At 35.1% G+C, this 115,343-nt stretch carries 90 protein-coding genes, 16 tRNA genes, 2 rRNA genes and 3 pseudogenes (2 of these 111 running past the window's edge); 23 read left to right on the top strand and 88 right to left on the bottom strand.

The features are described 5' to 3' along the window. Positions 1–718: the 3' portion of a Ger(x)C family spore germination protein gene (locus tag KPL75_RS17285; protein ID WP_002204469.1), read on the top strand. The gene continues 407 nt to the left of window position 1, outside the view; only the last 718 of its 1,125 coding nucleotides appear in the window; its start codon lies off the left edge, out of view; its stop codon occupies positions 716–718. 31 nt (positions 719–749) lie between these two features. On the opposite strand, the gene treC is transcribed toward KPL75_RS17285, so the two are convergent. The 3 genes from treC to treR all read right to left on the bottom strand — a co-directional run bounded on the left by treC (position 750) and on the right by treR (position 4,703). Next, positions 750–2,411, bottom strand: coding sequence for an alpha,alpha-phosphotrehalase (treC, locus tag KPL75_RS17280; protein ID WP_219917118.1), 1,662 nt, complete (start codon positions 2,409–2,411; stop codon positions 750–752). 13 nt (positions 2,412–2,424) lie between these two features. Further along, the gene (gene treP / locus KPL75_RS17275) at positions 2,425–3,852 is read right to left on the bottom strand and encodes a PTS system trehalose-specific EIIBC component (RefSeq protein ID WP_219917117.1); all 1,428 of its coding nucleotides are present in this window, start codon (positions 3,850–3,852) and stop codon (positions 2,425–2,427) included. A gap of 140 nt (positions 3,853–3,992) precedes the next feature. Next, a complete protein-coding gene (gene treR / locus KPL75_RS17270; protein WP_002063767.1) occupies positions 3,993–4,703 on the bottom strand; it encodes a trehalose operon repressor in 711 nt (236 codons plus the stop codon). A gap of 451 nt (positions 4,704–5,154) precedes the next feature. Here treR and KPL75_RS17265 point away from each other — a divergent pair, with 451 nt between their 5' ends. Then, complete coding sequence (locus KPL75_RS17265) at positions 5,155–6,549, top strand: amino acid permease (protein WP_219917116.1); 1,395 nt, start codon at positions 5,155–5,157, stop codon at positions 6,547–6,549. 35 nt (positions 6,550–6,584) lie between these two features. Here the strand turns inward: KPL75_RS17265 and KPL75_RS17260 are convergent, their stop codons facing one another. From KPL75_RS17260 to KPL75_RS17250, 3 genes are all read right to left on the bottom strand, one after another. Further along, a complete protein-coding gene (locus KPL75_RS17260; RefSeq protein WP_219917115.1) occupies positions 6,585–8,288 on the bottom strand; it encodes a putative bifunctional diguanylate cyclase/phosphodiesterase in 1,704 nt (567 codons plus the stop codon). Positions 8,289–8,938: 650 nt separating this feature from the next. Continuing rightward, positions 8,939–9,310: a hypothetical protein gene (locus KPL75_RS17255; RefSeq protein ID WP_219917114.1), complete on the bottom strand. Its 372-nt coding sequence runs from the start codon at positions 9,308–9,310 to the stop codon at positions 8,939–8,941. A 39-nt stretch (positions 9,311–9,349) separates the two neighbouring features. Beyond that, on the bottom strand, positions 9,350–9,538 hold the full coding sequence (locus KPL75_RS17250; RefSeq protein WP_219917113.1) for a hypothetical protein: 189 nt from the start codon (positions 9,536–9,538) through the stop codon (positions 9,350–9,352). A 184-nt stretch (positions 9,539–9,722) separates the two neighbouring features. On the opposite strand from KPL75_RS17250, the gene KPL75_RS17245 reads away from it, so the two are divergent. From KPL75_RS17245 to KPL75_RS17235, 3 genes are all read left to right on the top strand, one after another. Beyond that, entirely contained in the window at positions 9,723–11,252 is a 1,530-nt protein-coding gene (locus KPL75_RS17245; RefSeq protein WP_219917112.1) for a cardiolipin synthase, read from the top strand. A gap of 126 nt (positions 11,253–11,378) precedes the next feature. Continuing rightward, positions 11,379–12,272: an ATP-binding protein gene (locus KPL75_RS17240; RefSeq protein WP_070140852.1), complete on the top strand. Its 894-nt coding sequence runs from the start codon at positions 11,379–11,381 to the stop codon at positions 12,270–12,272. Between the two features lie 3 nt (positions 12,273–12,275). After that, entirely contained in the window at positions 12,276–14,159 is a 1,884-nt protein-coding gene (locus KPL75_RS17235; protein WP_219917111.1) for a vWA domain-containing protein, read from the top strand. Between the two features lie 37 nt (positions 14,160–14,196). Here KPL75_RS17235 and KPL75_RS17230 read toward each other — a convergent pair whose 3' ends face one another. The 4 genes from KPL75_RS17230 to KPL75_RS17215 form a co-directional block, all read right to left on the bottom strand. After that, on the bottom strand, positions 14,197–14,619 hold the full coding sequence (locus KPL75_RS17230; protein WP_002204479.1) for an NUDIX hydrolase: 423 nt from the start codon (positions 14,617–14,619) through the stop codon (positions 14,197–14,199). Then, positions 14,606–15,148 carry an orotate phosphoribosyltransferase gene (gene pyrE, locus KPL75_RS17225; RefSeq protein ID WP_219917110.1) on the bottom strand — a complete coding sequence of 181 codons (543 nt, stop codon included), beginning with the start codon at positions 15,146–15,148 and terminating at the stop codon, positions 14,606–14,608. Before pyrE ends, KPL75_RS17230 begins: the two co-directional genes overlap by 14 nt. Before the next feature lie 112 nt (positions 15,149–15,260). After that, a complete protein-coding gene (locus tag KPL75_RS17220) occupies positions 15,261–16,226 on the bottom strand; it encodes an L-threonine 3-dehydrogenase (RefSeq protein WP_219917109.1) in 966 nt (321 codons plus the stop codon). Between the two features lie 44 nt (positions 16,227–16,270). Continuing rightward, positions 16,271–17,461 carry a glycine C-acetyltransferase gene (locus KPL75_RS17215; protein WP_219917108.1) on the bottom strand — a complete coding sequence of 397 codons (1,191 nt, stop codon included), beginning with the start codon at positions 17,459–17,461 and terminating at the stop codon, positions 16,271–16,273. Positions 17,462–17,674: 213 nt separating this feature from the next. Here KPL75_RS17215 and KPL75_RS27845 point away from each other — a divergent pair. Beyond that, positions 17,675–18,516 (top strand): annotated as a pseudogene (locus tag KPL75_RS27845) (class I SAM-dependent methyltransferase). 32 nt (positions 18,517–18,548) lie between these two features. On the opposite strand, the gene KPL75_RS17200 reads toward KPL75_RS27845, so the two are convergent. The 3 genes from KPL75_RS17200 to KPL75_RS17190 are packed head-to-tail and all read right to left on the bottom strand — an operon-like array spanning position 18,549 to position 21,442. Beyond that, complete coding sequence (locus KPL75_RS17200; RefSeq protein ID WP_219917107.1) at positions 18,549–19,370, bottom strand: ABC transporter ATP-binding protein; 822 nt, start codon at positions 19,368–19,370, stop codon at positions 18,549–18,551. Positions 19,371–19,382: 12 nt separating this feature from the next. Beyond that, positions 19,383–20,441 carry a FecCD family ABC transporter permease gene (locus KPL75_RS17195; RefSeq protein WP_219917106.1) on the bottom strand — a complete coding sequence of 353 codons (1,059 nt, stop codon included), beginning with the start codon at positions 20,439–20,441 and terminating at the stop codon, positions 19,383–19,385. Then, positions 20,438–21,442 (bottom strand): FecCD family ABC transporter permease, encoded by a 1,005-nt coding sequence (locus KPL75_RS17190; RefSeq protein WP_219917105.1) that lies wholly within the window; start codon positions 21,440–21,442, stop codon positions 20,438–20,440. Before KPL75_RS17190 ends, KPL75_RS17195 begins: the two co-directional genes overlap by 4 nt. 172 nt (positions 21,443–21,614) lie before the next feature. On the opposite strand from KPL75_RS17190, the gene KPL75_RS17185 reads away from it, so the two are divergent. Both KPL75_RS17185 and KPL75_RS17180 read left to right on the top strand, forming a co-directional pair. Continuing rightward, on the top strand, positions 21,615–22,583 hold the full coding sequence (locus KPL75_RS17185; RefSeq protein WP_219917104.1) for an ABC transporter substrate-binding protein: 969 nt from the start codon (positions 21,615–21,617) through the stop codon (positions 22,581–22,583). Positions 22,584–22,962: 379 nt separating this feature from the next. Beyond that, positions 22,963–24,348 (top strand): peptide MFS transporter, encoded by a 1,386-nt coding sequence (locus KPL75_RS17180; RefSeq protein WP_003187347.1) that lies wholly within the window; start codon positions 22,963–22,965, stop codon positions 24,346–24,348. A 41-nt stretch (positions 24,349–24,389) separates the two neighbouring features. Here KPL75_RS17180 and KPL75_RS17175 read toward each other — a convergent pair whose 3' ends face one another. After that, positions 24,390–24,569, bottom strand: coding sequence for an acid-soluble spore protein H (locus tag KPL75_RS17175; protein WP_219917103.1), 180 nt, complete (start codon positions 24,567–24,569; stop codon positions 24,390–24,392). Positions 24,570–24,776: 207 nt separating this feature from the next. Next, positions 24,777–25,064 (bottom strand): ArsR/SmtB family transcription factor, encoded by a 288-nt coding sequence (locus KPL75_RS17170; protein WP_001075217.1) that lies wholly within the window; start codon positions 25,062–25,064, stop codon positions 24,777–24,779. A gap of 811 nt (positions 25,065–25,875) precedes the next feature. On the opposite strand from KPL75_RS17170, the gene KPL75_RS17165 reads away from it, so the two are divergent. Beyond that, positions 25,876–27,495, top strand: a complete 1,620-nt coding sequence (locus tag KPL75_RS17165) for an L-lactate permease (protein ID WP_219917102.1) — start codon at positions 25,876–25,878, stop codon at positions 27,493–27,495. A gap of 43 nt (positions 27,496–27,538) precedes the next feature. Here KPL75_RS17165 and aspA read toward each other — a convergent pair whose 3' ends face one another. From aspA to KPL75_RS17150, 3 genes are all read right to left on the bottom strand, one after another. Next, on the bottom strand, positions 27,539–28,972 hold the full coding sequence (gene aspA, locus KPL75_RS17160) for an aspartate ammonia-lyase (protein ID WP_002091005.1): 1,434 nt from the start codon (positions 28,970–28,972) through the stop codon (positions 27,539–27,541). A gap of 181 nt (positions 28,973–29,153) precedes the next feature. Next, positions 29,154–30,452 (bottom strand): hemolysin family protein, encoded by a 1,299-nt coding sequence (locus tag KPL75_RS17155; protein ID WP_219917101.1) that lies wholly within the window; start codon positions 30,450–30,452, stop codon positions 29,154–29,156. A gap of 108 nt (positions 30,453–30,560) precedes the next feature. Continuing rightward, positions 30,561–30,947 (bottom strand): SMU1112c/YaeR family gloxylase I-like metalloprotein, encoded by a 387-nt coding sequence (locus KPL75_RS17150; protein ID WP_219917100.1) that lies wholly within the window; start codon positions 30,945–30,947, stop codon positions 30,561–30,563. Between the two features lie 91 nt (positions 30,948–31,038). On the opposite strand from KPL75_RS17150, the gene KPL75_RS17145 reads away from it, so the two are divergent. From KPL75_RS17145 to KPL75_RS17135, 3 genes are all read left to right on the top strand, one after another. Then, the gene (locus tag KPL75_RS17145) at positions 31,039–32,217 is read left to right on the top strand and encodes a NupC/NupG family nucleoside CNT transporter (protein ID WP_219917099.1); all 1,179 of its coding nucleotides are present in this window, start codon (positions 31,039–31,041) and stop codon (positions 32,215–32,217) included. 186 nt (positions 32,218–32,403) lie between these two features. Next, the gene (locus KPL75_RS17140) at positions 32,404–33,420 is read left to right on the top strand and encodes an LCP family glycopolymer transferase (RefSeq protein WP_309137432.1); all 1,017 of its coding nucleotides are present in this window, start codon (positions 32,404–32,406) and stop codon (positions 33,418–33,420) included. Between the two features lie 234 nt (positions 33,421–33,654). Next, positions 33,655–34,917, top strand: a complete 1,263-nt coding sequence (locus KPL75_RS17135; RefSeq protein WP_219917097.1) for a VanW family protein — start codon at positions 33,655–33,657, stop codon at positions 34,915–34,917. A gap of 54 nt (positions 34,918–34,971) precedes the next feature. On the opposite strand, the gene KPL75_RS17130 is transcribed toward KPL75_RS17135, so the two are convergent. Together KPL75_RS17130 and KPL75_RS17125 are read right to left on the bottom strand one after the other, a co-directional pair. Continuing rightward, entirely contained in the window at positions 34,972–35,244 is a 273-nt protein-coding gene (locus KPL75_RS17130) for a hypothetical protein (RefSeq protein WP_219917096.1), read from the bottom strand. A 14-nt stretch (positions 35,245–35,258) separates the two neighbouring features. Then, on the bottom strand, positions 35,259–35,777 hold the full coding sequence (locus KPL75_RS17125; protein ID WP_219917095.1) for an RNase A-like domain-containing lipoprotein: 519 nt from the start codon (positions 35,775–35,777) through the stop codon (positions 35,259–35,261). A 400-nt stretch (positions 35,778–36,177) separates the two neighbouring features. On the opposite strand from KPL75_RS17125, the gene KPL75_RS17120 reads away from it, so the two are divergent. Further along, the gene (locus KPL75_RS17120) at positions 36,178–36,726 is read left to right on the top strand and encodes a TVP38/TMEM64 family protein (RefSeq protein ID WP_131231961.1); all 549 of its coding nucleotides are present in this window, start codon (positions 36,178–36,180) and stop codon (positions 36,724–36,726) included. Positions 36,727–36,801: 75 nt separating this feature from the next. Here the strand turns inward: KPL75_RS17120 and KPL75_RS17115 are convergent, their stop codons facing one another. From KPL75_RS17115 to KPL75_RS17105, 3 genes are all read right to left on the bottom strand, one after another. Continuing rightward, on the bottom strand, positions 36,802–38,502 hold the full coding sequence (locus KPL75_RS17115) for a M4 family metallopeptidase (protein WP_219917094.1): 1,701 nt from the start codon (positions 38,500–38,502) through the stop codon (positions 36,802–36,804). A gap of 174 nt (positions 38,503–38,676) precedes the next feature. After that, a complete protein-coding gene (locus KPL75_RS17110) occupies positions 38,677–38,802 on the bottom strand; it encodes an NprX family peptide pheromone (RefSeq protein ID WP_002113982.1) in 126 nt (41 codons plus the stop codon). A gap of 1 nt (position 38,803) precedes the next feature. Beyond that, on the bottom strand, positions 38,804–40,075 hold the full coding sequence (locus tag KPL75_RS17105; protein ID WP_219917093.1) for a helix-turn-helix domain-containing protein: 1,272 nt from the start codon (positions 40,073–40,075) through the stop codon (positions 38,804–38,806). Between the two features lie 199 nt (positions 40,076–40,274). On the opposite strand from KPL75_RS17105, the gene KPL75_RS17100 reads away from it, so the two are divergent. Continuing rightward, positions 40,275–41,738, top strand: coding sequence for a nicotinate phosphoribosyltransferase (locus KPL75_RS17100; RefSeq protein WP_219917092.1), 1,464 nt, complete (start codon positions 40,275–40,277; stop codon positions 41,736–41,738). Between the two features lie 119 nt (positions 41,739–41,857). On the opposite strand, the gene KPL75_RS17095 is transcribed toward KPL75_RS17100, so the two are convergent. From KPL75_RS17095 to fdhF, 8 genes are all read right to left on the bottom strand, one after another. Further along, the gene (locus KPL75_RS17095; RefSeq protein ID WP_219917091.1) at positions 41,858–44,215 is read right to left on the bottom strand and encodes a heavy metal translocating P-type ATPase; all 2,358 of its coding nucleotides are present in this window, start codon (positions 44,213–44,215) and stop codon (positions 41,858–41,860) included. A gap of 20 nt (positions 44,216–44,235) precedes the next feature. Continuing rightward, positions 44,236–44,613, bottom strand: a complete 378-nt coding sequence (locus tag KPL75_RS17090; RefSeq protein ID WP_000829683.1) for an ArsR/SmtB family transcription factor — start codon at positions 44,611–44,613, stop codon at positions 44,236–44,238. A 209-nt stretch (positions 44,614–44,822) separates the two neighbouring features. Next, on the bottom strand, positions 44,823–45,374 hold the full coding sequence (locus KPL75_RS17085; RefSeq protein ID WP_219917090.1) for a class I SAM-dependent methyltransferase: 552 nt from the start codon (positions 45,372–45,374) through the stop codon (positions 44,823–44,825). Between the two features lie 127 nt (positions 45,375–45,501). Further along, entirely contained in the window at positions 45,502–46,917 is a 1,416-nt protein-coding gene (locus KPL75_RS17080) for an amino acid permease (RefSeq protein ID WP_219917089.1), read from the bottom strand. A gap of 103 nt (positions 46,918–47,020) precedes the next feature. Then, positions 47,021–48,154 (bottom strand): alanine dehydrogenase, encoded by a 1,134-nt coding sequence (ald, locus tag KPL75_RS17075; protein ID WP_219917088.1) that lies wholly within the window; start codon positions 48,152–48,154, stop codon positions 47,021–47,023. Positions 48,155–48,522: 368 nt separating this feature from the next. After that, positions 48,523–50,394: a glycerophosphoryl diester phosphodiesterase membrane domain-containing protein gene (locus KPL75_RS17070; RefSeq protein WP_219917087.1), complete on the bottom strand. Its 1,872-nt coding sequence runs from the start codon at positions 50,392–50,394 to the stop codon at positions 48,523–48,525. A 161-nt stretch (positions 50,395–50,555) separates the two neighbouring features. Continuing rightward, complete coding sequence (locus KPL75_RS17065) at positions 50,556–51,038, bottom strand: helical membrane plugin domain-containing protein (RefSeq protein WP_219917086.1); 483 nt, start codon at positions 51,036–51,038, stop codon at positions 50,556–50,558. A gap of 12 nt (positions 51,039–51,050) precedes the next feature. Then, the gene (gene fdhF / locus KPL75_RS17060; RefSeq protein WP_219917085.1) at positions 51,051–53,993 is read right to left on the bottom strand and encodes a formate dehydrogenase subunit alpha; all 2,943 of its coding nucleotides are present in this window, start codon (positions 53,991–53,993) and stop codon (positions 51,051–51,053) included. 298 nt (positions 53,994–54,291) lie between these two features. Between fdhF and fdhD the strand changes: the two genes are divergently transcribed. Next, on the top strand, positions 54,292–55,098 hold the full coding sequence (fdhD, locus tag KPL75_RS17055) for a formate dehydrogenase accessory sulfurtransferase FdhD (protein ID WP_219917084.1): 807 nt from the start codon (positions 54,292–54,294) through the stop codon (positions 55,096–55,098). Between the two features lie 238 nt (positions 55,099–55,336). Continuing rightward, positions 55,337–55,843 (top strand): GNAT family N-acetyltransferase, encoded by a 507-nt coding sequence (locus KPL75_RS17050; protein WP_219917083.1) that lies wholly within the window; start codon positions 55,337–55,339, stop codon positions 55,841–55,843. Between the two features lie 314 nt (positions 55,844–56,157). Here the strand turns inward: KPL75_RS17050 and KPL75_RS27440 are convergent, their stop codons facing one another. Continuing rightward, positions 56,158–56,280 (bottom strand): hypothetical protein, encoded by a 123-nt coding sequence (locus KPL75_RS27440; protein WP_002010441.1) that lies wholly within the window; start codon positions 56,278–56,280, stop codon positions 56,158–56,160. 332 nt (positions 56,281–56,612) lie between these two features. On the opposite strand from KPL75_RS27440, the gene KPL75_RS17045 reads away from it, so the two are divergent. The 3 genes from KPL75_RS17045 to KPL75_RS17035 all read left to right on the top strand — a co-directional run bounded on the left by KPL75_RS17045 (position 56,613) and on the right by KPL75_RS17035 (position 59,528). Further along, complete coding sequence (locus KPL75_RS17045; protein ID WP_002063734.1) at positions 56,613–57,284, top strand: response regulator transcription factor; 672 nt, start codon at positions 56,613–56,615, stop codon at positions 57,282–57,284. A gap of 139 nt (positions 57,285–57,423) precedes the next feature. Further along, positions 57,424–58,869, top strand: a complete 1,446-nt coding sequence (locus tag KPL75_RS17040) for a HAMP domain-containing sensor histidine kinase (RefSeq protein ID WP_002063733.1) — start codon at positions 57,424–57,426, stop codon at positions 58,867–58,869. 146 nt (positions 58,870–59,015) lie between these two features. Next, entirely contained in the window at positions 59,016–59,528 is a 513-nt protein-coding gene (locus KPL75_RS17035) for a GNAT family N-acetyltransferase (RefSeq protein WP_000351210.1), read from the top strand. A gap of 34 nt (positions 59,529–59,562) precedes the next feature. Here KPL75_RS17035 and KPL75_RS17030 read toward each other — a convergent pair whose 3' ends face one another. Beyond that, complete coding sequence (locus tag KPL75_RS17030; protein WP_219917082.1) at positions 59,563–60,963, bottom strand: MocR-like pyridoxine biosynthesis transcription factor PdxR; 1,401 nt, start codon at positions 60,961–60,963, stop codon at positions 59,563–59,565. Between the two features lie 120 nt (positions 60,964–61,083). Here KPL75_RS17030 and KPL75_RS17025 point away from each other — a divergent pair, with 120 nt between their 5' ends. Both KPL75_RS17025 and KPL75_RS17020 read left to right on the top strand, forming a co-directional pair. Then, positions 61,084–62,010 (top strand): DMT family transporter, encoded by a 927-nt coding sequence (locus KPL75_RS17025; RefSeq protein WP_219917081.1) that lies wholly within the window; start codon positions 61,084–61,086, stop codon positions 62,008–62,010. A 115-nt stretch (positions 62,011–62,125) separates the two neighbouring features. Then, positions 62,126–62,650, top strand: a complete 525-nt coding sequence (locus KPL75_RS17020) for a DUF4871 domain-containing protein (protein ID WP_219917080.1) — start codon at positions 62,126–62,128, stop codon at positions 62,648–62,650. 276 nt (positions 62,651–62,926) lie between these two features. Here KPL75_RS17020 and KPL75_RS17015 read toward each other — a convergent pair whose 3' ends face one another. From KPL75_RS17015 to KPL75_RS16925, 19 genes and pseudogenes are all read right to left on the bottom strand, one after another. Next, positions 62,927–64,126, bottom strand: coding sequence for an NAD(P)-dependent malic enzyme (locus KPL75_RS17015; RefSeq protein ID WP_219917079.1), 1,200 nt, complete (start codon positions 64,124–64,126; stop codon positions 62,927–62,929). A gap of 59 nt (positions 64,127–64,185) precedes the next feature. After that, positions 64,186–65,532, bottom strand: a complete 1,347-nt coding sequence (locus tag KPL75_RS17010) for a 2-hydroxycarboxylate transporter family protein (RefSeq protein ID WP_219917078.1) — start codon at positions 65,530–65,532, stop codon at positions 64,186–64,188. A gap of 122 nt (positions 65,533–65,654) precedes the next feature. Next, entirely contained in the window at positions 65,655–66,362 is a 708-nt protein-coding gene (locus KPL75_RS17005) for a response regulator (RefSeq protein WP_219917077.1), read from the bottom strand. Next, positions 66,359–67,963 (bottom strand): sensor histidine kinase, encoded by a 1,605-nt coding sequence (locus tag KPL75_RS17000; protein WP_219917076.1) that lies wholly within the window; start codon positions 67,961–67,963, stop codon positions 66,359–66,361. Before KPL75_RS17000 ends, KPL75_RS17005 begins: the two co-directional genes overlap by 4 nt. Positions 67,964–68,041: 78 nt before the next feature. Continuing rightward, positions 68,042–69,883 carry a methyl-accepting chemotaxis protein gene (locus KPL75_RS16995; RefSeq protein ID WP_375141032.1) on the bottom strand — a complete coding sequence of 614 codons (1,842 nt, stop codon included), beginning with the start codon at positions 69,881–69,883 and terminating at the stop codon, positions 68,042–68,044. Between the two features lie 432 nt (positions 69,884–70,315). Then, positions 70,316–71,065 (bottom strand): C39 family peptidase, encoded by a 750-nt coding sequence (locus tag KPL75_RS16990; RefSeq protein WP_219917074.1) that lies wholly within the window; start codon positions 71,063–71,065, stop codon positions 70,316–70,318. 13 nt (positions 71,066–71,078) lie between these two features. After that, on the bottom strand, positions 71,079–71,900 hold the full coding sequence (locus KPL75_RS16985) for a transporter (protein WP_219917073.1): 822 nt from the start codon (positions 71,898–71,900) through the stop codon (positions 71,079–71,081). A gap of 235 nt (positions 71,901–72,135) precedes the next feature. Beyond that, a complete protein-coding gene (locus KPL75_RS16980) occupies positions 72,136–73,371 on the bottom strand; it encodes a sensor histidine kinase (protein ID WP_219917072.1) in 1,236 nt (411 codons plus the stop codon). A gap of 11 nt (positions 73,372–73,382) precedes the next feature. Beyond that, complete coding sequence (locus KPL75_RS16975) at positions 73,383–74,054, bottom strand: response regulator transcription factor (protein ID WP_219917071.1); 672 nt, start codon at positions 74,052–74,054, stop codon at positions 73,383–73,385. 213 nt (positions 74,055–74,267) lie between these two features. Beyond that, the gene (locus tag KPL75_RS16970) at positions 74,268–74,972 is read right to left on the bottom strand and encodes a metallophosphoesterase family protein (RefSeq protein WP_219917070.1); all 705 of its coding nucleotides are present in this window, start codon (positions 74,970–74,972) and stop codon (positions 74,268–74,270) included. A 419-nt stretch (positions 74,973–75,391) separates the two neighbouring features. Continuing rightward, positions 75,392–76,768 carry an ABC transporter substrate-binding protein gene (locus tag KPL75_RS16965; protein ID WP_219917069.1) on the bottom strand — a complete coding sequence of 459 codons (1,377 nt, stop codon included), beginning with the start codon at positions 76,766–76,768 and terminating at the stop codon, positions 75,392–75,394. A gap of 27 nt (positions 76,769–76,795) precedes the next feature. Next, a complete protein-coding gene (locus tag KPL75_RS16960) occupies positions 76,796–77,617 on the bottom strand; it encodes a carbohydrate ABC transporter permease (protein WP_219917068.1) in 822 nt (273 codons plus the stop codon). Beyond that, positions 77,614–78,546, bottom strand: a complete 933-nt coding sequence (locus tag KPL75_RS16955) for a carbohydrate ABC transporter permease (RefSeq protein ID WP_219917067.1) — start codon at positions 78,544–78,546, stop codon at positions 77,614–77,616. Before KPL75_RS16955 ends, KPL75_RS16960 begins: the two co-directional genes overlap by 4 nt. Beyond that, positions 78,546–79,643: an ABC transporter ATP-binding protein gene (locus tag KPL75_RS16950; RefSeq protein WP_219917066.1), complete on the bottom strand. Its 1,098-nt coding sequence runs from the start codon at positions 79,641–79,643 to the stop codon at positions 78,546–78,548. Before KPL75_RS16950 ends, KPL75_RS16955 begins: the two co-directional genes overlap by 1 nt. After that, positions 79,640–80,206, bottom strand: a complete 567-nt coding sequence (locus KPL75_RS16945; protein WP_219917065.1) for a glycerol-3-phosphate responsive antiterminator — start codon at positions 80,204–80,206, stop codon at positions 79,640–79,642. The genes KPL75_RS16950 and KPL75_RS16945 overlap by 4 nt, the downstream gene beginning before the upstream one ends. A gap of 296 nt (positions 80,207–80,502) precedes the next feature. Beyond that, a pseudogene (locus tag KPL75_RS16940) lies at positions 80,503–81,191 on the bottom strand (GNAT family N-acetyltransferase). A gap of 216 nt (positions 81,192–81,407) precedes the next feature. After that, positions 81,408–82,280 (bottom strand): ankyrin repeat domain-containing protein, encoded by an 873-nt coding sequence (locus KPL75_RS16935; protein WP_219917064.1) that lies wholly within the window; start codon positions 82,278–82,280, stop codon positions 81,408–81,410. A 304-nt stretch (positions 82,281–82,584) separates the two neighbouring features. Further along, complete coding sequence (locus tag KPL75_RS16930) at positions 82,585–83,091, bottom strand: nitrous oxide reductase accessory protein NosL (RefSeq protein ID WP_219917063.1); 507 nt, start codon at positions 83,089–83,091, stop codon at positions 82,585–82,587. A 136-nt stretch (positions 83,092–83,227) separates the two neighbouring features. Next, entirely contained in the window at positions 83,228–83,482 is a 255-nt protein-coding gene (locus tag KPL75_RS16925) for a hypothetical protein (protein WP_219917062.1), read from the bottom strand. A 257-nt stretch (positions 83,483–83,739) separates the two neighbouring features. Here KPL75_RS16925 and KPL75_RS16920 point away from each other — a divergent pair, with 257 nt between their 5' ends. Then, positions 83,740–85,044, top strand: coding sequence for a CitMHS family transporter (locus KPL75_RS16920; RefSeq protein ID WP_219917061.1), 1,305 nt, complete (start codon positions 83,740–83,742; stop codon positions 85,042–85,044). A 45-nt stretch (positions 85,045–85,089) separates the two neighbouring features. Here KPL75_RS16920 and KPL75_RS16915 read toward each other — a convergent pair whose 3' ends face one another. The 19 genes and pseudogenes from KPL75_RS16915 to KPL75_RS16830 all read right to left on the bottom strand — a co-directional run bounded on the left by KPL75_RS16915 (position 85,090) and on the right by KPL75_RS16830 (position 111,169). Further along, entirely contained in the window at positions 85,090–85,782 is a 693-nt protein-coding gene (locus KPL75_RS16915; RefSeq protein WP_219917060.1) for a response regulator, read from the bottom strand. Continuing rightward, the gene (locus tag KPL75_RS16910; RefSeq protein ID WP_033718563.1) at positions 85,782–87,386 is read right to left on the bottom strand and encodes an ATP-binding protein; all 1,605 of its coding nucleotides are present in this window, start codon (positions 87,384–87,386) and stop codon (positions 85,782–85,784) included. Before KPL75_RS16910 ends, KPL75_RS16915 begins: the two co-directional genes overlap by 1 nt. 157 nt (positions 87,387–87,543) lie before the next feature. Next, positions 87,544–88,362, bottom strand: coding sequence for a methyl-accepting chemotaxis protein (locus KPL75_RS27840; protein WP_375141031.1), 819 nt, complete (start codon positions 88,360–88,362; stop codon positions 87,544–87,546). A 171-nt stretch (positions 88,363–88,533) separates the two neighbouring features. Then, positions 88,534–89,520: pseudogene (locus KPL75_RS27835) on the bottom strand (cache domain-containing protein); the annotation flags it as partial. A 254-nt stretch (positions 89,521–89,774) separates the two neighbouring features. Further along, on the bottom strand, positions 89,775–91,349 hold the full coding sequence (locus KPL75_RS16900) for a flotillin lipid rafts scaffold protein FloT (RefSeq protein ID WP_002204541.1): 1,575 nt from the start codon (positions 91,347–91,349) through the stop codon (positions 89,775–89,777). Between the two features lie 12 nt (positions 91,350–91,361). After that, positions 91,362–91,910: an NfeD family protein gene (locus KPL75_RS16895; protein WP_219917058.1), complete on the bottom strand. Its 549-nt coding sequence runs from the start codon at positions 91,908–91,910 to the stop codon at positions 91,362–91,364. Between the two features lie 246 nt (positions 91,911–92,156). Continuing rightward, positions 92,157–95,054 (bottom strand): collagenase ColA, encoded by a 2,898-nt coding sequence (colA, locus tag KPL75_RS16890; protein WP_219917057.1) that lies wholly within the window; start codon positions 95,052–95,054, stop codon positions 92,157–92,159. Between the two features lie 305 nt (positions 95,055–95,359). Further along, positions 95,360–98,443 (bottom strand): NEAT domain-containing protein, encoded by a 3,084-nt coding sequence (locus tag KPL75_RS16885; RefSeq protein WP_219917056.1) that lies wholly within the window; start codon positions 98,441–98,443, stop codon positions 95,360–95,362. A 128-nt stretch (positions 98,444–98,571) separates the two neighbouring features. After that, positions 98,572–99,747 (bottom strand): sporulation protein YhbH, encoded by a 1,176-nt coding sequence (gene yhbH, locus KPL75_RS16880; protein WP_002113900.1) that lies wholly within the window; start codon positions 99,745–99,747, stop codon positions 98,572–98,574. A 448-nt stretch (positions 99,748–100,195) separates the two neighbouring features. Then, the gene (locus KPL75_RS16875) at positions 100,196–102,091 is read right to left on the bottom strand and encodes a PrkA family serine protein kinase (protein ID WP_002029658.1); all 1,896 of its coding nucleotides are present in this window, start codon (positions 102,089–102,091) and stop codon (positions 100,196–100,198) included. Between the two features lie 404 nt (positions 102,092–102,495). Next, the gene (locus tag KPL75_RS16870; RefSeq protein ID WP_219917055.1) at positions 102,496–104,565 is read right to left on the bottom strand and encodes a sensor domain-containing protein; all 2,070 of its coding nucleotides are present in this window, start codon (positions 104,563–104,565) and stop codon (positions 102,496–102,498) included. Between the two features lie 123 nt (positions 104,566–104,688). Further along, positions 104,689–105,177 carry a tRNA (uridine(34)/cytosine(34)/5-carboxymethylaminomethyluridine(34)-2'-O)-methyltransferase TrmL gene (gene trmL, locus KPL75_RS16865; protein ID WP_000538149.1) on the bottom strand — a complete coding sequence of 163 codons (489 nt, stop codon included), beginning with the start codon at positions 105,175–105,177 and terminating at the stop codon, positions 104,689–104,691. Positions 105,178–105,235: 58 nt separating this feature from the next. After that, entirely contained in the window at positions 105,236–106,123 is an 888-nt protein-coding gene (locus tag KPL75_RS16860) for an amidase domain-containing protein (RefSeq protein WP_219917054.1), read from the bottom strand. 44 nt (positions 106,124–106,167) lie between these two features. Further along, entirely contained in the window at positions 106,168–107,310 is a 1,143-nt protein-coding gene (queG, locus tag KPL75_RS16855) for a tRNA epoxyqueuosine(34) reductase QueG (protein WP_219917053.1), read from the bottom strand. A gap of 200 nt (positions 107,311–107,510) precedes the next feature. Further along, a tRNA-Gly gene (locus KPL75_RS16850) sits at positions 107,511–107,584 on the bottom strand. Between the two features lie 115 nt (positions 107,585–107,699). Further along, positions 107,700–108,353 (bottom strand): DsbA family protein, encoded by a 654-nt coding sequence (locus tag KPL75_RS16845; RefSeq protein WP_219917052.1) that lies wholly within the window; start codon positions 108,351–108,353, stop codon positions 107,700–107,702. A 187-nt stretch (positions 108,354–108,540) separates the two neighbouring features. Next, positions 108,541–109,317 carry a transglycosylase domain-containing protein gene (locus KPL75_RS16840; protein WP_201038657.1) on the bottom strand — a complete coding sequence of 259 codons (777 nt, stop codon included), beginning with the start codon at positions 109,315–109,317 and terminating at the stop codon, positions 108,541–108,543. Positions 109,318–109,836: 519 nt separating this feature from the next. Then, positions 109,837–110,298, bottom strand: coding sequence for an NUDIX hydrolase (locus KPL75_RS16835; protein ID WP_219917051.1), 462 nt, complete (start codon positions 110,296–110,298; stop codon positions 109,837–109,839). A gap of 151 nt (positions 110,299–110,449) precedes the next feature. Beyond that, on the bottom strand, positions 110,450–111,169 hold the full coding sequence (locus KPL75_RS16830; protein ID WP_219917050.1) for a YebC/PmpR family DNA-binding transcriptional regulator: 720 nt from the start codon (positions 111,167–111,169) through the stop codon (positions 110,450–110,452). A gap of 748 nt (positions 111,170–111,917) precedes the next feature. On the opposite strand from KPL75_RS16830, the gene KPL75_RS16825 reads away from it, so the two are divergent. Beyond that, positions 111,918–112,238 (top strand): DUF3884 family protein, encoded by a 321-nt coding sequence (locus KPL75_RS16825; protein WP_219917049.1) that lies wholly within the window; start codon positions 111,918–111,920, stop codon positions 112,236–112,238. Positions 112,239–112,447: 209 nt separating this feature from the next. Here the strand turns inward: KPL75_RS16825 and KPL75_RS16820 are convergent. The 17 genes from KPL75_RS16820 to KPL75_RS16740 form a co-directional block, all read right to left on the bottom strand. Next, positions 112,448–112,529: transfer RNA gene (locus tag KPL75_RS16820), tRNA-Leu, on the bottom strand. A gap of 10 nt (positions 112,530–112,539) precedes the next feature. After that, positions 112,540–112,610: transfer RNA gene (locus KPL75_RS16815), tRNA-Cys, on the bottom strand. A gap of 14 nt (positions 112,611–112,624) precedes the next feature. After that, positions 112,625–112,699 (bottom strand) — tRNA-Gly (locus KPL75_RS16810). A gap of 5 nt (positions 112,700–112,704) precedes the next feature. Then, positions 112,705–112,779, bottom strand: a tRNA-Gln gene (locus KPL75_RS16805). A gap of 64 nt (positions 112,780–112,843) precedes the next feature. Beyond that, positions 112,844–112,919 (bottom strand) — tRNA-His (locus KPL75_RS16800). A gap of 19 nt (positions 112,920–112,938) precedes the next feature. Next, a tRNA-Trp gene (locus tag KPL75_RS16795) sits at positions 112,939–113,012 on the bottom strand. Positions 113,013–113,021: 9 nt separating this feature from the next. Further along, positions 113,022–113,105: transfer RNA gene (locus KPL75_RS16790), tRNA-Tyr, on the bottom strand. Positions 113,106–113,115: 10 nt separating this feature from the next. Further along, positions 113,116–113,191 (bottom strand) — tRNA-Thr (locus tag KPL75_RS16785). Positions 113,192–113,205: 14 nt separating this feature from the next. Then, positions 113,206–113,281: transfer RNA gene (locus tag KPL75_RS16780), tRNA-Phe, on the bottom strand. A gap of 10 nt (positions 113,282–113,291) precedes the next feature. Further along, a tRNA-Asp gene (locus KPL75_RS16775) sits at positions 113,292–113,367 on the bottom strand. A 3-nt stretch (positions 113,368–113,370) separates the two neighbouring features. Beyond that, positions 113,371–113,447, bottom strand: a tRNA-Met gene (locus KPL75_RS16770). 24 nt (positions 113,448–113,471) lie between these two features. Beyond that, positions 113,472–113,547, bottom strand: a tRNA-Val gene (locus KPL75_RS16765). Between the two features lie 5 nt (positions 113,548–113,552). Beyond that, positions 113,553–113,627: transfer RNA gene (locus KPL75_RS16760), tRNA-Glu, on the bottom strand. 19 nt (positions 113,628–113,646) lie between these two features. Beyond that, positions 113,647–113,738, bottom strand: a tRNA-Ser gene (locus KPL75_RS16755). Between the two features lie 2 nt (positions 113,739–113,740). Next, positions 113,741–113,815 (bottom strand) — tRNA-Asn (locus KPL75_RS16750). A gap of 8 nt (positions 113,816–113,823) precedes the next feature. After that, a 5S ribosomal RNA gene (rrf, locus tag KPL75_RS16745) occupies positions 113,824–113,939 on the bottom strand. 100 nt (positions 113,940–114,039) lie between these two features. Then, positions 114,040–115,343: ribosomal RNA gene (locus KPL75_RS16740) — 23S ribosomal RNA — on the bottom strand; it runs 1,618 nt beyond the window's last position.

Below are 115,343 nucleotides of genomic sequence, written 5' to 3'. Positions count from 1 at the left end.
ATCCGAGATACTCGAAAAAAAGAAAGTAGGGAATTTACTGATTGGAGATTTTCTAAAGAAAAAAGTGAAAAGCTTAGAAGATATGAGTGTGTTTCCAAAAGAAACTTTAGAAACAGCTGCTACAAAAATGTTAGATCCGGGTAAAGATTTCACTCTCCCTTCTATAAAAATAAAAGGAAAAGAAGTTATTACAGACGGGTTAGCTTTATTCAATAAAGACAAATTAACTGGACATTTACCCCTGAAACAAGCTGTTTTATTCGTATTATTAACCGGAAAAATGGGAACAAGTGCCCGTATAACCCAAAAACTTACTAGTGATGACTCAGAGAAGACATCTGATTATTTAACAATGGAAGTGAGCAATCAGAAATTAAAACGAGACTTAAAAATAACAACAGATAAAAAAGGAAATGTTTATGCTCACATTAAGCTCCAACTAAAAATTATAGCGCTTGAAGCTCCAAGGGATAATCTTTATAAAATGGGTGAAAGAGAAAAGCTAAATAGGGAATTATCGAAACAACTTACGAAAGAAGCTAAACAAATAACGAAAAAGCTACAAAAAGCAAATTGTGATGCTTTCGGTATTGGAAGACACCTTATCGCTTATCATCCTGATTTATGGAAGAAAAAAAATTGGAATAAAGATTATGCAAAAGTGAAATTTAAGCCCGAAGTAGAAGTAAGCATTTTATATAGTGGTGTCTTAAAATAAAAAGTTGTATGCCACTTAGGCATACAACCTTTTATTTCGTATATCGATATACAATTGATTCATATGGTCTTAAATTAAGATTTGTAATATCCTTGCTTGAATCTTTATAATTTGACAATAATACTTCTTGTTTCATTCCATCTAATTGAACATTACCTGGTACAGAGTATGTTATTTCTTCTCCATAGAAATTATTTATAACAAGTAGTACTTCATTCTTTACAGTACGAGTATATGCCCAAATCTTAGAATGATTTTCATCTAAAATAGCATATTCCCCTTCTGTAATTGCATCATAAGTTTTTCTAAGTTCAATTAACTTTTTATAATGATAAAATACAGATTCATTCTCTTCTAACGCTTTATCTACATTAATTTCTTTATAACTATCAGCCACTGAAATCCAAGGTGTATTTGTTGTAAAACCACTGTTCACCTCTTCATTCCACTGCATTGGAGTACGGGAATTGTCACGAGATTTTTGTTTTAAAATCCCTATAATCTCTTCTTTTGGTAATCCTTCTTCTAGCTTTATATCATATATATTTAACGATTCCACATCACGATATTGCTCGATGGACTCGAATTTAGGATTCGTCATACCGATTTCTTCCCCTTGATAAATGTAAGGTGTTCCTTGCAACATATGCATAGCTGTCGCTAACATTTTAGCAGATTCATTTCGGTACTTACCATCATCACCAAAGCGTGACACAATGCGAGGCTGGTCATGATTACACCAAAATAACGCATTCCATCCCTCGCCCTTTTGCATTTCAATTTGCCAATTAGACATAATTTCTTTTAATTTAATAAAATCAAAATCAGCTTTCGTCCACTTATCACCATTGGGATAATCCACTTTTAAATGATGGAAACTAAACGTCATACTTAGTTCATTACGCTCTGGGTTTGAATATTTAATACAATTATCAATTGTCGTAGATGACATTTCTCCAACTGTAATTACATCTTTCCCTTCAAAAACATTTCGGTTCATCTCTTGTAAATATTCATGGACGCGTGGACCATCCGTATAATATTTACGCCCATCACTTGTAGCCAGGGTGCCTTCATCACTTAAAAATCTTTGATCTTTTGAAATTAAATTAATAACATCAAGGCGGAATCCTTTTACACCTTTCTCCAACCAAAAGCGCATCATATCGTACACTTCTTCACGAAGCTTTTCATTTTCCCAGTTTAAATCAGCTTGTGTCTCATCAAATAGATGTAAAAAATATTGCTTAGTTTTTTCATCGTACTTCCAAGCTGATCCACCAAACTTAGACTGCCAATTATTTTTTTCATCACACCAAATATAGTAATTGCGATACGGACTATTCTTATCTTCTTTTGCTTCTTTAAACCACTTATGCTCGGTCGAACTATGGTTTACAACGATATCGAGCATAATTTCAATGTCACGTTCTTTCGCTTTTTCTAGAAGCTCTTCAAACTCTTCCATCGTTCCGTAAGATGGATCAATACTGTAATAATCACTTACATCGTACCCATTATCATTTTGTGGTGATTGGTATATCGGTGTTAACCAAATATAATCTACTCCGAGTTCTTTTAAATAATCTAGTTTCTCTGTAACCCCTTTTATATCACCGGTTTCTTTATTGTAATAACTATTAAAGCTCTTCGGATAAATTTGATAGACTACACTTTTATGCCAATCCTTCATGTTTAACTTCCTCCTACTTCTGTTTTACTCGTTTTGCAAATAACCATGTTAACGTAAATGGAATTACGACTGCTATCATCATTCCTATAATAAACATTGGAATCGATTTTGGAATGATAGAAATAAATGCTGGTAGTCCGCCAATTCCGATAGCCGGGGCTAATACGCCATTTAATGTAATGAATATCGCCGCAATAGCAGATCCAATAATTGCTGCATAGAACGGGAACTTATTTCGTAAGTTAACACCAAACATCGCCGGCTCTGTAATACCGAAGTACGCGGAAATTGCTGATGTCGATGCCATACTTTTATCATTTTGATTTTTAGAAATCCAGAACATTGCAAGTGCTGCACTACCTTGCGCAATGTTAGAAAGAGCAATCATCGGCCAAATAAATGTACCGCCGTGTTGTGCAATTAATTGTAAATCAATTGCAATAAACATATGATGCATACCTGTAATTACAAGCGGTGCATAAAGTGCCCCAAACAATACTGCTCCAACTACTGGTACTGTTTCATATACTCCTACTAATCCAGCTGTTAATAAATCTCCAATATGACGTGTAACTGGACCGATAATCCCTAATGCTAATACACCTGTTACAACGATTGTTGTAATTGGTACAACTAATAATTGAATTGCATTTGGTACATGTTTCTTTAAGAAGATTTCAACTTTACTTAATACGAATGCTGCTACTAAAACGGGTAAAATTTGTCCTTGATACCCTACCTTTTCAATTTGGAACAATCCTAAAATATTGAAGTACTCAATCTTTTGTCCCTCTAAACCAGTCGCTGCTTTTCCATAATCCCAGGCGTTTAATAAGGCCGGATGCACAAGCATTAAGCCCATAACAATACCTAGTATTGGACTACCACCAAAACGCTTCGTCGCCGACCAACCGACAAGTGCTGGTAAGAATACGAACGCTGTATTGGCCATCATATTAATTAAATCCCAAAGCCCGCCTAAATTCGGATAAACATCTAATAAATTTTTACCATCAAAAAATAAGTCCTTTGCCCCTAATAAATTGTTAATCCCCATTAGTAAACCAGCTGTTACGATCGCTGGTAATATCGGCATAAATACATCTGAAAATACTTTTACAAACTTTTGAGCCGGATTCAACTTTTGGTTTCCAGAATCTTTCACGTCAGCTACTGTCGATTCCTCCATGCCTGCAAGCGTTATCAATTCAGCGTATACTCGATCGACATCACCTGGACCAATTACAACTTGAAATACCCCAGCATTATGAAACGCTCCCTTTACTAATGAAACAGACTGCAATTTATCATTATCTATTTTACTTTCATCTTTTAAAGCGATACGGAGCCTCGTTACACAGTGCGCAGCTTGTTCAATATTGTCTTTCCCACCAATATACTGCAACACTTCTTCTGCTGTCTTACGATAGTCTTTCCCCATATTCCCGTCCCTCTTTTCTGTTTTTGATACCGTTTACACTTACATATTAACTCGTATATATAAGTTAGTCAACACTCGTATATACGAGTTGGTGATTTTTTTTATAAAAAAAAGATGAAACGTTATTTCGTTTCATCTTTTTACTTTCTTCGCGCCACATCCGAAAAGTGAAAAATATCTAAACGGTGACGTGATTCCGTATATTCGAACTGACTCCCATCGTATAAATGAGTAAAGTTTTTTACAACGACAACATAGTCTGTGCCATTTAAATCCAAATACTTTCGGTCATCATCTGTACATGGTTGTACTTCAATTACCCGCTGTGAATAGCTAATATGTAGCCCTAATTCTTTCTCAATGTATTTATAAATCGATGCAGTTGCAATTTCTCTCGTTAATCCTGGAATATATTCCGATACAAAATGGTTTATATCTAAAATTACTTTTTCTCCATCAATATTTCGTACACGTTTAATATGATCTATTTCCGTTTTTTCTTTCACGTTTAATAACTTTGCTACATCTTTCGTCGCTTTCATTTTCTCTATTTCCACGACTTCTGTAATACAGTAACGTCCTAAACGTTCATTTTCTTCTTGAAAACTTACAATACCACCAAAGTTAAATTCAATGTTTTTACGCTTTAATACAAAAACACCTTTTCCGTGTATTTTTTGAACATATCCACGCTCTTGCAATAAATCTACCGCTTTTCTTACAGTACCTCGGCTTGCCTCATACTGCTTCATTAATTCTGTTTCTGATGGGATTTTGCATCCCTCTTTTAATTGTTTATTATCAATAGACTTACTGATTTCTGTATAAATTTGTTCATACTTACTCATCATCTACAATAGCCCCTTGTCACCTTCTAATTCTATATGTATTATACCACGCTACACTCTTCTGCCAATCTCTCACTTATTTTCCAGTACAAGAAAAATATAGGTAAATATTTAATCTCTACAACTTATTTTCATAAAAATTTTCATATTTTTCTTTTCATTCAAAAAAACATGTAGTATACTAACTTCAAAATCAGAGGAGAAAGGGAGCAAAGAACTATGCTTACTTATACAACAATTGTAGTTACATTTGCACAAAAACATCATCATCATACGTAACCCTTGAAACCTAGCGGAAAAATTACGCGTAGGTACAAGGGTTATTCCCGTTGTACCTACGCTTTGGCGAAGAGCCATGTAGGTATTTTTTATCTACATGGCTCTTTTTTTTATTGCCAAAAAGCTAGTAAAAAATGATGTTTAAGCAAATCTTACTACAAAGGAGTTAACAAAAATGGAAACGAAAAAATGGGGATTATGGGTTTTAACAGCTTTTGTTATCGGGAATATGGTTGGCGGTGGCGTATTTATGCTCCCAGCAAATTTAGCACACGTATCAGGTCCAATGGGATCTACACTTGCATGGAGTATTACAGGACTTGGTGTATTTATGATTGCACTCGTATTTGGAAATTTAGCAATTCGTAAACCAGAATTAAAAGCAGGACCACAAAGTTACGCCCAAGCAATGTTTACTTCCCAGAAGGCAGGTAAAGTTGCAGGATATAGTATGGCTTGGGGATACTGGGCTGCTAACTGGGCTGCTACAGCATCTGTAATTATTTCCTTTGCAGGATATTTATCAACATTCTTCCCAGTTTTACAAAGTAAGCAAATTCTCTTTTCAACAAACGGATTTTCATTAGAACTTGGAAAAACTTTAACCTTCATAGTATGTAGTATGATGCTATGGGGAATTCAATATATTCTTTCTCAAAATATTGATAGAGCAGGAAATATGAACCTTCTTGCAACAATCGCAAAAATCATCGGATTTACAATGTTTATTGTAATCACATTATTCATTTTCAATGCCTCTAATTTCGGGGACGGTCAAACATTTATGAATGAAGCTGGACAACCCATTTCGTTGGGGGGACAAATAAATTCCGCTGCTATTGCAACACTTTGGGCGTTTATCGGTATTGAGTCAGCAGTTATGCTCTCTAACCGCGCAAAATCTCAGCACGATGTTAAGAAAGCTACGATTTTCGGATTAATCATCGCTCTTCTTATTTACATGGCAATTACTCTACTAACAATGGGCGCTCTTCCACAAGACGTTTTAAAAGAGTCTCAAAAGCCATTAGTAGATGCATTAAATTTAGCAATTGGTACTAAGGGTGCTTATATAATGGCACTACTTGCACTAGTATCTTTATTTGGATCCACTGTAGGCTGGATCGTTGTTAGCTCAGAAGTACCTTACCAGGCTGCCAAAAATGGACTTTTCCCTAAGTTTTTCAGTAAAACAAATAAGAAAGGTAGTCCTTCAAAATCATTATTTATTACAAATGTGATGACACAAATTTTCTTATTCTCAACGATTTCTGGCACTGTTTCAGAAGCATATAACTTCGCTATCGTTGTAGCAACATTAGCTTATTTAATTCCATATCTTGTTTCTACTCTGTATCAATTTAAATTGGTTATTACAGGAGAAACGTATGATATGATGCCAGGATCTCGAATAAAAGACGGGGTCATTACTACATTAGCATTTGTATACTCCATTTGGGTTATTAAAACAGGAACTGCTGATTTAAAAACGTTCTTCTTAGGAATTGGATTGTTTGTATTAGGCCTTATTCTTTATCCAATTTTAATGAAAGATTCACAAAAAAAATAATAAAAAAGAGAAGCTTTCCGCTTCTCTTTTTTTTATTAAAAGTCAGTTAATAACTTTTCTTTTAGTTCACCTACATCTAACGGTTTCGCATAATAAAAACCTTGTACAAAGTCGCAATCCATTGATTTTAATAAACTTTCTTGTTCTACCGTTTCTACCCCTTCAGCTACCACTAATAAATTTAAACTATGGGCGATTTCAATAACCGATTTTACAATCGTTCGCTCTGGTTGTGCGTGATCAAAATGAAACTCACGAATAAAATTACGATCAATTTTCACAATATCAAGTGGTAGTTGTTTTAAATAATATAATGAGGAATACCCTGTTCCGAAATCGTCTAAAGCGATTAAAATCCCCATACTTCTTAATTCTTGTAATGTAGCAATAATATAATCAAAATGACGTACAGCTATACTTTCTGTTATTTCTAATATTAAACGATTTGGTGGAAACCCTGTTCGCTTCAATATACTACGAACAGATAAAATAAAGCGCTTTTGCATCAATTGTTGTATTGATAAATTAACAGATAATTTCATTCCCTCTTGATACTCTGGCAAAGTTTTAAACAGTCGACATGACTTTTCTAGTACCCAGTCTCCTAGTTTTATAATAAGTCCACACTCTTCAGCTACAGGTATAAATTCACTTGGTGAAATAGGACCTTCTTCTGTCTTACAGCGTACTAAAGCCTCAATACCAGTACATTTCTTTGTTTTCAAATCAATAATGGGCTGTAATGCCACTTCTAATTCTTCATCACGAATTGCTTTTTGCAAAGCAAACTCTATTTTCATTCTACGGTTTATTTTCGCACGTAATTTATCTGTAAAGAAGCACGCCGCATTTCTTCCTTGCTCTTTCGCACTATACATGGCTAAATCTGAATTTTTCAATAACGTTTCAACATCTTTTCCATCTTGCGGATAGGAACAAAGTCCTAGACTGGCTGAAATATATACTTCATGACCTTCAAGCATAAATGGTGCTTGAAAGCATGACAACACAGATGTCGCTAACTGCCTCATCCCATCTTGTGTATGTTTTTTTGTTAATAGTACAAATTCATCTCCACCAAGCCTAGCCAAAACATCTTTATCTCCTAGTACGTAATGTAATCGTGAAGCGACTTCACTTAAAAGTAAATCTCCTATTATATGACCTAACGTATCATTTACTAATTTAAAACGATCTAAATCAAAGTAAATCATGCCAAACTCTTTTTTCTCTGCAATCATCTTATTTACAGTCGTAATTAACTGCAAACGATTGGGTAAACTTGTTAACGCATCATGATAAGCAAGTTCCCTATAACGACTTTCACTTAATCGTAATCTTTGTTCTGCTTCTTTCCTACTACTTATATCATTTCGAATTGCAATAAATTGATAGGGTTCTCCCTTTTCATTTAAAAATGGAACAATTGTTGTTTTAACCCAATAATACGTACCATCTTTTGCTTGATTTCGAATTTCCCCCGTCCATACTTTTCCACTCAAAATACGCTTCCATAGGATTTGAAAAAATGCTTTCGGATGATATCTGGAATTTAAAATACGGTGATCTTTTCCTATTAATTCTTCTCTTTTATATTTTGAGATTTTACAAAATTTATCATTCACATATGTAATAAGACCATTTCGGTCTGTAATAGCAACAATTGAAGACTCATCTAATGCTAATTTTAAATCTTGCAATGAAGAGTCATATAATGCATGACCTCTTTGTTCTAGCATGCGCACCTCTCCTTGCTTCCTATCTGGCTAAAACACAACTCATTTCTCTTCATAGAAATAGAGATATCTCATTTTCTAACAATATGCCTTTACATAAAGTGAAACTTTAATCAGTGGGGGTTTTATCCATCCCCACTGATTATTATCCTTCATCAATCGGGCTTTTACGGGCAGTTATCTCCCACCTAACTTCCTCGCATTCACCGAATTTCGAGGTGGGAGTCTTACTGCCCGTTAATGCGGGATAAATCACAAATTTTTTCTAAATAGGCCGATTAAAATAACATAATATTATTTATAAAAAAAAGCAATATAGTGCCATTTTAATTATAGTAGCGACTTTTCACTTCTCTGATTATCTGATCTTATTATACCGTATTCCCTTACATTTTTTTAATTTATAAAGCGACAATTTAATCAATACTAGCCTCTGTTCCCTACTAACGCGACCCCACGCCTAATCTCTTTGCTTTCATGAAATATTAAGGTGTAAATCCAACTACCAACAAACTAACGAAATAGAGATTAAAAATTGGCAGTTAATATTTTGAATTACAATAACAAAATATTAACATATTTCCACCTTTTTTTTGGAAGTATTTTATAAATATATACATTATTAAACAAAAAGAGGGTATCCTCTTTTTTGTTTAATAATATGGATTCGATATTTGCTGGTAACCTGGGTATGGTGTTGGATATGGTGTTGGATATGGTGTTGGATATGGTGTTGGATATGGCGTTGGGTAAGCTACTGGATATGGAGCTGGGTAATATCCCCCACCACTAGCTGCACCTGTTAACGCTCCAGCTGTAAGTCCTCCTACTACTCCTCCTGCAAAACTTCCTGGGAAAAATCCTCCGCCCCATGAGCCGCCACCCCAGCCCCATCCGCCGCCGTGATGGTGGTGGTGATCATAATGATTGTGTCCACCATGATAATTATGCCCGCCGTGATGATGGTGCCCTCCACCCCCGTGATGATTCCGATTATATCCGCCATAATTTCCAGTATAGTTCATTTTTCTTCCTCTCCTTTTAGCATATAGTTCTGCCTCTCTTTAATATGTGGAATAATAAGGATTCTGCTGATAATCCGTATAGTATGCTGTATCTGAATAATATGCATAACCAAACGCAGGACTAAGTAAAGCACCTGCTACAAATCCAGGAAAGAATCCTCCTCCAAAAAATGGTGAATGTCCAAAACCACCGCCATGACCTAATCCTCCAATTGGACGACCGTACATTTTATTCACATCCCTTTTTTATATAAGAACGTAACAATATACTGTATGTAGGACAAATGCGGAAAGCATGGGGAAAATGTCTATATTTTGTAAAAAAAACAAAACACTTTATAATAAGAATGTTAGATTACACCTTTTATATAAGAAGTCTATATTAAAGAAAGATTAGAGGAATTTTATAGAAATGAAGAAACCTATCGTTCAATTATTATTAATATTTACAATCGTATCTATCGTTCTTTTCCTATTAAATACATCTGTTATTTCGTTATATACGTTTGTTGGTGCTCTATGGTCCATCACAATCGTAGGAATTTCATTCGTTATTTTTATCGAAAATAGATCCCCCCAAAGCACCTTAGCATGGTTTTTAGTATTAGCACTTCTTCCTGTTGTAGGTGTGCTTTTATACTCTATTTTCGGGCGTAGCCGTTGGAGAAGAAAAAAACATCTTCATCGTTCAGAAGAACAAAGAAAATTATTCCGTGAAATTTTAGAAGGAAGGCGACTAGAATTATCACTCACAGTCCCATTAAGTGAACGTTCTGTACACTTAACAGAAGTCGTACAAAAATTTGGAGGCGGTCCTGCCGCAGATAGAACGACGACAAAACTTTTAACAAACGGAGATCAAACCTTTTCAGAAATCTTGCAAGCCATAGAGCAGGCAAAACATCACATACATATTCAATACTATATTTATAAATCTGATGAGATCGGTACAAAAGTTCGAGATGCTTTAATAAAAAAAGCAGAATCTGGGGTTATTGTACGATTCCTTTATGATGGACTCGGAAGTAATACGTTAAGAAGACGATTTTTAAAACCGATGAAAGAAGCTGGAATTGAAATTGTAGAATTTGACCCTATTTTTTCAGCTTGGTTACTTGAGACAGTTAATTATCGTAATCACCGTAAAATCGTCATTGTAGATGGAGAAATTGGTTTTACCGGAGGACTCAACGTCGGTGATGAATATCTCGGTCGTTCGAAAAAATTCCCTGTTTGGCGTGATAGTCATTTGAAAATAGAAGGAAAAGCATTATATAAATTACAAGCAATCTTTCTAGAAGATTGGCTTTATGCCTCTAGTGGTTTAAACAACTATTCTTGGGATCAATTTATGAATAGACAATACTTCCCTGGAAAAGAAATTTCGAATGCAGAAGGTGCTGTTCAAATTGTAGCAAGTGGACCAAGCTCAGATGATAAAAGTATTCGTAATACATTACTAGCTGTTATGGGCTCTGCCAAAAAATCTATTTGGATCGCTACGCCATACTTTATTCCAGATCAAGAAACTTTAACATTATTACGCTTAAGTGCAATATCCGGCATAGATGTACGTATTTTATATCCAGGCAAAAGTGATAGTATTATTAGTGATCAAGCATCTCAATCCTATTTCACTCCACTTTTAAAAGCTGGTGCTTCCATTTACAGTTATAAAGATGGTTTTATGCATGCGAAAATTGTACTCGTTGATGATAAGATCGCAACAATTGGAACTGCAAATATGGATGTACGTAGCTTTGAGTTGAATTATGAAATTATTAGTGTACTTTATGAATCAGACACCGTTCATGATATTAAACATGATTTTGAAGAAGACTTTAAGCATTCCACTGAAATTAAATGGAACTCGTTCCAAAAAAGAAGTATCAAAAAACGAATATTAGAGTCTTTCATGCGACTCATTTCTCCTTTGCTATAAGCAATCAATATAATATTGATTGCTTTTTTTTTACATTTCCCCTCTCTCCTTTTCTTTGCATACCATATTAAAACAAGTTATCATAAGATGTATTACTTTATGAAAATAATGTTAGGTGGGAAATACATGTTAGAACAATTTCATATACACGCTGATTTAAAACAACAGCTCTCAGCCATTCACGAAAAGAATAAACAAGAAGCTGGAGAAAATGCACATTTAATTGGAAAAAAAATATATAAAGCATCTGATAACAGCATTATTGAAGATGCCATTACAGCACTTTTACTTGGTAAAAACATTCTATTAAAAGGACCAACTGGTAGTGGTAAAACAGTACTAGCGGAAACTCTTTCTTCTTTATTCCAAAAACCAATGCATAGCATTAACTGTTCTGTCGACTTAGATGTAGAAGGTATTTTAGGATACAACACATTACAAACAAAAGATGGTGCATCTGAAGTTACATTCGTTAACGGTCCTCTTATGAAGGCAATGAAGAACGGTCATTTCTTATATATTGATGAAATCAATATGGCAAAACCTGAAACATTACCACTTCTTCATGGTGCGTTAGATTATCGTAAAATGATTACAAACCCATTTACACAAGAAGTTGTATACGGTGATGACGAATATCGCGTAATTGCTGCGATTAACGAAGGTTATGTTGGGACAAGTGAACTAAACGAAGCGTTAAAAAACCGTTTCGTTATTATTGAAGTTCCTTACATTCAAGGTGATACATTAAAAGAGCTATTACTATCCGAATCAAAATTAAATGATGTTGCAACAATTGAAAAGTTTGTTGCATTCGCAAGCGATCTTATGCCTTTAGCTCGTGATGGACGCGTAAGTGAAGAAGCGGCTAGTATTCGTGGCATTATCGATGCATGTGATTTAGGTGTATATATTCCTGTTATGCGTGCAATTGAACGTAGTATTATCGCAAAATTAAACGATGAAACAGAACAAATGACTGTCCGTGAATTAGCAGAAAGTTATTTCTTTGAGGGATAATTCATGAGACAAATTTTTAGTGACAAAAAAATTGATGCGTCGCTGTTTCTACAAATGGAAAACTTAATGTATGCTCTTCTAAAAGAAGACGATGCCTATCTTGAGTATGGCTATAAAGCATACTACGACGAAATTGAAAAAAAGGTTGTCATTAGTCACTTTTGGGATGATCGAAAAGAAGAGGATACAGTAATCGGATTAAAAAGCGAAGTGTTCTTAAAGGCACTTGGTAATAAACATTACTCGGACATGACTTTAATTCGTTCTTATGCGATTGAATTACAAGAATCGCCTCTAAAAAAGTTTTTAACACAATTATTTGTTCTATTAGAAGATTTACGTGTTGAGGAGATCGTCAAAAATTTACGTCCTGGCACAAAACATATTTTTAAACGCCGAAAAGAAATGTACCGCAATTACTTTGGCTCACAAAATGAAATAAATCGTGTTCGTAACTATCACGGTGATCGTCTATTTTGTCTATGCTATCTTTCATTAACGAGTGATAAATATGAAATGTTTAATAATGAATATTTCGAGCAAATTGAAGCAATTTTGCATGAAACATTCCAAGCTCGTAATACGGAAGATATTATGTATATCGTTGAGAAAATTCGCTATCGCTTAGAAGGACTTCTTGAAAGTGATATGCTTAATAATTATTTCGGACATGCCCCGCTTTATTTATCTGTTATTGCAGATGAGAAAGACAGTCGCGCTGAAAAATTAGCAAATGATGATACGCAACTCATAGATGACGATGATAATAAAAACAAAATGGATGAAAGCTTCTCGACATGGCACCGTGAAAATAAAAACAATGAAAACGAGAATTTTTTACGCTTTGAATTAGAAAGTGGAACAAAAACAAACATGATGGGTGATACTGCTCGCGAATCAGAAGATGGCGATCAAGCACTTGGTTCTGTACAAGGTACTTCTCAAAAAAGTACACAATCCAACTTTGATGGTGCTGATACAGAAGAAGCAAGAGCGTCTCACGCTTCTAGTCAAAACGAAGGTGCATACGGTAAGTATAATGTCGGTGCCTCTCATACATTTAAAGAAGCCCGTAAATCAAATCCTGATGAGAAAAAAGATTATCAAGCCATCAAATCAGTCGTTAATAAAGATGTAAAAGAATTAAAGAAAATTATCGAAAAAACAATTGAAAATAAAACGAATGCAAACAGTGATAAATACTACGGAAGGCTTCGTAAGAAATTCCTTCGTATTTATATAGAAAAACAACCGCGTATGTTTTATAAAAAAGGACAAGAATCTCAAGAACTTGACGTTGCATTCCAACTATTAGTTGATTGCTCTGGCTCTATGTATAACAAAATGGAAGAAACGAAAAAGAGTGTTGTGCTATTCCATGAAGCTTTAAAATCGTTAAAAATCCCGCACGCTATTAGTGGATTTTGGGAAGATGCTTCTAGTGCTAAACCTGAAGATAAACCAAATGTTATCCATGAAGTTGTTACGTATAAAAACTCAACGTTACCAAACGTCGGTCCAGAAATTATGCAACTTCGCGAAGAAGAAGATAATCGTGATGGATATATCATTCGTATCGTTTCCGAAAAGCTCGCAAAAAGACCTGAGAAACATAAATTCCTACTAGTCTTCACAGATGGTGAACCTTCTGCATTAGACTATCAACAAGACGGAATTTTAGATACACACGAAGCTGTGAAACTCGCTCGTAAAAGCGGAATGGAAGTAATCGGTATCTTCATCGAAGAAGGTGAAGCGAAAGAAGCGACGTATCAATTAATGAAAAACATTTATAATCACCACTTCTTAGTAGCGAATCACGCGGAAGATTTACGCCTGAAGATTAAACCATTGTTGAAAAAGCTATTACTGAAGACGATTGAATAAAAAACAGGGGCCTTGTGGCTCCTGTTTTTTCGTTCACTCATTTTGTTTCTGGTTGAAACTTGTACGGAATGGCTACTTCTAACAATGGTTCGAATCCTCCGTCATAGAATGGGAATCGCTCATTTGCAATTTTCCTATCCACCCACTCGATTGCTGAAATTTCTCCTTCATCTTCTGCACCCAGTTTACCTGTTACTACATTTGCTTGGAATGTAAACAATAACGCATGATTACCTTGCTTCTCAAAAAATTTCTCATTTATTGCAACAAGTCCACCTGTTACAGCGTTCAAGCCTGTTTCTTCTTTCACTTCTCTTACTAGCGCTTGCTCTAATGTTTCTCCTTTTTCAACAGCCCCGCCTGGTAATGACCAAACGTTTTGTTCTACATTATGTACCATTAGTATTTTATCTTTTTCGCTATCGTATATTAGTGCATATACAACATCAACTCTTTGCATGTTGCTTTTCTCCTTCAATTAACTCAGCCATTGTAAATAAGGAATGTAACTGCAATCCATCTTCTAATAAGTTATCTCTGCCTTCTTTTGTTCGTTCGATTACACCTAAAACATGATTGACTTTCGCACCTAGTTCTCTTAAATCTTTCGTGCTTAATAATATTTGACCGCCTGTCGTAATGACATCTTCAACAACACAAACATTTTTCCCAGTAATATCAACGCCCTCTGCTAACTTACATGTTCCATACTTCTTCGCTTCTTTTCTCACAAATACAACTGGTATACCTGTTTGTAAAGATAATGCTGTTGCTACTGGAACTCCTCCCATCTCCAATCCTGCTAATACTTCTGTTTCAGGAGGAATGAGCTCTTTCAATTGTTTAGCAATTTCTAATAACAGTACTGGATTAGATTCGAATAAGTACTTATCAAAGTATTGATTTGATACTTTTCCTGAGCGAAGCTTAAATGTTCCCGTTAAACGCGACGTATTATAAATTTCCTTTGCTAACTCCCATTTCTCCATTGTATCTCTCCCCTTTATGCACAAATTAACTCATTCTATCACATTCAGAATTATTTTCATATTCTTGGAAATGCAAATAAAAGAGCCAATTCCTAAGAATCGACTCTTCCTATTAATTCATCACTAACTCAGTTGCAAGCTTTTTTTTTAACTTAGCCAGCATGTCAGTTGTCATTTTGTCTAAATCATATTCTGCTTTAAAGCCCCACTCTTTCATTGCTGCTGTTGCATCAATAGAGTTTGGCCAGCTATCAGCGATTGTTTGACGAGCAGGATCTACAGCGTAATCCATCGTAAACGCTGGGATGTGTTTACGAATTGATGCTGCGATTTGCTCTGGCTCGAAGCTCATTGCTGTAATGTTAAATGCATTTCTATGCACTAATTTATTTGGATCAGCTTCCATTAATGAAATGATCGCTTGTAAAGCATCAGGCATATACATCATATCCATGTATGTTCCCTCTGCAATGTATGAGGTGTATGCGCCTTTTTTAATCGCCTCATAATAAATTTCAACTGCATAGTCAGTTGTTCCGCCTCCTGGAGGAGCTACGTAAGAAATTAAGCCTGGGAAACGTACGCCGCGCGTATCAACGCCAAACTTTTGATGATAATAATCACATAGTAATTCTCCTGCTACTTTGTTTACCCCATACATCGTAGTAGGACGCTGAATTGTATCTTGTGGTGTATTATCTTTTGGCGTTGATGGACCAAATGCACCGATAGAACTTGGCGTGAAAAACTTACAGTTTAATTCACGTGCTGCTTCTAATGCATTTACAAGCCCGCCCATATTTAGATTCCAAGCAAATAACGGATTTTTTTCTGCAGTTGCTGAAAGTAAAGCCGCTAAATGAATAATTGTATCTACTTCATTACGCTTTGCAATATCATGTAATTTTTGTCCATCCGTTACATCTAACATTTCAAATGGACCAGACGTTACTACTTCACTATCTGTTTCACGAATATCTGTTGCAATAACGTTCGATGCACCGTATACATCACGAAGTTTCATTACTAGTTCAGAACCAATTTGCCCTAAAGAACCGGTTACTAGAATTTTTTTCATTTTCCCCACTCCTCATTTGCAAGCTATTCAAAAGATGTCGTTACTTAAATGATGCCCATTTCTTTCCCTACTTTTTCATACTTACGAATTGCTTCATCTAACATTTCTTTCGTATGGGCTGCTGTAGGCATATTACGAACACGTCCCATTCCTTTTGCTACGGTTGGGAATACGATAGATTTTGCGTAAACGCCTTCTTCATTTAAACGTTTACTAAATTCTTGTGTTAATACTTCATCACCGATAATACAAGGTGTAATTGGTGTTTCACTTTCTCCAATGTTAAAGCCAAGTTCTTTTAACCCTTGTTTTAAGTAGCGACCATTTTCCCATAAACGATCGTGTAACTCTGTGCTTTCCATTAGAATTTCAATTGATCTCATACAAGCAGCTGCATCAGCTGGTGTTAAAGCCGTTGAGAATAAGAATGGACGTGAACGCACTTTTAACCAATCGATTAAGTTTTGTTTCCCAGCTACATATCCACCAATTACCCCAATTGCTTTTGATAATGTACCAATTTGGAAATCAACTTTATCAGAAAGGCCGAAATGTTTTACAGTACCTGCACCTTTGCCAAGTACACCTGAACCGTGTGCATCATCTACATATGTCATTAAATCCAGCTCTTCTGCAATTTCAACAATCTCTGGTAATTTTGCAATATCTCCATCCATTGAGAAAACACCGTCTGTAATAACCATTAATTTATTATAAAGACCTGATTCTTTTGCCTCGATTGCTTTTTTGCGTAAATCTTCCATATCAGAATGCTTATAAACGATGATTTTCGCTCTTGATAGACGACTACCATCAATAATAGATGCGTGGTTTAATTCATCTGAAAGAATCGCATCATTTTTATCCATAACAGCTGAAATCGCTGCCATATTACAATTAAACCCTGATTGATAAGCAATTGCTGCTTCTGTATGTTTAAACTTTGCAATTGTTTCTTCTAATTTAATATGCAAATCTAAAGTACCGTTAATTGTACGAACAGCTCCTGCTCCAACGCCGTACTTATGAATTGCACCAATTGCTGCTTCTTGCAAACGGCTATCTGTTGCTAATCCAAGATAGTTGTTTGAAGATAAGTTAATATATTCTTTTCCGCCAATTGTAATGATCGGTCCATTTGAACTCTCAAGCGGATCAATTACGTTATAAAGCCCTTTTGATTTTAAATCCTCTAAATTTTCTTCTAAAAATTTCGCAAGTGTTTTACTAGACATTGTGAAGCCTCCCATCGTTCATGTAAGCGGATTATTATCTTAATAGTTCTAATAATCCCTCTACTAGCTTAACACGTTTTCAGAATTTATTATAGAAAAATAGCTTAAAGTAACCGCTTACAATTCTAAATTATATATGATTCATTACAAGAAATCTATCATTTACATTTCATATTTGATAGAATTAAAAAAATATTTAGGGAGGCTTCAAACATGGCATTTACAGAATCTGATGTATATAATAACGAAGCATTTTTTGAGCAATATATGAAAAGAAAATATCGCGAAAATAGCCCCAATGAATCCATTGAGAAGCCAGCATTCTTTCAACTCATTGGTGATGTAAAAAGAAAGCAAATTCTCGATTTAGGTTGTGGCGATGCCAAGTTTAGTGTGGAATTATTAGAAAACGGATGCCACTCTTACACTGGCATTGAAGGCTCTCAGCTTATGTATGAAAGAGCAGTAAAACAACTAGAAAATAAAGTGAAACTTTAATCAGTGGGGGTTTTACGGGCAGTTGATCTCCCACCTAACTCCTTCGCATTTGCCGAATTTTGAGGTGGGAGTCTTACTGCCCGTTAATGCGGGATAAAAATGGGACCGTCCATTTTTTAAACCTCAAAGACTACACATACCCTCCTGCTACTTTTGATTTAGTAACATCTAGACTTGCCTTACATTATATTGAACATCTTCCTATCATTTTTCAAAATGTGTACGAAACATTAAAAACAAATGGAGCCTTTACTTTTAGCGTTCAACATCCTATTATTACCTCTTCATTTGAAAGCTTACAAACGAGTGGGAAAAGAACGAGCTGGCTCGTCGATGATTATTTTAAAATGGGAAAACGCGTTGAGCCTTGGATTGAGCAAGAAATTATTAAATACCATCGTACAACGGAAGAGTATTTTACATTATTACAACAAGCCGGATTTACAATTACAAACTTAAAAGAAGCTACACCAAATCAAAAATGTTTTCAGGATAAAGAAGAATATGAACGTCGCTTACGTATTCCCCTTTTCCTACTATTTTCTTGCAAAAAATAAAAAAAAACGATGAATTACTCATCGTTTTTTTGTTATCTCATCGCCTGAACAGCTTCTTTACGTACACTTCTTCCTCTTCCGTGCGGGATACAGAGCGGTGTTCCAAATAACGGATCAGCGCTTATTTGACACTCCATACGGAATACATCACGAACTAACTTTTGATCAACAACTTCTTCTGGTTTACCTTGCGCATATATTTGTTTATCTTGAATAGCTACAATGTTGTCTGCATAACGGCATGCCAAGTTCAAATCGTGCAATACCATAACAATCGTTCTTTTCTCTGTTTCATTTAATTCGAATAATAAATCTAACACTTCAATTTGGTGAGTCATATCTAAATATGTAGTCGGCTCATCCAGTAAAATAATATCGGTATCTTGTGCAAGGGTCATTGCAATCCAAGCACGTTGACGTTGTCCACCTGAAAGAGCATGCACATCACGCTCAGCAAATTCTGTCATGCCTGTTGCTGCAAGTGCCTTCTGTACCATTTCCTCGTCTTTTTCTGACCATTGCTTTAACCAAGTTTGATATGGATAACGTCCTTGCTTTACAAGTTGTAATACTGTCAGCCCTTCTGGTGCTTGAGGTCCTTGCGGTAAAATTGCCATTTGACGAGCTATTTGCTTCGTTTGCATACTTTGTAAAGCTTGATTATCTAACAAAATGTCACCATTTGTTGGCTTTAATAATCTAGCAAGTGAACGTAATAAAGTTGATTTTCCACAACCGTTAGAACCGATGAAGATTGTAATTTCACCTTTTGGAATTTCTAAATCCAACTCATCGATAATAATTGTTTCACCATAGGACAGCGTCAAACGTTTCGTCTCCAATGCTTTTTGCATATTCATCTCCCTTTATGAATTCCGACTTTTATAAAGTAAATAAATAAAATAAGGTGCACCAATTGCTGATGTAAATACCCCTGCTGGAATTTCAAGTGGTGTGAAAATTGTGCGCCCAATTAAATCTGCAGCGAGTACTAAAATTGCACCGACAATAGCTGCAACTGGGAGTAATGCACCGTATAAAGAACCAACTAATCTTCGCGAAATATGAGGTGCCATTAAACCAACAAACCCAATCCCTCCGGCAAAGGCAACTGCCCCGCCAATTAAAGCTGTACTAAGTAATAACATGAATACACGCGACTTCGTTAAAGGAACACCAAGTCCTACCGCTATATCATCCCCTAGCTCTTGTGCATTTAAATGTCTAGCAGTGATAAAGGATATTACCGTTAAGATGAGCACCCAAGGCGCAAGTACCATCACATTTTGCCATGAAGAGCCGTAAACAGTACCTGTAATCCATACATTTGCTTGACTCGCTTGATAAATTGGCGCTAACAACATAAATAACGTTGTTGCCGCTTTCGTTAACGCCCAAAATCCAACACCAATTAAAACAAGACTAATTGGTGATAAACCATCATTTTTCCATGCAAATAAATATACAAAAAGCGCTACAATCGTCGCTCCAGCAAAAGCTGCGAGCGGCATATAATGAATGCTTACTGTTAGCGCATTGTTTTTATCACTAAATATAGCTAAAAAGAGTACAACTGCAACACTTGCCCCGCCCGTAATTCCGATAATATCAGGGGAAGCAAGCGGATTTCTAACGAGCCCTTGTAAAATACAGCCTGCTACAGCAAGTGCGATTCCTACAAGGATTGCAATTAAAATACGCGGCATACGAAACTTATTTACAACCATATTTGACATCGCATCGCCATTTCCGGTAATCGCTTGCCATACATCATAAGGAGCAATTTTCATATCTCCCATACCTGCACTGGCAAAAAATAATCCTATTAAAATAGCTAGTAAACTGAATAAGACTAGAACAGCTCGTTTATACATCAAAAACGAGAGCCCCTCTTTTCCTATACGAAACGGAATATACTTCTTCATTTGCTAAGCCCTCTCTTACGTGCAATATAAATAAAGAATGGGGCCCCGATAAACGCTGTCATAACCCCTACTGGTACTTCTTGTGGCATAATGACATATCGTGCCGCTATATCGGCAAATAATAATAGCATGGCACCCAGCAGCCCGCTATACGGTACTATCCACCTGTGATCTACCCCAACAAGAGCTCTTGAAAAATGAGGAGTAACGATGCCAATAAATCCAATTGGACCAGCAACCGCAACTGAACCACCAGACAACAGTACAATAATAAGTAGTACGAATGATTTCATTAAAATTGTTCGTTGTCCGAGACCTTTTGCAACATCTTCTCCCATCATCAATGTATTTACTTTCCCTGCCATCATAAGAGATGCAATCCAGCCTACTAATAAATACGGGAATACAGATTGTAAAATTTCTATTTTTCTTCCTTGTACAGATCCGGCAAGCCAAAACAATACTTCTTCCATCGCCTTTTCATTTAAAACAAGTAACCCTTGTGTTAATGATGAAAATAAAGCACTTATCGCGACACCTGCTAATGTTAGTTTAAGAGGAGTCGTCCCTTCTTTTCCTAAAGAACTAGAAGTAAATACAAGTACAGCTGCAATTGCCGCTCCTAAAAAGGCAATCCACGTGAAAGCTGATAATGATGTCACGGAAAAAATAACAATTGCTACAACTATGAAGAACGCAGCGCCTGAATTTAATCCAATAAAATCTGGAGAAGCAAGTGGATTATTAGTTAAAGTTTGCATAAGACAACCTGCAACGGCTAAACTAGCACCAACACTAGCCGCAATTAACGCCCTTGGCAGACGCACATTTTGAATAATAATATGTTCATTGGAACCATTAAAATGGAAAAAAGCATCTAGCGCTAATTTCCAACTCGTATTTGTATATCCGAAAATAATACTTCCCCAAATACAAATAACGACTGCAATGATTCCAACAAATAATCCAATCCATTTTGCTTGATTTGTTTTTAATAACATGCAGCGTTTCCCCTTCAATGTATAATGATACGTTGTTAGTTTATTTCAACTTAATTCGCATTGTCAATAATACTGATAATCATTTTCAGTTATATATATTGACAACTGAGCAGCAAAGTTTTAATATCATGCTTGCAATTGAAAAATATTCTCAACATGTAGGAGGTACATAATGAATTTCATGCAAAAGAAATCGTTTACCGTATTTGTATTTCTATTAACTTTTTCACTGCTTTTAAGCGCTTGTGGAAAGTCAAATAACAAAGAAGAAGCAACAAAAGAAGATAATAAAAAAGAAATGATTACGGTTGAACACGCAATGGGTAAAACAGAAGTTCCTGCTAATCCAAAACGTGTCGTTATTTTAACGAATGAAGGAACTGAAGCTTTACTTGAATTAGGTGTGAAACCAGTTGGTGCTGTAAAGTCTTGGACTGGTGATCCGTGGTATCCACATATTAAGGACAAAATGAAAGATGTAAAAGTTGTTGGCGACGAAGGACAAGTTAACGTTGAAACAATTGCTTCTTTAAAACCAGATTTAATTATCGGTAACAAAATGCGTCACGAAAAAGTATATGAGCAACTAAAAGCAATCGCACCTACTGTGTTCTCTGAAACATTACGCGGTGAATGGAAAGATAACTTCAAATTTTATGCGAAAGCATTAAATAAAGAAAAAGAAGGCCAAAAGGTTTTAGCTGATTACGAATCACGTATGAAAGATTTAAAAGGCAAACTTGGCGATAAAGTAAATCAAGAAATTTCTATGGTACGTTTTATGCCTGGTGATGTTCGTATTTATCATGGCGATACATTCTCTGGTGTTATTTTAAAAGAACTTGGATTTAAACGTCCTGGAGATCAAAACAAAGATGATTTCGCAGAACGCAATATATCTAAAGAGCGTATTTCTGCAATGGATGGTGATGTATTATTCTACTTCACATTCGATAAAGGCAACGAGAAAAAAGGCTCTGAACTAGAAAAAGAATATATAAACGATCCTCTATTTAAAAACTTAAATGCAGTAAAGAATGGAAAAGCATACAAAGTTGACGATGTTATTTGGAATACAGCTGGTGGTGTAATGGCCGCTAACCTACTACTAGATGATATTGAAAAACGCTTTGTTAAATAATTTTATTCTAACCAGCTCCCTCTTTTATGGAGCTGGTTTTTTCATTTCACTGAAGTGTCACATTATTTCATTTTGTATTTTTATTACCGATATGTTATATTGTAAAAGTAAATATAGTTTATTTTCTCTATATCAGAATAAATATTCTAATCTAAATTTTCTGATTTATCACTATTTTACTTTCTTTTAGAATTCAATTACTACATTTGAAAACGCTTATTATCTTGTTTTCAGGGGAAAATACAATAACAGTTGAAGAAAAATAGATTTTTCCAGAAACTTTCTTGCTATTTCCATATAATTCTATTGACTTCTAAATATTTTGTGAATTAAAATAATTACATAAATATCCGTTATACAGGATTAGGGGGAAACAAAAATGGATACAGCTTTAAAATTAGACAAAGCTGGAGAACAACAATCACCAAAAAAACATCCACCAGGATTATATTTGTTGTTCTTAACAGAAATGTGGGAAAGATTTAGTTATTATGGAATGCGCGGCCTTTTAGTTCTTTATTTAACAACTGCTGCTGTTAGTGGCGGGTTAGGATTTGATAAGGCAGTCGCAGTGCAATTATATGGGACTTTTACAGCGGCAGTATATTTCATGCCAATTATAGGCGGATGGCTAACGGATCATTATATTACAAGACGTCATGCCATTACTCTCGGCGGAATTATTATGGCAATCGGCAACTTTGTACTATTCTCAATGAATACAAAAACAGGACTATTCCTTGGATTAATACTATTAGTTATTGGTAATGGATTCTTCAAACCAAATATTTCTACACTGTTAGGTGAATTATATGGTGAAAATGATTCACGTCGTGACAGTGCATTTACTATCTTCTATATGGGTATTAACGTAGGTGCTTTCTTTGCTCCACTTATTTGTGGATTTTTAGCAGAAGATTTCTTTAAAACAAGCGCTAATGGCGTTATTGTTATGGGATATAAATACGGATTCTTAGCAGCTTGTATCGGTATGATTATTGGACAAATTGTTTTCAACTTATTAGCTCCTCGTTACCTTGGTAAAGCAGGAACAACAGTTGTCGGTAAAAGATCAAAAAATCAGCCTGTAGTCGAAAAGAAACCTTTAACAAAACAAGAGAAAAATCGTACTTGGGCAATTGTAATTTTAACTTGTTTCGTAGTATTCTTCTGGGCAGGATTTGAACAAGCTGGTAGTTCTCTAACACTTTATACAAATAAATTTGTTGATCGTACAATTTTCGGTTGGGAAGTGCCAACATCTTGGTTCCAATCCGTTAACCCAGCATTCATCGTACTACTTGCACCATTTGTATCTATGCTATGGTTAAAACTTTCTAAAACAAAACGCGGTGATTTAAAAGTGCCAACAAAAATGGCATTTGGTATGATTTTACTAGGTATAGGTTATCTTGTTTTAACATTAGCAGTTCTAAAAACTGGAAGTAGTGAAGCAGATATAACTGTAAAAGCGAATTTATTATTCATCGTTATCACTTATCTCTTCCATACAATTGGTGAGCTATTCTTATCACCAATCGGTCTATCAATGGTAAGTGCAATCGCTCCTGTAAAATTAGCATCATTACTAATGGGGGTATGGTTAGCTGGTACGGGTATGGCTAACTGGTTAGCAGGTAAACTTGCTTCCTTTACACAATCATTAGGATACCTTGAAGTATTTGCAAGTATCGGTATTATCGTTATCATCTTAGGCTTTGTACTTCTTCTCTTCTCTAAGAAAGTTGCAAGTATGATGGAATAACACACAAAAAGACGCTTCTAAAATTAGAAGCGTCTTTTTTATTACTTCTCCTCTAAAGCTGTCACGTCCACATGAACGCTTTCACCAGGAGTCGATACATCATACACTTGAGCACTCCCCTTCTGCTCATCACAGCTCTCAATCCATACGGGGACTCCCTCATATGTAACATCAATTCTACTTGAAGAAGATAATATCTGTTTCACACGTTTTACATCCATTATATTGTTCCTCCTTTGGCTTACAACACTCCTTTTTATCTTTTCATATCCCTTCAGAATATATTCCGTCAATTTAGCACTTCAACCGATAGTTTGTTTCTTTCTAACGCGCTAATATATACGCTCTCAAATCTTCCTATTATTAGACCCTTTCCAAATAAAAAAAGACGTATATTTCACACGTCTTTTTTCCATAATATTCAAAAATTAAGAAAATAATGTTTTTACTACTTCACTTACTTTATCGTTATGAATTTGATAATACACTTCTAACCCGCGTCTCTCAAAGCGTACTACTTTATTTTGTTTTAATTTCGTTAAATGCTGCGAAACAGTTGATTGCGGAATTTCTAATACCTCTTGTAATTGTGTTACATTACATGTTCCACGCTGCATTAGTTCCATTACTAAACGTAGACGAAGTGGATGAGCTAATGCTCTTAACATCTGCACGTCTTCTTCTGAAATACGACAGTCAAATTGATTTTGGTTCATAAAGTTCCCCTCATTTTCGTTTTTTATTTTCTTTATTATTTATTTATATATCTGTTCTTATATTTCCTGTTACGACATAACTTTATCAACCTATAATGCTGAAAAATTTTTCCTCCTTTTATCAGCACACAGTTCAGGAAAAAATCCCTGCTGATTTTGAATATTATACTATATGATATAAAGAAAAAGCAAAACAAAGGGCTACGAATACTTTGCTTGCAAACGTTGTTTTATCAGGCTTTTTGTTATATTTTCACCTCATTGAAACGTACAGTAATGGTATTGTAAAATACCGTCTATAATTGATAACCTATCGTAACGCAGTTGAACCATATTTAACCTCTTTGTTACGCTAAAAGGAATTTTCAGTAAAAAGGGAAGATATAGTATTAAGAAATTACTTCTTATTTTTTATTCGTATTACAATTGGCTGGAATGTTATTCAAAACTTCCTATTAAATAAATACACCTGTCCTCCCCACTAGATCAAACAAGACAGATAAGCACTACGTATCAAACTTTATACTCGATACAACAGACGGCATCTAATATATGCCTGTCGGGACAATGACATATGAACAAGTAAAGGAATATGCAAATAATTTATACAGCACACTCAAATTTGTTTGAGTGCGTTTTTTGTCTACTTTATGAACAAAGCTTTCTTTTAACACTATTATGGAATAATTATACTTTTTTACGTTGACAATAGTGTTGAAGGAGAATATACTAAGCATGTAAGTTGATTGTGAATAGTTTCACAAATAATGTGAATTTCTTCACATATAAATAGATAGGAGTTGTCATCATTATGAGTACTTGGACACAAATTTATGACCCGTTAAACAACATTTGGTTATCTGCACTAATCGCTGCACTCCCAATTTTTTGCTTCATTATTTGTTTAGTGGGATTCAAAATGAAAGGTTATATCGCTGGTCTCTATAGTGTAATTGTAGCTATTATTCTTGCAATATTTGTTTATAAAATGCCAGCAACTATGGCCGTAGCATCTGCCGGATTTGGTGTTTTATCTGGATTTTATCCAATTTGTACTATTGTTATCGCAGCTATTTTCCTTTATAAATTAACTGTTAAAACAGAACAATTCAATGTCATTCGTGATAGTATTTCAAGCATTACAAATGATCAACGTTTACAAGTATTATTAATTGCTTATTCTTTCGGTGCTTTCTTAGAAGGCGCAGCTGGTTTCGGTGTTCCAGTTGCTATTACAGCAGCATTACTTGTAGGTATGGGCTTTAATCCATTAAAAGCAGCAGGTATTTGCTTAGTAGCTAATATCGCTGGTGGTGCTATGGGTGCTATGGGTATTCCAGTTACAGTACCTGCACAATTAACTCAAATTGATGCATTAACTGTTGGTCGTCAAACTGTTCTTATTTTACCATTCATTAGCATTGTTTTACCTTTCTTACTTGTTTCAATGGTCGATGGAATTAAAGGTATTAAAGAAACTTGGCAAGGTATTCTTGTAAGTGGTGTTTCTTTCGCAATTACTCAATTCCTTGTAACTTATTTCTTAGGTGCAGAACTTACTAATATTTTCGCAGCCGTTGTAAGTATGGTCTCTCTTGCATTATTCTTACGTGTGTGGCAACCAAAATCTTCTGCTAAAGAAGAAAAACAAGAAGAAAAAGAATCTCATACATTCAATCAAATTTTATATGCTTGGTCTCCATTCGTATTCTTAACTGCATTTGTAACAATCTTTAATTTAAAACCAATTAAAGCTTTATTTGCTCCGGATGGTCCATTGGCAAACTTAGTATTTAACATTCAATTCCCTGGTCTTCATAATGCGGTTATGAAAACTGCACCAATTACAAAGGCTGATACACCTTTCGCAGCTATTTTCAAACTAGATGTATTCTCTTCTACAACTACTGCGATTGTATTAGCAATTATCGTTTCACTTATCGTCTACCGCGTAAACGGCAAAATGATTAAAGAATTAATGATCGAAACAATAAAAGAATTAAAAGTTCCAGTATATACAATTTGTAGCGTTATCGCTTTAGCTTACGTAGAGAACTACTCTGGTATGTCATCTACACTTGGACTTGCATTCTCTTCTACAGGAAATGCATTCCCAGTTCTTTCTCCAATTTTAGGATGGATTGGCGTATTCATTACAGGTTCAGTCGTATCAAGTGGTTCATTATTCGCACCACTTCAAGCAGTAACTGCCGATCAGTTAAACCTCGTTCCATCTACTCTCGTTTCATTAAACGTAGTTGGTGGTACAATCGCAAAAATGGTTTCACCACAATCTGTAGCAGTTGCTTGTGCAGCAGTTGGACTAGTTGGTCAAGAATCTGCCTTATTTAAAACAGTGATGAAATATAGTTTAATCTTCTTAGCTATTATTAGCTTACTTCAACTTAACTCTGTATTTAATATCTTTTAAAATAAAACACCGATCCCTATATAAGGGGGATCGGTGTTTTATTTTATACTTTTTTATTTTTTAATAAAGATGCACCAGCAATTTCAGGATGCGTCATTTCGTATGGATCCAAAATAATATCAAGCTCTTCTGCTGTAAGTACACCATGTTCTAAACATAGTTCCCTAACAGACTTTCCTGTCGCAATTGCTTCACGTGCAATGCGAGAAGCTGCTTCATAACCAATATGAGGATTCACTGCTGTAATAACTCCAACACTTTTTTCAACATATTGCTTAAGCAACTCTTCATTCGCTGTAATTCCTTTAATACAATATTCACGGAATACACGGAATCCATTGTTCATAATACTGATGGATTGAATTAAATTAAATACTAATACCGGCTCCATTACATTTAACTCTAATTGTCCAGCTTCTGACGCTAAGCAAATTGTATGGTCATTTCCAATTACTTGGAAAGCAACTTGGTTAATTACTTCTGCCATAACTGGATTTACTTTACCCGGCATAATAGATGAACCTGGTTGACGAGCTGGTAATTGAATTTCCGCCAACCCAACACGTGGACCAGACGCCATAATACGAAGGTCATTTGCAATTTTAGACATATTCATCATACATACTTTTAGTGCTGCAGATACTTCTGTATATGCATCTGTGTTTTGCGTCGCATCAACTAAGTGCTCTGCACCAACAAGAGGGAAACCACTAAAAGTTCGTAAATGCTTCACAACTTGTTCTATATAAGTAGGGTTTGCATTTAATCCCGTACCGACAGCTGTCGCACCCATATTAACTTCGTATAAATGTTGACGAGACTGTTTAATTCTTTTTATATCACGCTCTAGTACTCTGCTATATGCTTCAAATTCTTGTCCAAGGCGAATTGGAACTGCATCTTGCAAATGTGTACGCCCCATTTTAATAACGTGATCAAATTCTTTTGCTTTATCATGAAAAGCAGAGTGAAGTTCTTCCATTGTAACAAGAAGTTCTTCCAGCATCATAAGGGTTGCAATATGAATCCCAGTTGGGAACGCATCATTTGTTGATTGAGCCATGTTCACATGAGTGTTTGGACTAATTTTCGCATATTCACCTTTTTCGTATCCCATACGTTCTAACGCTCTATTAGCAATCACTTCATTAGTATTCATATTAATTGAAGTACCTGCCCCGCCCTGAATTGGGTCTACAATGAATTGATCATGGAACTTTCCATCTACAATCTCTTGTGCAGCCTCTGCAATTTCTTGGCCGATATCTTTAGCTAAGTAACCTGTATCTATATTCGCAAGCGCTGCCGCTTTTTTTACAATTGCCATTGCCGTAATGAGTGACGGATGAATGCGATATCCTGTAATCGGAAAGTTTTCTACGGCACGTAATGTTTGTACACCATAATAAGCTACACTCGGTACTTCCTTTTCACCTAAAAAATCTTTTTCTATACGTATATCCTTCGTTGCTATCATTTTTCATCACCTATACTTTTCATTCTAAATCCTTGTCTAAAGAATTCGCCCTATAAAATACGAGTATCATTAAAAGAATTCTTCATTATCCACCTTCACTATATAGTACCTTTTTTGAAAGCGCAAACATTTATTTTTCTATATATACTTTTTATTAAAGTTTATATAATAGAAAATCCATTCATTCTTCTACTTTCTTTATTTCAACTCGCTTAATTTGATGCATATCCTTTTCAAGAACTTTAAAAGAAAAGCCGTGTTTGTCAATAATATCCCCCTCAGCAACGCTTTGCTTTTGTACCATAATCCAACCACCAATTGTATCAACATCATCAGCGACCAAATGTATGCCAAATAAATCATTTACTTCGCTAATAAGCACTTTTCCCTCTACAATTTTACATCCTTCACTTATGTGTTCGATAGGTGGGTGTTCATCTTCATCGTATTCATCTCGAATTTCTCCAACAATTTCTTCTAAAATATCTTCTAGCGTGACAATGCCTGCTGTGCCACCATATTCATCATATAATACAGCTAATGGAATACGCCTTCTTTGCATTTGCAATAGTAAATCATGGATTGGGATATTTTCTAACACTTCAATAACTGGACGTGTATATGGTGTAATCGAACACTCTTCATCTCGATTACCATCCATATAACGAATAAATAGGTCCTTTACATTAACCATCCCAATAATTTCATCTTTATCTTCACCAAATACTGGATATCTCGTATATTTTTCTTGTGCGATTACTTTAATATGTGTCTCAAACGGCTCATCTTCATATAAGCCAACAACTTCAGTACGAGGTACCATAATTTCCTTTGCTACCCTGTTATCAAATTCAAAGATGTTATTTACATATTTAAATTCAGTTTGATTAATCTCGCCACTCTCATAACTCTCAGACAAGATTAATCTTAGTTCCTCCTCTGAATGCGCAACTTCATGTTCAGAAGCGGGATGTAAACCAAATAAGCCTGTCACAAATCGTGCAGAGCCATTTAAAGCCCAAATAAATGGGTACATAACTCGGTAAAAATAAATAAGGGGCTTTGATAATAATAAGCTAACTTGCTCTGACCTTTGTATAGCCAATGTCTTTGGAGCAAGTTCCCCAATGACGACATGTAAAAATGTAATCACTGCAAAGGCAATAATAAATGAAATTGTACTAGCAATGGCAGGAGATAATTGTAATTTTAAGAACAATGGCTCGAGTAAATGTTTTATAGTCGGCTCTCCTAACCACCCAAGCCCTAAAGCGGTAATCGTAATACCTAACTGACATGCTGATAAATACTCATCTAAATTTGCAGTTACTTTTTTAGCAGCCAATGCACCTCGTCTTTTTTCACTAACGAGTTGATCAATGCGACTGCTACGCACCTTAATAATTGCAAACTCAACAGCCACAAAAAAAGCTGTTAATGCAATAAGTATGGCTACCATCAATAATTTTAAAATATCCACATATGTCCTTTAGCTTTCTTAGCTAAAGTTACACCTCCTTTTAAAAAGAAGTTTCACTTTAGTTTCTTCAATTATTAGAAAGCAACCCTATATAAAATTCACCAATTTTCAAACCTCATACAATTCTAAAGGTAAACCGTCAGGGTCTTGGAAAAAGACAAATTTTTTTCCCGTAATCTCATCGACACGTATCAATTCCGTCTCAACATCGCATCGGTTTAAATGTTTAACAGCTTCTTCTATATCAGTAACTGCAAAAGCTAAATGTCTAAGTCCAGCAGCCTCTGGAAAACTTGCGCGGTCAGGCGGACTTGGAAATGAAAATAATTCTATTTGATACTCTTCTCCTACACATAAATCTACCTTATAAGAATCTCGTTCCTTTCTATATACTTCATTTATCACTTTAAAACCTAATATTCTAGTATAAAAATCCTTTGACACTTCATAATTCGAACAAATAATTGCAACGTGATGCACTTTACATATATTCATGATTTCTCTATTCCTTTCTTTACCAAAGATGCATATTCTCCCTTGAAATGAAAAACATATATAGCAGAATATCTCTTTTAGGAGGCTTACTATGAAATTTATCACTTTTTTCGTCGGACTTATCGTCGTTTTCTTCCTTGCTTATATTGCTAGCAATAATAAGAAACACATTAAATTCAAACCTATTTTCATCATGCTTATTATACAGTTAATTTTAACCTATTTATTATTAAATACAGAAATTGGTCTCATACTTATTCGGGTCATTTCCAGCCTGTTCACAAAGCTACTCGAATATGCTGCTGATGGTATAAACTTTGTATTTGGCGGTCTTGCAAATAAAGGTGAGATGTCATTTTTCCTTACTGTATTATTACCGATTGTCTTTATTTCCGTCTTAATTGGTATATTACAACATTTCAAAATACTACCATTTTTTATTCATTGGATTGGTTTCTTTCTTAGCAAGATAAATGGTCTTGGGAAATTAGAATCTTACAATGCCATCGCTTCCGCTATTGTCGGCCAATCAGAAGTTTTTATTACGGTAAAAAAGCAATTAGCTCAAATTCCAAAACACCGTCTTTATACACTTTGTGCATCAGCCATGTCAACAGTATCTATGTCTATCGTAGGTGCCTATATGACGATGATTGAACCTAAATATGTAGTAACCGCACTCGTTCTCAATTTATTTAGCGGTTTTATTATCGTACTCATCATTAACCCTTACGACGTTAAAGATGAAGAAGATATTTTGGAAATAAAAGGTGAAAAGCAAAGTTTCTTTGAAATGCTTGGCGAATATATTCTTGATGGTTTCCGGGTAGCCATTGTCGTCGGTGCTATGCTCATCGGATTCGTAGCATTAATTAGCTGCATTAATGACCTATTCCTCATTATATTCGGCATTACTTTTCAGCAATTAATCGGCTACGTATTTGCTCCTATTGCATTTCTTATCGGTGTACCAAGTTCTGAAATTGTCGCAGCTGGTAGCATTATGGCAACGAAGCTTGTAACAAATGAATTTGTAGCAATGATGGATCTTAGTAAAATTTCCGGCACTCTTTCTATCCGTACAGTTGGTATTATTTCTGTCTTCCTCGTTTCTTTTGCCAACTTTTCTTCCATTGGAATTATTTCCGGTGCGGTAAAAGGGTTAAACGAAGAACAAGGAAATGTCGTTGCCCGCTTCGGCCTAAAATTACTATACGGAGCTACTCTTGTTAGTATTTTATCTGCGATTATTGTAAGTATTATGCTTTAATTAGGAAAAATTTTATCATTTTCTTATCCCTGTCTTTTGTATACAATAACGAATAGATGTCTTATAAATAATCAAGACATCTATTTTTTATACATGTACAATACCTTTTATTTAGCGTACAATATCTTTTATGTGTTTTAATACGCTTCTAGATGTATACACTTCGATAGTTTTAAAGGAGAAAAAATGATGAAATCCGACATTAACAAAGAAACTCGAGCCAAAAAAGGACGTTCAAAGAAAAAACGCCTACTTTGGTTTATTCTTATTCCATTAATTATTGTAGCAATGGGAGCAGGAGGTTACTCCTTCCACATATACAGTAAAGCAAAATCCGTCCTAAGCAACGCCTATTCTGAACTCGGCCGAGGAGATAAATCCAGCAAACGTGAAAAAGCTGTTAAACCTATGACTGACAATATTTCTGTCCTGATTATGGGTGTTGATGAAAGTGATATTAGGGAAAAAGATTATGGAAAAGCAACCCGTACAGATGCTTTATTACTTGCAACAATTAATAAAAATGATAAATCCGTTAAACTTGTCAGCATTCCACGTGACTCACGTGTTTACATTAAATCGCGTGATAAATATGATAAAATTACACATGCACACGTATTCGGTGGTGTAGACAGCACAATTGATACAGTAGAAAAATTTTTAGATGTCCCAGTTGATTACTATGTAAAATTTAATTTCAAATCCTTTATCAAAATCGTTGATTCTCTAGGTGGTATAACTGTTGACGTTCCAGTTGAATTCACAGAACAAAATAGTAGCGACGAAGCAGATGCAATTCACCTAAAAAAAGGGCGTCAACATTTAAATGGAGAAGAAGCACTTGCACTAGCTAGAACTCGTCATATTGATAGTGATTATATGCGTGGTCAACGACAACAACTTGTTTTAGAGGCTATTGCTGAAAAAGCCCTCTCTCTCAATTCCATTAATAAAATCGGAAGCCTATTAGATGCTGTCGATAAAGATTTAAAAACAAATTTAACTTTTGATGATATGATGGCTATTGCAAAAAATTCAATGGATTCAAATTTAAAAATGGATAAATTGCAAGTAGAAGGTACTGATAAATATATAGGTGGTATTTATTACTACGTTCCAAACGAAAAAAGTGTTGATAATATATCGACAACACTTCAAGAACATCTCGGTGTTACGAATAAAAATGAGCATAAAAAATTATAATAAAAAGGCTGCTAGATTTTTCTAAGCAGCCTTTTTATTATAATTTTCAACATATTTCCCATGCACATTGTGACAAAAAGAGACAATTATTACAGCGGTGTAACATTTTTTATGAAAACATTACGCACATAGTGAAAATAATAGTATACTAGTACGTACATAATGTTATTTTCATCATTTTTATACAAAAAATGTAATACATATATTTATACGAATTTTTCTGGGGGGAAATAAATGAAGCTAAGCAAAATCCTGATTGGCTCCGCTATTGCTGGTGGCATATTACTTTGTGTTGGTGGTGTTGGCGGATATCAATATGTATCTAAATTAAATGATCAACTAAATACAACTGCACTACCAAACACTACATTTGAAGGTATTTCTCTTGATGGAAAAAATAAAGCAGATATTCAAGCTATTGTTAATCAAAAGGTGAATGAATTAAATCAAAAATCTCTTAACTACGTATTCCAAAATGATAAACAAAATTACACGTGGAAAGATTTAGGAGTAGATTATAAAGAGAAGAATATTGTCGACAATATCTTTAAAGAACAAGAAGGAAACGTAATGAATCGTTACAACATGCGTAAGCAAGCTGAAAACGGTGAAGTAAAACGTGACTATAAATTAACACCACAATTAAATACAACAACTTACGAAACCTTTATAAAGGATAAATATAATGAAACATTAAAAAATCCTGTCAACGCCGAATTAAGTGTTGAAGGTTCTACAGTAAATATTAGCCAAAGTCAAAATGGGGAAAAAATTGATAAAGGAAAATTAATCGATTTAACAAGCGCAGCTATTACCTCTAGCACATCCGATGTTGCATTACCAGTTACACTAATAAAACCTGAACGTTCTACAGAAGATATACAACAAATGGGGATTAAAGAAGTGATTGCTGAATACTCCACGCCAATGGCTGGCCGTAATGGCAATCAGTCCTATAACGTAAATAAGTCAGCTAATACTTTAAGTGGAATTATTGTAGCACCTGATGAAACGTTTAGTTTTAATGGCCGTGTTGGCGTAACTGATGCTGCACATGGTTATAAATCCGCAGCAGTATATTCACAAGGTAAAGTTATACAAAGTGCAGGCGGAGGCGTTTGCCAAGTAAGTAGTACTTTATATAGCGCAGCTTTAAGAGCAGATTTAGGAATTGTTTCTCGAAGCAATCATTCTATGCCCGTAAATTATTTACCACTTGGGCAAGATGCAGCAGTGGCAGATTATGGTCCGGATTTACAATTTAAAAACAATACAGGTAAGCATATTTACATTCAAGCATTTTCAAATGGCGGCAGTATCACTACACGTATTTTCGGTACAAATACTGGTAAAAATGTTGAAGTTTCTTCTCAAGTAATTAGTAATACTGGTGATAAAATAACAGCGGTTACGTATAAAAAAGTAACACAAAACGGTGAAGTAATATCAAATGGACAAATTTCAAAAAGCGTATATAAAAGTGCCCCAAAACAATGAGATAATATCAAACGGACAAATTTCAAAAAGCGTATACAAAAAGGCGTGATTTACTCACGCCTTTTTCTTTTGCAATAATAGTAAAAAAGTTTCAAGATGGTCCTGCGTTTCTTCTAAAGACCACATACGATTCCCTTGCTTCGCAGCTAATACGCACGCTTCTTCCCACGCGTTCTTTTTCTTCATATTTACTAATTCATCGCGTAATTTCAAAACACTTTCTTCGTCTTCTTGCTCTATAAACTCTTCCATCACGCTTACTATTTCATCCTCATGAATACTTAACGTACAGTACGATTTAAGAAAGTATTGTAATGTTGGATACATATATACTCCCCCCTTTATTTATCTGATGGATAAGAAGTAATAATCTTAAATCCTAGATCTCCTGATTTATCTCTCGCTAAAACTGTAACAGTCTTTACTAGTTTGTCTTTTACATTCATATTTTTCTTTATTACCGTTTTTCCAACTGGGAATGAATGAGTTGTATTCAATACAAGACGAGCCTCTTTAGAGTTTTTCAACCAGTCCTGAATTTCTTTATCATGTTGTTTTAAACTATCTTTCACAGCCTTTGTCGCTGTTTCCTTATCATAGTATGTACTTGCCGCTGAAACTTTATCTGTCTTCAAACGATTCTTCAAATCCTCTTCTGATTTGCCTACATGCCTTTCAATCGTATGACCATTTTTAGGTGGCCCTTCCATTTCATCTAAAATATTGTCACTAATTTTTTCTACTGATGTAGAATGATCCTCTTTTGGTTTTTCTGTTTTTTGTTCTTTTCCTGCACATCCACTTAAAATCAGTATTAGTGCCAATAAACTACTCAAGAAAAGACTACTTAATCGTTTCATCGTATCACCTCTTCCATGATTATTATCGTAACTCCACTAAAAGTCAATTTCACAAAGAAAAAATGGATACAATTTTAAAATCCCTCATTCATTTCGCTATATTTTCCAATCCACTTTCATCAAATCACTGTTTTTCACCCACCTTAAAATATACCCCTGTGTTTTTAAAATTATTTCCCAGATAAAAACACCAATCATAATACTCAAAAAACCCTTTAAATATAGTATTTATGGAGTATTATTCAAACGAACTAAATATACCCCTAGTTTTATATACCCAATACCTATATAAGGTATACAAGTACCTTTCCATCGACTGTTTTCTACATTATGTAAATTTACACTTGCCTATACAATGGAAATATGGTGTAATGCAAAAAAAGATAAAGGATTTTATACGATGGCTGAAACAATTCAAAACTTCTTAACAGACTATTATTCAATCGCAATTCCACTTAGTATCTTAATCAACATCATCATCAGTCTTTTAGGTTTTATCCCTAGTATTTTTTTGACCGCCATTAATATACAGCTCTTCGGTGTAACAAATGGCACAATCATTTCGATCGCAGGTGAGGCATTAGGGGCTATTATCTCGTTTTATATTTATCGTATAGGCCTTCAGAAGTTCACTCTCGATAAAGTAAATAAGTATCCAAAGGTAGAACGCCTTCTTTACGTAGAAGGCAGAGAGGCATTTCTACTAGTCCTATCTTTTCGTTTTATTCCTTTCATTCCGTCCAGTATCGTTACTTTATTTGCAGCTCTTGGAAAAATGTCATTACTCTCTTTCAGTATTGCCAGCACAATAGGGAAAATACCGGCCTTATTGATTGAAGTATATTCTGCATATCATGTCATAAATGGAACAAATGAAGCGAAGTGGATTGTAACAATCGCGGGTTGCGTTGGATTATTTTATTTGTGGAAAAAATGGAGAAAAAAATAAAGAAGGAGCATAGGCTCCTTCTTTATTTTTTGAAGTATATTCTATTAATATATACCTCTTACGAATAGAAATATCTTAGTTTACACCAACAGCACTAAATGATTGCTTAACTGCTGTTACTTCAGCAGAATTTGCACCATATAAGTCAGCAGCAGCTTGTACTGCACCAGCACGAGCTTGACTAAATGTAGTAGATTGCGTGAAATACTGTGTATTTGCACGGTAGTAAATCGCACCTAATTTATCTTTACCGATACCAGCTACAGTCACACCAGAATGCGTACCACCATTTGCTAACAAATAAGCTTGTTTGTTAATAATGCCACTGTTTGTATGAACTCCACCGTTATCACTTGAACCTGTGTAACGCTTAGAATAATGGTCTGGATCACCATATTTCGTTGGATCACTCATAGAACGCAGTGCATCTCCCGCTTTACCAGGTGTATAAATATCTTCACCAATCTCCCAATCTGGGTCACGGTTATCATAGAATTCTACTAACGTACCAAAAATATCAGAAATTGCTTCATTTAATGCTCCTGATTCATTTTGATAAATTAAATTCGAGCTATTTTCCGTAACCGCATGCGTTAATTCGTGACCAATTACGTCAATACCACCAGATAATGAAGTGAATGTTACACCATCACCATCTCCGTATACCATTTGCGAACCGTTCCAAAATGCATTATTATACTTACTTCCGTAATGAACAGTTGATTTTAATGGTGCTCCTGCATCATTAATAGAGTTTCTGTTAAATGTATCTTTATAATAATCATATGTTTTACCTGCATAGTAATGAGCATCAACTGCCGCTGCATCATACGCTGCATTGAAAACATTATCTGCATCTGCCCATAATGTTCCTGGTAATGTTGAGCGATTTTTCGCATCATATGTGAAAATTGTTGCTCCGCGCGTATTATCTTGCAAGTAGTAAGATGACCCAGATAACGTTGTATTAAGCGATTTCGTATCTCCTAATACGCCTTTACCAGTTCCCACTTTATTCGTTCCTGTTACAGGCTTTACAACCGCTTTAGCATCCTGTTTAGGAGCATCTTGTTTAACAGGTGACTTATCATCATTCGTCACATGATCAATTGTATTATATTTATTTAATACTTTACCGCTGTCTGCCTCAATGAAATAGTAGTAGTTTCCTGGGCTTGGATCTAAGAAGTTTAGATTTACAACGTATGCATATGTTGTTTCTTCACCGTTTTGATATACATATAAGTCCGCTTTTGGATCCACCTCATATTTAGGTGTTACTCCTAAATCTTGTTGCGCGATTTCAATTGCTTTTGCGCCTTCAATCTTATTTTTGTTTTTCAACTTTTCCTTCTTGTCTAAATCAGGCGCAACTGTTCCAGACAATACTTTTAAAGAACCATCTTTACTTACGTGAGCTACTTGAGTAGACCCCCATACAGGTACTCCTTCATAAACTTGTTGCATACGTACTACTGTTGAATCAGTTACAGCATCTTTTTTCACTTGTTTCACTTTGAAAGAATCTTGGGCACTCTTTTCTCCTAACTTATAATCACCTTTTGCCGCGTTTAAGTAATCAAACACAACAGATTCCGCTTTCTTACCAGTCGCTCCAGTTAAATCACCAGAAATAAACTCAGGTGACTGTACGCTCTCATTGTACTTTTTTGTAGAGAGCACATTTTTAGAATCCGCAAACGCAGAGCCTGTCCCTCCAAATGCTGTAACTGCCATTCCTGTCGCTAACACTAACGCTAAACTCTTCCTTTTCATATAACCTTCCCCCTAATAAAAAATTTTTGAAAAAGAGTAATTTCATATTAGCATTATGTTTCCACTATTAATATACTAAAAATTCAAATAACTTTTTTCTCAAGTTTTGTAGAATTTTGAGGAACAAATATTGAAAAAAAAAAAAAAACCTTTCCGTTGGGAAAGGGTTTTTTTTTAAGAGTTTATCACTTCAACTACTTTCTCTCCTTGACCATAGATATCCGATGTCCAAGCATATTGCGGTTCCAATACCACTAATACAGCTACCAAAGCCAAAGCACCAATAATTATTTTCTTCATATTATTTTCCTCCCTTTTCTTCTAATAAATTAATTGCTAGTTTATAATAGTTATTACTTTCTCGAAACTCTAATAATTCTTCATGATACCCTGCTAGTTCTAAATACACCATTTTTAATTCCTTTTTATTCTCTTCACCTCTAAAAAATGGGATTGCCTCAATTTCTAAAAATTTTTTATAAACATCTTTTGTTTCAAAGTATTTATACTTAAGCATTAAAAGTATATATAGCATACTTTTATACTTTTCATCCCTCTTCGCAACATCTATCCCTTTATCGATCCAATCTTTCGCTTCTTCAAATTCTTTTAATTCAATACATTGTAAAGCAATCTCATATACTGCATCAATATAATTTAAATCCTCTTCCTTCTTATACTGTAAGCATTGCAAATAATAATCTTTAGCTTTTGCATAATCTTTTAAGTTATAGTACAAGAATCCTAAGTTATTTAAAGCAATAGCTGTTATGCTTTCTTTATCAGCGAAAGAATTTGCTTCTCTCAAAATATTGTTATAAATAGATAGCGCTTCATTATATTGTTTTTTTTGTATATAACTCAGCGCAATAAGTAATTGGCAATTTATCACATAACGGAACTTATATTCATTCTTAAAACCTTCCATCGCTACATTAGCAAAATGTAAAGTCATATGTTCAACTTCTAATTCATTATAAACAAGAGCTAAGTTGAAATATATTCCATTTTCGTGATAACCTTGTTCCTTTGCCATTACTTCTGTTCGAACCAAGTACTCCAAAGCCCTCTTATATTTATGTTGTAAAAAATAATATAACCCTTTGCTATACGTATATAATAATTTTTGGAATGGTGAATACTTTTTGTACATCTTCTTTAAGCCCTCTAACTCTTCTTCAACAGCAGGAAAATTCCTTTTCATAATTAAATAACGCGTATAAAGTAGCTTATAATAATTTATAATTTCAAAATCTACAACATGCTTCATTTCACCTTGTAATTCTGTATATATCCGTTCTACCTGTTGCTTGTCCAAATGAATTAATGCATTTAACCATTCATCCAGCTTCACCTTCACATCTTCTTCTACATCTCTCAAATCCGTCACAGCAATTTCTAGTCTTGCGCAGAGCAATTGTAGAATTTCTTCTGATGCTTCGATCTTTCCGTTTTCGATCTTACTTAAGTATGAGACAGAACAAATGCCCTGACATAATTCTTCTTGTGTCATTTTTTGCTGTAGCCGTTTATAAAAAACTTGCTTGCCTATTTTTTCTAATGTTTGTTGCATTGTCCTCCTCCATTCTCATTACCCCCATTACTCTAATAATACATAAAATCTGGAGAAATATAAATTGATAAATGTAAATTTTCTAAAAAATATGCATTATTTCATTTTTTTCTCTCTTGACTTCACTTCCATATTACTTTTTTGCTACGAAGGGTGGAAAATTGGTATACTATAACCAATTTACGGAGGTGTTTTCGCAATGAATCATTATAAAGACGATAGTTACGCCTTACATACAGATTTATATCAAATCAACATGGCTTATACATATTGGAAAGATGGTATTCATAATCGCCGTTCTGTTTTTGATTTATACTTTCGAAAGCTTCCATTCGAAAACGGTTATGCAGTATTTGCTGGTCTTGAGAAAATTGTAGAGTACATAGAAAATTTCAGGTTTACCGAAAGCGATATCGCTTATTTAGCAGAGCTGCAATTTGAAGAAGACTTCCTTCATTATTTACAAAATATGAAATTCACTGGAACGGTTCGTGGTATGCAGGAAGGTGAAGTTGTTTTTAATAACGAGCCTTTATTACGTGTTGATGCACCGCTTGGCGAGGCACAAATAATTGAAACTGCTCTCTTAAATATTGTAAATTACCAAACATTAATTGCTACAAAAGCCGCACGTATGAAGCACGCTGCAAATAATGATCAACTTTTAGAGTTTGGTACAAGGCGTGCTCATGAGTTTGATGCTGCTCTTTGGGGAACACGCGCTGCTTTCATTGGCGGTTTCTCTTCTACAAGTAACGTTCGGGCAGGGAAACGCTTTGGCATCCCTGTAGCCGGCACACATGCCCACTCTTTCGTTCAAGCATATCGTGATGAATATGTTGCGTTTAAAAAATATGCTGAAACACATAAAAAATGTGTATTTCTCGTCGATACATACGACACTTTAAAATCTGGTGTTCCAAATGCGATTCGTGTTGCAAAAGAGTTTGGAGATCGCATCGATTTTTACGGTATTCGCCTTGATAGTGGAGATATGGCGTATTTATCAAAAGAAGCAAGAAAACAACTTGATGAATCTGGATTTACAAACACAAAAATTATCGCTTCTAGCGATTTAGATGAATATACGATTATGCATTTGAAATCTCAAGGAGCAAAAATTGATGTATGGGGTGTCGGTACAAAACTAATCACATCTTTTGAGCAACCAGCATTAGGCGCTGTCTACAAACTAGTTGCCATTGAAGATGCCGATGGCAACTTAAATGATACGATTAAAATTTCATCCAATCCTGAAAAAATTACAACCCCAGGACTTAAACGAATTTATCGTATTATTAACCGTGTTAACGATCATGCAGAAGGCGATTATATTGCTTTAGAGTCAGAAGAACCCGGAAAAGAAGAACGTTTAAAAATGTTCCATCCTGTTCATACATATATAAGTAAATTCGTAACAAACTTCGAAGCACGCGAACTGCATCAAGATATTTTCGTTAACGGTAAAAGAACGTATGAATTACCTAACATATTAGATATTCAAAAGTATAACGAACACAGCCTCTCACTATTTTGGGAAGAATATATGCGAACTTTAAATCCTGAAGAGTACCCTGTCGATTTAAGCCAAGAGTGCTGGGATCATAAAATGAATTATATTCAAACTGTTCGCGAACAAGTTGAAAAAAATATACAAAAATAAACAGAGAAGTTTCCTCCTTCTCTGTTTTTTTCAATATTATGTTACCAACAGTCACCCCCAATAACACGGTAAAATAATAAAAATAAGAGAGGGCGTAATCGCGCCCTCTCTTATTTTTATTAATCTTTCACTCTCAGTACACGCATTGCATTTAAAACTGCAAGTAGTGTCACACCAACATCTGAGAAGACCGCTTCCCACATTGTTGCAATACCAAAGGCGCCGAGTAATAACACTAACCCTTTTACCCCTAATGCAAATATAATATTTTGCCAGACAATACTACGTGTACGTTTTGCAATTTTTACTGCTGTCGCAATTTTTGAAGGCTCATCAGTCATAATAACGATATCAGCAGCTTCAATTGCTGCATCTGACCCTAAACCACCCATCGCAATACCAACGTCTGCTCGCGCTAATACTGGTGTATCATTAATACCATCACCGACGAATGCAATCTTTTCTTTACCGCGTTTTGCTGCATCAATTTTTTCGATTTCTTCTACTTTTTGGTGTGGTAATAATTCGGTATGAACTTCATCTAAACCTAATTCTTTACCAACAGCTTCACCAACTGATTTTGCATCACCAGTTAACATGACTGTCTTCTTAATACCTAGTTCTTTTAACTTTTGAATTGCTTGTTTTGAATCCTCTTTTACCTCATCAGAGATAACAATATAACCCGCATATTTACCATCTACAGCAACATGAACTAGTGTACCTACTGTATTCGGTTGCTTAAATGTAATGTTTTCTTTTCTCATTAATTTAGCATTACCTGCGAAAATTTCTTTTCCTTGTACTTTTACAACCGTACCATGACCAGAAATTTCACTATAGTCTTCAATAGTATTTTCATCGATTGATTTTCCATATGCATTTCGAATAGATTGTGCAATCGGATGATTTGAGTATACTTCTGCAAATGCTGCATATTCTAATAGCTCTTCTTCTGTAATACCTTCACTAGGCTCCATCTTCGTAACTTTAAAGACACCTTTTGTTAATGTTCCTGTTTTATCAAAAACGATATATTTCACATCATTCAACGCTTCTAAATAGTTACTTCCTTTTACTAAAATACCACTTTTAGATGCCCCACCAATACCGCCAAAGAATCCAAGAGGAATCGATACAACGAGCGCACATGGACAAGAGATTACTAAGAACACTAAAGCTCTATAAATCCAATCGGAGAATGTAGCCCCCTCTAAAATAAGTGGTGGAATAAATGCCATTATTGCTGCTGTTATAACTACAACAGGAGTATAATAACGTGCAAACTTCGTAATAAAGTTTTCTGTTGGCGCTTTTTTGCTACTTGCATTTTGTACTAAGTCTAAAATTTTCGATACAGTCGATTCACCGAACTCTTTTGTAACTTCAACAGTTAATACACCATTTTGGTTTACAAAACCACTTAATACGTCATTACCAACTTCTACTTCTCGCGGTACAGACTCACCTGTTAACGCTGAAGTATCCATCATTGATGTTCCCTCAACTACTTTCCCGTCTAACGGTACTTTTTCACCTGGTTTTACGATAATATACTCACCTATTTGCACATCTTCTGGTGATACTTGTTTCGTTTCATTTCCAACTTTCACATTTGCATAATCAGGTCGAATGTCCATTAATGAAGTAATTGATTTTCGAGAGCGATTTACAGCAATACTTTGGAACAGTTCTCCTACTTGGTAGAATAACATTACTGCAACTGCTTCTGGATATTGTTGAATCGCGAAAGCTCCTAAAGTTGCAATTGCCATTAAAAAGTTTTCATCGAATACTTGGCCGCGAGTTATGTTTCTTACCGCTCTCCAAACGATATCTCCACCTATTAATAAATAAGCAAGAACGAATAATGGAATTGTTATCAATTGCGGTAATCCGGCTAATGCAGCAATCCCTGTCAAAATTCCGCCGACTACTAATCTTCCTATCATTTTTTTCACATTTCTATCACCATGATCATGGCCGTGGTCGTGTCCTTTTTCCTCTTCACGAACAACTTTTACATCTGGCTCTAACTTTTGAACGACATTTTTTATATTTTGCACAGTCGATTCAAGTTCTCTTTTATTTGCAACTTCTACTCTTAATTTCTTTGATACGAAATCAACAGTCGCTTCTGAAACTGTTGGCATTTCCTTTACCTTATTTTCAATCTTTATTGCACAGTTCGCACAGTCTAAACCTTCTAATATAAATACTTCTTTCGCCGCTTTTGTTTTTTTCTCTTCTTGAACCTTAATATGCGGCTCTAATTTTGTAACGAGCTGCTTCGCTTCCGTAACAACTTGATTTTCTTTATTTTGTGGTGTTTCTAAAAGCATCGTCTTAGTTGCAAAGTTTACAGAACAAGACGTTACTCCCTCTATATTCCCAACACCCTTTTCAATTTTCATTGCACAATTCGCACAATCTAAGCCTTCTAGCATAAGTTTCTTTTTCACTAATGCTTCTGCCATCGTTCTCCCTCCTCGCGTTTTTATTCTTCCTCGTTTACGTGTTCAAACGCTTGCTCGAAGATATGAATTACGTGTTGATCAGCTAAGGAATAATAAACTACCTTTCCTTCTTTTCGGTTCTTTACAAGCTTTGCTTGCTTTAATACACGAAGCTGATGTGAGATTGAAGATTGCGTCATCCCTAATAAATAAGCTAAATCACAAACACACATTTCAGCTTCAAATAATGCATGTAATATTCTCGTACGTGTACGGTCACCTAATACTTTAAATAATTCTGCTACTTTACTTAAACTTTCATCAGTCGGAATTGTTTGTTTTACTTGATCCACGATTTCCTCGTGAATTATCGTTTGAGAACATGCTTCCTGTTGCGTTTCTACTTTATTTTCAGCCATCACAGCTCACCTCTTCATTTGAACATATGAACAACTATTCATATGTCTTATACCTTTATTATATGAGCGTCCATTCATATGTGTCAATGAATTCTCATACATTTTTTAAAAAATTTCGTTCACATTTCAAAATAAACATATAAATATTCTCCGCATCTATCATGCTCTTCATACAAAAAGGATGCACGAAAACTATCGTGCATCCCTTCTTATTTATTAACTTTTACTGCATCCACAATTAACGAAGCAAATCCTAATTTACCATCTTGATTTCTATGATCAAAACGTTTCGATCGATAAATAAATCCACTGTTCTCTTCCCAATCACTATAATGAAACTGGCCATTCTCATCACAGTATTCTAAAAGCTTTACTTGAAAACCCGCTGCTTCAAACATTGATACAATCGTTTTATAGTTATGTACAATTTTATGACTTGCAGCTGGATGATCTAACGGACCGGGTCCTCCCACTTGCACACCACGCTGATATTCTTCATTTGGGAAAAATTCATCCGGCACTGCACAACGAATATAACCATCATCTTGTAAAAACTCAAAGCATATTTTAGCTGCTTCTATGCCTTCTTCATACGATAAATGCTCCCATACATGTTCAGCTAAAATTACCGATAAAGAATTAGGCTGAAATTTATTAAGCCACGTTTCTCTTCTTAATAAATTTAATTCTTCTTCACTCGTATGTAACCAACCTGGATTATTATTATATCCCTCTGCTCCAACGACAACTTTCGTCTCCATCTTTCCACCCCTTCCTATATTCCGACATAAAAATTCGACAACATAACATTGGTATCCTTTATTTTTCCAAAAGAAAAAAGCCTTGCGCGCTCCCTAGACGCACAAGGCTTACTAACTTTATATCCCTTTAATTAGCTTCTTCTAAATTATCCTGCGAACTTCCATCTTCTTTTAAATGACTATGCTTTTTCGAATAAACAAAGTATACAACTACTCCAATTGCTAACCAAATACCGAAGTATATCCATGTTGTTAATGGTAGATTTACCATTAAGAATAGACAGCTTGCAACTGAAATAATCGGTAAGATTGGTACAAGTGGTACCATAAATCCACGTTGTAATTTCGGATGCGTTTTACGAAGAATGATGACAGTTACACCAACCATCGCAAATGTTAATAACGCTCCAATATTCGCTAAATTCGACAATTCTTTTAAATCGATAAATCCAGCAATTAAAGCACTACCAATTCCTGTTAACCAAACTGAAAATGTTGGTGCTTCTGTCTTCTTGTTAATTTTCGCAAAAGATTTTGGCAATAAACCGTCACGACTCATAGCGAAGAATACACGTGTCGTAGCGTAGATGTATGCGAAAATTACAGCCATAATACCAATTACAGCTCCAATAGCGATTACACCAGCTACTTTGTCTTGTCCTACAACTTCTAACACATATGCCATCGCTTCAGGTACATCTAATTCCTTATAAGAAACCATACCTGTCATAACGAGACAAACTACAACATAAATGATTGTACAAATGACTAATGAAGCAATAATACCAATCGGCAAATCACGTTGTGGATTTTTCACTTCTTCAGCAGAAGTTGCTAATGCATCAAATCCTAAGAAAGCGAAGAATACTGCTGCTCCTCCGGCAAAGACTCCACTTAAGCCGTACGGTGCAAATGGTATCCAGTTTTCTGGTTTCACGTAGAATACACCAACTGCAATGAATAAAACAACAATACCAATTTTAATTAATACCATTATGTTATTCACACGCTTACTTTCTTTCGTACCTCGTGATAATAACCAAGTTATCACTAACGTAACGATAACTGCTGGTAAGTTCACGATACCACCTTGCGCCGGAATCGTTAACAATGCTTTTGGAATTTCAAGTCCCAATCCACTCACTAAATTATTGAAATAACCTGTCCATCCACCAGCTACTGCGGCAGTTGTTACGACATATACGGATAACAATGTCCATCCCATTAAATGGGCAACAAATTCACCAATTGTCGCATATGAATATGTGTACACACTACCTGAAACAGGAAGTGCAGATGCAACCTCTGCATAACATAAAGCTGCAAATCCACAAACAATTGCTGCAATCATAAATGAAAAAATAACTGCTGGACCAGCATCTCTTGCTGCTACTAATCCAGTTAATACTAGAACTCCTGTACCAATTATCGCACCAATCCCTAGCATTGTTAGGTCAAATGCCCCTAGCGTTTTCGTCAAAGTTTTACTTTTACTTTCCCCTAACAATTGCGTAACGGATTTCTTTTTGAATAGGTTGGCCACGATGAATGCCCCCTTTTACTAAGAAGAGCTAAGAGGTATTATCTCTTAGCTCTTATCATGTTGTTTTATATATTGTTCGATTTTGTTTTGTATAATGCTTCTATTAGCAAGATACTGTTTCTGCTTCTAATAATTCTTTTGCACCTTTGTACTCTACACCGTGAGCTTCTGCAACTGCTTCGAACGTTACATAGCCTTCTAATGTGTTAATACCTTTTAATAATGCAGCGTTGCCTAGGCAAGCTTCTTTGTAGCCTTTGTTAGCAATTTGTACTGCATATGGTACTGTTACGTTTGTTAATGCAAGAGTTGATGTACGTGGAACCGCACCTGGCATATTTGCAACTGCATAGTGAACAACGCCGTGTTTTTCATAAGTTGGGTTATCATGAGTTGTAATACGGTCAGTTGTTTCGAAAATACCACCTTGGTCAATCGCGATATCTACAACAACAGAACCTTGTTCCATTGATTTAATCATTTCTTCTGTTACAAGTTTTGGCGCTTTTGCACCTGGGATTAATACTGCACCGATTACAAGATCAGATTCTTTTACAGCTTCTGCAATATTGTAAGGATTAGACATTAAAGTTTTTACTTGGTTTCCGAAAATGTCATCTAATTGACGAAGACGTTCTGCACTTAAGTCGATGATTGTTACATCCGCACCTAGTCCAACTGCAATTTTAGCAGCATTTGTACCAGCTTGTCCACCACCGATAATTGTTACTTTACCGCGTTTAACTCCTGGAACACCTGCAAGTAAGATACCTTTACCGCCTTTGTTTTTCTCAAGGAATTGTGCACCGATTTGTGCAGCCATACGACCAGCTACTTCACTCATAGGTGCAAGTAATGGTAATGAACGGTTTTCTAATTGTACTGTTTCATATGCGATAGCAACAACTTTCTTTTCAATTAACGCTTTTGTTAATTCTGGTTCTGGAGCTAAGTGTAAGTATGTGAATAAGATTAAACCTTCGCTGAAGTGTTTGTATTCGCTTTCAACTGGTTCCTTAACTTTCATAACCATTTCCATGTTCCAAGCTTCTTCAGCTGTATCAACAATTTTTGCTCCCGCTTCAACATACTGAGCATCTGTGAAACCAGATCCTACACCTGCATCCTTTTGAATGAATACTTCGTGATTGTTACGAACTAAATGTACAACACCTGCTGGTGTCATTGCCACACGGTTTTCGTTGTTTTTAATTTCTGCTGGTACCCCAATACGCATAATGAAATGCCCCCTTATAATTAACAGAAAAAAGAAAGTCTTTTTTCTTTTTGTAATAATTAATAACTTATGTCCTTATTCTAGCATAACTTAAAAGTTATGAAAACGCTAACATACTATTTTTTTAAAGTTTATATATTTAGAATAGTGTAAATATACAAAACTTTGATTCTATTGGATTCCACGTACCATCTCATCATCTATCACTCTATTTCTATTATATTCATTTAAAATGCATAGTAATTATTTATTATTTGACAATAATGTAACAATGTAAAAAAACTAAGCACTGACGTATACATATGCATTTATTACTTTGTGCAATACTTTAGAAATATATTCTTTTCAAAAAAAACAGCTACTGGCATTTAGCCAGCAGCTGGGTAACTTATAAATAACTTTGAAAACAAGTCTTCTGTCGTTTCTGTAATTTTATCAAATATATCGCTTTCTTCAGCTTCTTGTTCTTTTAACATCTTAATTGTTTCACGTGCGTCTTCAGGATAATCGGTAATGATACCATCTACGTTTAACTTATAATATGCCTTTAAACTTTCCATATCATTCACTGTCCATACGTAAATTGGCTTATTTAACTTCCTTGCTTCTTTTACTAATTTCTTATTTAACATGTATTCTTCTGCTACATAAAAGTCAGCTTTCACATTCTTTAAGTTAGCTCTACTTGCATACAGTATATATCCTACTTTTATATCTGAATTTGCACGCTTAAACTCTTTAATGAGTGGATAGTGTAACGTTTGAATTACACATTGCTTCTCAAATTCATTATCTTTAATCGTTTTTAATACTTTGTTTACAAAGTATTTTTCGCCCCCATGAAGCTTCACTTCAATATTGAGTTTGATTTTCCCCTTTGCAAGCTTAATGATTTCATCAAGTGTACTTATTTGTCCTGAAAATCCATCTTGACTAAGAGTAAGCTGCCTTAATTCATTCATCGTTAAATCTGACACATGCACATTGGCATTTGCAAGACGTTTTAACTTCAAGTCATGTATAACCGCCAGTTCACCGTCTTTCGTTTGTAATACATCTATTTCAGCGTAGTCTGCTTTTGCATCAATAGCACCTTGCACAGCTTCTTTCGTATTTTCTACCCCTTTTGATATATATCCGCGGTGCGCCATAATAATCGGTTCTTTATACGAATTTGAAATAAACGTTACAATGAAGGCAACAACCATTCCGGCCGTAATAATCCCTACAATATATACACTAATAAATTTCCAACGATGTTTTTGGAAGAAACATTTATCTGCTTTCGTTTTCGAATAATCTAATCCTTCTTCTAATAACACATCTTCAACCGGAACCTTTTGTAAGTACAATCTTGTTATAGCCATAATATAAAATGGTGTCACGATAAAGCTAAATAAATACAATGTACTTGTTAGGAATACAGACATTGTTGATTCAGCTAACAATGCGAATGTTCCTTTCGGGCTTGTAAATTCATACACACCCCATAGGCACAATAAATATATTCCCCAAAATACAACATACACAATCCCTATTGAAATGAAAAAACCTACTAAAAAGAATAGTACTTTAAAAAAGCTTTCTTTTACTAAAGCTGCACTTTTGCGTGCTGCCACGCGAAATGTTTTTTGCTCTAAAACGACAATAGGTAGAACAAAAATCCAGCGAAGGTTCAAATACGCGACTACAGCAAAGAACGTGTAATAACCAACTTGTCCCATCGTTGTCTTGAAGAGTTCTCCTGTAATAAAGTTAGGAATTTGAATTTGCGGAATTAATGCCGTTTCATATCCCATATTTAAAAGAGGTAATAATACGACAGCATATAAAATAAATCCTGGTAAGCAATATGTAAAAAGAGAAGGTAAATACGTTACTGTTTTATACAAAATCGGACGTAATCTTACCTTTTGCCTTTTATGAGCGAAATACGAAATAATAATAAGCACTGCAAATTCCGTAAAAATAAGAAACAATGCTAATATCGATAAAATTACAATCGCCAAAATCCCATATGGTGTTTTCAAAAATGCTACTAATTCATCATTTGTCGCATTTGCATAACCACCAAAGTACAATAACTTATTGAAAACAATACCTAAGAGGGGGATAAACACAATTGCAGCTAACAATTTATAGACGAGCTGAAATGTTAACACATTCCAAAAAGCAAATTGTACTGTTTGAAAGGAATGTCTCATTACTCCTGGTATAGATAGTCTTTTACGGTGTTGCATATATTCCTCCACATTCTAAAACTATATTTGAGATGGATTCCACATTTCCAATTTCAATCCATCTTTTTAATAATAATAATAATATATTCCGCTTAACATGAACACTCTTATACATACAATGAAAAAAGTGATGGCTAATCCCATCACTTTTTTCACTCACTCTATTTTTTCTCTAGTCCTTGTCCAAATGCTTTTAAGAAACTAAAACCGAATGTAATCGCCCTGTTGATATCTGGATCTTTTAATACCTTAAAGAAATCCATCACTTTTGTTTTCTTTCCGTTTTTCAGCTCATCCGTTGCAAATTGTAATCCAGTGACTAAACTAGATGTTATTTGTTTCGTTATTTCTGGGTCCACTGAAGATAATGCCTCTCCTGCCCCCATCATATTGTTTAATGCGTTTTTTACTGGTTCACGATTTAATTGCTCCACAGCGATTTTCGAAACATCTTCTTTCGCAGCAAGTAAGCTAATTGCTGCATCTAAAATCCCAGCTTTTTGCAACTGTCCTAATAGCTGCATCGTCTCTTCTATTGCTTCTCTATTTTCAGCTAGCTCATTTAACAGTTCATCTGTTACTTGCTGTTTCTTTTCTTCTTCTGTTACAATCTTCTTTTTAATTAAAGTAATCTCTTTTGCCATTATCTCCGCCCCCTAATTCTGGTCCACAAGTGATACGTATTGTTTTCTTTGCCACTTTTGCTCGATTTCAACACCATTTCGCGGATGACGTTTTTTATCTCTCGGGTTTGAAGATGGTAACGGACGATTTCCTTTTTCACGTAATACGCGCAGTTTCACCATTGTTTGTTTATAAGCTGGTGTACACGTATAAATGTCTGTTGCTGTTCCTGTTAAAATATTAATTGCCTCTTCATTTACTGTCGCATGCATCGGCAAATATAACTCATTTCCAGTTACACGATCTGTAACAAGCGCTTGTACTTTAATCTTTCCAAATGGTGATGCTAACTCTACAAGACCACCATCTTTCACATTGCGTTCTTTAGCAAGTTCAGGTGAAATTTCAACAAATACTTCAGACACTTTAGATAAAATGCCAGCCGACTTATTCGTCATATTCCCTTCATGGAAATGCTCTAGCATACGGCCATTATTTAATAGTAAATCATACTCATCTGGTGCTACAACTGGCGGAATCCATTCATCCAGTGATAAACGTGCTAGTTTGTCTGGGAAGTTAAATCCATCTACATATAATAGCGGTGTGTCACTACCATCATGGCTACCCCAACATAAACTATTCCAGCCTTCTAAACGGTCATACGTTGCTTGTGAGTATAACGGGGCAAGTGATGCAATTTCATCCATAATTTCACTTGGACTTCCATAATCCCAGTCTCCGCCCAATGCACGAGCTACTTTTTGTAAAATCCACCAATCTGGCTTAGAATCACCAAGTGGCTTCAATACTTCATACAATCTTTGAATACGGCGCTCTGTATTTGTAAATGTTCCTTCTTTTTCTAAGCTTGGTGCTGCCGGTAAAATAACATCGGCAAAACGAGCTGTTTTCGATAAGAACATATCTTGAACAACAAGGAAGTCTAAATTCGCTAAAATATGTTGTACATGGTTGGCATTTGAATCTACTAAAGCCATTTCTTCTCCCATAACATACATACCACGCAATTTTCCTTCTTCGGCCGCAAGTAACATTGCGATATTATTTAATCCCGGTTCTTTCGGAATGGTAGTACCGTATTCTTTTTCAAATTTCGCACGATGCACATCATCCGAAACCGCTTGATAACCTGGAAGCCAGTTCGGTAATGTTGCCATATCACAAGCACCTTGTACGTTATTATGTCCGCGTAACGGATATGCACCTGCACCAGGACGACGATAGTTGCCCGTAACAAGCAGTAAATTTGAAATTGCAGCTGACGTTGTACTTCCTCCTGTATTTTGAGTTACACCCATTCCCCAAAGTACACAAGTACCATCTGCTTCATATACCATACGAGCCATCTCTTTAAGATTATCTTTAGAAATCCCTGTAATTTTCTCAGTATAATCAAGCGTATACTTTTCTAGCATTTTGCTATATTCATCAAAATTCTTTACATTTTCAGCTATGAACTTTTTATCATGCCAATCTTGATCAATAATATATTTCGTAATACCAGCAAGCCATACATAATCTGTCCCTTGACTCGGGTGAACAAATATATCAGCACGTTCCGCCATTTCATGTTTACGAAGGTCTGCGACAATTAGTTTTTGTTCATGTAATTTATGAGCACGTTTCACTCTAGTTGCAAGTACAGGATGTCCTTCTGTTGGATTCGCACCAACAACAATAACAAGACCTGCTTCAGCGATATCTTTCACTGTTCCAGCATCCCCGCCCATACCGACAGTTTTAAATAAACCGTCTGTTGCTGGAGATTGACAATAACGGGAACAGTTGTCTACATTATTCGTTCCATATATTTGACGAGCTAGTTTTTGCATAAGATAATTTTCTTCATTCGTTACTTTCGAAGAAGAAATGAACCCAAATGCATCGCTGCCGTATTCTGATTTAATATGCTGCATATTAGATGCAACAACTTCAAGAGCCTCTTCCCATGAAGCCTCAACAAACATATCTCCTTGGCGGATTAATGGCTTTGTAATACGATCTTCACTGTTCACAAAATCCCAGCCAAATTTACCTTTTACACATGTGGAAATACCATTAACCGGTGCATCTGAAACAGGTTGCACTTTCAAAATTTGACGATCTTTCGTCCATACTTCAAATGAACAACCTACACCACAAAATGTACAAACTGTTTTTGTTTTATTAACTTTCGTCTTACGCATCGCAGCCTCTACTTCTGAAACCGCTAAAATACTGCTATATCCAGGTTCTACATCTTTTACAAAATCAATCATTGGATCCAACACATCTGGTTTTAATCCTGTCATAAATCCTGCTTCACCCAGCATTGTTTTTTCCATTAACGCATTACACGGACATACTGTTACACATTGCCCACAACTCACACAAGATGAGTCATTTATACTTACACCATTGTCCCAAATAACACGTGGACGGTCTAAACTCCAATCGATTGATAACGTTTCATTCACTTGTAAATTTTGACATACTTCTACACACTGTCCACAAGCAATACATTGATTTGGATCGTATCGATAGAATGGATGCGACGTATCCACTTCGCATGCACTTACTTTCGGTTCATACGGATATTTCTGTTCTTCAATCTCCATCATATGTACTGTATTATGGACTTTACAGTTACCATTATTGTTATCACATACTGTACAATACAATAAATGATTCTCTAATATTCGATCCATCGCCTCAGTCTGCGCCTCTTTAGCACGCTGCGATTGTCTTTCAATATGCATACCATTCTCTAGCTTCGTTGAACAAGCACGCATTAACTTCCCATCTACTTCTACAATACATGTATCACAGGTTTGAATAGGGTCTACCTCTGGTACATGACAAATTTGAGGATGTTCTAAATTACTTTCATTAAATAATTGGAGTATCGTCTTTTCACCCGATGCAAAAAGTTCTTTACCATCAACGGTTACACGGACTGTCTGTTCTGTCATAGTTTCCCCTCTCCTTACAACTCACTGTACAATACGATTATGAATCCGTTTTCAAAAACGTATTTCTGTACATATTTTTGAAACGCTCTGTTGAAATACTTTTCTTATGAAGTCGATTCTCGATGTTATAAGGTATAGCTACGCAAGCTTGAAAATGTCACTATTCTACTAATCTATTATATCGTACATATACAATAATAACCAAAATAATCTGCCATCTTTCTGATAGTAGATGCTTTTATTTTTCCGATGTTTTATGATAAATATGGGGAAAAATACATATAAAGGGGAATTTAATATGGGGCCTACTCAAGAAACGTATACAATTGTACGCTATCAATCCGGTACATTTTCAAAACAAACTGATGATGTTGTGACAGAATTTCCTATTACAATTAAGTTGAATAGCGAAGAATACGTAACAGTTGTATGTACTCCTAATTACATTGAAGATATGGTAATTGGTTTTTTAATTTCTGAAGGAATTCTTTCTTCTTATAAAGATATTGAGGAATTATGGGTCCAAAGGGAAAACGGAATTGCCCATGTAAAATCATCAAAAATTAATCCACTCTATCAAACTTTATATAATAAAAGATACGTAACTTCTTGCTGCGGGAAAGGTAGACAAGGTTTTGTTTTCGTCAACGATGCAGCAAAAGCAAAAAAGTTACATGATGTACATATAACTATTACTCCCGAAGAATGTTTTCACCTAATGACTTCCTTACAACAATCTTCAACTACATTTCGCCAAACGGGTGGTGTGCATAATACCGCTCTATGTGATCGAAATAACATTCTTTTATCAAGAATGGATATTGGAAGACATAATGCGCTAGATAAAATATACGGTCATTGCTTACGAAACAATATCTCTGTTCAAGGGAAAATCATTGCGTTTAGCGGACGCATCTCATCTGAAATTTTGTTAAAGGTTTCAAAAATCGGTTGCGAAATCGTCCTATCTAAATCAGCTCCAACTAAGCTAGCATTGCAACTCGCTCACGATTTAGGCATTACCGTAGTAGGATTCATTCGAAATGAATCTTGCAATATTTATACACATCCAGAGCGAATCGATGGTTATCAATCGAATAACTAAAAAATATCTTCTCAATCGAGGAGGTATTTTTTAGTTATAAAAATGTAATATATATAACACTTGAATAGTTAATAAAGTTAATATATAATTTCATTACATAAATAAAATGAAAACATAGTAGCATAGATCTTTTCATTCTTTTACAAATTAAGAAAGAATAGTCACAGAATACATTTAACTAAACTTAATTTTACAAAGTTAATGAATTAAATTTGAATCAATCTAGGAGGTTACAACTATGGAAATTCGCTTATTATCAACAGAGGACGCAGAAATTTATTTGAAAGTTTGTATGGAAGGTTTAACGAAAAACCCTGAGGCTTTTAGCTCTTCTTATGAAGATGTTCTTAAACATGAAAACCCTGTCGCTGCCATGGCAAAGCGATTAAGCAATCCGGATAAGTATACTCTAGGTGTCTTCAAAGATAATGATTTAGTTGGCATTGCTACTTTAGAAACAAAGCCATTTATTAAGCAAGAACATAAGGCAAAAATCGGCTCCGTTTTTGTTTCTCCAAAAGCGCGTGGCCTCGGTGCAGGACGAGCTTTAATTAAAGCGATTATTGAAAATGCCGATAAATTACATGTAGAACAGCTCATGCTTGATGTTGTTGCTGATAACACTGCTGCAAAAAAATTATATGAGTCCCTCGGCTTCCAAACTTACGGCGTGCAAGAACGGTCCTTAAAACATAATGGCCAATATTGGGACGAAGAGCATATGGTTTTATTCTTAAATAATTAACATTTTAATATACTTTTTCAAAAGCATCTTCTTATTAATTAAGATGCTTTTTCATTACAACAATGTAATCTTCATGTCACCTTTATCGATCGTACCAATCCTTTCCATTCACTATACTAAAAATATAAAATGAACGAACAGCATTCAATTGATATGTAGAGGAGAATGTGACATGAAACAAAACAAACGAGCTATGTTTTTAATATTTGCTACAGCAATTGTAACTTCTGGACTGGCAATTCTACCTTGGTTTATTATATAGAACACATTAAAAAAGCTTATTGCTTCTTAAGAAGCAATAAGCTTTTTTTCTATTATAAAATCCCGAAAAATTTATTTACACAACTTATCATAATAAGCATAGATACCGCAACACACATTACAATCGCATTACGATCTTGCTTTTCTTTTTGTAAAAGTTCTACTTTTTTACTCATGTGTACAATCCCCTTTATATTAAAAAAAGTGTGAGATAGGAAATTTTTCTTATCCGATGCGAGGTGAATACGAAAATCCTCTCTATCTCACATACACAATAGAATGGAATTGTCATTTTATAAATAAAATGACATGACGTTATGTCGCAACATAGGGTATTTGTGTCGCTACGTTTTCTATTATAAAAAATAGTTGTGCAAAACTAGTGCATTTTTTATGTCAATTGCCCTGATTGAAAAATCAGCCATCCATTCAATCACATAAAAAGAGTTTTTTATTATTTTCATGTAAACTATACAAGTAGAATGAATAGTTTGGGGTGCACAAGATTATGGTGAAAATTTTATTAGTAGACGATGAAGAACGTATGTTACGATTATTAGATCTGTTCTTAAGCCCTCGTGGCTATTTTTGTATGAAAGCTACTTCTGGCCTTGAAGCGCTAGAATTAATCGAACAAAAGGACTTCGATATTATTTTATTAGATGTTATGATGCCGAATATGGATGGATGGGATACTTGCTATCAAATCCGTCAAATTTCCAACGTTCCAATTATTATGCTAACAGCTCGCAACCAAAATTATGATATGGTCAAAGGCCTGACCATGGGAGCAGATGACTATATTACAAAACCATTCGATGAACATGTATTAGTCGCGCGAATCGAGGCTATATTACGTCGTACAAAGAAAGATAGCTTTGTTAGCTTCAATGGTATTGAGTGGGATAAAACGAAACATACTGTTACAGTTTATAATGAAAAAATCTCACTAACTCCTATTGAATTTTCGTTACTCGGACTATTTTTACAAAATACAAACCGTGCCTACAGCCGAGACGATTTAATCGAAAAGATTTGGGGCTATCAAACAGACATCGAATACAGAACTATCGATTCACATATTCGTAATATACGAGATAAGTTACGCAAAAAAGGATTTCCAGTTGAAGATTACTTAGAAACTGTCTATAAAGTCGGATATAAATGGAAAAATGAATAATTACTTCGGTCAGTGGACAATAGTATACCACTGACCCTTTATCCTGCATTAATGGGCAATAAGGCTCCAATTAATGTGGGATAATAATCCGTGAAATCTCCAAAGTTTCACTTTATATAAAATAAGGTATGGTGAGAAAATGAGTAAACTTTCCCTTAAAATTGGGACATACTTTTTAATATTAGCTTTATGTATTGAAACAATTGCTTTCGTATCTTTTTATAAAAGCCTTTCAAAAATGCGGGTTGAAGAGGAAACAGTTGCTCTATTAGAGAAAGGCAATCGGTATCGTGACAAAATTGTAAACCGTGCAAAATGGAATGAGCATTCTAAACAAAAACCAAACACCGAACGTCCTAAACGCCCTTGGTATCAAGAGTTCACTATCGAGCATGCAGCTGAAGAATTAATTGGCTCAGAATTAATTGCTAATACCGATATCACTATCATTATAACTGACAATAACGGCAAAATCATTTCCACCTCAGAACCCGTAACGAAAGAAATGCAAAAACAACTTACTTGTAAAACGGAAACTATTCCTAAAAGCGGGTTGATTGTAGAAAAAAACTGGAAAAAATCGAAATTCATCTCAACAGTAAGCCCACTTGAAATAGATGGATTTCAAGGTAACTTACATATGTTATTAAAGACATCTTTCTTAGAAAATATGTTACTTAAACTCATGAATCAATTTATTATCATTAGTATTTTGACAATTATTTTAACAACTATTTCTGTCTTTGTTTTTTCTCGGGTTATTACAGAACCTCTTATAAAAATGAAAAGAGCTACTGAAAAAATGTCCAAATTGAACAAGCCAATTCAATTAGGAATTAAACGAAATGATGAACTTGGAAGCTTAGCAAAAACTATTGAAGATTTATCTAGTGAACTTACGTATATGAAAAAAGAACGAAATGAATTCCTCGCTAGTGTCGCTCACGAATTATTAACTCCATTAACCTATATGAAAGGTTATGCGAAAGTGGCAAAGAGAGATTCTTTAACGAAGGAAGAACGTGAAGAGTATTTACAAATCATCGAGGATGAAACCGATAGTGTAACTGATCTCGTACAAGATTTATTTATGCTCGTACAATTAGAGCAACATCAATTCGTTATTAAAAAACAAAAAATGCTCCTGAGGCCATTTTTAGAACGAATGGTTGAAAAAACAAAAACAACATTAACGAACAAACAAATGCAACTATATATATACTGCAAAGATGATTTAGAAGTTTGTATAGACGAAAGACGTATGGAACAAGTACTGTTAAATTTATTGCACAACGCTTATCAACATTCACCAGAAAACACTTCTATAACAATACGTGTACTATCGAGTACGAATACTTTTACAATAAGTGTACAAGATGAAGGTGAAGGTATTCCTGAAGAAGATATCCCACATGTTTTCGATCGCTTTTACCGTGTCGATAAATCCAGAACACGAGCTACAGGAGGAAAAGGTATCGGACTGGCTGTTGCAAAAGAAATTGTAGAACTTCATAATGGTTCTATTGAAGTTAACAGCGAATTAGAAGTCGGAACAGAATTTATAATTGAATTACCATTTGAATAATATATGCGTGAAATCACCAGTAGTAGTCAACACTACTGGTGCTATTTTATTTATAAAACCAGCTCATATAAGCTAAGCTTTTGAAATTATTCTTATTTCAATATAAAATATAGGTATAACTGTCAAAGATTTGGAGGGTGATATAATTGGATATCCATGTATTAACAAAAGACGAAGCAGAAATTTACTTAGAACTTCGAGTAGAAGGATTAAAACAAAACCCGGAAGCTTTCAGCTCTTCTTATGAAGATATTATTAATAAAGAGTGTGCTATTGAATATAAAGCCCAAAAATTAGCACAAGATGAGAACTATACACTAGGTGCATTTAAAGATGGAGAATTAATCGGAGTTGCAACACTGGAAACGAAACCATATGTAAAACAAGAACATAAAGCGAAAATTGGTTCAGTATACGTGTCTCCAAAAGCACGCGGACTTGGAGCGGGAAAAGCACTTATTAAAGAATGCCTTGAGCTTGCTAAATCTTTAGAAGTAGAGCAAGTTATGCTTGATGTTGTTGTCGGAAACGATGGTGCAAAAAAACTTTATGAGTCATTAGGATTTAAAACATTTGGTGTGCAAGAACGCTCATTAAAATATAACGGACAATATTGGGATGAAGAGCATATGGTTCTTTTCCTAGATGAAGAAAAATAATAAAAAAACATCCTCCATTTATGAGGATGTTTTTTTACTTTTTTGTAAACCATGCTGTATATAATAATTGAATGGCCTCTTCAATTTCTTCCTCTAATAAAGTCGCAAATCCAAGTAATACTGTACTTTTGGGAGAAGTCCCTTCCTTATAATACATCGAAACAGGATACACTTTAATACTCCTTTCAGCTGCAGTTTCCATTAATTCTTTCTCTTCCATCCCATTATGCACTCTTAATAAAATATGTAGGCCGGAATCTTCCCCTATTACTTCAATGCGACTAGAAAAATATTTTTCTATTACCGAAACAAGACGGTCTCTCTTCTTTCGGTACACAACACGCATTTTATGAATATGCTTTTCCCAATGCCCGTCATTTAAAAATTTCCTAATGATCTCTTGATCCATTCTTGAAACGCTTTGTGTGTAAAATAAATATTGCTCCTGATACTGCTTAATGAGCTGTTTTGGCAACACCATATAACTCATCCGTAATGATGGCAATAACGCTTTAGACAGCGTCCCCATATAAATTACTTTCCCATCTCTATCTAACCCTTGCAGCGCTGGAATCGGCTTTCCTGAATAGCGGAATTCACTATCATAATCATCTTCAATAATATATCTTCCTTCTTCTTTTTTCGCCCATTGCAAAAGCTGCATTCTTCTCGTAATTGGCATAATCATCCCGCAAGGAAACTGATGCGAGGGTGTAACAAATACAACATTTGCATGGCTATCGGCTAACTGTGACATACAAATTCCATCTCTATCTAAAGATAACATTTGTACATTTTGTTCCCCTTGCTCAAAAACAACCATTTTCCGATGGTACCCAGGATTCTCAACCGCATAACGACTTCCCTTTAACAACTGAAATAACATTTTTACTAATATTTGCGTACCCGCTCCTATTACAATTTGACTAGCTACGCATCGTACACCTCTAGATTCATACAAATAGCTCGCAATCTCTTCTCTTAAACTTACCTCCCCTTGCGGATGTCCAATAAAGAGTAACTCTTTATTTTCAAATTGCCATACCTCGTTCGTAATTTTTCGATATACATGAAACGGAAAAGTATTAGTATCCACACCCGTTTGAGTGAAATCAAATTTATACTCCTTATCTTGAAAAGGCGCTTCTCCTATTACCTCTTCGCTGCCTTCCACATGAATCATTTGCTCGATTTCACATACAAAATAACCTTTTCTGGAAATCGACTCAATATATCCTTCGGCAAGAAGTTGCTCATAAGCAGCTTCAACTGTATTTTTACTCACTTGTAAATATGTCGCCAGCTTCCTCTTAGCCGGTAATTTCGTAAAGGCCGGAATCGTTCCATCTTTAATCTCTTTTTTTATATACTCATACAATTGCACATACAATGCCGTTTTACTATTTGCATTCAAATTAGGCGTTAGTTCTAACACAACATCTGACCCCTCTCAAAAACACATAACTGATACTTTTTACAGTACCAGAAGTTCTATATAATTCCTTTTATCATGTAACACATTAATAATCAAATACTAGAGAGGAGATGCATGATAATGAACAATGGTAGACGCCTTGGACTTATGATGATTATTACAGGAGCTATCCTATGGGGATTATCTGGTCCCATGATTCAGTGGCTATTTCAACATACTAACGTATCATCACTTGATTTTTTAACAATTCGCCTGTTACTCGCAGGAATATTCATTTTATCTTTCTTGCTTATTAAAAACCAAAACATATTTCACATTTGGAAACATCCTAAACACTTTATACAACTTATAATTTTCTCTATTCTTGGTATGCTTGGTGCGCAGTACGCTTTTATCGAAACAGTTCATATTAGTAATGCCGTAACGGCAACACTATTTCAATTTCTAGGTCCTGTTCTTATTACCATTTACGTTGCGTTTGAGCAAAAGAAATTCCCTGCTTCTATGCAAATACTCGCAATTATAACTGCACTAACAGGGACATACTTTATTATTACAAATGGCTCAATTGAAAATATTGTTTTATCTAAAGCAGCTATTATTTTTGGACTATTAACAGCGATTGGTTTTGCGTTTTATACCCTTCATCCGGCTTCTCTTATTAAAGAATGTGGAACAACTATAGTAATTGGCTGGGGGATGTTAATTGGAGGAATTACACTGCTTATTTGTAATCGTTCTTTTGGATTGAATCAGATTTCGCAAACGTTCACACTTCAAACTTTTTCTATGTTTATTCTTATCATTATAAGTGGCACTCTTTCTTTCCTTCTTTATATCGGGAGTCTTAAATATTTAGCAGCAACAGAAACAAGTATTTTATCTAGCATTGAACCACTTGTAGCTGCCATCGTTTCAATTGCTTGGCTTAATGAATCTTTTGGAGCATATCAATTATTAGGTGGAGTATGTATCGTTCTTTCTGTTATTTTCTTAACAATGCCTCAAAAAGAGAGAGAACCAACCTTTTCAACTGAACAAATATAGAAAATGTCAAAAGAGGTCGTACAAAACTTACGACCTCTTTTTATGATTTAAAGGAATTGTCCCGCCTGCTAGCAAATACAATTACACTAACAATAAAAATTAGGAGTGTGGCACCATGAAAAAAATCGGAACTATGCTACTTTTCTCCTTCCTTATTACTGGCTGCGCGCAAGTGCAGCCAGATTCAAATGTACCTAAAAAAGAAGTACTAGAAACGTCATCCTCTCAAATTAACGCACCTTCCTTTTTTCATCTTAGTGTTTTAAAAGATGTAAATTGGGAAGAAGCTCCATCATTCGTAGAAGGAAAAATACCGTTAAAAGGCATCGAAGGAAAAATCGCAATGGCTGATACCCCTATTATCGCAAATGAACAAAATGAACTAATGTGGTTCTTTCTAGACCATGAAATGCCCACTGGAAAATTATCCATTATTGCGCTAAAACAAGGAACTGTAACTCCAACACCAGTACTCTTTCAAAAAGAAACTTCCAAACAAGACTGGACTACTTCAAATACAATCGATTCTACTACAAACGAACTCCCTCTCACCATGTCACTACCTTCATCTGGATTATGGGTATTAAATATATATGTGAATGAGAAATATTATGATCAGTTTGTAATCAATGCTGTGTAAAGTAACAATAGTAAAGCACTCCCTTACAACAATGGAATTTCTACATCGCGTACTTCGATAGTTAGATTATCTCTCTTCTCCTATACTTAAAGTAAGGAATGAGGCGAGATAGTGATAGAAATGATCGTAGCGGTAACTGAGATTTTCGTAAATGGTAAACAAGTTGCAATGGAATTAAACAAATAGTGAAGAAACATAAATAATTCTGCACTTCTTCATTATTTTGATTTCTTATCTCAAAAAAAGCAGTGCCTTTTTAGGCACTGCTTTTAACTATTAGTAACTTGGCATTTTCGTAATTTGCGCCACACCTGAATCAATGGCTGCTTTCGCTACTGCTTCTGCAACACTTGGAACAACTCTTTTATCTAATGGATTTGGAATTACATAATTCGCACTACGCTCTTCATCCGTAATTATGTTAGCGATCCCATATGCTGCCGCTAATTTCATCTCTTCTGTAATATCAGTCGCGCGCACATCTAATGCACCACGGAATATTCCAGGGAACGCTAATACATTATTTACTTGATTTGAATAATCAGAACGACCAGTTCCAACTACAACAGCTCCAGCTGCTAATGCATCTTCTGGGAATATTTCTGGAATTGGATTCGCCATTGCAAACACAATCGCTTTCTCATTCATCGTCTGTACAAGCTCTTTCGTTAATACGTTAGGAGCAGATACGCCAATAAAGATATCTGCCTGATGAATTGCTTCTTTTAACGTTCCACGTACGTAGTCTCGATTTGTCTTCTTTGAAACTTCGATTTGCGCTTCGTTCATCCACGTTTCACCTTCACAAACAATACCTTCTAAGCTAACTAACGTAATGTGCTTTGCGCCAGCTTTTAATAATAATTTTCCAATTGCAATTCCTGCCGAACCCGCACCGTTAATAACAATTTTCACATTATCCATTTGTTTACTTACGACTTTTAGTGCATTAATTACAGCTGCTAAAACGACAATAGCAGTTCCATGTTGATCATCATGGAATACAGGAATATTCGTTTCTTCTTTTAATCGTCTTTCAATTTCAAAGCACCGTGGTGCTGCAATATCTTCTAAATTGATACCTGCAAATGTAGGCTCTAAATTTTTTACAAGGGTAACGATTTCATCTACATCCGTCGTCCCTAAACATAACGGAAAAGCATCTACATTCGCAAACTTCTTAAATAAAATACTTTTCCCTTCCATAACAGGCATAGCCGCTTTCGGTCCAATATTCCCTAAACCAAGTACTGCTGTTCCATCTGAAACAACTGCCACCATGTTCCCTCTTGCTGTATAGTCATAAGCTGTTTCCTCATCTGCTGCAATTGCTTTGCAAGACTCCGCTACACCTGGTGTATAAGTCAGGCTTAAATCATCCGCTGTATTTACTTCTACCTTACTTGTAATCTCAATTTTCCCTACTAACTCTTTATGCAATAACAATGATCTTTCATTAATTTGATTTTCTAACATACTTATAATCTCCCCTTAATTTGACAAGCTAGCTATATGAATATAGCTAGCTTGTTTGATCATGAAAACATTGTTAATAAGATTGTCGCTGTTACAACCATTGCTGCCCCGCCTAAACGCGTCGAAATTTGCGCGAACGGCATTAATTCCATACGATTTGAAGCTGATAAAATAGCAACATCTCCAGTTCCACCTAAACCACTATGACATCCAGTTACAATCGCTGATTCAACTGGATACATTTTCATCACTTTTCCTATAAGAAAACCTGATGCTACCATTGTAAGAACAACCGATGCACAAACAACAACATACCCGACAGAAAGAACTGCTGCTACGTCTTTTAACGGAATATATAGCAATCCTAAACCGACCATTAATGGCCAAGTTAAATTCTTCGAAATAAATTTATACAAATGGAATGCTCCTTGCTCCATTTTTGCTGGCATTAGATTAAAGTACTTCACAATTGCCGCTGAAAAAATCATAATGATTGCTCCTGGAATACCGATAAAGTTAGAAGCAAATCCTCCGAAAATAAAGAATGTGCATGCAATCAATAACCCTGCTCCCATTAATGAGAAATCAATTGGCTTCTCTGTATTTTGCTCTTTTAATAACTCTGCTTGATTATCTGTTTTTACTAATACACCATTCCCACTAAGCTCAGGTCTCTTCTCACCTAAACGCTTCATATACCCTGCACTCACGATTGCAAACATATTCCCAATAATAGCTGCTGGAATAAGCTGTGATACGAATGTTGCTGATGATTCATTTAAAATGTCACTGTACGCTAATGACAATGGTAAAATCCCTTCTCCAATACCACCGCTCACAATTGGTACGATAATAAAGAAGAATGTATGCTTCATTTCAAACCCGAATAGTGAACCGACCAATAATCCTACTGCTACAGAAGCTAGCGTCCCTACTACTAAAGGAATAAACATACGAACGAAACCTTGTACTAACACTTTACGGTTCATTCCTAAAATACTTCCAACTACTAAACAAGAAATATATAAATATAAAAAGTTCGATTTTTTCATTAACATAGTCGCAGCTTCCATTGAAGCTGGATTCATCCAGTTAAAAAATACAAGTAACGATGGAATAAATAATGAGAGAATTGCTGGACCACCGATATTTTTTAAAATTGGAATTCTCATTCCAATGTCACCTAAGAAAATACCCATGATCATAATAACTGCAAAACCACCAATCATATCTGCTGGTAATTTATTATATACAGATGCCCCATAAATAATAGCAGCCAATACTACATATAACGGTAAAGGTATAACACCGATTTTAACGTTCATAATTTTAGAAGCGAAAGATTCTCTTTGTACTTCATTTCCTTCAGATAATGATACCGCTTCCACATTCTTTTGAATTCCCATATGGCACCTCCTTGTTTTCTTAATAACAATATTAAAACGCTTTCAATAGTAAAAATAGTTTTTGTAAGTTTTGTAATTGGTTTTGTAATTAAAAAAAGTATAAGCGACTTATAATAAGTCGCTTATACGTAAAACTCTATTTTATTTTGATCAACACATCTTAATTTACTTACAGGTCTTCCCACATGCTGGTACACCATTTCGTTTTCTAACACTCCAATTTCAGTCAAAAACATTACATACTTCCGAATAGAAACTCTTGAAATCCCTACTAATTGTGCCATTTCATCTGTTGTAAATGCTCGTCCATTCAGCGACTCGATCTTCTGCCAAATTAATTGCAACGTTTGCTTCGTTAATCCTTTCGGGAGCTCTTTAGTGACAGTAGGCTCTCTTTTTTCTTTTTGTAAAATTAACGAATCTAATTCCAATTGACTAATGTTTTGTTGTTCTTTCATGAAAGTAAGTTTTTCTCTATATATAGTTAATGCCTCTTTAAATCGTTCAAATGTAAATGGTTTAATTAAATAATCTACAACCCCGTATTGTAATGCTTTTTTAATACTCCCCATATCATGTACAGCTGAAATCATCATAATATCGATTTCTTTTTCTTGATTCCGAATATACATTAAAAGCTCAAACCCAGTCTCTTCAGGCATAAAAATATCAAGTAATACTAAATCTACTCGTGATCTCTCTAATACTTCTATCGCCGGTTTAACTGAGTTAACTGCTTGAACAAGTTCAAATCCTCCTACTTGCTCTAAATAATGTGTATTTAACATTGCTACCATCGGGTCATCTTCTACAATTAAAACTTTAATCATATTTGCTTCTCATCCCTACCTTTAGGTATTTCAATTGTTATCGTTGTTCCCTCTCCTAATAAGGAGGAAATGTGAATCTCCCCATTTATTCGCTGTATACTTTCTTTTACAAGATACAAACCATAACCGCGATTATCCCCTTTTGTGGAATAACCTTTTGTAAATAATGCATCCACTTCGTCTTCTTCTATACCTTTCCCCGTATCTTGCACTGTAATAATTAATGTATTCTGATATTGTACCCCAATTTCAACTTGTTTCTTTTTGCAATTCATCACTGCCTCTAATGCATTATCTATTAAATTCCCTACAATCGTAATAAGTTCATGAGTAATACTTTCATCATATATTTCCGGCAAGTAAGAATCTTCACTTATAATTAACTTTATATTTTTCTCCCTAGCATAGCTAAGTTTACCTAGTAAAAAACCAGCAAATACTGGACTTTTTATTCTTTTCATAACCCCACCAATTTCATATTGATGCTCTGATACCATGCCGCTTATATACTTTTGTAATTCTTCATATTGTTTCATATGTGTAAGCCCTAATACGACATGCATCTTATTCATAAACTCATGAGATTGTGCCCGTAATGCTTCCGCATATAACTTAATACCAGTTAGTTCCTCTGCTAGTTTTCTAATTTCTGTTTTATCACGAAATGTTGCAATCGCGCCAACTATTTCTCCTTTTACATATAAAGGAACACGATTCGTCACAATCGTAATTCCGTAAATATTTTGTTCTTCGTTTAATTGTACCTCTCCCGTTTGCAACACTTCTTTTATACGCGAATTTGGCATATACAGCTCAACATCTTTACCAATAAAATCTTCTTCCAGTCCACTTTTTTTAAATAGCCGTTTCGCCTCATTATTAATTAACGTTACTCTCGCCTCTTTATCTACAGCGATAATACCTTCCTTTACAGATTGTAACATCGTATTTCTTTCTTCAAGAATTTTCGCTATCCTGTGCGGCTCAAGACCGAATAAGCTTTTCTTTATATGCCTAGCTAGCAATATTGCTCCTATAATTCCGACTAGTACTCCAACCCCGACACCAATATAAATAATATGTCTACTTTCCTTAACTCTTTCCTTTACATTATCTGCTGAAATGCCGACAGCCACCGCTCCAATTTGTTCACCTGTTTCAGAAAATATTGGTACAAATACTCGCATTGAAATACCTAAAGTTCCTTCTGCTAGCGATACATGTTCCTCCCCTTTCAATGCAGGTCCTTCATCTCCCCCAATAAAATGATGACCTATTTTTTGAGGATTTGGATGAGATTTTCTTATTCCATCCATATCCATAACTACAATAAATTGAACACCTGTATTTTTTAATATCCTATTTGTATACGTTTGGATTGCTGAAGTATCTGCTTTCCCAATCAAACCATTGATTACAACTGAATCATTCGCCACAATGTGTGCAATCGTTTTTGCTTTCTCTGCCTGACTATCCTCCGTTGTCCGCTCTACATTATGACTAATTAATATATCTGTCACAAGTAAAGAAAAAATTACAACTGTACAAACTAACAATGTAATCGTTTTCCATAAATTCCATAGTCTTTTTCTTTTTTTCATCCCGTTAATGACTCCCCTAATTGCTGAATAGAAAAATAAGTAAGGTGATATTATTTTCACCTTACTTATTTGCTGTTATTATACTTTAAATTTACTAGTCATTGCTTGTAGTTCTTCTGCCATCTCAGCTAAGTTTTGCGAAGCCGAACTAATTTCTTCCATCGAATTCACTTGTTCTTCTGTTGAAGCCGCAACACTTTGCATACTAGCTGTATTTTCTTCTGCCGCCGCTGCAATTTCATCAATAGCATTTGTCACTTCATTTGCATCTCCAGCGATTTTCTTCGTTGTTTCTACCATTTGATTAACTTGAGAAACAATATGAGTAGTAGAACTTGAAATTTCTGCAAAACTTACTTTCGTTTTGGTTACAACTTCTAAGCCCTGTTGAACTTCCACACTCACATTATCCATCGCCTTAACAGTATGTTCAATATCAGCCTTAATTTCTGCAATTAAATTTGCAATCTCTCCAGATGATTCTCCTGATTGCTCTGCTAATTTTCTAACCTCATCTGCTACAATAGCAAATCCTCGTCCCTGCTCACCTGCTCTTGCTGCCTCAATAGCCGCATTTAAAGCTAATAAGTTCGTTTGAGTAGCAATGTTTTGAATTGCTTCAGAAATAGCCCCTACTTGCTTTGATTTCTCATCAAGAAGTTTAATAATAGCATCTGACTGAGATACCGACCTAGAAATAGACTGCATTTGTTTTGCGGTTTGTTCAACTAAATCTTCTCCCTCTTCAGCTCTTTCTCGCGCATGTAATGAGGAAATAGAAATTGACTCCGCGCTTCCAGTTACATCTTGAATTGCTGTATTTACTTGTTGTAATGTAGCGGCGCCTTCTTCAACACCTTGGCTTTGTGATTCAGCCCCGCCTGATACTTGTTCCATTGCAATTGTAATTTGATCTGTCGCATCATTCGCTTGCTGTACGCTCGCTGTTAACTCTTCTGCCGATGCTGCAACATGTTCTGCTGAAAAGCTAATTTGGGTAATCACATCTTGTAAAGACGTAGACATTTCATTAAATGAATTCCCTAATTTCCCTATATCATCCTTGGAATGGATTGTAATTGTTTCTGTTAAATCTCCCTTACTAATTTTATGTGCCGATTCTGCTATTTTTCGTAATGGCCTTGTAATAGAATTTGTAATGAAATAAATTAATACACTACCAAATGCAATAGCGATAGCTATGACAATCAAAGTCTTATAAAACACTGGACTGGCAGCTTGCATAATTTCTTCGTCAAACATAACTCCGACTATTTTCCATCCTGTTTTCTCATTTGTTGCAAAGATTAAATTCTTTTTATCATCTTGTTCTGTATAAGACACATTTCCTTGTTTGTCTTCATAAATTGGTTTAATCCAAGGATCAGTAACCTTTGAACCTGGCTTTCTAGACGGATGACTAACAATTTGCTTATTTTGATCTAAAATAACTGCATAGCCTTTTTCACCAATGTTAATCATTTTTGAAACCTTTAGGATGTTATCCAAATTCAAGTTAATGCCTATAACACCTTTACCATCTTTTACTTCTTTAGCAATTGTCACTACCATATTTTTTGTAGATGCTGATTGATACGGTGCAGTAACAATTACCTTTCCTTTATTTTCATGCGCTTCTTTATACCATGATCTATCTGTTGGATTATAGCCATCAGACATTTGAATAAATGGTTCTCTTATAAACTTCCCCGTCTGCGTTCCAATATAAATACCTTCTACTTCTGGATGAAGCTTTATATATTGTGCTAACTTTGTTCTTACTATTTCTTCTTGTCCATTTGGATATGTATCCTCTGTTAAGATGTCTGCAAAGTACGTCGCATCAACAAATTTCTCTTCTATATTTTGAGAAATAACAGTATTTAAAACTGAAATATTCTCCTTTGCTTTATCTGTCATTTGATGTTCAAAATTTGTTTTGGCAGTTTGATATGAAACACCACCGATAATAAGTCCTGGTATAGTTAAAATAATAAAAAATGAAATGATTAATTTTTTCTTGATACTCATACATTTAACCCAGTTAAATATGTTTTGCATAATAATCCTCCTTTATGTAATAGAACACTTGTGTAATTTTATACAATCAACATATATAAAACAATATATAATGATAAAATGTATTTTTTTCGTCAATTATGCATTTTTACATATCCACTTCTCCTAAACATTTTAATCATAAAAAATAAGAGAACTTTAGCATATATAATAAGCTAAAGTTCTCTTATTTCTTAACAGCTTCTCTTCAAAAAAACTGCAAAACTTCTCTTACAATTCCTTAAATCTTTATCCTTCACCCTATAGTTAATAGCTCATGCTCTCCTTCCTAATTTATTTGGAGTTATTTATATAGCTAATTGCCTGACTCCCCATCTGCACCCATGCCTGTTCAAAGTTTCCTCTTGGCACTTTTACATCTAAGCTATCATCGAGGGGATCTCGAATATATACAGATTCCTTATCGTACCCAACAAGTACAACACAATGTTCATTATACGTAATAAAAACATCCCCACTATTTGTTTCCCATGTAGTAAATTCATCTTCATCTAAAGGAGCATATGTTGCATTCGAAATCATGACTACCGGTTGCCCTGCTTTTACACTCTTATACATTTCTTCTATACTCTTTCCTGTTAAATCCACAGCTTCATTCGGTAAATATTTTTTCGCTAATTGAAAAAGTGGTCCATGATATACACCGTATCCCGATTCAGAAAACGTATAAATGTTCCCAACAAATCCTTCATTCGGATTTCCTCTTACACCATCGTCTAAAAAATTAACTTTTTTTATTTCATTTGCTAATTTCATCTTATCTACTGAAACGCCTGCGTATTGTAACATCATCGCTAAGCTTGTCACTTCACAACCTCTATCTAGCTCTGGCAATTGCTGAATTAAAGGTACATTTGATAAGATGACCTTTTCATCGTTATTACTAAACTCCGTTCGTTTTCCGCTTTGTATATTGAAGAATGTTAACTTCTCTACATACTTTGTAATTCCATTTGTATATACACTCCATACTGCTATACTAAGTAAAGCTATACATATATACCACTTCAGTTTCCTTATCAATCTCACGCCCTTTTTAGTTCGTTAAATAAGAATAAAAAGCGTCAGCATCCGTTCGAATCATCGGTACAAAATTTAATTCTTTTCCTTTTTCAGGCTGATTTTTTTTTATTTTTTCTGTTAACTCTTGAATGTTCATATTCATTTTGTCCATATTTAGCTCATCTGCCATTTGTAATACTTTTTGTTCATTAATTTCTCTTAATACTTGATATATATCTTTACCGTACAAATCAATATGATATTTTTTTGCTTCTTCCTGTACTTTTTGTTCGTACACTTCTTGCGCTAACTCTTCTATCTCTTTTCCTTTTTGTGAAATACCTAGCTTTCCTGCTTCTTCTCTTACTTTCGTTCCGTAGATTTCTTCTGCAATGTCTTCTATTTCTTTTCCATTTGTCGAAATATCTAATTTATCCGCTTCATCATTAATTTTAATCGTATTAATTTGAGTAATTAAATTCACAATCGATGTATTCTCTATAGATATGCCCAGCTTTAACGCTTCTTGCTTTACTTTTGTTTCATAGATTTCTTCTGAAAGAGTTCCAACATCTTTTCCTTCCGTCGAAATCCCTAACTGTTCTGCTTCTCTTCCTACTTCCGTTTCATGAATTTCTTTTTCTAGCGTAATTTGTTCTTTCCCTTCCGTTTCAATTCCTAATTTCTCTGCTTTCTCTTCTGTATTTATTGCATGGACCTTTCCATTGTTTAATTGCTCTTTACTGCGCTGCGCGTAATCTGTCTTTTCTTTTGGTGCTTCAAAAGGAGAGGCCCCCCCTAATATACTAAAACTCATTACTCCAATAGTGAATACCGTCATCATTTTCTTTTGCAAAATTAATTCCTCCCTCTTACACTTTCTTTTCCATCATTCCCATAATTTTTTTAATACTATACATACATCTCATCGCTGCTCGAGATAACATTATGATCGATAAAATACACTCACATACACCTCTATAATCGCTTCTTCATGTAACGAACTTTCTTTATGCAATACATAATATAAACAGTTCCTTAACTTTCCCTTAAAAAAAGACGACCTTGTAAAAACAAGATCGTCTTCTCATTTATATTTTTTGGTTTTTAGGGAAAATCACTTCAAAACAGGTACCCTCTCCCCATTTGCTCTCTACTGATATTTTTCCGTAATGCTTTTCTACAATCCAATTTGCAATTGAAAGACCTAATCCCGCGCCCTCTGATGTACTTCTCGCTTTATCCCCTTGATAAAAACGATCAAATAATTTGGGAATATCCGCTTCTTTCACTCCTATACCATCATCTTTCACCTGTATACGAATTGAACTGCTCGTTTGCGTGCAATCGATTTGAATATGCCCGCCTTCATTCGTATACTTCATCGCATTATCTAATAGTATGACCATCATTTGATGGACTCTCTCTCTATCCCCGATAAACGATATGTCACGTTCTACTTTTAATATCATCTCTTTTTCTTGATAAGAAGCAATTTCTTTATATGGATCTACGATTTCTTCCAACAATTTATCCATTTCAAATGTTTTCTTGTCCATCTCAATTTGATTAGAATCAGAACGTGCTAGCAATAATAAGTTGCTAACGAGTTTCGATAACCGCCTACATTCCTTTGAAATTGTAGAGATATCCATCGCCTTTTCCTCTACCGTAGCGGATGGTGACTGAAATAACACATCCGTTTTTGATTGAATAACTGCAAGTGGCGTTCTTAATTCATGCGATGCATCGGAAACGAACTGCTGCTGTTTCTCCCATGAATTTTGAATAGGTATGAGTGCTCTACCAGCTAGGAAAAAGCCGATTCCTATTGCACATAGGCTTCCTACGCTACAACCTATAACGAGAATTAAAAATAAAGTATTTAGCATTCCTTCTTCAGCTGTTGTATCTCGCACGATTTGCACTATTTCTCCATCTTTTTGAAGCGAAAATGCTCTAAAATATCGTCCTTGTACTTCAATATCTTGCAAATCTTCTAACTTTTTTGGAGAAAACTTTTCCAAATTCTCTTCAAAAATAGAACGAAATTTACGGTTATCGCCCTCTATTTTCACTATTTTCCCATTCCAAGTTATTCTAGTTACCCGCGGATCTCCAATTTGGATATTCTCCATGCGTTTTCTTGGTGGTATTTTAACATCTAGTTTTTCTCTATACTGAGCCATCATTTTTATAGATTGATCCACTTCATTATAAATACGCTTATATGTGTACGAATAAACAATACTACCTAACACTCCTATTAATAGGATAAATACTAATGAGTTCACTATAGTCAAACGAATGCGTGTTTTTTGAAACATACTTCCTTTTTTCATTGTTCTTTTAATATATATCCAATACCACGAACAGTTTGAATATCTTTCTGATAACCGAATGGCTCTAATTTTTTACGTAAATGATGCACATACACTTCTACAATCGCTACTGTCGTATCTGAATCAAATCCCCAAACACGATCAAAAATTTGTTCACGCATTAAAATCTTCCCGCTATTTTGAACAAGATACTCTAAAAGTTCATACTGTTTTAATGTGAGCTTAATATCTTGTCCATCTACTTGAACATCTTTATCTTTTCCAAACAATTCAATTCCTTTATATCGAATTGTCTGCTTTGTTGTTAAACTACCACTTCTGCGTAGTAAAGCACGAATTCTCGCCTTTAGTTCTGGTGCTTGAAACGGCTTTACGATATAGTCGTCTCCGCCAAAATCCAATCCTTTCACTCGATCTTCTAAAGAATCTCTCGCTGTTAAAAATAGGACTGGCGTTTCAATCTTTTCATCACGTATTTTTTGGATAACTTCAAATCCATCCATTTCTGGCATCATGACATCAAGTAATATTGCATCATATATATTTTGTAATGCTAAAAATAAACCGTCTTCCCCATTCATTGCCGTGTCCACTTCAAATTCATCACGTAAAATTTGGACAATAGACTCTAATAAAGAAGCATTGTCTTCTACTACTAATAGGCGCATTAGCCGTTCACACCTTCCACAATATATTTCAATTCTCTTTTTCTTTTATTATTACATTACTTCTCATAATAGCAAAAGAAAGCAATCACATAATGCGAATACTTTCTTTTGCTATATAAGTGTTTGAATTGGATATGGTTTTAAGACTTTATTATGAAAGCTATTTCTTAACTTCTCCTTAATAAAAGAATGAAAGAGATAAATTTATCTCTTTCATTCTTTTACTACATATACCTTTTTACTCGGCAACTCCAAACAATTTAACTGACCACCATACACAGCACCGCCATCAATTCCTATAATACGATTACTACCAAAATATACTCCGCAATCATCATTACCATGAAGCGTTTTTGTTTCCGTATGTCCAAAGACAACAACCTTTTCACCACTATACTCGCTATGAAATTCATTACGTATCCACATTAAATTATATGGTTCACACTCAGAAACTCGTTTCATCGGCTCAACACCAGCATGTACAAATATATACTCTTCTGTTTCAATGTAATGATCTAATTCTTGAATAAACTTTACATGTTCTTCTAATACATGAGATTGTAAAATCGGCTTTTGGAAGTCTTCCTCATTAATCGCAATATCTTCTTCTAGGAATCCATAGCTATATAATGTTTTATCGCCACCATTTCTTTTTACCCAATGATTCCATGAACGTTCCTCATCTGTCGTTAACGCTTTAATCATCATATCTTCATGATTTCCCTTTAAAACGAAGGCTCCCTCTTCTTTTAACCTTTTCACCTTTTCAATGACAGCACGTGAATTTGAACCACGATCTACATAATCCCCAATTAATATTAGTTGATCCTGTTTTGCATCGTATTGAGTTTTTTCCAATAACTGTTCGAATTTCTCTATTTCTCCGTGAATATCACTAATAACAAGTATTCTCTTCATTTCTTCCCCCTTCTTTCTAAACCATTCTCTTTCTAATTATAGAATAAAACAACAGAAATTTCTGAATACTAATCCGAGATAGTATTTATTACAAATAAAACTATTATCCTTACAACAATGTAATCCCCTTGTCATCCAATTCGATAGTTGTAATTACTGCATTTTCTTATACTAAAAATAAGAAATGGAACAAAAAAAAGGAGAGATGAGATATGAAAAAAGTGATGGAAATTGTAGTAGCGGTGGCAGAGGTTTTCGTAAATGGTAAACAAGTTGCAATGGAATTAAACAAATAATGAGAAGGACAAAATTCATTCTAGACTCTTTACTCATATAAAAAAGATAAGAGTTCATCATTTCTTTGATCCCTTATCTCCCTGTAAAGAAAGCCGTATCCTTCTTAAGGATACGGCTTTCTTTTATTTTTGACTTGTACGAGCTGAAATACTAATCGCTCTATCTGTTGCTTTTGCAGCTTCATCTAACGCTTCTTTACTATTCTTTCCATCATACATTGCTTCTAATGCTTTTACAACTGCATCTCGTGATTCTGGGAATACACTACTTAATGCCCCTTGCGTTGCTGTAGATTGCTTCGTTACTTGCAGTTGATCTACTGTTACTTTTAGCTGTGGATACTTTTCATATTGTTCTTTTACTAACGGCTCATTATATGCCTCTGGATTAATTGAGAAATATCCTGTTGCTGTATGCCATTTTGCTTGTACGTCTGGTTTCGTTAAATATTTCATAAAGTCCCAAGCACCTTGCTGTGTTTCTTCTGAAACCATATTCGTCATCCATAATGATGCACCGCCAATGACAACACCATTTTGTTTCGAATCTTCTGGATATGGAATATACGAAACGCCTACATTAAACTTCGATGCATCAATTAAATCACGAACACCAGCTGAAGAATCTAAATACATAGCAACTTGTCCAGACTGGAACGCTGCACGAATATCATCCCAGCTTGCCCCGTACTTTCCTAGTGCACCAGCTTTATTCAATTCATCTAACATCCCAAATACTTTTTGACCTTCTTTTCCGTTAAATACCGCTTTCGTTGCTGCATCTTTACGCCCATTCTCTTTATCTACATATAGACCGCCCTGTGTCGCTAATAATTCTTCAAAAAACCAACCATAGTTCAGCATAGAGAATCCATATTGTTTTACATTTCCGCCTTCTTTTATCGTTAACTTTTTCGCTGCTTCTTTTAATTCCGCATATGTTTTCGGAGCTTTCTCTGGATCTAATCCGGCCTTTGCGAAGGCATCTTTATTATAAATTAATACTGGTGTAGATGAATTAAATGGCATAGAATACATTTTTCCATCAACTGAATAATAATTCGTAATTGCTTTTTCTAATTTTGATGTATCGTACTTATCTTTTTTAATCCAGTTATCAATAGGTGTAATCTTTTTGCTATCAATCATATATTTTGTTGTAATTTCACTTGATTGAACAAGAGCTGGCGCTTCTTTCGTTGCAGACATCGTTTTAAACTTCGTTAAAGACTCTTCGTATGTTCCTTGAAACTCTGCCTTTATCTCGTATTTATTCTGCGACTTATTATAGTCTGCAACAAGCTCATCTAGCACACCTTGTGTTTTTCCACCCATCGCATGCCAAAAGCGAATTACAGTTTTATCACCATTTTTTTCAACATGGGCTACTTTTGCCTGTGCTTCAGATTTCCCCTCTGTTTTACTACTTGAACAAGCTGCTCCGGTTAATGCCACTGTGGCTGCCATTAAAAGAGCAGTACCTTTTTTCAATAAACTCATCTCAATCCCACCTTTTCCTATGTATGCTTATTTAATTGCACCTTTTGTTAATCCTTGTTGCAATTGCTTTTGTCCTAAAAATAATAAAATCAATGTTGGAATTACGATAACAGTAACACCAGCCATTACACTTCCCCAATCAGTTGCAACTTCTTGAGACTGGAGCTGCTTCACACCAATTTGAACTGTTCTTACTCTTTCATCAGTGGTCACTAAAAGTGGCCATAAATACATATTCCATGTTGTTAAAAAGCTATATACTCCAAGCGTAATAAAACTCGTTTTACAATACGGAATTACAACACTGAATAAAAATCTTACATTTCCAATCCCTTCAATAAAAGCAGCTTCTTTCAATTCATTTGGAAGTGTCATAAAATGCTGACGTAGTAAAAAAATACCGAAAGCTGTTGCAAAAAATGGCACTGTCATCCCAGCAAAGCTATTGATCCATCCGAAGTTTTGAATCGTCAAAAAGTTTGGTACCATCGTCGCTTCCCACGGAATGAGCATCGTTGAAATAAACAAGAAGAAAATAAAGTTCCTTCCTTTAAACTGAAGAAAGACAAAAGCATAAGCTGCTAAACTTGATACGATAAGTTGTCCAAACATAACAACTGTCGATACAACCAAACTGTTGTATAAATATGTAAAAAGCGGTACTTTTTGAAAAATATTAATGAAATTATCAAAAGTAAATTGAGTCGGAAATAACCTTCTCATTTGAATATCATCTGGTGTCATAAAGCTTATTAAAAACGCATAGAGTACAGGAAAAAACACCATTACTGCACTAATAATGAGCAGCATGTATAATAGGAAATTTTGTTTCCACTTTTTCACGATCATTTATAATGCACCTTTCTCTCTGCAAACTTGAATTGAAGTAATGTAGCAATGAAAATGAAAACAAATAATACCATCGCTTGTGCACTTGCCGTTCCAAATTGATGATTCACAAATGCCTCTTTATAAATCGAGTACACAATTAAATTCGTTGCATCATTCGGTCCACCATGTGTTAAAATATCGATTTGCCCAAAGCTTTGAAATGCACTAATCAAAGTTACTGTCACGATAAAAAATAAAGTTGGTGATAGCATCGGTAATGTAACTCGGCTAAGCTTATATAAATAACTAGCACCATCTATAGATGCACTCTCATATAAAGACGTATCAATATTTTGTAAACCACCTAATATAACTAAAAATGCAAATCCTGTATTCACCCAAACAGTTGTAACAGATACAGAAAATAATGCCCAGTCTGGACTCGTTAACCATGCAATTGCAGGGAGATTCATAGAGGCTAATATATTATTAAATAGCCCTACGCTTGGATGGAATAAAAATAACCAAATCACTGCACTAGCAGCTACCGATATCCCCATCGTTGAAGAAAAGAGCACCCGGAACAATCCAATACCTTTTACTGTCTCATTTGCAATTAATGCAAGAAATAAAGCAAATACAATACTAGTAGGCACTGTATATAAAACAAATAATAAAGTTGACTTTACACTTTTGTAGAAAGCAGGATCAGAAAATAAATATTGATAATTTTCTAGGCCCACAAAAAGATTTGCTTCTCCGTGTATATCTGTTAAATAAAAACTATAGTAAATCGTCCTAAACAATGGATAGAACAGAAAAATTGAAAATAGCAAGATGGATGGTGCTAGAAATAATAATCCCGTTCTTAACTCTTTCGTTTTGCCCCATAAATTCTTCTTTTTTAATACTTTTGTTTGAACTGGTAACTTGCCTACCTCAATCATTATTTCGCCCCCACTTTCAGCTCTTCTTCAGCTACCACTTTTAATCTTTCATTCGTATTTTGGTGAAAGAAGCATAGCTTTTCTTGCGAGAATAATAATTTTACTTTGTCACCTTTGTTCAGGAGTAACTGTCCGATGACTTTCGCACTCCAAGTTGTTCCATTTACCGCAAAGTTTAATATAGATTCATTCCCTAATACTTCTACAGATTGCAGCGTCACTTCTTGTCCTTCCTCGGACAGTGCAATATGCTCAGGACGCATGCCTATTCGAATAGTTCCTTCTGGTAATTGCTTTAATTGTCCAGTAGATAATGGAATTTGCAGTTGACCTATATGTAATACGCCTTTTTCTTTATCCACTTCTCCATCATTTATATTCATAGAGGGAGAACCTATAAAACTTGCAACAAATTCGTTTGCTGGTTCGTTGTATATATCAAGAGGTGTTCCAACTTGTTGTATACTTCCTTTATTTAAGACCATGATACGATCTCCCATAGTCATCGCTTCTATTTGATCGTGAGTAACGTAAATCATCGTAATTCCTAGTCGTTGCTGGATTTCTCTAATTTCAATCCTCATTTGGGCACGTAATTTCGCATCTAAATTCGAAAGTGGTTCATCCATTAAACAAATCGGTGCTTGACTCACGATCGCCCTGGCAAGCGCAACACGCTGTCTTTGTCCGCCTGATAATTGGCCCGGTTTCATTTTCACATACTCTTTCAGTCCTACCATTTCAATAGCTTCCATTAATCGCTTTTGTCGCTCTTCTTTTTGTACCTTCCTTACCTTAAGTCCAAATAAAATATTTTCTTCTACAGTTAAGTGTGGATATAGTGCATAATTTTGAAATACCATTGATAGATTACGGTCTTTCGGCTCTAAATCATTTGCAACACGTTCATTAATCATTAAATCTCCCGAAGAGATTTCTTCTAAGCCAGCGATCATTCGTAGTAATGTACTTTTTCCACATCCCGAAGGCCCAACTAAAACAAAAAATTCTCCCTTCTTAATATGAACTGATACGTCTTTAACCGCTGTCTCTTCCGCATTTTTATATACCTTTGAAACATCTTTCAATTCGATCACAAGGTTGCACTCCTTTTTTCTTCTTGTATCCACACTTCATAATGACTCGCCGAAATTGCACTTGCTCCTGCACGAATTGCAATTTCCGCGTCTTCTCTCGTTTGAATTAGTCCGCCTGCAATAATAGGAAATTCTATTTTCTCTGCTAGCTGCTTAATAATTGAAGGCATAATACCAGGCATAATCTCTACTGCATTCGGTTTAGTCGTTTTACAATTTTCAATTGATTTTGTAAGAGATAAAGTATCGACAATAAAAATACGTTGAATCGTTTTTAATCCAATTTTATTGGCATTTCGAATTGTCGAACCTTTTGTTGAAATAATGCCTTGTGCTCCGATAACATCTTGAATATACAAAAGAGCTTCCTCTGTATTCGTATTTAAACCTTGTATAAAATCACAATGAAGAAATACATCATGTCCATGTTTCTGTAATTCATATACACGCTCTGGTAACTCCAGCATTGAACCAGTCATAAGAAAAACTGTTTTCGGTAATTTTTTATATGTTTTGTACCCTTTCCAATCCTTTATCATCGCAATATAAGGTTCTTTAAACATTTCTTCCACCTAGCTTTTCTATTTTTATCCAAACTAAAAACACCTACTTACATAGAACACCTTTCTCCTTATTTGAACTCTAGGGAATAGAGCACACTTAAGAAAGCGGCACGTTATATGTAAGCGGGTGTTCTCAAATGTTCTCTACCCTAGTTATTTTGTTACCTTTACTATATTACGCATTTATTAAGTCAGTTTTGATAAATTGTTAATTAGATGTTAATATTCACCATATCAATTTTACAATAATCTAGATATACGAATAAACTCCAACAGCAAACAACTGTGTTTAAAATTTAAGTGATATGCAAATTCATTCCATAATTAATCAATTCTAGTTTTCTTGCCACTGCTTGCGAAGCAAAGTTATCCCAAGAAGTACTATAAAGCGGAATACGCTTTTCCTCTTGTATTGATATTGCCCAAGCTGTAACGACATCAGCACCATATCCATTCCCTTGAAACTCCACTAAAGTTTCCACACTTGCCTCAGCAGCTACGGGCGTACTTCTGGCACTGCAACATATAGAAACTACCTTTTCATTTTTTACAATTGCAAAATAAGGTCGCCTCCATTCCATCTGTTCTATTAGATTAGAAAAATTTTCTCGCAAAAGCTCTTTATTCTTCTCTGTTATTTGTATCGTTCTAGTTGGCTTATGTAAATTATTAGGGAACATGAAAGCAGGACCCACCCAAATATTCTCCAATTCTCCACCGTTCTCTCTTCATTTAATACTTTAATGATCTTTGCTATCTCAATGTGATTTGAGCATTCTCGAATTAATTTCTCAATCTTACTTATCATTTCACCATGCAGTTTATAATGATACCTCGTTATATTCCCTTCACGAGTTTTGCTAAGAAAAAAACGTGGTGCTTTCGGATTTCCCTGTTCATTTACACTCTTTATTCTTCCTACTTGATTATGAACAAATAAAACCTCTGCCTGAATTGCTATTAACTCAAGTTCTGAAAATCGCATTTATATCCTCCTTAGCAGTTATGTATATAAATTCCATATAGCAAAGCTTTATAAAATACGTACATAAGAACTACTTATCTATTCCTCTTTTTAAATAATTTTTTCAAAACAAAAATCCCATTTAAATACACATTACTGAATCAATCATACTAAAATGACTTCTTCATTCTGTCTATCTAAATGGGATTATTTCGCACTCTTTATTGCTTCTTCTTGTTACTCCACCGGTTGTGGTTGCGGCTGCACTACTTCATTCGCTCCAGCTATCCTCAACATATTCGTAATATCTTTAAAACCTCTTTTTTCAGCATATTGCAGCGGCGTAATATTTTCCTTATTGGCCATATTTACATCTGCCCCGTGGTCAATAAGCATTTGAATTACTTTCTTATGGCTTTCACTACCATTTCCCAATACAATTGCTTCTAATAAAGCTGTTCCACCACGTTCATTCTTATAATTCACATCAATATCTGTATGCTCTAATAATTCTTTAACAACCTCTACATGACCACGCTCAGATGCAGAAATGAGTGCTGTGCCACCTGACTTAGTCGTTTCTTTCGTATTAACTCCTGCATTAATTAATACTTTTACAATATCCGTATACCCTTCTCTACTTGCATAAAGGAATGGATTGCTTTGTTTCTCATCTTTGACTTCAATATTAGCACCTGCACCAATTAATGCTTTAACTGTCTCTACATGATTTTGGTACGTTGCTGCAAGGATAGGCGTTTCTCGGTTGTCACCTTCTACGTTTATATTCGCTCCATCCTGAATTAGCTTCATAGCTGTCTCTGTGTCTCCAAGAGTCGCTGAAAGTAATAACTGTTTGTCCATTAAATTTATACTTTTTTCTTCTTTAACTTCTTCTTGTTCTTTATGCTTTTCTTTTTTCTTTTCGTTTTTCACATGAACCGGTTTCGATTCTGGTTCTTCTTGCTTATCGCAAGCCACTACCGTCATTAAAAGTCCTAATAACATACATAATAAAATTTTTTGTTTTCTCACAACTACAGCTCCTATGAAAGATAATGTTTTCTTAACCATTCCTCCATCACATACAATAACTCTTCCTGAGTACATTTATCCATAAGCCCTTTATATTCCTTCTTTAATCGGATTATCTTAAGCTTATTCTATGTTTCTCAACCTATTGGAATGATACGCCTGATGGCCTCATCATTAACATTATGAAGCAATTAGTTTAGCACGTTTTTACCGCATTTGTATACATTTCTAAAAAGTACATAAATGATTGCTTTAGGTTACTATATTCCATTGTAACCGTTCTTCTGAAAATTTTACACCTTTTCTATATTTGCACCTGAGTAATAATAGAAAAGGACAACCATACATGGCTGTCCTACATTATAAATACTTCTTCACTTTAATGAGAATGCCCACCGGTATTCCCTTTTGTTGGTTTCCCCATCATCTCTTTATTCATTTCCCATTTATGCTCAGATAGCTCTTTATACGAAAGAACTTTCCCCTTATAGTTAGATACAAAGCTCTCTGCATCTTTTTTATTTTTAAATGAAATGACATTATAAGCCATTGGTGTCGTTATTGTTTTATCATATACGTAAGTGGCATCTTCTAACGAAATCCAATCTTTCGAATCATAATCTCGAACAAATTTTTCTTTCGTCTTTTCACCTGAATTAATCTCCATCCATTTATACATACAACCAATATCATCAAACTTTAACGCTTTTCCATTTTCTAAAATGATTTCTGTTGCAAATTGATTATCCGTTACCCCAATTTGGCAAATATCACACTTATCATGTTTCTCATCAATTGCCACAGCTGTTGTTTCCTTTTTCCCACATCCCACTATCGTAAATAAGAAACATAAACATATAGCAAGTACGACATATTTTATCCTCATCAATATTCCTCCCTAAAAACCGTATACTCCACTAGAAGAATATCAAAAAGTTGTGTGAGATCTGTGAAAAAACATTGTTCTTTTTGTAATATATGGAACAAAAAAGAGATGTGCAGTTATTTCTACACATCTCTCATCATTCACAACCAGTAATTAACAAATCATCTTCTATCTTAACTAATAATGTATCCATATCAATTTCCTGTCCAACTTCTACATTTACTAATCTTATATTTCCACTGATCCCAACCCCGATTTTTTCAAGCTCACCATCGTGCTTTCGAATCATCATTAATTTTTCCCATTCATATACGTAAGAGGATTCATTAATAAAAATCTCTTCTACTCTTCCTTTACACGAACTATAAATCTCTTCTATTCTTGTTTCCATTCAAAATCTACTCCCTACTTCACGCTTCGCTATTTTCACCTTATTCTACCATTCTTGTGCGAAGTAAATTATCTTTTTAAAAATTCAAAATTACCTTCGTGAACAAAATGACCAAAATAAAAATTATGCTTCTAATGATGTTATTTTTCAAATTATTTACCATTTGAATGGATGCTTTTATGATAAACAAAAAACCTTTTTTCTGAATTTTTATTTTATTTTGAAAGCGTAATCATTTTTTTTGAGGGGGAGATCAAATGTTAGCTCTACTTGGATTTGCAATGGTATTTGTCTTTATGTTTTTAATTATGACTAAACGTATGTCAGCATTAGTAGCATTAATATTAATTCCAATTACTTTCGCATTAATTGGCGGCTTTTATGCAGACATGGGTCCTATGATGCTAGAGGGGATTAAAAAGCTAGCACCTACCGGTATTATGCTTATGTTCGCCATTTTATATTTCGGAATTATGATTGATAGCGGTTTATTCGACCCTGTCATTAGTAAAATCTTAAAATTTGTAAAAGGTGATCCGTTAAAAATTGTTGTTGGTACAGCTATCCTTACTATTATCGTTTCATTAGATGGTGACGGAACAACAACGTATATGATTACTGTTTCCGCAATGTACCCACTATATAAACGTCTTGGAATGAATCCACTTATATTAGCGGGAGTTGTTATGTTAGGAGCAGGTGTGACAAATCTTACACCTTGGGGTGGACCAACAGCCCGGGTTATGAGTGCACTTGGACTAGATGCATCAGAGCTCTTTACACCACTTATACCAGGAATGATTGCTGGTGCAATTTGGGTAGTTTTCGTTGCCTACTATCTTGGAAAAAAAGAAAGAAAACGTTTAGGAATTATGGATGTACAGTATTTAAAACAAATGCAAACAATGGATGAACAAGCTGCAACAGTCGAAGCTGAAGTACATAAACGCCCTAAACTGCTATGGATTAACTTTTTATTAACTGTTTCCTTGCTCGTCTGTCTCATACTAGAAGTTATGCCGTTACCTGTTTTATTTACAGTTGCTTTTGCTATTGCTGTTATGATTAACTATCCAAACTTAGAACAGCAAAAAGAACGTATTGCTTCTCATGCAGGAAACGTATTAGCGGTTGTTTCTCTCGTATTTGCTGCTGGAATTTTCACAGGTATTCTATCTGGAACCAAAATGGTAGATGCAATGGCTCAAAGTGTAGTTACTCTCATACCAGATGCACTTGGACCCCAGCTTCCAATTATTACAGCTCTTCTAAGTATGCCGTTTACATTTTTCATGTCCAACGATGCTTTTTACTTCGGGGTATTACCTATTTTAACAAAAGCAGCTGCGGCTTACGGAGTTAGTGCAGCTGAAATGGGACGTGCTTCCTTGCTCGGTCAACCCGTTCATTTATTAAGCCCACTCGTTGCTTCCACTTATTTATTAGTCGGAATGGCAAAAGTTGATTTTGGTGAACACCAACGCTTTACTTTATTGTGGGCTGTTGGAACGACAATGGTGATGTTGATTACTGGAATTGTAATTGGGATTATTCCAATATAAGACGCGAAAAACAGTAGAGAAACTGCAATCCTCTACTGTTTTTTGTTATGAAGAAACGAGAAAATACCTTCTCTCCGGTCTCCCTACACTTCCATATATAAGCTCTGCATGTACTTTCTTTCCAGATATTAAATACTCTAAATAGCGCCTCGCTGTTGATCGACTTACCCCAACCATTGAACTTAACACTTCTGCAGTAATTCCTTCTTCATTAACTGTTAACATGTGCTTTTTTATTTTTGCTAAAGTTAAAGGATCTATCCCTTTTGGGGCATATTCTATTTGATTTCCCTTCACGCCCCTTTGAGACCATAAATGTTCAATTTGTTCTGTAGATAATTGATTATTTTTCTTTAACTGCACAATCTTTTTTTGGTAACTTTCCAAACTCGCTTTAAATCGGTCAAACATAAGTGGCTTTACGATATAATCTGTTACTCCGCCTCGTAAAGCATGTCGTACTACATCTGTTTCCGACGCAGCTGTAATCATAATAATGTCAGTATCATGTAAATGATGCCTAATATATGTGACAAGTTCCGTTCCTTGCATATCAGGTAAGTACACATCTAATAAAACGAGCTGTGGCTTCACAAACTCTAGCCATTCTTTCGCTTGTTCTCCGGTCGTTGCTGTTCCAATCACTTTAAACCCCTCAATTTTTTCAGTAAAACGGCGATGAATGTCCGCAATCCGAATATCATCTTCTACAATCAACACTTCAATCTCCTCAGCCATTACAATTCGCCTCTCTCTTTCGGTAATGCAATAATAAATAATGCACCACCTAAATCCCCTTTTTCGATTGCAATACTTCCATTTAAATCTTCTACTAACTCTTTTACCTTGGCTAATCCATATCCTCGCTTTTCTCCTTCTTTCGTCGAAAAGCCTTTATAAAATATACTTGTAATTATTTCATCTTGAATCCCTTGTCCTGAATCTTCCACTTCAATTAATATTTCCTCTCCGATATCAGTTACAAACATTCTAACTCTCTTGTCATACTCTTGGTTTCTTTCAATTGCTTCAAATGCATTCGTAATTAAATTTCCTAAAATCGAAACGACATAATTACTCTCAATATGTGGACTTAACTTTTCTAAACTACTTTCTCGATCTAGTACAAAATCAATCTTCAACTCTCGTGCCCTATTATAGAATCCAATTAAAATTCCACCTAGCCACGGATTTTGAATTCGCTTCATAATAAATTGAACAAAATCTTGATATACCGCCGTTTCCTTATGAATAAGTTCTAAGGCATCTTCATATGACTCTAATTGAATAAGACCTGAAAGCGTATACAACAAATTGTTATATTCATGTGTTTGTGCCCGTAATGCCTCTGTATATTGCTTCGTCTGAGACAATTCTGCCGTTAACTGATCCATTTCAGATTTCAAACGTAAGCTCGATACAACGCCAGTAACTTTATTATTTACTTTAATAGGTAGACGGTTAGCAATAACAGCCTGCCCTCTTATATTTAATTGCCGATCAAACTGTTCCTCACCGTTTTGAAGTACCTCGAGTATCGATGAATTAGGGATAACATTTAAAATAAATTCTCCAATGATACTTCGCCGTTTATTTAAAGAAAGAATATCGTATGCCGCTTGATTGACTAAACTAACCATTCCATTTTTATCAATTACGATAATCCCTTCACGTACAGATTGAATCACAGTACTATGTTCTTCGTATAAGGAGGAAATTTCTTCTGGTTCCATTCCAAACATCATTCTTTTTATACTTCCCGCTAAATATATAGAGCCGATTATCCCAATTAACAGACCTATTACTGTGATCCAAAACACACGCTTCCCATACACTTCTACCGCTCCATGAATATCATCCATTGAAAACCCAACAGATACTACGCCAATAATTTCATTATCCTGATTACGGATTGGAACTTTTCCGCGTAACGACGGTCCTAATGATCCCGTTGCTTTCGAAACGTAAGATTTCCCTTCTAATAGAACTCCTTTGTTATCTCCACCAACCATTGCTTCTCCTATTTTATCTTTCTTAGGATGTGCATAACGAATCCCTTCTTTATTTCCAACCACAATAAAATCAGCATCTGTATCAATTCGAATTTTTTCTGCAATCGGCTGAATAATAGAAGCTGGATTTTCTTTTTGAAAAGCTTCCCCGATTTCTGGTATAGCTGCAACTGTTTTCGCAACATGCAAAGCCCTTTTACCAATTTGCTCTTCTACTGTTCCAGATAATATATAGTAAAATAAATAACTTGTTAGCATAAGCACAACAAGAATAAGTGTACTAATAGTTAATGTAATTCTCGGTTGTAGTTTTAATTTTTTAAATTTCAAAACCATTCCCCTAACATGAATAAAGATAGAATTTAAAGAAAATACAGTTTTTTATCATTACACTTAATCATAACACGGTTACTACACATTTCTTTATTTTTATCTCCATAAAAAAGAAACGAAGTAGAACCACTACCTCGTTTCTTACTATTTGTTATTATACTTTAAACTTACCGATCATCTCTTGTAATTCTTCAGCCATTTGCGATAAGTGAACTGCTGCTGAATTTATTTCTTCTACTGAAGCTACTTGTTCTTCAGAGGAGCCAGCAATATTTTGAACACTTGCTGCATTTTCTTCAATCGTTGCTGCAATTTCATTAATAGATGCACTTACTTGTTTTGCATCTATCGTCATTCGTTTCGCTACTTCTACCATACTATCAATTTGTACAACTGTATCATTTGTAGATTTCAATATTTCTACAAAGCTTTGCTTCGTTTCATTTGCAACTACAAGCCCTGATTGTACCTCTGTCCCAACTTGATTCATAGAGCTTACAGTTTCTTTTATATCAAATTGTATCTCTTTCACTAGCTTACCAATCTCCGTAGAAGACTGTCCCGATTGTTCTGCTAATTTCCGTACTTCATCTGCTACAATTGCAAAACCTCTTCCTTGCTCTCCAGCTCTTGCAGCCTCAATTGCAGCATTTAATGCTAATAGGTTTGTCTGCTCTGCAATATGTTGAATCACTTCTAGAATAGCTCCAATTTGCTTCGACTTATCATCTAATAAAGAAATGACTTTGTCTGACTGTGAAACAGACTCATGAATTAATTGCATTTGATTCACAGTTTGTTCCACTAACTTTCCGCCATCCTCAGCTTTTTGCTTCGTATACATAGAGGCTGTGGATACTAATGAAGAGCTATCTGCAACACGCTGAATTCCTTCTGTCACTTCTTCTAACAGAGTCGCTCCTTCTTCAACTTCCCGCGTTTGTATTTCTGCCCCACTCGATACTTGTTCCATCGCTTGTGTAATTTGTTCTGTTGCTTCACTTGCTTGCTTCATGCTAGCTGTTAATTCTTCCGAAGAAGCTGCTACATGGCCAGCTGAAGTATTAATATTTGAAATTACACCATGTAATGATGCCGCCATCTCATTAAAACTTTCTCCTAACTGTCCAATTTCATCCCGCGAACGGACAGCAATTGATTCCGTTAAGTCACCTTCGCTAATTTTCCTTGCTGATATAACAAGTTGTTTTAACGGTTTAATAATAGAAGCGAGTATGAAGTAAATTACAATTCCACCAATTATTAATGAGATACCAATAACAGTTAATGTTTTATAGAAAATAGGTTCAGCCGCTTGAATAATTTCTTTTGAAGGCATAATCCCTGCTATTTTCCATCCGGTTTGCTTATTTGTTTTAAAAGTGATATTGCGATCCTCGCCATCTAATGAAAATTGAAAATCACCTGTTTCTTGTTTATACAGTTCCTTTTCAAGTTTCTCTTCTACCTTTTCCCCCGGCTTCAGCGTTGGATGTGCTACCACATTTTTATCCTGATCAAAAATTGCAACATACCCTTCTTTACCGATATTAACCATTTTCGAAGTATTTACAATATCATTAATAATTAAATCAATACCGAGAACGCCACTTTTATCCTCATTTTGTTTTGCTATTGTAACAACAATATTTCCTGTCGTTTTTGATTTATATGGAGCCGTAATAATTACTTCTCCACTTTTTTTCACTGCCTCTTTATACCAATCTCTTTCTGCCGGATTATACCCTTCTGGCATTTGAATTGCCGGTGATTGAATAAATTGCCCATTACTAGATCCAGTATATATTGCTTCCATTTCTGGATGTAATTTATTATATTCTTCTAATTTATTTTGCACGTTTTGAAGCTGTTCTGCTTGATAACTCGCTCCAGTGAATAATTTTGTAAAATATGCTGCGTCTACTTTCTTACTATCTAATTCTTTATTGATTACATTATCTAAGATCTTCACGTTATCTTTTGCTGATTGCAAAATTGTTTCATTAAAATTTGTCTTCGCCTGCTGATAAGACGTCCAACCAATTACAATACTTGGAAGAATCAAAATAATAATAAATGATACAAGTAACTTTGTTTTTAAGCTTCTACTCCTTAATTTTCCTTGAAACATATTCCTACCCCTCCATACCGTTTTACATGCAATAAATTATAATTAATCTATTTATAAAAATTATAAGATATAAATAGATTGATGAGACTCTCTATTTCTCTTTACTCATCTTTCTAAATTTAAAAGATTATTGCATACATAATTCATTCTATAAAAATTAAATAATTAAAACAATGTATAAAAATGTATATTTTCCGAAATATTATTATTCACAGAAGAACCTCTAGCACATGCTAGAGGTCCTGCCCACCTTACTATTCTTTATCTTTTTCTACTTCTTTTTTCTTATCTTCTACTACAGATACGACAGGTTTATCATTCGATAACTGCTGCACGGCACCTTTTCCAGCGAATCCTTCTAGTAATTCTTTTAAATCAATACCAGAAGAAGCTTTTAATGTCTCCTGCATCGTTGCCATTAAATCAGTCGCATAACCCGCAACTTTTCCAGCACCGCTATTCTTACCACCGCCGCCTGTATCGACAACTGTAATCTTATCAATGTTACTAAGTGGACTTGCAATTTCTTTCGCATAACTTGGAAGCATTTTAAGAACCATATCCATAATTGCCGCTTGCCCATATAATTCAAATGCTTCTGCAATTTTTTGTTTCGCTTCCGCTTCTGCTAAACCTTTTAATCTGATAACATCTGCTTCTGCTGTACCTTGCGCTTTCTGTACTTCTGCTTTCGCTTGACCTTGTGCTTTTTCAATTTCTGCCTTCGCTAAACCTTCTACACGCACTTCTTCTGCACGTGCTCTTGCTTCTGCTTCAATTTTATATTGATCTGCATCTGCTTTTTTCATTTGTTTTACTTTTTCCGCTTCTGCTGATTGTTCAACAGCATAGCGATCTGCATCTGCCTTTTTCTTTACTTCTGCATCATATTGCTTTTCACGACGCGCAATCTCTTTTTCTTCTAATTCAATTTGCTTTTCACGCTCAATGATTTTAACTCGCATTTGCTCTTCTGTAACACCTTGTTGCGCTTTCGCCTGTTGTAATTCGTAAGAAAGATCCGCATCTGCACGAGCTTGTTCTTGATCCCTCTTATAAGATTGTACTTTTAATTCCTTATGTTTTTCAGCTTCAGCGATTTGTGCATCACGTTGATATTCTGCTTCTTTTGCTTCTTTCTCAGCACGAGCTTTTTCAATTCGTGCCTCTTTTTCACGCTCTGCATTCGCAACTGTTGCATCACGCTTAACCATTGCAATTTGTGGCTGACCAAGCGCATCTAAGTATCCGTTTTTATCCATTATTTCTTTAATTGTAAAGGAAACGATGCGAAGTCCCATCTTCTTTAAATCTGTAGAAGCTACTTCATGTACCTTTTGAGCAAATTGCTCTCTATTACTATACGCATCTTCTACTGTCATAGAAGATAAGATAGCACGGAGATGCCCTTCTAAAACTTCTTTTGCTTCTACTTTTAACTCTTCCGTTTCTTTTCCTAAATATTGTTCAGCTGCTGTAGAAACTTCTTCAATTGTCGATCCTACTTTAATAATAGAAACACCGTTTACTGTAATCGGTACACCTTGTTTCGTATACGTATCACGTGTTCCAACTTCTAATTTGTAGTTTAATAAGCTAAGAAGTTCTGCTCGTTGCATAATTGGCACAACGAAAGTACCACCACCGCGGATAATCTTTATCTTCTTTCCATCATCAGTGGTAACAACATTCTTTCCACCACCAAGCCAGTTCCCTGTCACAATTAATGCTTCATCTGGGCCAACTGTTCGATACTTCGTAATGAATACTAAAATAAGTAGAATTAAAATTGCGAGTAAAACTCCACCGATAATTAATGGAATCGTCATGTAAATTCCCCCTTATAATTTTGGTTTTTTTAAAGAATAAGCGATGTTCTGTACAAGTAAAACACCATCTTGAACTCCCTCAATAATGACCTCGGTTCCTTGTGAAATATCTTTCTTTCCAATTGCTTTCGCTGGTATTGCATTACTTCCAAATGGAGAGGAGATTAACACTTCTCCAAATCCTTCAGTAGGAATTGTCGTAATGACTTCTCCCTTGCGACCAATGAATTCATCCATACGTTGCACCGTATTTTGCTCTGCTTCTGCAATCGGTTTTAAAATTAATATTTTCATTATGAAAACACCGATAAAAGATATAGCAAATGCAGCCCCGAAAATAATAATGCTATTAAAGGAAAATAAATATTCTCCTATATAACTAAGTCCGCATAACATAGCGAAGAAACTAAGTAGTAAAGTAACAACGGATACAGATCCGCCCCCAAAACTAAATATCGATTCAAATATATCTCCAAAGAAAATATAAATAACAGTGAGTATAGTAGCAATAATAAATCCATATAAATAAATTGTTTCAAGCGGATAACCAAACAAGACCATTTCTTATCCCCCTTTCTTAAACAATCCCTTTTTTGTTATGTGTATGCCCCACCTCTTTCAAAGATTATCGTTCTTAATTTTCAGTTATTTACCTTTTAAAGAAAAGCCTGTAAGACAGGCCTCTAAAAAAGAACAGGAGAAACCTATTGTGACAGGCTCCTCCTAGAAAATAACCGATATATTATATATCTATATAATATACTATTTTCCACAAAAAGTAAAGTTAAACATACATTGGAAAAGCACTTATTTTAGTGATAATGAGTACGTTCCATCGCCATTATCATATTTATATACATACAAGTAATACTTACCTGGTTTTGCATTTAATTTTGCTTCTATATGATTTCCATTAGCTTGACCGTAAGCAGCATAATTTTGCATATCTGATTCATGGTGAAGTACCCACGTCATTCCAATTCCATACTCATTTAAAACAGAAATATCGATATCTTTCGCTGCTGCTACATTAAATGTATAAACATCGGTGTGATCCCCGCCGATAAGGCTACCTTTTATAGTAGTGTTCAGCCCGATACGATTTGCTTCCTCTGGACGATTATTTGGTTCAGATTCTGTTAAACTTCCATCTTTAATCGTAACAGTTGTCTCGCTTCTACTCTCTTTTCCTTTATCATCTTTTACTCTTAACGCTACTTTATAAGTTCCTTCTTTTTCATATGCATGTACTGGATTAACTTCCGTACTTGTTCTTCCGTCTCCAAACTCCCATGAATAAGAAACGATTTTTCCATCTTCGTCGTTTGATCCATCACTTTTGAATTGAATTCCTTCTTTTACAAGCCCATTATAAGGACCGTTTATATGAACTGTCGGAGCTTTATTCTCTCCGTCATCTTTTGCGATACCATGGAAGACTACATCATATTCAAATTGTTTGGAACTATTCACACGGTAATTGACGAAATATGCTGTAACCGTTTTGTAGCCGCTCCATTCTTTTTGCGCCAATTGTTCTAAAGCTTCATTTACTCTTTTACTCATTGCGTTCCAGTCTTCTGATTCACCTTTTGTTACACTACCTGTAAACGTACCTTCTAATGTAAATGTATTAAAGAATTGAGACTCATGTTTTGTCATTTTTGTATCTTTCATAGACAACGTCTCACTAATTTCTTTCTTCACTTCTGTTAACGATTTTGGTGCATGTTCAGTTAAATAATCATCTGCTACTTCCGGCACATTATACTTATCTTGATTATCAATTAACTGCTGCATATAAGCTTGGTACTCTTTATTTAACTTCGGATCTTTACTTAAAGTTTCACGATATGTATCGTAATTTTTCACGTCATTCGCACGAATTAAATCTTGAATTTTATCAAATGTTTCAAATTGATGTGTATACAAGTAAGACTGCAACGCAAACGAGTAGTTATAGAAATCCCAAGAACCATATTTAGCAAATAGTGTACGCTCTGCTGTATAACGGCTTGCAGGATCAGATGATAATCCACTAATGATGCTCTTTCTCGGTACTACATTATTTGTACGAGTAGATCCTGCGAAAAATTCTGCATTCCCTTCTTGGAACCAAGTTAATCTTTCATTTTGATACATATCTCCTCTTCCAAATAAACCTGGAACTTCATATCTCCCTTGAAGATAATGAGTAAACTCATGACGGAATAACTCTTCTAAACTATAAATACTTTGCTCTGGCGTACGCTCATATGTAAAGAATGTGCCTGTCTCTTCAATATAAATCCCACCGTTGTTTGTCTCATATCCGTACAGTTGTCTATTTAATTGATATTCATCTGGAGTGTTATAGATTACTATCGTTAATACGTCGTCTGCATTACCTTGTTCTAAAGCTTTATCATTACCGATTACACGGTGATATTGCGCCTTTACTTCTTTCGCTGCCCAATACAATCTCTTAATTTTTTCTTCCGATACTTTATCCCCTGTTTTAAACACAATGGATCCATCGTCAAATGTGTACGTTTTTGGTAAGTACTGCTCTTTTCCTTCTTTACGTATCTTTTCTAAATCTACCGTATTCCCGCTATAATCTTTCCCGTTATAGTTTGTTGTAATTTGTTCTACTGCAACAAAATACGGTTCACTTAAACGTGGATACATATGCATTGCTTGTGTAACAACTTCTAATCCTTTATTTGGATTGCTATAAAATTTTCCTAAACGGCTAGCAAAATAAATTCCATTATTAACGAGCCATTTATTTTCTGGCGTTACTTCATTTAGAAGAGCAATACGATTTATTTCATTAATAAACCCATCTACTTTTCCATACCACATCGTTTCATTCGCTTCTTTACGAGCCTCATTTAAGTAAGACTGTATATCATAATCAATGCCTTGCATCATATCGTACACAGCTTGCCCTTTCATACGATCGTCTACATATGCGTTAAAATTATCATTATATTGTTTTAAAATATTCGATGCGTATTGCACCGTTTCAACATCACTTGATGCATTACTAATTAATTTACCGTATGCAGATACTACTGTATCTTGCTCATTTGTTCCAAGCTTAAAGTTTGGATTTTTTGCGATTGCTTTTAAAGCAGGTAAACATTTGTCCTGGAAGCTTCTTTCATTTAAAGCGCTTAATTCATTATTATAAAATGCAAGATAAAAAGCTGAACGTAACACTTCAGTAAACGTTTGAATTCCTTTTGAATCATCTTTCGTAAATGTACTACCTCTATGAGCTAATTCGTCTATAATTACTTGCATTTTTCCTTTATCTTTATAAAAAGCCTTTGCATCTTCATTAAACTGGAATAAGTCTGTAATTTGGTGCCACTTAATACTGCCTAACGTTTCAACTAATTCTTGATCATTCATTTTGTTTAAATCAGCCATTGAATAGCTTTCTTTAACTTGCTTTACTTCTGAACTCTTCATAACAGCTGCTGGTCGCTGTGAAAAGTCTCCTACTTTTAAACGTTCTTGAAACGATAATGTTTCCTCAGCTTTAGAAGTGTGCCCAATCTCATCTACCGGTTTTTCAATTCCAACTGGTTTCGAATGCAATACATTATATGGTACTTTTTCTTCCGCTGACACATGAGTTTGAATTGCCCCGAGCGATAAGGCCATTGTACTAATGCTAAGCATCACTTTATTGATCTTTGATTTCTTGTTCATATCCTTGCCCCCTATTTTAATATTCCATTCAAGAATTTAACATAAAATCTAGATACAACAATATAAAATGCAATATTTCATATTATTTCTTCCTACAATTTGTACATATCGTGAACAAATCAACCTTTATCTCCAAACAATAATCTACTTTCTTCCATTTCTAATACACTTAGAAAATGCCCAGCAATATCCTTCTCTCATACAAAAAGACATCATCATATGCATGTTTCTAATGAAACTGCCATGATAATGTCTTCTCAAAAAAGAAAAAATTAATTATATCTAATAATAAGATTAAACGTTATTTATTTCTTAAATAATCTCTTTCTAAATACGAACATACTTAGTGCGGAAAGAACAAGTGTTATTCCAGAAAGTAAAGTCGATGTGCTAGCTTCACCGCCTGTTGATGGTAAAGATTTCTTGCCTTCCTCTGGCTTATTAGCATATTGTTTATTTAAAGCGTCTGCTTTTCTTCCCTCGTTTTCAACAACTTGATTATTCCCTTTTTGCTCTTGATCCAAGCCTGTTGCTGATTCTTTTACTTCTTTTACTTCTTTTACTTCCTCTTTCGCTTCTTCAATTTCTTTTGTTGGCTCTTTTACTTCCTCTTTCGCTTCTTCAACTTCTTTTGTCGGCTCTTTTACTTCCTCTTTCGCTTCTTCAACTTCTTTTGTTGGCTCTTTTACTTCTTCTTTTACCTCTTCAACTTCTTTTGTTGGTTCTTTTACTTCTTCTTTTGCTTCTTCAACTTCTTTTGTTGACTCTTTTACTTCCTCTTTCGCTTCTTCAACTTCTTTTGTCGGCTCTTTTACTTCTTCTTTTACCTCTTCAACTTCTTTTGTTGGCTCTTTTACTTCTTCTTTTACCTCTTCAACTTCTTTTGTTGGCTCTTTTACTTCTTCTTTTACCTCTTCAACTTCTTTTGTTGGTTCTTTTACTCCTTCTTTTGCTTCTTCAACTTCTTTTGTTGGTTCTTTTACTTCTTCTTTTGCTTCTTCAACTTCTTTTGTTGGCTCTTTTACTTCTTCTTTCGGTATTAATTTTTCTACTATATTCTGCATGACGATGCCACTATATAATATGCCCGTCTCATAATGATCTGCATCTAAATCAAATTCATATATTTTTTCTCCTAGAGTACTCCAAATGATTCCCTCATCAGTAAGCGTTCCACCTTTACTCTTTAGTGTAATCTTTTCAATTGGCTCTCCCTCTAAATCATATACAGGAATTGTCACTTCTTTATTTATTTCTGCATCATCCAAAATGACCTTTTGCCTTCTAACATCAATTGTTCCCCACTGACCTAATTGTATTAACGGCCTTACATCACGAATCTCATTTTCAGCTAATTTTAAACTAAGTAAGTCTAACATTGAGCCAAGAACCGTTACATCTTTAATACGATTATCTGTAAGATTTAACCATTGTAAATTTTTCAATGAAGATAACGGTGTTATATCTTCAATTTGATTATGAGATACATTTACATCGTTCAATTGTTTCAAGTTTGAGATGAACTCAATATTTTTCAAGCTTACTCCTTCTAAAGTGAATTTTTCTAAATTCGTCATGTACTCTAAACCTGTTATATCTTTTATCTCTTTTCCTTTTTCTTTAAGTATCTCTAATTTTTTAATCTGTAATAAATCTTCTTTTGTGATAGGAGTGTTTAAATTCTCTCTACCTAAATTCTCTTTATTAATATGTTGTTGTAAAGTTTTATCGAGAATTACATTTTCCTTTTGTTCATTATCCTCTTTTATTGTTTCCTTTATTTCATCTAATCTTTCAACAACATTTTGAATTACTGTTCCATTAAATTTAATACGATTCTCTTCTGGCTTTATATCCAACGTAAATTCGTATGTTTTTTCACCGGTAGTCCCCCATTTAACAGAACCATTATTAACTATTCCATCTTCACTCTTCAATTGAATGGTGTTAATTGGATCTCCTTGTAAATTATAGACGGGTATTTTAACTTCCTTATTTTTTTCTACATTATCTAAAAAGATTTTTTGTCTTTGAATATCGATATACATTCTTTTTCCTAGCTCTTGAACAGGTCTAACATCACGAATTTCATTTGAACCTAGCTTTAAATTATATAAGCCTGTTAAGTGACTAAGTGGCGTTATATCTGAAATATAGTTTTCTTCTAAATTAAGTGATTGTACAGTAGACAATCTTGATAAAGGTTCGATGTTTTCTAATTCATTTTTAGCAAGATCTAACTCTATTAATTTTTTCATTGATGTAATATGTTCAATATTCGTAAGTCCATTGTTACTTAAAGATAAATTCTTTACATTTTTCAATTGCTCAATCCCAGCAAGGTTATCATTACTAATTTGATTATTTGCTACAGTCAAATCCTTTAAAGATTTCACTGTAAATAATGGTTTAATATCTTTTATATAGTTACTACTTAAATCTAGCGTTTTAATCTTCTTTATTTGACTTAATGGGCTTAAATCTGAAATTTTATTATTTCTCAAATTTAAAAACTCAATATGTTCTAACTCAGCCAAAGGTCTAATATCTTCAAGTTCACCATAGGTTATACTTAATAACTTCAATTGTCTCAATTTCGAGATAAATTGTATATTTTCTAACTTAACTTCTTCCAACGTTAAGTTTTCTAAGTTCGTCATATATTCTAGACCGCTTACGTCTTGTATTCCTTTACTTTTAGCTTCAACGACTATTAAGGATTTAACTTTTAATAAATCTTCCTTAGTTATTGGAGTATCTAGATTCTCTCTATTCAAGTTATATTTATTAATATGCCTTTGTAATTGCTTATCTAATATTACATTTCCGCTTTCATCTTGTTGATCCACTTTTTCCTCTTTATTTTCCTTTTGCTTTTCCGGAACATTGTTTTCTAAATTTAAAGTATTCACTTCAAACTGTACTTGATATTTATTGTCATAAGCCATTGTCGGAATATAAATATGCATTTGCATATTATACCTTTTTCCTAATTCCCCTACTTCAAACTGAATCACTTTCGTTCCATTTTTCTTTTTATCTTCTGATATTACTTTCACATCATGAAACACACCAGGAGTATGAATATCCTCTGTTTTCAAATATTGAAAGAAATCACTATCACTTAACGTCGCCGTTACAATTTTCTTTCCATTCTCAATTGTTAATTTCGGATCCTTTATATAAACAGCTGCCATAGACTCTTCATTCGTTTTATCTTTATACGCTTTAATAACAGCGTCATATGTACCATCTTCTAAACCTTGTCCCGTTTTATTCGCCTCAATTGCTACCGCTGCTAAAGCAGGGGTCGAATACACAGCAAACGGAAGTGATAACGCCGCCGCTATAAACATTGCATTTATACGTTTTTTATTATTTTTTTTCAACTTTACATCTCCTCCAAAATATATAAATCAAAATGTAATCATTCTCGAATAAATGATAATGATTTTCATTATCATTGTCAACTAAAAAAATAAAGAGTTTACAAAAAAATAAACCCCTTCAAAAGGGGTTATGCCATTTTCTCTCCTGATTCTTCTTTAAAAAAGCTCTTCATCGCATGAAATACATCTGCTTTTTGTTTTAAAATATAGTATCGGAAGTTTTCATCTTTAATATTTTTATATGCTGACATAAGCGTACTGTGGCGGTTGTACTGGTTCACTTCCCCATACCCAAACATATTACACTTCTTCATCAACTCTTCAACAAGCTTTACACATCTAGCATTATCCGAAGTTAAATTATCACCGTCTGAAAAATGGAATGGATAAATATTATAACGATCTGGTGAATATTTATTATCGATAAGCTCCAGTGCTTTTTTGTATACAGAAGAACATATCGTTCCCCCGCTCTCGCCTTTTGAGAAAAACTCTTCTTCTGTAACGACTTTCGCTTCTGTATGATGAGCAATAAATTCAATATCAACTGTTTCATATTTTGTGCGTAAAAATCTTGTCATCCAGAAAAAAAAGCTACGTGCCATATACTTCTCCCATATTCCCATCGATCCACTCGTATCCATCATCGCTAATACAACCGCTTTTGAGTCTGGCTTTAACACTTCATTCCAAGTACGGAACTTTAAATCTTCTTGGTGAATTGGATGGAAAGATGCTTTACCACGCATTGCATTTCGTTTATATGCAGATATCATCGTTCGTTTCTTATCGATATTTCCCCATAATCCTGTTTTTCTAATATCATTAAATTCAATGTGTTCAATCCGGTTTTCATCCAGTTCTTTTCTTTTTAAATTAGGCAACTCTAACTCTTTGAAAAACGCTTGCTCCAATTCTAAAATTGAGACTTCTGCTTCATAATAATCTTCTCCAGCTGCATCTCCTGCCCCTTGCCCTTTTCCTGGTCCTTTCTGCTTTTGACCACCTGATCCATCTCTCGCAACGACATCACCAACTTTACTGTCACCGTTCCCTTGCCCAACATGTTTATTTTTATCATAATTGTATCTAATCTTATATTCATCTAAAGAACGAATCGGTATTTTCACAACATCCCTACCATTAGACATAACAATATTTTCTTCTGTTACAAGATCTGGTAAATTATTTTTAATTGCCTCTTGTACTTTTTCTTGATGGCGTTGTTGGTCGTCATATCCTTTGCGATGGAGGGACCAGTTTTCCTGTGAAATTGTATAGTTTGGTTGATTTTCTTCGCCCATGCCTTTCCCTCCTTACTGTATTTGTTTTTTCTTATGAACAGCAATCTATAATTTTGTTTTCTAGTATGCGTAACTAGAATATTTGAAAAATAACTGTTCATCGAAAATCATCCCATAAACATATATAGCGTTTTTCATACAATACTCCGAGCATCTTAAACAAAATTTTGCCACTCACATAATATAAAGAAACATTCAGCCGTTGATAAGAAAGAAACACAATGCATTGTTGCACACATTTTCATTTTGCAACATATTGTATTGTGTTGGCTTTTTTGTATGAATGGTTGGTTACTCTATCATATGCATATTGTAAAAATAATTGACAAGAAATTCATAAAATCGCATCTTAATTTATTATATTCGGACAAGCTATGACATTTTTTACAAATATCAATAGATAACAAAACGCCGTCCCAAAAATAAGAGACAGCGTTTTGTTATCAAACTATCGATTTAACAAACTACCTACATATCGTAACAATTCATTCGCAGATGAAGAATTATAGCCATGCTCATCAATTAAGCGTGCAACAACATCATTGATTTTCTTAAGCTGATTTTCGTCTGGTGTTTTCGTTGATGTTGTAATTTTCACTATATCTTTTAAATCAGCAAATAGTTTTTTCTGAATCGCTTCACGAAGACGTTCGTGTGAATTATAATCAAAGCGTTTCCCTTTACGTGCATAGGCAGAAATGCGAATTAAAATTTCTTCACGGAATGCCTTTTTAGCATTTTCTGAAATTCCAATTTGCTCTTCAATCGAACGCATAAGTTTTTCATCTGGGCTCATTTCTTCACCCGTTAACGGATCACGTAATTTTGATTTATTGCAGTACGCTTCGACGTTATCTAAGTAATTATCCATAAGTGTCTTAGCTGATTCTTCGTATGAATAAACAAACGCTTTTTGTACTTCTTTCTTAGCGATTTCATCGTATTCTTTTCTCGCTAATGAGATGAAATTCATATAGCGCTCTCGGTCTTCACTACTAATTGACGGGTGCTGATCCAATCCGTCTTTTAACGATCTCAGTACATCTAGTGCATTAATAGATGGTACCTCTTTTCGAATAATTGTAGAAGAAATTCGGTTAATGACATAACGAGGGTCAATCCCCTTCATACCTTCATCTTGATATTCGCGTTGCAGCTCCTCTACATCAATCGTATTATATCCTTCTACCGTTTCTCCATCATATAAACGCATCTTTTTAATTAAATCAATATCCGGACGCTTCGGGTCTTTTAAACGAGTTAAAATAGTGAACATTGCTGCAACGCGAAGTGTATGCGGTGCAATATGAACATTGGACACATCACTTTCACGAATCATTTTTTCATAAATATGTTCTTCTTCACTAACCCGTAAATTATATGGAACCGGCATTACAATAATTCGTGAATGCAATGCTTCATTTTTCTTATTTGCTATAAATGAGCGATACTCTGTTTCATTTGTATGAGCTACAATTAATTCATCTGCTGAAATAAGCGCAAATCTTCCTGCTTTAAAATTCCCTTCTTGTGTAAGCGAAAGTAAATGCCATAAAAATTTCTCATCACATTTTAACATCTCTTGGAATTCCATCATGCCGCGGTTCGCCTTATTTAATTCTCCATCAAATCGATATGCACGAGGATCTGATTCCGAACCGTATTCTGCAATTGTAGAAAAGTCTAGACTACCTGTTAAATCGGCAATATCTTGTGATTTTGGATCTGAAGGACTAAATGTACCAATTCCTGTACGGCGATCTTCAGAGAAGAAAATACGCTCTACAACTACATCCTCAATTCTTGACCCGTATTCTTGCTCTAGACGCATAACATTTAATGGTGATAAATTCCCTTCAATCCTTACTCCATATTCATCAAAGAAATCATTCCGTAAATGCTGCGGAATTAAATGAAGTGGATCTTCATGCATTGGGCATCCTTTTATTGCAAAAATTGCTCCACGATCTGTTCGTGAATATGTTTCTAATCCTCTTTTCAACATCGTAACTAATGTTGATTTCCCCCCACTAACAGGCCCCATTAATAACAAAATACGTTTCCTAACATCTAATCGTTTTGCAGATGGATGAAAATATTCTTCCACAAGGCGTTCTAAAGCATCCTCTAATCCAAATAGCTGATTACTAAAGAAGTTATATTTTCTTCTACCATCAACTTCTTCAATTCCAGCATCTTTTATCATATTGTAAATGCGAGAGTGTGCTGTTTGAGCCACCCATGGTCTTTCTTTCACAAGCTCCAAATACTCCGCAAACGTACCTTCCCATTGTAAACGTTCTTCTGCTTCCCGATATTGTTCAATTTTCTTTAGAATATCCATTATAGCTCCTCCCCCATCTCCTTGTTCAATCGGATTATTATAAAAGGTATGCTAGGATGTCCTTAAACATTCTTTAAATCAAAACGAAATATATAATGGCGCTATAAAATTCTCTCCAAAATTCAAAGAAAATTCTGTATAATAAAGATATTAAAGTTTTCACGCTGCTATTCATTGTAAATAAATTCTTTTCTTCTTGGAACCTTACATACATTTCGATTCACAAATAGGATTCGTAAGCCGAAAAAGTAAGGGGGAAATTAGTATGAAGTTATTATTAATTTTAGGTGTATCACTCACATTTCTTACAGCTATTTTCACATCTGGTTATAACGATAAATCAGGTACACAAAAAAAGTGATGTGCTTTTCAGCACATCACTTTTTTTCTTGTTTTTTTATACACTATTTAAAATAAATATTTTCCACATCGTATATCGATAAAGGGCGATTATAAAAATAACCTTGTACAATTTTTACATTCTTTTCCTTTAAAAATTGTATTTGTTCCGCCTTTTCTACTCCTTCTGCAATTACATTTAACCCTAGAGTATGTGCTAAATGAATAATTGCAGCCGTAATATTCGTATCTCTTTCATCTTTATATATACCTTCCATAAAAGAACGATCAATTTTTAACGTATCAATCGGATATGTTTTTAAATAACTTAAAGATGAATATCCCGTTCCAAAGTCATCTAAATGAATCTTTAAATTTTGTTCTTTTAACTGCAATAACACTCTTTTCGATAAATCTTTATGTATAAGAGCCCCTTCTGTAACTTCTATTGCTAATAAATGAGGAGGGACATCGTACTTATTTAAAGCGCGTGTAATCATCTCTAGTAATGTAATAGAACGAAAATGTCTAGCTGAAATATTAACTGCAATTGGTACAACTTCATATCCTTTATTTAACCATTCACGTATTTGCTCACAAACTTGATGTACTACCCATTCATCAAGTTTAATAATAAATCCTGTTCTTTCAGCAAGTGGGATAAATTGATTTGGCGAGACAAAACCTAGCTCCTTATTCTCCCATCTTATTAGGGCTTCCATACTGGCTATCTTTCCCGTTTCAATATTAATTTGAGGTTGATAATATAGGAAAAATTCATTTTTCTCTATAGCACGATGTAACTGATTCTCCATTATAAACCTTTTTTCACGTTCACAATCTAATCCACTACAATAAAAATGATAATACCCTTTTCCTTTTTCTTTTGCTTTTTCCAAAGCTGCGTCGACTCTTTGGAAAAGCATTTTTTCATCCATTCCATCTTCTGGGGCCATTATAATCCCAATTGATGCACTCAAATAAACATCCTCTTCTTCTATTACAAAATGCTCACTAATTTTTCTTAATATTGTTTGTGCAACTTCCTCTACGCACTCTTTCGTTATATTTTCTATTAACATAACAAATTGATCATCATGTTCTCTAAATAAATGCATATCTTCTATTTTTAGTTCCCGTAGGCATTCAGTAACTTTTTTTAATACTTGATCCCCTTCTTTATGACCAAATGTATCATTAATAAGGTGAAATTCATCCAAATCTATAAAAACCAATGCAAATTCTTTATTATCATCTAAAAATTCATTTAGTTTATTTGTACATGATATTCTATTCATTAACCCCGTTAACTGATCGAAGTAAGCCAAATACTCTGTTTTCATCTCATTTAATACTTGCCTCGTAACATCCCTCGTAACAATGTACACCCCGACGATTTCAGCATTCACAATAATGGGGATAGTCCTCGCAGAAATATAAAGTTCATATCCTTCTTTATGAACATATTTCTTTGCAACAATTTGTTTTGCTTTTCCCTGTAAAGCATTCTTAAATATAATTTGAAAAGTTTTTTCATACTCTTTATTTATAAACTGAAAAATAAATTTGTCCTTTAACTCTTCATATCGATACCCAAAAATTTCATAAGTTGCTGGATTTGCATATGTAATTCTTCCAATAGAATCTACAGATATAATGGAATCATTATTATATTCTAGTAATGACTTAAATAACATTTGTTTTTCTTCTATTTCAGCTTTTTTCTTAACCTGTGCTGTAATATCTCTAGTAATACAAATAATAAACTGACACGTTCCATTTACATCGCATACTGGATTAAGTGAAGATTCATAATGTATATCACCAGTTGGCAAACTAATTACATCACAAAATGTATTTGATCTCGCTTCTCTCATTACTTTTGCATATTGTCCTTGTAATAGCCTTGCCGTATCTTCTGGTAATACTTCCGCAAAAGTTTTTCCATAACATTCTTTCCCTAGCCTGGCGTGATCCATTCCTATTTTATTCACATAAATATATTTAAAAATTTCATCATCAATAACTTTCACAATAAACACTAAATCTTGAATAGCATGTAACAGTCCCTGTCTTACTAAATCCATATCTATCATACTTAAAAAGGTATTTTGATTATTATATTGTTCCTTCATATTTATCTCAACCCGTCTTATCTATTTTTATTCATATATCTCATTCTATATGAATATGTACCCTTTTTAAAATGTATGATTACATATTTTTTTAAAAATAAAAAAGCCGCCAAATGGCGACTTTTAATAAACGATTTCTAAATCTAATCCTGGATAATTTTGTTGACGGAACGCTTCATAAATTAAAATTGCTGCTGTATTAGATAAATTTAATGAACGTACTTTATCCGTCATTGGAATACGTAAACAATGATCGAAGTTTTCTTCAATTACATTAGCTGGTAATCCATTTGTTTCTCTTCCAAATACGAAATAGTAATCCTTCTCACGTTTGCTATAATCAAATGCTGTATGAGCTTTCTCGCCATACTTTGTTAAATAGAAGAATTCACCATCTTTATTTTTCTCATAAAATTCTTCGATTGAATCATAATACGTAACTTTTACGTGCTGCCAATAATCTAGTCCTGCACGCTTTAACATTTTGTCATCCGTTGAAAATCCAAGCGGTCTAATCAAATGTAACTCTGTTCCAGTTGCTGCACAAGTACGTGCAATATTTCCTGTATTTGCTGGAATTTCTGGTTGATATAAAACAACATGTACTCCCACGCGATATTCACCTCTATTTTTTGTCTACTACGTATTATACCACTTGAACGAAAAATCTCTACCCATTAATAATATGAAAGAATTTATATTTCATTTGTGGTGTATATTTACTAGAGTCTTCATAGTTCCAATAACGCCTGCGGCTATTCGCTGAATGTGCATTTACAAGCGGCATACCATCTGCGTCTTTTGCTACTACAATTGTCGTATGATTCCACCTACCATCATCCTCAAAATCATACGCAATTACATCGCCAAGAATAAGGTCTTCTGGCTTTTCTACTGCTTCTGCTCGAAGCCCTGTTGTAGCACCTGACAAATACCAATAAAAAGAGTGTGCTACAGCCCAGCTCCAACTCCACTGGTTTTCCCTTTGCCACCACCCTTTACGAATGTTAGGATGTCCATTCATTGGTACTTCTCCAGTGTGCAGACATTGTGAAATAAAATTTGTACAATTATCAGGAAAATTACGGTATGCAGGATTGCGATCATCCCACCAACGCTCTGCATATTTCACTGCCTCTAAACGATTATATTGATATGAACCGTATTTTTCTTTCGTGACTTCCCGTTCTAACGTTTCACCTATTCCTATTTCTTCCGACACTTCAAGAGCATAATCATCTATTATACAACTATTTTTCAAACAAACTCGTCGTTTTAATTGTTCCTCTTCGATATAAAATAATTCTTTATGCTTAATTAAATATTTCAGGTGTATTTGATAATCAATTTCTTGATGCTCATTACTATTTAATTGTCTAATGAAAAAAACATCTGCAGTTGCTTTCACTATATCTGCACTACGCTTTTGAAACAATTGTTTCTTTCTCTGTACCATTTGTAACAAATCTACTGCAATACCATCTACATCTGTTCGTTTCTCTGTTATATATGCTAAAAACTGTTGCACTTGCTTTTCAATACTCACTTTTACAACCATTCAGTCTCCCTCCCATATTACAATATGAAAAAGGGAGATATTATCTACTCTTTTTTCTGTGCTAACAATTCAAGTCCACGATTCATTTCATGAAGAACCTCTTCATCTTTCTCACGTTCCATCGCCTTTTCAATCGCTTCTCCTACTCCGTCTCCACCAATTTTACCAAGTGCCCATGCTGCTGTTCCCCGAAGTACTGGTCTTGGATCATCTTTCATAACACCGATTAAATCAGGAATTACTGCTGTTTCTTTAAAATGTGCAAGTGCTAAAATAGCATTTCGTTGCAATGGCTTTTTACCTCTCCATGAACCAGACATAATCCCATATTTTTCTTTAAAATCACGATTACTAATTGTTAAAAGTGGTGTTAATAATGGTTTAACTAATTCAGGGTCAGGCTCCATTTCAGGATGATTATGAAAATCCATTCCTTTATTTTTCGGACAAACAGTCTGACACGTATCACATCCATATATACGATTTCCTATTTTATCGCGATATTCTTCAGGCAAAAATCCTTTTGTCTGTGTTAAAAATGCAATACATTTCTTCGAGTCCAACTGACCGCCTTGTATTAAAGCGCCTGTAGGACAAATATCAATACATTTCGTACAACTTCCACATTGATCTTCTATTGGCCGATCAGGAGGAAATGGTACATTCGTAATCATTTCTCCTAAGTATACATACGAACCAAATTCCGGCGTAATAATAGCACAGTTCTTACCGCTCCATCCAATACCGGCACGCTCTGAAACAGCTCGATCACTTAGCTCCCCTGTATCAACCATTGATTTCACTTCTATATCCGGAAGCTTTTCGATTAAATACGCCTCTAACTTTTGCAAACGATCTCGTAAAACAAGGTGATAATCTTGGCCCCAAGAAGCACGGCAAAAAATCCCACGACGTTCTCCTCGTTTACTTAATGGTGCATTTTTTAATTTTGAAGGGTATGCTAAAGCAATCGCAATGATCGATTTCGCACCAGGTAACAATAGCTGTGGATTCGTTCTCTTCTCTATATCAGGCTCTTCGAATCCAGACTGATAATTCAATTGTTGTTGCTGGATTAGACGCTGCTTTAATTCCTCAAATGGTGACGCACTGGCAAAACCTATTTTATCTATACCAATCGTTTTACTATACGCAATTACATCTTGCTTTAATTGTTCAAAATCCATTCTCAATCGCCTCCTCCGATGAATCCATCCCTTATGTAACGACTATATTGGTTATCAATTCACTTTTGGAATAATATTCTTCACTTCTATTTTCGCATACAATTATGATTTTCAAACATTAAAAAACGCAATGCTTCGTTTATCTTAGAAACGAAACACTGCGTTGATCACAATTTATTAGAAAAACATTAAATAAAATTTGGAGCGGGTGAAGAGAATCGAACTCTCGACCAGAGCTTGGAAGGCTCTTGTTTTACCACTAAACTACACCCGCAAATATGAAATAAATATAAGATATTGAAATAACTTATGTAAAGTAGTATAGCATGTAAAAAAAATCGAAGCAAGAAATTTATCGAAAAAAGTCGAAAAAGTGATGAGATACCTCATCACTTTTTCAATTCTTTATCAATCGCCTTCTTCATACTATCGAAATCAGGGTTTGCAAGATTCCCATTTATATATACTGAAGGAGCACCTTGAACTTTTAATTTTTGAGCACGATCTGAATCTTTACGTACTTTGTCTTTCATTTCTTTACTGTGTAAATCTTTTTTAAACTGTTCTACATTAATTTTTGGAAGCTTTTCTTTCACAATAGTAAGAAGTAATTCTTCTGTAATCCATTCTTCCGTATCTTTCTTTTGATTTTGATAAATCTCATCATAGAAAATCCAGAATGAATCTTGATCTTGTTTATAAATTGCTTCACCAGCAGCTGCACCTAAATCAGAGTCTTTTCCGATAAACGGGAAGTTAATAAAATATAACTGCACTTTACCTTTATCAATATACTCTTCTTTTAATCGTGGTAATACTGTTACATCCCAAGTACGACAAGCTGGACATTTAAAGTCTCCAAATTCAACTACCTTAACGGGAGCATCATCTTTCCCTAAAGATTGTTGCGTAGAATAAGCAAACATCTCATTCCCTTTATCTTTCTTGTCATTTATGATGCTATAGACAATCGTCCCGATTACAATCAATACTGCGATAGAAAAAACTACACCAAGAGCCATGAGTTTGTTTGATGATTTCATATACATTCCTCTTTAATTTCATATTCTGTATACATCATTGTACACAATACACATAATATCAATACTTACATAGGTCACGCAATGAACACGCTCACATAAATTACAAAAATACAACATTTGTGACAATATTGTGTCGTCTTTTGTCACAAATTATCCAAAAAAAGAAGCTCCTATTTAGGAACTTCTTTTAACTTACTGCTTTTTCACGGGCATTTTTTAACATGGATTGCTCTGTTTTTATATCATGACGAATTACCAATTTTTCACTAACTGCTTGCACATATTCATCATGATTTATATACCCTTCTTTCTCCATTAGCCTTAAAACTACATTCCGTCTCTCAACTGCTTTATCATAATTTTGTGCAGGTGAGTAATAAGCCGGTGCTTTTACTACAGCAGCCATCATTGCACTTTCAGCCAACGTTAATTGATTCACCTTTTTACCGAAGTAAAGGTTTGCTGCTTTTTCAATTCCCCATGCTCCTTCTCCGTAGTAAATATTACTCACATATAATTTTAAAATCTCATCCTTTGTGAATGTACGTTCAATCTTTTTCGTATAAAAAATTTCTTTCCACTTACGGGAAAATGTACGTTCATTAGATAAAAAAGCATTTTTAGATAGCTGCTGTGTAATCGTGCTTCCGCCTTGCACAACACCACCAGCTTTTATATTTTCAATAGAAGCTCGAATAATTGCTATATAGTCTAAACCGTTATGATGATAAAACCTTTTATCTTCCGTCGCAATAAATGCGTGTGTTAATGATTCTGGTACCTCTAACTTAGCTGGTACATGTAATTTACTAATATCACTTCGCTCAATCATTACATTTCCAACGAATAATAATGCAAAACTTAACAATAATAATAATATAATGGCTTTATAAAGAAATTTAGTTAATGGATTTAATGCAACTTTTTGATGATAATTCACTCTGGATAATACTCGTTCTTTCATCTTGAACACCTCTTTTCCACACAGCATATATAACTCTTAACTTAAGAATACCTTGTTGTAAAAGAATATCCCATCGATTTCTCTTACACCTACCTTACAACATTGTAAGGTGTAAAAATGTATTGTATCACAGTCTTTTTTTATCTACTATTCATATGAAATGTTGAATATACATTTATTTATAGGAAGTAGGACTCTCCTTAATTTCACTTTATTCTTTTATTATATCAATTTATACGTTTATACTTTTAAACATCTAGCAATCTAATTATATACGATATATCATTATTATACAGAACAAACGTTCTCTAAATCAATACTAACTTTCAGATTATCTCGCTATTTGTGGGCAGTAAAACTTCTCCCTCAAAAATTGGCTAAAGCAATGAAGTTAGGTGGTAGTCCTGCTTCCCCCACTAATTATTAGCCTACACTTTATTATTGTGACCTTTTTCTGAAACAGTATACATAAAGAAAAGGTTAGCAATTTGAGATGTCCTCAAATAACTAACCAAAACTTTACAATCTTCCTATAAGATTATATGGCTGAACTTCCCATGTTTCGTATGGAATGAAATGCATTGCTTTCATCGCATCAAGTGTCCTTGATTTCATATGAGGACGCGTTATATACTCATCGATGTTCTCTTCATTTAAAGCAACAAATTTAGCTTCTTGTATTTCTTCAGGTTGAATTTTTATTTCACCACTAACATATGCTACTTTAAAAACAACAGCTACAATATGCATAGAAGCATTATAATAAATCCCTGTAACTCCGATAGGCTTCACAGTTAATCCGGTTTCCTCCATTATTTCTCTGCAAACTGCTTGATCGAGCGCTTCCCCTTCTTCTACCTGTCCTCCAGGCATTTCCCACGTATCAGCTCGCCAGTGCACTTTCGTTAAAAGCACTTCATTCTTTTCATTTGTTAAATAACCTGCTACGGCAACAATATGCTTTGGTGTTTTATACTCCACAGAAATACCTCCAAGAAATACGATTATTTAAAATACAAACCTATAACCATATTCCCTAACAGCTACAAAATACCTTTAATCCTTTACCACCTTAATTAACTTCATAAAAAAAAGACCCTGTTCGTTAAAGGAAAGGGTCTTCTGTCTTATATTATTCCCCTAAGTCTACGTTGTGGTAAACTTGCTGTACATCTTCTAAATCTTCTAATGCATCAACCATTTTTTCAAATTGTACTTGAGCATCTTCAGGAAGTTCTACATCACTTTGTGCAAGCATTGTTAATTCTGCAACTGTAAATTCTTCAACACCGGCATCTTTAAGTGCAGATTGTACTGAATGGAACTGATCAGGTTCAGCATAAACGATAACAGAATCTTCTTCTTCTAGAATGTCACGTGCATCTACATCTGCTTCCATTAAGATTTCAAGAACTTCATCTGACGTTTTACCTTCAAGACCGATAACAGCTGTCGCATCAAACATGTAAGCTACAGAACCGTTTACACCCATGTTACCACTGTTTTTGCTAAATGCAGCTCGTACATCTGCTGCAGTACGGTTTACGTTATTTGTCAGTGTATCTACAATTACCATAGATCCGTTTGGTCCAAAGCCTTCATAACGAAGCTCGTCATAGTTTTCTTCTGAACCGCCTTTTGCCTTTTCAATCGCACGGTCAATAATTGTTCTTGGCACGTTGTATGTTTTCGCACGTTCTAATACAACTCTTAACGTTTGGTTTGATTCTGGATCTGGCTCGCCTTGTTTTGCTGCCACATAAATTTCACGTCCAAATTTCGCGTATATACGGCTTGTATTTGCATCCTTTGATGCTTTTTTTTCTTTAATATTGTTCCATTTACGGCCCATACTTTCCACTCTCTTTCCCGTTTTAAATCTACATAAAAATATTAATATAAAATATAATGTGTATTCAACACATTTTTAAAAGAAATATAAAAATTTCATTTTTGATTCATATTACAGACATAATATAAATCACTATCATTTTGTTCTTTCGACAAGTTATATTATACATGAATTCCTAAGTTTATTACGAATTTTAGAATCACGTAGCATAATTTAACAAAAAAGACTCTAACATTTCTATTAGAGTCTTTTTTAAGTCACCGATACCGATGGTCGGGGTCGAACCGACACTCCCGAAGGAACACAATTTTGAGTCTTTTTAGGTGACATTTATATAGAGTGCTACCTTTTAAATCCTTTATTTTAAAGCATTTAAAAAATTTTGAGCTTCTTTAAACATGATAAATTAAAATGAAACGGAGCCAAAATGGAATCATATTAAATAACTGACACCTTTTACTTTCATTCCTCTCCCTTGATTAAGTTCATCATATTTCATTTATTACTGTGATGATTTATTTTATTATTTCTTGCTAAACAATAAGAAAGACAGGGCAAAGCTGCCCTGTCCTTTTAAAGATTTGTTATGTAGTATGTTATGAACTGTTCATTATCAAACTAAAGTTATTCCTTTTCATTCCTCTACTAATCCCATAATATTTCCTTAATTACTTTCTATTGCTGTATAATTAAAATAGGAAAAATTTTCTTGTAATTCAAAAATTTGAAGGAAGGATGAGGGAGAATTATGACACATTCAAATGAGAAAAAATCACATGGTTTTAAAGGAATAGGAGAGAAGTTAAACCCAACTATCTATCAAGTGAGATTCATAAAATTGGATGGGCCAATTCAATTTGAGTCGTTTCCTAAATTAAAGGAATTAGGGGACTGGTTGAGTACTTCAACGCAAATGTGGTCGTGCCACTCAACTATGTACAAGTACAACAGAGAAGAGTTTGAAAAGAAGTTTTTGGAAATTACGAAATTACCAGCTGATAATGTGGTAATTTCAACTGGTGGTATCGGATTTAACTTCATGTCACCAGGGTGGAGAGATTCTCTCTAGAGTGCTCGAAAAAATTCTTGTATATGTAATATTCTACTGAAATTTTATCCTTTTAGTACTTCATAGTTTCTTCCAACTGTATCTAAAGTTCGTCGCTTACTCACCGCACACTAACCCAACGCACTATTAGTGCTTATTTTGTAGTGTGAAGAAAACACAAAAAAGCTCTACACAATTAGTGTAGAGCCTTGATGTTAAGCCGTTCGTGATACCGATGGTCGGGGTCGAACCGACACTCCCGAAGGAACACGATTTTGAGTCGTGCGCGTCTGCCAATTCCGCCACATCGGCATAATAAGAAAGGCGGCAACCGGATTTGAACCGGTGGTAAAGGTTTTGCAGACCTCTGCCTTACCACTTGGCTATGCCGCCATATGAAGTTAAAATGGAGCGGAAGACGGGATTCGAACCCGCGACCCCAACCTTGGCAAGGTTGTATTCTACCACTGAACTACTTCCGCAAAAATGGCTGGGCTAGCTGGATTCGAACCAGCGCATGACGGAGTCAAAGTCCGTTGCCTTACCGCTTGGCTATAGCCCACCGAAGTTTTACTTAATTATATGTAAGTATCCATTAATTTATTTGTAATTTTTAAAAATAAAAATGGGGCGACTGATGGGAATTGAACCCACGAATGCCGGAGCCACAATCCGGTGCGTTAACCACTTCGCCACAACCGCCATGTTGTGTTTATATATTTGGCAGGGGCAGTAGGAATTGAACCCACACTGGAGGTTTTGGAGACCTCAGTTCTACCTTTAAACTATGCCCCTATGTAAATATGGTGGAGGGGGGCAGATTCGAACTGCCGAACCCGAAGGAGCGGATTTACAGTCCGCCGCGTTTATCCACTTCGCTACCCCTCCGAAACTTACATGGTGCCGGCTAGAGGACTTGAACCCCCAACCTACTGATTACAAGTCAGTTGCTCTACCAATTGAGCTAAGCCGGCATATTTTATTAAAATGGTGGCTCGGGACGGAATCGAACCGCCGACACGAGGATTTTCAGTCCTCTGCTCTACCGACTGAGCTACCGAGCCTTATTAAAAATGGCGGTCCCGACCGGGGTCGAACCGGCGATCTCCTGCGTGACAGGCAGGCATGTTAACCACTACACCACGGGACCATTTGGTTGCGGGGACAGGATTTGAACCTGCGACCTTCGGGTTATGAGCCCGACGAGCTACCGTACTGCTCCACCCCGCGATAATATTATTCATATAATTTATATGGTGGAGGATGACGGGATCGAACCGCCGACCCCCTGCTTGTAAGGCAGGTGCTCTCCCAGCTGAGCTAATCCTCCAAAAGTGGTGACCCGTACGGGATTCGAACCCGTGTTACCGCCGTGAAAGGGCGGTGTCTTAACCACTTGACCAACGGGCCAAATATTATAAATTGCTTATGGCGGAGAGCAAGGGATTCGAACCCTTGATACGCTTGTGACGTATACACGATTTCCAATCGTGCTCCTTCGGCCAACTCGGACAGCTCTCCAATGGCTCCGCAGGTAGGAATCGAACCTACGACCGATCGGTTAACAGCCGATAGCTCTACCGCTGAGCTACTGCGGAATAATATTGCCTGGCAACGTCCTACTCTCACAGGGACAAGGTCCCAACTACCATCGGCGCTAGAGAACTTAACTTCCGTGTTCGGTATGGGAACGGGTGTGACCTCTCTGCCATCATTACCAGACTATATTCGCTTGAGACAAACATTATTATACTTGATTCACTTAGAAAGTCAACAAGTTTTTTATATTCTCTCAAAACTAGATAACGTTGCTTCATATTATATGGTTAAGTCCTCGATCTATTAGTATTCGTCAGCTCCACATGTCACCATGCTTCCACCTCGAACCTATCAACCTGATCATCTTTCAGGGATCTTACTAGCTTACGCTATGGGAAATCTCATCTTGAGGGGGGCTTCATGCTTAGATGCTTTCAGCACTTATCCCTTCCGCACATAGCTACCCAGCTATGCCCTTGGCAGAACAACTGGTACACCAGCGGTGCGTCCATCCCGGTCCTCTCGTACTAAGGACAGCTCCTCTCAAATTTCCTACGCCCACGACGGATAGGGACCGAACTGTCTCACGACGTTCTGAACCCAGCTCGCGTACCGCTTTAATGGGCGAACAGCCCAACCCTTGGGACCGACTACAGCCCCAGGATGCGATGAGCCGACATCGAGGTGCCAAACCTCCCCGTCGATGTGGACTCTTGGGGGAGATAAGCCTGTTATCCCCGGGGTAGCTTTTATCCGTTGAGCGATGGCCCTTCCATGCGGAACCACCGGATCACTAAGCCCGACTTTCGTCCCTGCTCGACTTGTAGGTCTCGCAGTCAAGCTCCCTTATGCCTTTGCACTCTACGAATGATTTCCAACCATTCTGAGGGAACCTTTGGGCGCCTCCGTTACACTTTAGGAGGCGACCGCCCCAGTCAAACTGCCCACCTGACACTGTCTCCCGGGTCGATAAGACCCGTAGGTTAGAATTTCAATACAGTCAGGGCGGTATCCCACCAGCGCCTCCACCGAAGCTAGCGCTCCGGTTTCAATGGCTCCCGCCTATCCTGTACAAACTGTACCAAAATTCAATATCAGGCTACAGTAAAGCTCCACGGGGTCTTTCCGTCCTGTCGCGGGTAACCTGCATCTTCACAGGTACTATAATTTCACCGAGTCTCTGGTTGAGACAGTGCCCAAATCGTTACACCTTTCGTGCGGGTCGGAACTTACCCGACAAGGAATTTCGCTACCTTAGGACCGTTATAGTTACGGCCGCCGTTTACTGGGGCTTCAGTTCAGAGCTTCGCTTACGCTAACCCCTCTCCTTAACCTTCCAGCACCGGGCAGGTGTCAGCCCCTATACTTCGCCTTACGGCTTCGCAGAGACCTGTGTTTTTGCTAAACAGTCGCTTGGGCCTATTCACTGCGGCTTTCCGTTAAGAAAGCACCCCTTCTCCCGAAGTTACGGGGTCATTTTGCCGAGTTCCTTAACCAGAGTTCTCTCGCACACCTTAGGATTCTCTCCTCGCCTACCTGTGTCGGTTTGCGGTACAGGCACCTTTTATCTCGCTAGAAGCTTTTCTT

The sequence above is a fragment of the Bacillus sp. NP247 genome (assembly GCF_018966865.1).
In the GTDB taxonomy this organism is placed as follows: domain Bacteria; phylum Bacillota; class Bacilli; order Bacillales; family Bacillaceae_G; genus Bacillus_A.
The sequence above is the reverse complement of the archived record's forward strand: the minus strand, read 5'-3'. Positions and strand labels throughout refer to the sequence as shown.

Bases quoted from the DNA above. Each gene is read 5' to 3' on its own strand.
- KPL75_RS17070 (WP_219917087.1), bottom strand. From the start codon at position 50,394: ATGCAACACCGTAAAAGACTATCTATACCAGGAGTAATGAGACATTCC.
- KPL75_RS16875 (WP_002029658.1), bottom strand. From the start codon at position 102,091: ATGGATATTCTAAAGAAAATTGAACAATATCGGGAAGCAGAAGAACGT.
- KPL75_RS17110 (WP_002113982.1), bottom strand. From the start codon at position 38,802: ATGAAGAAAATAATTATTGGTGCTTTGGCTTTGGTAGCTGTATTAGTG.
- KPL75_RS17130 (WP_219917096.1), bottom strand. From the start codon at position 35,244: ATGTATCCAACATTACAATACTTTCTTAAATCGTACTGTACGTTAAGT.
- KPL75_RS16930 (WP_219917063.1), bottom strand. From the start codon at position 83,091: ATGAGGATAAAATATGTCGTACTTGCTATATGTTTATGTTTCTTATTT.
- KPL75_RS17150 (WP_219917100.1), bottom strand. From the start codon at position 30,947: ATGAATATATGTAAAGTGCATCACGTTGCAATTATTTGTTCGAATTAT.
- treP (WP_219917117.1), bottom strand. From the start codon at position 3,852: ATGGGGAAAGACTATCGTAAGACAGCAGAAGAAGTGTTGCAGTATATT.
- KPL75_RS27440 (WP_002010441.1), bottom strand. From the start codon at position 56,280: ATGAGTAAAAAAGTAGAACTTTTACAAAAAGAAAAGCAAGATCGTAAT.
- KPL75_RS17245 (WP_219917112.1), top strand. From the start codon at position 9,723: ATGAAGAAACCTATCGTTCAATTATTATTAATATTTACAATCGTATCT.
- KPL75_RS17215 (WP_219917108.1), bottom strand. From the start codon at position 17,461: ATGTCTAGTAAAACACTTGCGAAATTTTTAGAAGAAAATTTAGAGGAT.
- KPL75_RS16955 (WP_219917067.1), bottom strand. From the start codon at position 78,546: ATGATTGAGGTAGGCAAGTTACCAGTTCAAACAAAAGTATTAAAAAAG.
- KPL75_RS16860 (WP_219917054.1), bottom strand. From the start codon at position 106,123: ATGGTTGTAAAAGTGAGTATTGAAAAGCAAGTGCAACAGTTTTTAGCA.
- KPL75_RS17140 (WP_309137432.1), top strand. From the start codon at position 32,404: ATGATGAAATCCGACATTAACAAAGAAACTCGAGCCAAAAAAGGACGT.
- KPL75_RS16830 (WP_219917050.1), bottom strand. From the start codon at position 111,169: ATGGGCCGTAAATGGAACAATATTAAAGAAAAAAAAGCATCAAAGGAT.
- KPL75_RS17020 (WP_219917080.1), top strand. From the start codon at position 62,126: ATGAAAAAAATCGGAACTATGCTACTTTTCTCCTTCCTTATTACTGGC.
- fdhF (WP_219917085.1), bottom strand. From the start codon at position 53,993: ATGACAGAACAGACAGTCCGTGTAACCGTTGATGGTAAAGAACTTTTT.
- KPL75_RS17100 (WP_219917092.1), top strand. From the start codon at position 40,275: ATGAATCATTATAAAGACGATAGTTACGCCTTACATACAGATTTATAT.
- treC (WP_219917118.1), bottom strand. From the start codon at position 2,411: ATGAAGGATTGGCATAAAAGTGTAGTCTATCAAATTTATCCGAAGAGC.
- KPL75_RS17230 (WP_002204479.1), bottom strand. From the start codon at position 14,619: ATGCAAAGAGTTGATGTTGTATATGCACTAATATACGATAGCGAAAAA.
- KPL75_RS16945 (WP_219917065.1), bottom strand. From the start codon at position 80,206: ATGTTTAAAGAACCTTATATTGCGATGATAAAGGATTGGAAAGGGTAC.
- KPL75_RS17090 (WP_000829683.1), bottom strand. From the start codon at position 44,613: ATGGCTGAAAATAAAGTAGAAACGCAACAGGAAGCATGTTCTCAAACG.
- pyrE (WP_219917110.1), bottom strand. From the start codon at position 15,148: ATGGAGAAATGGGAGTTAGCAAAGGAAATTTATAATACGTCGCGTTTA.
- KPL75_RS17235 (WP_219917111.1), top strand. From the start codon at position 12,276: ATGAGACAAATTTTTAGTGACAAAAAAATTGATGCGTCGCTGTTTCTA.
- KPL75_RS17115 (WP_219917094.1), bottom strand. From the start codon at position 38,502: ATGAAAAGGAAGAGTTTAGCGTTAGTGTTAGCGACAGGAATGGCAGTT.
- KPL75_RS16965 (WP_219917069.1), bottom strand. From the start codon at position 76,768: ATGAGTTTATTGAAAAAAGGTACTGCTCTTTTAATGGCAGCCACAGTG.
- KPL75_RS17065 (WP_219917086.1), bottom strand. From the start codon at position 51,038: ATGGCAAAAGAGATTACTTTAATTAAAAAGAAGATTGTAACAGAAGAA.
- KPL75_RS17240 (WP_070140852.1), top strand. From the start codon at position 11,379: ATGTTAGAACAATTTCATATACACGCTGATTTAAAACAACAGCTCTCA.
- ald (WP_219917088.1), bottom strand. From the start codon at position 48,154: ATGCGTATTGGGGTACCAGCAGAAATTAAAAACAACGAAAACCGTGTG.
- KPL75_RS17025 (WP_219917081.1), top strand. From the start codon at position 61,084: ATGAACAATGGTAGACGCCTTGGACTTATGATGATTATTACAGGAGCT.
- KPL75_RS16895 (WP_219917058.1), bottom strand. From the start codon at position 91,910: ATGGTCTTGTTTGGTTATCCGCTTGAAACAATTTATTTATATGGATTT.
- KPL75_RS17010 (WP_219917078.1), bottom strand. From the start codon at position 65,532: ATGGGAATTCAAAAGAATGTGGAAGCGGTATCATTATCTGAAGGAAAT.
- KPL75_RS17250 (WP_219917113.1), bottom strand. From the start codon at position 9,538: ATGTACGGTCGTCCAATTGGAGGATTAGGTCATGGCGGTGGTTTTGGA.
- KPL75_RS17220 (WP_219917109.1), bottom strand. From the start codon at position 16,226: ATGAAAAAAATTCTAGTAACCGGTTCTTTAGGGCAAATTGGTTCTGAA.
- KPL75_RS16935 (WP_219917064.1), bottom strand. From the start codon at position 82,280: ATGTACTCAGGAAGAGTTATTGTATGTGATGGAGGAATGGTTAAGAAA.
- KPL75_RS16840 (WP_201038657.1), bottom strand. From the start codon at position 109,317: ATGAAAGAACGAGTATTATCCAGAGTGAATTATCATCAAAAAGTTGCA.
- KPL75_RS16960 (WP_219917068.1), bottom strand. From the start codon at position 77,617: ATGATCGTGAAAAAGTGGAAACAAAATTTCCTATTATACATGCTGCTC.
- KPL75_RS16995 (WP_375141032.1), bottom strand. From the start codon at position 69,883: ATGACAGATAAAGCAAAGGAGAATATTTCAGTTTTAAATACTGTTATT.
- KPL75_RS16900 (WP_002204541.1), bottom strand. From the start codon at position 91,349: ATGACGATTCCATTAATTATCGGTGGAGTTTTACTCGCAATTTTAATT.
- KPL75_RS17095 (WP_219917091.1), bottom strand. From the start codon at position 44,215: ATGGCAGAAGCATTAGTGAAAAAGAAACTTATGCTAGAAGGCTTAGAT.
- KPL75_RS16915 (WP_219917060.1), bottom strand. From the start codon at position 85,782: ATGGCTGAGGAGATTGAAGTGTTGATTGTAGAAGATGATATTCGGATT.
- KPL75_RS17200 (WP_219917107.1), bottom strand. From the start codon at position 19,370: ATGCAAAAAGCATTGGAGACGAAACGTTTGACGCTGTCCTATGGTGAA.
- KPL75_RS17180 (WP_003187347.1), top strand. From the start codon at position 22,963: ATGGATACAGCTTTAAAATTAGACAAAGCTGGAGAACAACAATCACCA.
- yhbH (WP_002113900.1), bottom strand. From the start codon at position 99,747: ATGGGCGAAGAAAATCAACCAAACTATACAATTTCACAGGAAAACTGG.
- aspA (WP_002091005.1), bottom strand. From the start codon at position 28,972: ATGATAGCAACGAAGGATATACGTATAGAAAAAGATTTTTTAGGTGAA.
- KPL75_RS16825 (WP_219917049.1), top strand. From the start codon at position 111,918: ATGACACATTCAAATGAGAAAAAATCACATGGTTTTAAAGGAATAGGA.
- KPL75_RS17085 (WP_219917090.1), bottom strand. From the start codon at position 45,374: ATGGAGACGAAAGTTGTCGTTGGAGCAGAGGGATATAATAATAATCCA.
- KPL75_RS17135 (WP_219917097.1), top strand. From the start codon at position 33,655: ATGAAGCTAAGCAAAATCCTGATTGGCTCCGCTATTGCTGGTGGCATA.
- KPL75_RS17000 (WP_219917076.1), bottom strand. From the start codon at position 67,963: ATGAAAAAAAGAAAAAGACTATGGAATTTATGGAAAACGATTACATTG.
- KPL75_RS17190 (WP_219917105.1), bottom strand. From the start codon at position 21,442: ATGTTATTAAAAACAAATCAAGCAAAATGGATTGGATTATTTGTTGGA.
- KPL75_RS16845 (WP_219917052.1), bottom strand. From the start codon at position 108,353: ATGAAATCATCAAACAAACTCATGGCTCTTGGTGTAGTTTTTTCTATC.
- fdhD (WP_219917084.1), top strand. From the start codon at position 54,292: ATGGGGCCTACTCAAGAAACGTATACAATTGTACGCTATCAATCCGGT.
- KPL75_RS17255 (WP_219917114.1), bottom strand. From the start codon at position 9,310: ATGAACTATACTGGAAATTATGGCGGATATAATCGGAATCATCACGGG.
- KPL75_RS17170 (WP_001075217.1), bottom strand. From the start codon at position 25,064: ATGAACCAAAATCAATTTGACTGTCGTATTTCAGAAGAAGACGTGCAG.
- KPL75_RS17195 (WP_219917106.1), bottom strand. From the start codon at position 20,441: ATGAAGAAGTATATTCCGTTTCGTATAGGAAAAGAGGGGCTCTCGTTT.
- KPL75_RS17145 (WP_219917099.1), top strand. From the start codon at position 31,039: ATGAAATTTATCACTTTTTTCGTCGGACTTATCGTCGTTTTCTTCCTT.
- KPL75_RS17040 (WP_002063733.1), top strand. From the start codon at position 57,424: ATGAGTAAACTTTCCCTTAAAATTGGGACATACTTTTTAATATTAGCT.
- KPL75_RS17260 (WP_219917115.1), bottom strand. From the start codon at position 8,288: ATGCTAGAACAAAGAGGTCATGCATTATATGACTCTTCATTGCAAGAT.
- KPL75_RS17125 (WP_219917095.1), bottom strand. From the start codon at position 35,777: ATGAAACGATTAAGTAGTCTTTTCTTGAGTAGTTTATTGGCACTAATA.
- KPL75_RS17105 (WP_219917093.1), bottom strand. From the start codon at position 40,075: ATGCAACAAACATTAGAAAAAATAGGCAAGCAAGTTTTTTATAAACGG.
- KPL75_RS16980 (WP_219917072.1), bottom strand. From the start codon at position 73,371: ATGTTTCAAAAAACACGCATTCGTTTGACTATAGTGAACTCATTAGTA.
- KPL75_RS17265 (WP_219917116.1), top strand. From the start codon at position 5,155: ATGGAAACGAAAAAATGGGGATTATGGGTTTTAACAGCTTTTGTTATC.
- KPL75_RS17175 (WP_219917103.1), bottom strand. From the start codon at position 24,569: ATGGATGTAAAACGTGTGAAACAGATATTATCTTCTTCAAGTAGAATT.
- KPL75_RS17005 (WP_219917077.1), bottom strand. From the start codon at position 66,362: ATGATTAAAGTTTTAATTGTAGAAGATGACCCGATGGTAGCAATGTTA.
- KPL75_RS17185 (WP_219917104.1), top strand. From the start codon at position 21,615: ATGAATTTCATGCAAAAGAAATCGTTTACCGTATTTGTATTTCTATTA.
- KPL75_RS17015 (WP_219917079.1), bottom strand. From the start codon at position 64,126: ATGTTAGAAAATCAAATTAATGAAAGATCATTGTTATTGCATAAAGAG.
- KPL75_RS17165 (WP_219917102.1), top strand. From the start codon at position 25,876: ATGAGTACTTGGACACAAATTTATGACCCGTTAAACAACATTTGGTTA.
- KPL75_RS16920 (WP_219917061.1), top strand. From the start codon at position 83,740: ATGTTAGCTCTACTTGGATTTGCAATGGTATTTGTCTTTATGTTTTTA.
- KPL75_RS17120 (WP_131231961.1), top strand. From the start codon at position 36,178: ATGGCTGAAACAATTCAAAACTTCTTAACAGACTATTATTCAATCGCA.
- KPL75_RS27840 (WP_375141031.1), bottom strand. From the start codon at position 88,362: ATGGAACAAGTATCGAGTGGGGCAGAAATACAAACGCGGGAAGTTGAA.
- colA (WP_219917057.1), bottom strand. From the start codon at position 95,054: ATGAACAAGAAATCAAAGATCAATAAAGTGATGCTTAGCATTAGTACA.
- KPL75_RS16970 (WP_219917070.1), bottom strand. From the start codon at position 74,972: ATGAAGAGAATACTTGTTATTAGTGATATTCACGGAGAAATAGAGAAA.
- KPL75_RS17050 (WP_219917083.1), top strand. From the start codon at position 55,337: ATGGAAATTCGCTTATTATCAACAGAGGACGCAGAAATTTATTTGAAA.
- KPL75_RS16870 (WP_219917055.1), bottom strand. From the start codon at position 104,565: ATGAAGGAACAATATAATAATCAAAATACCTTTTTAAGTATGATAGAT.
- queG (WP_219917053.1), bottom strand. From the start codon at position 107,310: ATGGATTTTGAACAATTAAAGCAAGATGTAATTGCGTATAGTAAAACG.
- treR (WP_002063767.1), bottom strand. From the start codon at position 4,703: ATGATGAGTAAGTATGAACAAATTTATACAGAAATCAGTAAGTCTATT.
- KPL75_RS16975 (WP_219917071.1), bottom strand. From the start codon at position 74,054: ATGCGCCTATTAGTAGTAGAAGACAATGCTTCTTTATTAGAGTCTATT.
- KPL75_RS16925 (WP_219917062.1), bottom strand. From the start codon at position 83,482: ATGGAAACAAGAATAGAAGAGATTTATAGTTCGTGTAAAGGAAGAGTA.
- KPL75_RS17045 (WP_002063734.1), top strand. From the start codon at position 56,613: ATGGTGAAAATTTTATTAGTAGACGATGAAGAACGTATGTTACGATTA.